At 68.2% G+C, this 111,469-nt stretch carries 116 protein-coding genes (2 of these 116 cut by a window edge); 38 read left to right on the top strand and 78 right to left on the bottom strand.

Translation table 11 applies throughout. The features are described 5' to 3' along the window. Window positions 1–1,785, top strand: partial view of an immune inhibitor A domain-containing protein gene (locus tag AB0E63_RS13980; RefSeq protein WP_360365241.1) — the 3' portion only. The gene continues 588 nt to the left of window position 1, outside the view; the window shows 1,785 of its 2,373 coding nt (coding positions 589–2,373); the start codon falls outside the window, past its left edge; it ends in the stop codon at window positions 1,783–1,785. A gap of 61 nt (window positions 1,786–1,846) precedes the next feature. Here AB0E63_RS13980 and AB0E63_RS13975 read toward each other — a convergent pair whose 3' ends face one another. From AB0E63_RS13975 to dapF, 5 genes are all read right to left on the bottom strand, one after another. Then, on the bottom strand, window positions 1,847–2,146 hold the full coding sequence (locus AB0E63_RS13975) for a hypothetical protein (protein ID WP_360365239.1): 300 nt from the start codon (window positions 2,144–2,146) through the stop codon (window positions 1,847–1,849). A 25-nt stretch (window positions 2,147–2,171) separates the two neighbouring features. Beyond that, entirely contained in the window at window positions 2,172–2,891 is a 720-nt protein-coding gene (locus AB0E63_RS13970) for a hypothetical protein (RefSeq protein ID WP_360365237.1), read from the bottom strand. A 1-nt stretch (window position 2,892) separates the two neighbouring features. Further along, the gene (locus tag AB0E63_RS13965) at window positions 2,893–3,585 is read right to left on the bottom strand and encodes a DUF6345 domain-containing protein (protein ID WP_360365235.1); all 693 of its coding nucleotides are present in this window, start codon (window positions 3,583–3,585) and stop codon (window positions 2,893–2,895) included. A gap of 78 nt (window positions 3,586–3,663) precedes the next feature. Next, window positions 3,664–5,151, bottom strand: coding sequence for a GTPase HflX (gene hflX / locus AB0E63_RS13960; protein ID WP_360365233.1), 1,488 nt, complete (start codon window positions 5,149–5,151; stop codon window positions 3,664–3,666). 83 nt (window positions 5,152–5,234) lie between these two features. Further along, entirely contained in the window at window positions 5,235–6,077 is an 843-nt protein-coding gene (gene dapF, locus AB0E63_RS13955; RefSeq protein ID WP_360365231.1) for a diaminopimelate epimerase, read from the bottom strand. Between the two features lie 24 nt (window positions 6,078–6,101). On the opposite strand from dapF, the gene AB0E63_RS13950 reads away from it, so the two are divergent. Beyond that, window positions 6,102–6,362, top strand: a complete 261-nt coding sequence (locus tag AB0E63_RS13950; RefSeq protein WP_360365229.1) for a hypothetical protein — start codon at window positions 6,102–6,104, stop codon at window positions 6,360–6,362. Here the strand turns inward: AB0E63_RS13950 and AB0E63_RS13945 are convergent. From AB0E63_RS13945 to AB0E63_RS13930, 4 genes are read right to left on the bottom strand one after another with little or no spacing between them, the layout of a single operon-like run. Then, on the bottom strand, window positions 6,349–7,899 hold the full coding sequence (locus tag AB0E63_RS13945) for a D-aminoacylase (protein WP_360365227.1): 1,551 nt from the start codon (window positions 7,897–7,899) through the stop codon (window positions 6,349–6,351). The two genes, AB0E63_RS13950 and AB0E63_RS13945, sit on opposite strands and share 14 nt — an antisense overlap. 19 nt (window positions 7,900–7,918) lie before the next feature. After that, a complete protein-coding gene (gene menC, locus AB0E63_RS13940) occupies window positions 7,919–9,034 on the bottom strand; it encodes an o-succinylbenzoate synthase (protein WP_360365225.1) in 1,116 nt (371 codons plus the stop codon). Next, on the bottom strand, window positions 9,024–9,668 hold the full coding sequence (locus tag AB0E63_RS13935; RefSeq protein ID WP_360365223.1) for an SIS domain-containing protein: 645 nt from the start codon (window positions 9,666–9,668) through the stop codon (window positions 9,024–9,026). The genes menC and AB0E63_RS13935 overlap by 11 nt, the downstream gene beginning before the upstream one ends. Further along, a complete protein-coding gene (locus AB0E63_RS13930) occupies window positions 9,661–10,329 on the bottom strand; it encodes a hypothetical protein (RefSeq protein ID WP_360365221.1) in 669 nt (222 codons plus the stop codon). The genes AB0E63_RS13935 and AB0E63_RS13930 overlap by 8 nt, the downstream gene beginning before the upstream one ends. A gap of 68 nt (window positions 10,330–10,397) precedes the next feature. Here AB0E63_RS13930 and AB0E63_RS13925 point away from each other — a divergent pair, with 68 nt between their 5' ends. After that, complete coding sequence (locus AB0E63_RS13925; protein WP_360365219.1) at window positions 10,398–11,492, top strand: M20/M25/M40 family metallo-hydrolase; 1,095 nt, start codon at window positions 10,398–10,400, stop codon at window positions 11,490–11,492. Here AB0E63_RS13925 and ggt read toward each other — a convergent pair whose 3' ends face one another. From ggt to miaA, 4 genes are all read right to left on the bottom strand, one after another. Then, the gene (gene ggt, locus AB0E63_RS13920) at window positions 11,493–13,316 is read right to left on the bottom strand and encodes a gamma-glutamyltransferase (RefSeq protein WP_360365218.1); all 1,824 of its coding nucleotides are present in this window, start codon (window positions 13,314–13,316) and stop codon (window positions 11,493–11,495) included. 91 nt (window positions 13,317–13,407) lie between these two features. Further along, on the bottom strand, window positions 13,408–14,097 hold the full coding sequence (locus AB0E63_RS13915; protein WP_360365216.1) for a hypothetical protein: 690 nt from the start codon (window positions 14,095–14,097) through the stop codon (window positions 13,408–13,410). A 39-nt stretch (window positions 14,098–14,136) separates the two neighbouring features. Next, window positions 14,137–14,652: a SigE family RNA polymerase sigma factor gene (locus tag AB0E63_RS13910; protein WP_360365214.1), complete on the bottom strand. Its 516-nt coding sequence runs from the start codon at window positions 14,650–14,652 to the stop codon at window positions 14,137–14,139. Next, window positions 14,639–15,616 carry a tRNA (adenosine(37)-N6)-dimethylallyltransferase MiaA gene (gene miaA, locus AB0E63_RS13905; protein ID WP_360365212.1) on the bottom strand — a complete coding sequence of 326 codons (978 nt, stop codon included), beginning with the start codon at window positions 15,614–15,616 and terminating at the stop codon, window positions 14,639–14,641. The genes AB0E63_RS13910 and miaA overlap by 14 nt, the downstream gene beginning before the upstream one ends. 121 nt (window positions 15,617–15,737) lie before the next feature. On the opposite strand from miaA, the gene AB0E63_RS13900 reads away from it, so the two are divergent. Both AB0E63_RS13900 and AB0E63_RS13895 read left to right on the top strand, forming a co-directional pair. Beyond that, window positions 15,738–16,100, top strand: a complete 363-nt coding sequence (locus AB0E63_RS13900) for a hypothetical protein (protein ID WP_360365210.1) — start codon at window positions 15,738–15,740, stop codon at window positions 16,098–16,100. A gap of 121 nt (window positions 16,101–16,221) precedes the next feature. Then, a complete protein-coding gene (locus AB0E63_RS13895; protein ID WP_360365208.1) occupies window positions 16,222–16,467 on the top strand; it encodes an antitoxin in 246 nt (81 codons plus the stop codon). Window positions 16,468–16,640: 173 nt separating this feature from the next. On the opposite strand, the gene AB0E63_RS13890 is transcribed toward AB0E63_RS13895, so the two are convergent. Continuing rightward, window positions 16,641–17,375 (bottom strand): Type 1 glutamine amidotransferase-like domain-containing protein, encoded by a 735-nt coding sequence (locus tag AB0E63_RS13890; RefSeq protein ID WP_360365206.1) that lies wholly within the window; start codon window positions 17,373–17,375, stop codon window positions 16,641–16,643. 625 nt (window positions 17,376–18,000) lie between these two features. Here AB0E63_RS13890 and AB0E63_RS13885 point away from each other — a divergent pair. Together AB0E63_RS13885 and AB0E63_RS13880 are read left to right on the top strand one after the other, a co-directional pair. Next, window positions 18,001–18,330, top strand: a complete 330-nt coding sequence (locus AB0E63_RS13885) for a hypothetical protein (protein ID WP_360365204.1) — start codon at window positions 18,001–18,003, stop codon at window positions 18,328–18,330. Continuing rightward, window positions 18,320–18,901: a hypothetical protein gene (locus AB0E63_RS13880; protein ID WP_360365202.1), complete on the top strand. Its 582-nt coding sequence runs from the start codon at window positions 18,320–18,322 to the stop codon at window positions 18,899–18,901. The genes AB0E63_RS13885 and AB0E63_RS13880 overlap by 11 nt, the downstream gene beginning before the upstream one ends. A gap of 40 nt (window positions 18,902–18,941) precedes the next feature. On the opposite strand, the gene AB0E63_RS13875 is transcribed toward AB0E63_RS13880, so the two are convergent. Then, window positions 18,942–19,619: a uridine kinase gene (locus AB0E63_RS13875; RefSeq protein WP_360365200.1), complete on the bottom strand. Its 678-nt coding sequence runs from the start codon at window positions 19,617–19,619 to the stop codon at window positions 18,942–18,944. A 525-nt stretch (window positions 19,620–20,144) separates the two neighbouring features. Here AB0E63_RS13875 and AB0E63_RS13870 point away from each other — a divergent pair. Both AB0E63_RS13870 and AB0E63_RS13865 read left to right on the top strand, forming a co-directional pair. After that, the gene (locus AB0E63_RS13870; RefSeq protein ID WP_360365198.1) at window positions 20,145–20,594 is read left to right on the top strand and encodes an NUDIX domain-containing protein; all 450 of its coding nucleotides are present in this window, start codon (window positions 20,145–20,147) and stop codon (window positions 20,592–20,594) included. Between the two features lie 92 nt (window positions 20,595–20,686). Continuing rightward, complete coding sequence (locus AB0E63_RS13865) at window positions 20,687–22,549, top strand: LamG-like jellyroll fold domain-containing protein (protein WP_360365196.1); 1,863 nt, start codon at window positions 20,687–20,689, stop codon at window positions 22,547–22,549. A 156-nt stretch (window positions 22,550–22,705) separates the two neighbouring features. Here the strand turns inward: AB0E63_RS13865 and AB0E63_RS13860 are convergent, their stop codons facing one another. Together AB0E63_RS13860 and miaB are read right to left on the bottom strand one after the other, a co-directional pair. Further along, on the bottom strand, window positions 22,706–23,443 hold the full coding sequence (locus tag AB0E63_RS13860) for a phosphotransferase (protein WP_360365194.1): 738 nt from the start codon (window positions 23,441–23,443) through the stop codon (window positions 22,706–22,708). Then, window positions 23,440–24,912 carry a tRNA (N6-isopentenyl adenosine(37)-C2)-methylthiotransferase MiaB gene (miaB, locus tag AB0E63_RS13855; RefSeq protein WP_360365192.1) on the bottom strand — a complete coding sequence of 491 codons (1,473 nt, stop codon included), beginning with the start codon at window positions 24,910–24,912 and terminating at the stop codon, window positions 23,440–23,442. The genes AB0E63_RS13860 and miaB overlap by 4 nt, the downstream gene beginning before the upstream one ends. Window positions 24,913–25,013: 101 nt before the next feature. Between miaB and AB0E63_RS13850 the strand changes: the two genes are divergently transcribed. Beyond that, entirely contained in the window at window positions 25,014–26,558 is a 1,545-nt protein-coding gene (locus tag AB0E63_RS13850; protein ID WP_360365190.1) for an amidohydrolase family protein, read from the top strand. A gap of 52 nt (window positions 26,559–26,610) precedes the next feature. On the opposite strand, the gene AB0E63_RS13845 is transcribed toward AB0E63_RS13850, so the two are convergent. The 10 genes from AB0E63_RS13845 to AB0E63_RS13800 form a co-directional block, all read right to left on the bottom strand. Further along, window positions 26,611–26,994: a metalloregulator ArsR/SmtB family transcription factor gene (locus tag AB0E63_RS13845; protein WP_360365188.1), complete on the bottom strand. Its 384-nt coding sequence runs from the start codon at window positions 26,992–26,994 to the stop codon at window positions 26,611–26,613. Continuing rightward, complete coding sequence (locus tag AB0E63_RS13840) at window positions 26,991–27,194, bottom strand: iron dependent repressor, metal binding and dimerization domain protein (protein WP_360365186.1); 204 nt, start codon at window positions 27,192–27,194, stop codon at window positions 26,991–26,993. Before AB0E63_RS13840 ends, AB0E63_RS13845 begins: the two co-directional genes overlap by 4 nt. A gap of 13 nt (window positions 27,195–27,207) precedes the next feature. Next, entirely contained in the window at window positions 27,208–28,857 is a 1,650-nt protein-coding gene (gene groL / locus AB0E63_RS13835; RefSeq protein WP_360365184.1) for a chaperonin GroEL, read from the bottom strand. 19 nt (window positions 28,858–28,876) lie between these two features. Beyond that, on the bottom strand, window positions 28,877–29,902 hold the full coding sequence (locus AB0E63_RS13830) for an NAD(P)-dependent alcohol dehydrogenase (RefSeq protein WP_360365182.1): 1,026 nt from the start codon (window positions 29,900–29,902) through the stop codon (window positions 28,877–28,879). Further along, entirely contained in the window at window positions 29,899–30,651 is a 753-nt protein-coding gene (locus AB0E63_RS13825; protein WP_360365180.1) for an iron-sulfur cluster assembly protein, read from the bottom strand. The genes AB0E63_RS13830 and AB0E63_RS13825 overlap by 4 nt, the downstream gene beginning before the upstream one ends. Next, window positions 30,648–31,667, bottom strand: a complete 1,020-nt coding sequence (locus AB0E63_RS13820; protein ID WP_360365178.1) for an amidohydrolase family protein — start codon at window positions 31,665–31,667, stop codon at window positions 30,648–30,650. Before AB0E63_RS13820 ends, AB0E63_RS13825 begins: the two co-directional genes overlap by 4 nt. A 6-nt stretch (window positions 31,668–31,673) precedes the next feature. Next, on the bottom strand, window positions 31,674–32,009 hold the full coding sequence (mimD, locus tag AB0E63_RS13815) for a propane 2-monooxygenase effector subunit MimD (RefSeq protein ID WP_360365176.1): 336 nt from the start codon (window positions 32,007–32,009) through the stop codon (window positions 31,674–31,676). A 2-nt stretch (window positions 32,010–32,011) separates the two neighbouring features. Next, window positions 32,012–33,118 (bottom strand): aromatic/alkene monooxygenase hydroxylase subunit beta, encoded by a 1,107-nt coding sequence (locus AB0E63_RS13810; RefSeq protein ID WP_360365174.1) that lies wholly within the window; start codon window positions 33,116–33,118, stop codon window positions 32,012–32,014. Between the two features lies 1 nt (window position 33,119). Beyond that, window positions 33,120–34,160, bottom strand: coding sequence for an FAD-binding oxidoreductase (locus AB0E63_RS13805; protein WP_360365172.1), 1,041 nt, complete (start codon window positions 34,158–34,160; stop codon window positions 33,120–33,122). A gap of 78 nt (window positions 34,161–34,238) precedes the next feature. After that, window positions 34,239–35,873, bottom strand: a complete 1,635-nt coding sequence (locus AB0E63_RS13800) for a hypothetical protein (protein ID WP_360365170.1) — start codon at window positions 35,871–35,873, stop codon at window positions 34,239–34,241. A 182-nt stretch (window positions 35,874–36,055) separates the two neighbouring features. Between AB0E63_RS13800 and AB0E63_RS13795 the strand changes: the two genes are divergently transcribed. The 5 genes from AB0E63_RS13795 to AB0E63_RS13775 all read left to right on the top strand — a co-directional run bounded on the left by AB0E63_RS13795 (window position 36,056) and on the right by AB0E63_RS13775 (window position 41,202). Next, window positions 36,056–37,741 carry a helix-turn-helix domain-containing protein gene (locus tag AB0E63_RS13795; RefSeq protein WP_360365168.1) on the top strand — a complete coding sequence of 562 codons (1,686 nt, stop codon included), beginning with the start codon at window positions 36,056–36,058 and terminating at the stop codon, window positions 37,739–37,741. A 141-nt stretch (window positions 37,742–37,882) separates the two neighbouring features. Beyond that, window positions 37,883–38,644 carry an amino acid ABC transporter ATP-binding protein gene (locus tag AB0E63_RS13790; protein ID WP_360365166.1) on the top strand — a complete coding sequence of 254 codons (762 nt, stop codon included), beginning with the start codon at window positions 37,883–37,885 and terminating at the stop codon, window positions 38,642–38,644. 49 nt (window positions 38,645–38,693) lie between these two features. Next, window positions 38,694–39,536 (top strand): glutamate ABC transporter substrate-binding protein, encoded by an 843-nt coding sequence (locus tag AB0E63_RS13785; protein ID WP_360365164.1) that lies wholly within the window; start codon window positions 38,694–38,696, stop codon window positions 39,534–39,536. A gap of 80 nt (window positions 39,537–39,616) precedes the next feature. After that, window positions 39,617–40,306 carry an amino acid ABC transporter permease gene (locus AB0E63_RS13780; protein ID WP_360365162.1) on the top strand — a complete coding sequence of 230 codons (690 nt, stop codon included), beginning with the start codon at window positions 39,617–39,619 and terminating at the stop codon, window positions 40,304–40,306. After that, entirely contained in the window at window positions 40,303–41,202 is a 900-nt protein-coding gene (locus tag AB0E63_RS13775) for an amino acid ABC transporter permease (protein WP_360365160.1), read from the top strand. The genes AB0E63_RS13780 and AB0E63_RS13775 overlap by 4 nt, the downstream gene beginning before the upstream one ends. A gap of 41 nt (window positions 41,203–41,243) precedes the next feature. Here the strand turns inward: AB0E63_RS13775 and AB0E63_RS13770 are convergent, their stop codons facing one another. Then, window positions 41,244–42,533 (bottom strand): aspartate aminotransferase family protein, encoded by a 1,290-nt coding sequence (locus tag AB0E63_RS13770; RefSeq protein ID WP_360365158.1) that lies wholly within the window; start codon window positions 42,531–42,533, stop codon window positions 41,244–41,246. 183 nt (window positions 42,534–42,716) lie between these two features. Here AB0E63_RS13770 and AB0E63_RS13765 point away from each other — a divergent pair, with 183 nt between their 5' ends. Both AB0E63_RS13765 and AB0E63_RS13760 read left to right on the top strand, forming a co-directional pair. Then, window positions 42,717–43,730, top strand: coding sequence for an LOG family protein (locus AB0E63_RS13765; protein ID WP_360365253.1), 1,014 nt, complete (start codon window positions 42,717–42,719; stop codon window positions 43,728–43,730). A gap of 32 nt (window positions 43,731–43,762) precedes the next feature. Then, the gene (locus tag AB0E63_RS13760; protein WP_360365156.1) at window positions 43,763–44,458 is read left to right on the top strand and encodes an alpha/beta hydrolase; all 696 of its coding nucleotides are present in this window, start codon (window positions 43,763–43,765) and stop codon (window positions 44,456–44,458) included. A 70-nt stretch (window positions 44,459–44,528) separates the two neighbouring features. Here the strand turns inward: AB0E63_RS13760 and rlmN are convergent, their stop codons facing one another. The 4 genes from rlmN to AB0E63_RS13740 form a co-directional block, all read right to left on the bottom strand. Further along, complete coding sequence (rlmN, locus tag AB0E63_RS13755; protein ID WP_360365154.1) at window positions 44,529–45,647, bottom strand: 23S rRNA (adenine(2503)-C(2))-methyltransferase RlmN; 1,119 nt, start codon at window positions 45,645–45,647, stop codon at window positions 44,529–44,531. A 65-nt stretch (window positions 45,648–45,712) separates the two neighbouring features. Further along, window positions 45,713–46,015 (bottom strand): SelT/SelW/SelH family protein, encoded by a 303-nt coding sequence (locus tag AB0E63_RS13750; protein WP_360365251.1) that lies wholly within the window; start codon window positions 46,013–46,015, stop codon window positions 45,713–45,715. Window positions 46,016–46,067: 52 nt separating this feature from the next. After that, window positions 46,068–46,403 carry a C39 family peptidase gene (locus AB0E63_RS13745; protein ID WP_360365152.1) on the bottom strand — a complete coding sequence of 112 codons (336 nt, stop codon included), beginning with the start codon at window positions 46,401–46,403 and terminating at the stop codon, window positions 46,068–46,070. A gap of 129 nt (window positions 46,404–46,532) precedes the next feature. Continuing rightward, window positions 46,533–47,441: an LLM class flavin-dependent oxidoreductase gene (locus AB0E63_RS13740; RefSeq protein WP_360365150.1), complete on the bottom strand. Its 909-nt coding sequence runs from the start codon at window positions 47,439–47,441 to the stop codon at window positions 46,533–46,535. 62 nt (window positions 47,442–47,503) lie between these two features. On the opposite strand from AB0E63_RS13740, the gene AB0E63_RS13735 reads away from it, so the two are divergent. Further along, window positions 47,504–47,908, top strand: coding sequence for a MarR family winged helix-turn-helix transcriptional regulator (locus tag AB0E63_RS13735; protein WP_360365148.1), 405 nt, complete (start codon window positions 47,504–47,506; stop codon window positions 47,906–47,908). Window positions 47,909–47,939: 31 nt separating this feature from the next. Continuing rightward, window positions 47,940–48,938 carry an LLM class flavin-dependent oxidoreductase gene (locus tag AB0E63_RS13730; RefSeq protein WP_360365146.1) on the top strand — a complete coding sequence of 333 codons (999 nt, stop codon included), beginning with the start codon at window positions 47,940–47,942 and terminating at the stop codon, window positions 48,936–48,938. Here the strand turns inward: AB0E63_RS13730 and AB0E63_RS13725 are convergent. The 6 genes from AB0E63_RS13725 to rpsB all read right to left on the bottom strand — a co-directional run bounded on the left by AB0E63_RS13725 (window position 48,915) and on the right by rpsB (window position 53,827). After that, complete coding sequence (locus tag AB0E63_RS13725; RefSeq protein ID WP_360365144.1) at window positions 48,915–49,505, bottom strand: GNAT family protein; 591 nt, start codon at window positions 49,503–49,505, stop codon at window positions 48,915–48,917. The genes AB0E63_RS13730 and AB0E63_RS13725 overlap by 24 nt on opposite strands. Further along, complete coding sequence (locus AB0E63_RS13720) at window positions 49,502–50,344, bottom strand: phosphatidate cytidylyltransferase (RefSeq protein WP_360365142.1); 843 nt, start codon at window positions 50,342–50,344, stop codon at window positions 49,502–49,504. Before AB0E63_RS13720 ends, AB0E63_RS13725 begins: the two co-directional genes overlap by 4 nt. Further along, window positions 50,344–50,898: a ribosome recycling factor gene (gene frr, locus AB0E63_RS13715; RefSeq protein ID WP_360365249.1), complete on the bottom strand. Its 555-nt coding sequence runs from the start codon at window positions 50,896–50,898 to the stop codon at window positions 50,344–50,346. The genes AB0E63_RS13720 and frr overlap by 1 nt, the downstream gene beginning before the upstream one ends. Window positions 50,899–51,074: 176 nt before the next feature. Beyond that, entirely contained in the window at window positions 51,075–51,836 is a 762-nt protein-coding gene (gene pyrH / locus AB0E63_RS13710; protein ID WP_360365140.1) for a UMP kinase, read from the bottom strand. A gap of 44 nt (window positions 51,837–51,880) precedes the next feature. Beyond that, window positions 51,881–52,699 carry a translation elongation factor Ts gene (gene tsf / locus AB0E63_RS13705; RefSeq protein ID WP_360365138.1) on the bottom strand — a complete coding sequence of 273 codons (819 nt, stop codon included), beginning with the start codon at window positions 52,697–52,699 and terminating at the stop codon, window positions 51,881–51,883. Between the two features lie 84 nt (window positions 52,700–52,783). After that, a complete protein-coding gene (rpsB, locus tag AB0E63_RS13700; protein WP_360365136.1) occupies window positions 52,784–53,827 on the bottom strand; it encodes a 30S ribosomal protein S2 in 1,044 nt (347 codons plus the stop codon). A gap of 371 nt (window positions 53,828–54,198) precedes the next feature. Here rpsB and AB0E63_RS13695 point away from each other — a divergent pair, with 371 nt between their 5' ends. After that, the gene (locus tag AB0E63_RS13695) at window positions 54,199–54,795 is read left to right on the top strand and encodes a M23 family metallopeptidase (protein WP_360365134.1); all 597 of its coding nucleotides are present in this window, start codon (window positions 54,199–54,201) and stop codon (window positions 54,793–54,795) included. On the opposite strand, the gene AB0E63_RS13690 is transcribed toward AB0E63_RS13695, so the two are convergent. The 3 genes from AB0E63_RS13690 to AB0E63_RS13680 form a co-directional block, all read right to left on the bottom strand. Next, entirely contained in the window at window positions 54,792–55,193 is a 402-nt protein-coding gene (locus tag AB0E63_RS13690; RefSeq protein ID WP_360365132.1) for a VOC family protein, read from the bottom strand. The two genes, AB0E63_RS13695 and AB0E63_RS13690, sit on opposite strands and share 4 nt — an antisense overlap. A 69-nt stretch (window positions 55,194–55,262) precedes the next feature. Continuing rightward, window positions 55,263–55,742 carry an Rrf2 family transcriptional regulator gene (locus AB0E63_RS13685; RefSeq protein ID WP_360365130.1) on the bottom strand — a complete coding sequence of 160 codons (480 nt, stop codon included), beginning with the start codon at window positions 55,740–55,742 and terminating at the stop codon, window positions 55,263–55,265. 62 nt (window positions 55,743–55,804) lie between these two features. Next, the gene (locus AB0E63_RS13680) at window positions 55,805–56,746 is read right to left on the bottom strand and encodes a tyrosine recombinase XerC (protein WP_360365128.1); all 942 of its coding nucleotides are present in this window, start codon (window positions 56,744–56,746) and stop codon (window positions 55,805–55,807) included. Between the two features lie 135 nt (window positions 56,747–56,881). On the opposite strand from AB0E63_RS13680, the gene AB0E63_RS13675 reads away from it, so the two are divergent. The 4 genes from AB0E63_RS13675 (at window position 56,882) to dprA (ending at window position 62,154) form a co-directional block, all read left to right on the top strand. Then, complete coding sequence (locus tag AB0E63_RS13675; RefSeq protein ID WP_360365126.1) at window positions 56,882–58,516, top strand: amino acid permease; 1,635 nt, start codon at window positions 56,882–56,884, stop codon at window positions 58,514–58,516. 115 nt (window positions 58,517–58,631) lie between these two features. After that, on the top strand, window positions 58,632–58,988 hold the full coding sequence (locus tag AB0E63_RS13670; RefSeq protein ID WP_360365124.1) for a YraN family protein: 357 nt from the start codon (window positions 58,632–58,634) through the stop codon (window positions 58,986–58,988). Next, on the top strand, window positions 58,988–60,565 hold the full coding sequence (locus AB0E63_RS13665; RefSeq protein ID WP_360365122.1) for a YifB family Mg chelatase-like AAA ATPase: 1,578 nt from the start codon (window positions 58,988–58,990) through the stop codon (window positions 60,563–60,565). The genes AB0E63_RS13670 and AB0E63_RS13665 overlap by 1 nt, the downstream gene beginning before the upstream one ends. A gap of 470 nt (window positions 60,566–61,035) precedes the next feature. Continuing rightward, on the top strand, window positions 61,036–62,154 hold the full coding sequence (gene dprA, locus AB0E63_RS13660) for a DNA-processing protein DprA (RefSeq protein WP_360365120.1): 1,119 nt from the start codon (window positions 61,036–61,038) through the stop codon (window positions 62,152–62,154). A gap of 52 nt (window positions 62,155–62,206) precedes the next feature. Here dprA and AB0E63_RS13655 read toward each other — a convergent pair whose 3' ends face one another. From AB0E63_RS13655 to AB0E63_RS13605, 11 genes are all read right to left on the bottom strand, one after another. Next, complete coding sequence (locus AB0E63_RS13655; RefSeq protein WP_012922325.1) at window positions 62,207–62,530, bottom strand: DUF2469 domain-containing protein; 324 nt, start codon at window positions 62,528–62,530, stop codon at window positions 62,207–62,209. 76 nt (window positions 62,531–62,606) lie between these two features. Then, on the bottom strand, window positions 62,607–63,305 hold the full coding sequence (locus AB0E63_RS13650; protein WP_360365118.1) for a ribonuclease HII: 699 nt from the start codon (window positions 63,303–63,305) through the stop codon (window positions 62,607–62,609). 163 nt (window positions 63,306–63,468) lie between these two features. Continuing rightward, on the bottom strand, window positions 63,469–64,233 hold the full coding sequence (lepB, locus tag AB0E63_RS13645) for a signal peptidase I (protein WP_360365116.1): 765 nt from the start codon (window positions 64,231–64,233) through the stop codon (window positions 63,469–63,471). Beyond that, a complete protein-coding gene (lepB, locus tag AB0E63_RS13640; protein ID WP_360365114.1) occupies window positions 64,230–64,859 on the bottom strand; it encodes a signal peptidase I in 630 nt (209 codons plus the stop codon). The genes lepB (AB0E63_RS13645) and lepB (AB0E63_RS13640) overlap by 4 nt, the downstream gene beginning before the upstream one ends. A 142-nt stretch (window positions 64,860–65,001) precedes the next feature. Beyond that, entirely contained in the window at window positions 65,002–65,361 is a 360-nt protein-coding gene (rplS, locus tag AB0E63_RS13635) for a 50S ribosomal protein L19 (RefSeq protein ID WP_360365112.1), read from the bottom strand. A 156-nt stretch (window positions 65,362–65,517) separates the two neighbouring features. Then, entirely contained in the window at window positions 65,518–66,717 is a 1,200-nt protein-coding gene (gene trmD, locus AB0E63_RS13630) for a tRNA (guanosine(37)-N1)-methyltransferase TrmD (RefSeq protein ID WP_360365110.1), read from the bottom strand. Continuing rightward, complete coding sequence (gene rimM / locus AB0E63_RS13625; protein WP_360365108.1) at window positions 66,707–67,249, bottom strand: ribosome maturation factor RimM; 543 nt, start codon at window positions 67,247–67,249, stop codon at window positions 66,707–66,709. The genes trmD and rimM overlap by 11 nt, the downstream gene beginning before the upstream one ends. A gap of 91 nt (window positions 67,250–67,340) precedes the next feature. Continuing rightward, window positions 67,341–67,592, bottom strand: a complete 252-nt coding sequence (locus AB0E63_RS13620) for an RNA-binding protein (protein ID WP_360365247.1) — start codon at window positions 67,590–67,592, stop codon at window positions 67,341–67,343. Window positions 67,593–67,597: 5 nt separating this feature from the next. Beyond that, entirely contained in the window at window positions 67,598–68,176 is a 579-nt protein-coding gene (gene rpsP / locus AB0E63_RS13615) for a 30S ribosomal protein S16 (RefSeq protein WP_360365106.1), read from the bottom strand. Between the two features lie 184 nt (window positions 68,177–68,360). Continuing rightward, window positions 68,361–69,704, bottom strand: coding sequence for a 6-phospho-beta-glucosidase (locus AB0E63_RS13610; protein WP_360365104.1), 1,344 nt, complete (start codon window positions 69,702–69,704; stop codon window positions 68,361–68,363). Further along, window positions 69,701–70,453: a DeoR/GlpR family DNA-binding transcription regulator gene (locus AB0E63_RS13605; protein ID WP_360365102.1), complete on the bottom strand. Its 753-nt coding sequence runs from the start codon at window positions 70,451–70,453 to the stop codon at window positions 69,701–69,703. The genes AB0E63_RS13610 and AB0E63_RS13605 overlap by 4 nt, the downstream gene beginning before the upstream one ends. Window positions 70,454–70,580: 127 nt before the next feature. On the opposite strand from AB0E63_RS13605, the gene AB0E63_RS13600 reads away from it, so the two are divergent. From AB0E63_RS13600 to AB0E63_RS13585, 4 genes are read left to right on the top strand one after another with little or no spacing between them, the layout of a single operon-like run. Continuing rightward, window positions 70,581–71,528, top strand: coding sequence for a PfkB family carbohydrate kinase (locus AB0E63_RS13600; protein WP_360365100.1), 948 nt, complete (start codon window positions 70,581–70,583; stop codon window positions 71,526–71,528). A 5-nt stretch (window positions 71,529–71,533) separates the two neighbouring features. After that, window positions 71,534–72,820: an extracellular solute-binding protein gene (locus AB0E63_RS13595; RefSeq protein ID WP_360365098.1), complete on the top strand. Its 1,287-nt coding sequence runs from the start codon at window positions 71,534–71,536 to the stop codon at window positions 72,818–72,820. Then, the gene (locus AB0E63_RS13590) at window positions 72,817–73,764 is read left to right on the top strand and encodes a sugar ABC transporter permease (RefSeq protein ID WP_360365096.1); all 948 of its coding nucleotides are present in this window, start codon (window positions 72,817–72,819) and stop codon (window positions 73,762–73,764) included. Before AB0E63_RS13595 ends, AB0E63_RS13590 begins: the two co-directional genes overlap by 4 nt. Beyond that, a complete protein-coding gene (locus AB0E63_RS13585) occupies window positions 73,761–74,588 on the top strand; it encodes a carbohydrate ABC transporter permease (RefSeq protein WP_360365094.1) in 828 nt (275 codons plus the stop codon). The genes AB0E63_RS13590 and AB0E63_RS13585 overlap by 4 nt, the downstream gene beginning before the upstream one ends. On the opposite strand, the gene AB0E63_RS13580 is transcribed toward AB0E63_RS13585, so the two are convergent. Together AB0E63_RS13580 and AB0E63_RS13575 are read right to left on the bottom strand one after the other, a co-directional pair. Next, the gene (locus AB0E63_RS13580; RefSeq protein ID WP_360365092.1) at window positions 74,554–76,770 is read right to left on the bottom strand and encodes a caspase family protein; all 2,217 of its coding nucleotides are present in this window, start codon (window positions 76,768–76,770) and stop codon (window positions 74,554–74,556) included. The genes AB0E63_RS13585 and AB0E63_RS13580 overlap by 35 nt on opposite strands. Window position 76,771: 1 nt before the next feature. Beyond that, window positions 76,772–77,155, bottom strand: a complete 384-nt coding sequence (locus tag AB0E63_RS13575; protein WP_360365090.1) for a hypothetical protein — start codon at window positions 77,153–77,155, stop codon at window positions 76,772–76,774. Window positions 77,156–77,274: 119 nt separating this feature from the next. Between AB0E63_RS13575 and AB0E63_RS13570 the strand changes: the two genes are divergently transcribed. Both AB0E63_RS13570 and AB0E63_RS13565 read left to right on the top strand, forming a co-directional pair. Then, entirely contained in the window at window positions 77,275–77,469 is a 195-nt protein-coding gene (locus AB0E63_RS13570; RefSeq protein WP_184830799.1) for a hypothetical protein, read from the top strand. Window positions 77,470–77,490: 21 nt separating this feature from the next. After that, window positions 77,491–78,840: an SPFH domain-containing protein gene (locus AB0E63_RS13565; RefSeq protein WP_360365088.1), complete on the top strand. Its 1,350-nt coding sequence runs from the start codon at window positions 77,491–77,493 to the stop codon at window positions 78,838–78,840. 52 nt (window positions 78,841–78,892) lie between these two features. Here the strand turns inward: AB0E63_RS13565 and AB0E63_RS13560 are convergent, their stop codons facing one another. The 8 genes from AB0E63_RS13560 to ffh form a co-directional block, all read right to left on the bottom strand. Continuing rightward, window positions 78,893–80,011, bottom strand: coding sequence for a S1 family peptidase (locus AB0E63_RS13560; RefSeq protein ID WP_360365086.1), 1,119 nt, complete (start codon window positions 80,009–80,011; stop codon window positions 78,893–78,895). Between the two features lie 88 nt (window positions 80,012–80,099). After that, window positions 80,100–80,738 carry a response regulator transcription factor gene (locus AB0E63_RS13555; protein ID WP_360365084.1) on the bottom strand — a complete coding sequence of 213 codons (639 nt, stop codon included), beginning with the start codon at window positions 80,736–80,738 and terminating at the stop codon, window positions 80,100–80,102. After that, window positions 80,729–81,961, bottom strand: coding sequence for a histidine kinase (locus AB0E63_RS13550; RefSeq protein ID WP_360365082.1), 1,233 nt, complete (start codon window positions 81,959–81,961; stop codon window positions 80,729–80,731). The genes AB0E63_RS13555 and AB0E63_RS13550 overlap by 10 nt, the downstream gene beginning before the upstream one ends. A gap of 120 nt (window positions 81,962–82,081) precedes the next feature. Continuing rightward, window positions 82,082–82,222 (bottom strand): hypothetical protein, encoded by a 141-nt coding sequence (locus AB0E63_RS13545; protein ID WP_360365080.1) that lies wholly within the window; start codon window positions 82,220–82,222, stop codon window positions 82,082–82,084. Continuing rightward, window positions 82,219–83,313, bottom strand: coding sequence for an amidohydrolase family protein (locus AB0E63_RS13540; RefSeq protein WP_360365078.1), 1,095 nt, complete (start codon window positions 83,311–83,313; stop codon window positions 82,219–82,221). The genes AB0E63_RS13545 and AB0E63_RS13540 overlap by 4 nt, the downstream gene beginning before the upstream one ends. An 81-nt stretch (window positions 83,314–83,394) precedes the next feature. Further along, on the bottom strand, window positions 83,395–84,555 hold the full coding sequence (locus AB0E63_RS13535) for a lytic transglycosylase domain-containing protein (RefSeq protein ID WP_360365076.1): 1,161 nt from the start codon (window positions 84,553–84,555) through the stop codon (window positions 83,395–83,397). A gap of 310 nt (window positions 84,556–84,865) precedes the next feature. Then, the gene (locus AB0E63_RS13530) at window positions 84,866–86,197 is read right to left on the bottom strand and encodes a lytic transglycosylase domain-containing protein (protein WP_360365074.1); all 1,332 of its coding nucleotides are present in this window, start codon (window positions 86,195–86,197) and stop codon (window positions 84,866–84,868) included. Between the two features lie 295 nt (window positions 86,198–86,492). Beyond that, window positions 86,493–88,058, bottom strand: coding sequence for a signal recognition particle protein (gene ffh / locus AB0E63_RS13525; protein WP_360365072.1), 1,566 nt, complete (start codon window positions 88,056–88,058; stop codon window positions 86,493–86,495). Window positions 88,059–88,197: 139 nt separating this feature from the next. Here ffh and AB0E63_RS13520 point away from each other — a divergent pair, with 139 nt between their 5' ends. Next, complete coding sequence (locus AB0E63_RS13520; protein ID WP_360365070.1) at window positions 88,198–88,632, top strand: hypothetical protein; 435 nt, start codon at window positions 88,198–88,200, stop codon at window positions 88,630–88,632. Between the two features lie 222 nt (window positions 88,633–88,854). On the opposite strand, the gene AB0E63_RS13515 is transcribed toward AB0E63_RS13520, so the two are convergent. Further along, entirely contained in the window at window positions 88,855–89,541 is a 687-nt protein-coding gene (locus AB0E63_RS13515) for a hypothetical protein (protein ID WP_360365068.1), read from the bottom strand. Window positions 89,542–89,656: 115 nt separating this feature from the next. Between AB0E63_RS13515 and AB0E63_RS13510 the strand changes: the two genes are divergently transcribed. Together AB0E63_RS13510 and AB0E63_RS13505 are read left to right on the top strand one after the other, a co-directional pair. Then, the gene (locus AB0E63_RS13510) at window positions 89,657–89,839 is read left to right on the top strand and encodes a hypothetical protein (RefSeq protein WP_360365066.1); all 183 of its coding nucleotides are present in this window, start codon (window positions 89,657–89,659) and stop codon (window positions 89,837–89,839) included. Window positions 89,840–90,285: 446 nt separating this feature from the next. After that, a complete protein-coding gene (locus AB0E63_RS13505) occupies window positions 90,286–90,978 on the top strand; it encodes an arginase family protein (protein WP_360365064.1) in 693 nt (230 codons plus the stop codon). Here AB0E63_RS13505 and AB0E63_RS13500 read toward each other — a convergent pair. Genes AB0E63_RS13500 through AB0E63_RS13485 form a run of 4 tightly spaced genes read right to left on the bottom strand, consistent with a single transcriptional unit; the run spans window position 90,971 to window position 95,986 of the window. Continuing rightward, a complete protein-coding gene (locus AB0E63_RS13500) occupies window positions 90,971–92,029 on the bottom strand; it encodes a DUF2332 domain-containing protein (protein ID WP_360365062.1) in 1,059 nt (352 codons plus the stop codon). The two genes, AB0E63_RS13505 and AB0E63_RS13500, sit on opposite strands and share 8 nt — an antisense overlap. Before the next feature lie 10 nt (window positions 92,030–92,039). Continuing rightward, window positions 92,040–94,307: a [protein-PII] uridylyltransferase gene (locus AB0E63_RS13495; protein WP_360365060.1), complete on the bottom strand. Its 2,268-nt coding sequence runs from the start codon at window positions 94,305–94,307 to the stop codon at window positions 92,040–92,042. Then, window positions 94,308–94,646, bottom strand: coding sequence for a P-II family nitrogen regulator (locus tag AB0E63_RS13490; RefSeq protein ID WP_360365058.1), 339 nt, complete (start codon window positions 94,644–94,646; stop codon window positions 94,308–94,310). Continuing rightward, window positions 94,643–95,986 carry an ammonium transporter gene (locus AB0E63_RS13485; protein ID WP_360365056.1) on the bottom strand — a complete coding sequence of 448 codons (1,344 nt, stop codon included), beginning with the start codon at window positions 95,984–95,986 and terminating at the stop codon, window positions 94,643–94,645. The genes AB0E63_RS13490 and AB0E63_RS13485 overlap by 4 nt, the downstream gene beginning before the upstream one ends. A 281-nt stretch (window positions 95,987–96,267) precedes the next feature. Between AB0E63_RS13485 and AB0E63_RS13480 the strand changes: the two genes are divergently transcribed. Next, a complete protein-coding gene (locus tag AB0E63_RS13480; RefSeq protein WP_360365054.1) occupies window positions 96,268–96,939 on the top strand; it encodes a TetR/AcrR family transcriptional regulator in 672 nt (223 codons plus the stop codon). Here AB0E63_RS13480 and AB0E63_RS13475 read toward each other — a convergent pair. Genes AB0E63_RS13475 through AB0E63_RS13465 form a run of 3 tightly spaced genes read right to left on the bottom strand, consistent with a single transcriptional unit; the run spans window position 96,868 to window position 99,544 of the window. After that, window positions 96,868–98,115 (bottom strand): hypothetical protein, encoded by a 1,248-nt coding sequence (locus AB0E63_RS13475; protein WP_360365052.1) that lies wholly within the window; start codon window positions 98,113–98,115, stop codon window positions 96,868–96,870. The genes AB0E63_RS13480 and AB0E63_RS13475 overlap by 72 nt on opposite strands. Further along, entirely contained in the window at window positions 98,112–98,570 is a 459-nt protein-coding gene (locus tag AB0E63_RS13470; RefSeq protein WP_360365050.1) for a sigma factor-like helix-turn-helix DNA-binding protein, read from the bottom strand. The genes AB0E63_RS13475 and AB0E63_RS13470 overlap by 4 nt, the downstream gene beginning before the upstream one ends. A 26-nt stretch (window positions 98,571–98,596) precedes the next feature. Continuing rightward, window positions 98,597–99,544 (bottom strand): NAD(P)/FAD-dependent oxidoreductase, encoded by a 948-nt coding sequence (locus AB0E63_RS13465; protein ID WP_360365048.1) that lies wholly within the window; start codon window positions 99,542–99,544, stop codon window positions 98,597–98,599. A gap of 76 nt (window positions 99,545–99,620) precedes the next feature. Between AB0E63_RS13465 and AB0E63_RS13460 the strand changes: the two genes are divergently transcribed. Then, window positions 99,621–100,196, top strand: coding sequence for a helix-turn-helix transcriptional regulator (locus AB0E63_RS13460; RefSeq protein ID WP_360365046.1), 576 nt, complete (start codon window positions 99,621–99,623; stop codon window positions 100,194–100,196). 43 nt (window positions 100,197–100,239) lie between these two features. Continuing rightward, on the top strand, window positions 100,240–101,199 hold the full coding sequence (locus AB0E63_RS13455; RefSeq protein ID WP_360365044.1) for an asparaginase: 960 nt from the start codon (window positions 100,240–100,242) through the stop codon (window positions 101,197–101,199). 45 nt (window positions 101,200–101,244) lie between these two features. On the opposite strand, the gene AB0E63_RS13450 is transcribed toward AB0E63_RS13455, so the two are convergent. The 7 genes from AB0E63_RS13450 to AB0E63_RS13420 are packed head-to-tail and all read right to left on the bottom strand — an operon-like array spanning window position 101,245 to window position 109,813. Then, window positions 101,245–102,471 carry a sigma-70 family RNA polymerase sigma factor gene (locus tag AB0E63_RS13450; protein ID WP_360365042.1) on the bottom strand — a complete coding sequence of 409 codons (1,227 nt, stop codon included), beginning with the start codon at window positions 102,469–102,471 and terminating at the stop codon, window positions 101,245–101,247. Continuing rightward, complete coding sequence (locus AB0E63_RS13445) at window positions 102,449–102,856, bottom strand: YciI family protein (protein WP_360365040.1); 408 nt, start codon at window positions 102,854–102,856, stop codon at window positions 102,449–102,451. The genes AB0E63_RS13450 and AB0E63_RS13445 overlap by 23 nt, the downstream gene beginning before the upstream one ends. A 60-nt stretch (window positions 102,857–102,916) precedes the next feature. Beyond that, window positions 102,917–104,104 (bottom strand): signal recognition particle-docking protein FtsY, encoded by a 1,188-nt coding sequence (ftsY, locus tag AB0E63_RS13440; protein WP_360365038.1) that lies wholly within the window; start codon window positions 104,102–104,104, stop codon window positions 102,917–102,919. A 43-nt stretch (window positions 104,105–104,147) separates the two neighbouring features. Continuing rightward, window positions 104,148–105,767 (bottom strand): thiol reductant ABC exporter subunit CydC, encoded by a 1,620-nt coding sequence (gene cydC, locus AB0E63_RS13435; protein WP_360365036.1) that lies wholly within the window; start codon window positions 105,765–105,767, stop codon window positions 104,148–104,150. Then, a complete protein-coding gene (cydD, locus tag AB0E63_RS13430; RefSeq protein ID WP_360365034.1) occupies window positions 105,764–107,389 on the bottom strand; it encodes a thiol reductant ABC exporter subunit CydD in 1,626 nt (541 codons plus the stop codon). Before cydD ends, cydC begins: the two co-directional genes overlap by 4 nt. Then, window positions 107,386–108,384, bottom strand: a complete 999-nt coding sequence (gene cydB, locus AB0E63_RS13425; protein WP_360365032.1) for a cytochrome d ubiquinol oxidase subunit II — start codon at window positions 108,382–108,384, stop codon at window positions 107,386–107,388. Before cydB ends, cydD begins: the two co-directional genes overlap by 4 nt. 10 nt (window positions 108,385–108,394) lie before the next feature. Beyond that, window positions 108,395–109,813 carry a cytochrome ubiquinol oxidase subunit I gene (locus AB0E63_RS13420; protein WP_360365030.1) on the bottom strand — a complete coding sequence of 473 codons (1,419 nt, stop codon included), beginning with the start codon at window positions 109,811–109,813 and terminating at the stop codon, window positions 108,395–108,397. An 83-nt stretch (window positions 109,814–109,896) separates the two neighbouring features. Here AB0E63_RS13420 and AB0E63_RS13415 point away from each other — a divergent pair, with 83 nt between their 5' ends. Next, the gene (locus tag AB0E63_RS13415) at window positions 109,897–110,283 is read left to right on the top strand and encodes a BlaI/MecI/CopY family transcriptional regulator (protein ID WP_360365028.1); all 387 of its coding nucleotides are present in this window, start codon (window positions 109,897–109,899) and stop codon (window positions 110,281–110,283) included. Continuing rightward, the gene (locus AB0E63_RS13410; protein WP_360365026.1) at window positions 110,280–111,185 is read left to right on the top strand and encodes a M56 family metallopeptidase; all 906 of its coding nucleotides are present in this window, start codon (window positions 110,280–110,282) and stop codon (window positions 111,183–111,185) included. The genes AB0E63_RS13415 and AB0E63_RS13410 overlap by 4 nt, the downstream gene beginning before the upstream one ends. Here the strand turns inward: AB0E63_RS13410 and AB0E63_RS13405 are convergent. Next, window positions 111,178–111,469 carry the 3' portion of a dihydrofolate reductase family protein gene (locus AB0E63_RS13405; protein ID WP_360365024.1) on the bottom strand. Its footprint extends 269 nt past the window's final position, so only the last 292 of its 561 coding nucleotides appear in the window; its start codon lies beyond the right edge, outside the window; its stop codon occupies window positions 111,178–111,180. The two genes, AB0E63_RS13410 and AB0E63_RS13405, sit on opposite strands and share 8 nt — an antisense overlap.

Genomic DNA, 111,469 nt, shown 5'->3' with positions numbered 1-111,469 from the left:
TCCGGCCGGTACAGCGTCGACGGCGAGGTCACCGACTGGGTCAAGGTCAAGTACAACGAGGCCCGCTACGGCCGGTCGAACGGGTTCCCGTGCGCCGGCAACGTCTGCAACAACACCTGGTTCCTGATCCAGGACGCGGTGAACCAGTGGGTCGCCGACCAGAAGACGGCCGGCCGGACCACCGCGCAGATCACCGCGGACCTGAAGACGTTCGACCAGTGGGACCGCTACGACTACGACGGTGACGGCAACTTCAACGAGCCGGACGGCTACATCGACCACTTCCAGATCGTGCACGCCGGCGGCGACCAGGCCGACGGCGACCCGCAGCAGGGTGAGGACGCGATCTGGTCGCACCGTTGGTACGCCAACTTCCCCGGCGGTCCGGTGAACCAGCCGAACCGCGGTGGCGCCCAGATCGGCGACACCGGCCTGTACGTCGGCGACTACACGATCCAGCCCGAGAACGGCGGCATCAGTGTCTTCGCGCACGAGTACGGCCACGACCTCGGTCTGCCGGACCATTACGACACCTCCGGCGCACCGGTCGAGAACGGCGTCAACTGGTGGACGATCATGGCGCAGAGCCGGGTCAGCAAGGCCACCGACGGCGGCCTCGGCGAGCAGGCGGCCGACTTCGGCATCTGGGACAAGCTGCAGCTCGGCTGGCTGGACTACGACATCGTGGCGGCCGGGCAGAACCGGACCGTCGAGCTCGGCCCGCACGAGTACAACTCGAAGAAGGCCCAGGGCCTGGTGGTGACACTGCCGAAGAAGCCGCTGGTGCACGACCTGGTGCCACCGGCGGCCGGAACCAAGTCCTGGTGGAGCGGTGAGGGCAACAACTTCACCCACACGATGAACCGTCAGGTCACGCTGCCGGCCGGCCAGGCCGCGAGCCTCACCTTCCAGGCCAACTGGGACATCGAGGACTGTGGCCCGGAGGCCTGTGACTACGCCTACGTGGAGGTGAACGACGGCACCGGCTACAAGCCGATCGCCGGCACCATCACCAACGCCGCCGAGGGCAACGGCATCGACGGCACCAGCAACGGCTGGCAGCCGGCCACCTTCGACCTGTCGGCGTACGTCGGCAAGACGATCGGCCTGCAGTTCCGCTACACCACCGACCCCGCGGCCGGCGGCAAGGGCTTCTTCGCCGACGAGATCACGGTGACCTCGGGTACCACCACGGTGGTCACGTCCGGTGCCGAGACCTCGCCCGACGGCTGGACGCTGAACGGCTTCAGCGCGGCCGGCGCCAGCTTCACCACCCTGCACGACAACTACTACCTGGCGTCGAACATCAACTACGTCGACCACGACCAGTACCTGCAGACCGGCCCGTACAACTTCGGCTGGGCGAGCACGCTGCCGGACAAGGTCGAGCACTTCCCGTACCAGGACGGCCTGCTGATCTGGTACTGGGACACCTCGCAGGAAGACAACAACACCAACGAGCACCCCGGTCAGGGTCTGGTGCTGCCGATCGACAGCCACCCGGTCCCGATCAACCGCCTCGACGGTCAGATCTGGCGGCCGCGGGTCGGCGGGTACGACGCTCCGTTCGGTGCGGACAAGGCTGACTCGTTCACGCTGCACATCAACGGTCAGGCCAGCTACGTCCGTGGCCAGAACGGCGTGACCACCTTCAACGACAGCAAGCAGTACTGGTACCCGGAGCAGCCCCAGGCCGGCGTCAAGGTCCCGAACAACGGAGTGAACATCAAGGTTCTCTCCAAGAACGGCACCTCGGTCACGGTCCAGGTCTCCAAGCGCAACTGATGCCTTGAGCAACAAGTAGGACCGATGGCCCGGGAGTTCGACTCCCGGGCCATCGGTGCGTCTAGGCGGTCAACGGTTTGGCGAAGACCTTCTCCACGATGGACTCGTAGCCGAAACCCATCACCAAGGCGACCCAGAAACTGATCTCGGCGTCGGGCTTCGCCGCTTTGAAGACGGCGAGCACGATCAGTGCGCTCACCAGGCAGAACGCGAACAAACCGGCGTACTTCTTCGCCCAGGGCGGCAGGCCCGGTGCGGCGATCGCGCCGAACTGCCCCTGGACGAACCCCTTCAGCACCGGAAAGACCACCGCGATCAGCACGCCCAGGGCAATCCCGAGGAACGCGCCCACATCGCCCATCTCAACCAACTCCCCCCCACTCGAGTCACACGCACCAATCCGAGTCCTGCCCACGTCCGGCGGCCCCACCGTCGCCGTCGTCGTCCCGGGATGCCGGTACGGCGATGCTGACGCGCCAATGCGGAGCCCCTTCCATCGGCGGACCGTCCAGGACGAAGACGAACGACGGCCGGCACAGGCCGGCGACCTCGTAGCCGGACGGCTCGCTGTAGCCGAAGGCCGCACGCAACCGGAAGCCGCGGGCGTCCCCGACCATGGCGGCGACGGCCGCCTCGACCTCCCGCGGACTGCGCCACCCCACCGCGCGGACGCGCTCGGCCCGCTGCCGGAGGCTGATGTCGACGAAGTCCCCGGATGGCAGGTCGAACCAGGTCATCCGGCCGCCTGGTCCCAGGGACGCAGTGCCTTCGATTCTCGTCAGCACCTGCCGGCGAACGAACTTCGGTGGCTGCTCGTCGGTCCTCAGCTCGACCTCGTGGTCGAGGTCTCGATGGAAACTCGCGGTGTTGACGAAGAAGTCCAGAATCTCGTCCAGAGGAAGGCCGTCGACGGGTCCGGCGATGCGGACGGTGCCGGTGCGCGGCGAGATCTCGACGTGCCGGTCGAAGGCAAACCTGATGCGCTCGGCCGCCTCCGCCTGCTCCGGTGGTGGAGCGAACACGAGGTTCGGCGGCGGTTGCGGACTGCGCATCTGAGCGGCAGCCCAGTCGGCCGTCTCGGTCGGCATCAAGTCGTCCCAGAACATCTCACACCCTCCACGCCATGCCAGGGACCTGGCTGGTCCGCGGTCCCGGAAGTGAGCCCGCCGACGTGAAGTCGAGGATCTGCTGGGCGGCCACGTCGTCGTCACCGAAGGCGATCGCGATCGGCTTGTCGGTACCGACGTAGCTGCCGGCCTGGATCGACGTGAACCAGGCATCGGTCACCGGCTTGGTGTCCAGCTCCTGCGCGAACGCCGTACCGCGGATCGACGCCTGCCGGGAGACCGAGGCGGGCGAGGCGAAGCCGAGGACGAGCCGGAGTTGCGGGCCGATCTTGTCGGTCCGCCACGCCTGATCCCAACCGGTGACGGTCGGGTCGGCCAGGTCACAGCAGTCGAAGATCACGATCGCCGGGCCCTGGTCGCCGAACCCGCCCGACAGCACCGGCCAGTCGGCCGCGTGCAGAGCGAGCTCGTAACCGGACGCGCCGCTCATCCCGTGCGTGGCGACGTACAGGATGTCGACCTGCTGCGCGTCACCGCCTTGGTCGAGATCCTGGTCGACCAGGTTCTCGTCGAAGGTGACGAACTTGACGTTCGCCCCGGCCCCGAGCATGCCCTCGAGAAAGAGCGACGGCGCCCGATAGGCGTAGCGCAGCCGCCGGTACCACAGCTTGTTGAGACCTTGCCGCTGGAAATGCGTCGACCAGGCGACACCGATGTTGATGTTGATTGTCATCCCCCCACCCCTGAGCGGAGGATGACACAGCGTGAGCGCGCCGCCAAGAGGCTGGGGGCGCGCTCACGCTCTGTGTTATTAAGCCGTTGCGACCTGGTACGGCGTGAGGTCGCCGGCCAGGGCCGGGTGGACTCGCGCGGTGAGGCGGGTGCCGTCGGCGGTGTGTTCGAGTTGGTCTACGGCCCCTTCGGAGTGGATCCGGGAGACCAGGTCGCCGCGTTCGTACGGGAGCAGCAGGTCGACCGCGATGTCCGGCTGCGGCAAGGACGCCTCGACCAGCGAGCGCAGTTTGTCGATGCCCTCACCGGTGTGGGCCGAGACCACCAACGCCCGCGGCTCGCGGTGCAGGATCGGGGCCAGCGCCATCGGGTCGGCGATGTCGCCCTTGTTGATGACGATGATCTCCTGGACGTCCGAGGCACCGATCTCGCCGAGCACCTCACGAACTGCCTGGATCTGGGCCAGCGGGTCGGGGTGCGAACCGTCGACCACGTGCAGCAGCAGATCCGCGTCCGCGACCTCTTCCAGCGTCGAGCGGAACGCCTCGACGATGTCGTGCGGCAGGTGCCGGACGAACCCGACCGTGTCGGTGAACGTGTACACGCGCCCGTCGGAGGTCGTCGTCCGCCGGGTGGTCGGGTCCAGGGTCGCGAACAGCGCGTTCTCGACCAGGACACCGGCTCCGGTGATCTTGTTCAGCAGCGAGGACTTGCCCGCGTTCGTGTAGCCCGCGATCGCGACCGAGGGGATCGAGTGCCGGCGGCGCTCCTGGCGCATCGTCGACCGCGTGCCTTTCATGTCCTTCAGCTCACGCCGCAGCTTCGAGATCTTGGTGTTGATCCGGCGCCGGTCGGTCTCGATCTTGGTTTCACCGGGACCACGGCCACCGATACCGCCACCGGCCGCACCGACGCGTCCACCGGCCTGGCGGGACAGGTTGCCACCCCAACCACGCAGGCGCTGCTTCATGTACTGCAGCTGGGCCAGCTCGACCTGGGCCTTGCCTTCCTTGCTCTTCGCATGCTGCGCGAAGATGTCGAGGATCAGCGCGGTCCGGTCGACCACCTTGACCTTGAGCTTGTCCTCCAGGTTGCGCAGCTGCGCGGGGGCCAGCTCGCCGTCGGCGATCACCGTGTCGGCGCCGAGCGACGCGACCAGGTTGCGCAGGTCGGCCACCTTGCCGGAACCGATGAAGGTCGCCGGGTCCGGCTTCTTCCGCCGCTGGATCACGCCGTCCAGAACCTCGGAACCGGCGGTCTCGGCGAGCAGCTTCAGCTCGGCCAGCGAGTTCTCCGCGTCCTCGGCGCTGCCCTCGGTCCAGACGCCGACCAGCAGCACCCGCTCGAGCAGCAGCTTGCGGTACTCGACCTCGCTGATGTCGGTCAGCTCGGTCGACATACCCACGACGCGGCGCAGTGCCTGGCGTTCCTCGAGCTCGAGGCCCTCGGTCCCGAGCTCGGAGTCGTACGAGTCGTGACCCGTCAACGAATCGCCGGAGTCATCGCCCTCGATGAGGTCAAGTTCGACGTCGGTGGTCTCGTCGTAAAAGTTCGAATGGGTCGTCATATACCTTCCATCGTGGCACGGGCCACCAGTACAAGCGACCCGATTAACTCCGTCAACGCCCCACGCGTTACCTGAATTCCCGTTCAGGCAGGTAGCCAGGCCCGGTCGAACTCGCCGCGAGCGTGAATGACGGCCGGTCCGGTCAGCTCCAGATGGTTGTCCGCACGCCACGTCACGCTGACCTGACCACCCGGTACGCCGACGTGGTACGTGACCGGAAGCTCGTCCCGGGCCGCCCGAGCAGCCGCCACGGTGACGGCACATGTCCCGGTCCCGCAGGACCGCGTCTCCCCCGCGCCGCGCTCGTGCACCCGCATCTCGACCTCGTGCGGACCCCGCCGTACGACGAACTCGAGGTTCACGCCCTCGGGAAACGCTTCCTGGGGCGACCAGGTGGGCTGGTCACACAGGTCTCCGGGCTCCCGCAGGTCGTCGACGAAAGCCACCGCGTGCGGGTTGCCCATGTCCACGTGCACGGCCGGCCACTGGTGCCCGTTCGCCTCGACCACGATGCCGGCCGCCGCGGGGAGCACGGGCTCACCCAGGTCCGCGGTCAGCGTGCCGTCGTCGTTCAGTACGACGTCCTTGACCCCCGCGCGGGTGCCGATCCGGACCGGCTTGTCCCCGGTCAGCCCGGCCTCGGCCAGGTACCGGACGAACACCCGGATGCCGTTCCCGCACATCTCCGCGATCGAGCCGTCCGCATTGCGGTAGTCCATGAACCAGTCGCCACCGTCGTCGACGTACGACTGCTGGTCGCCCTGGATCACCCGGAGGACGCCGTCCGCCCCGAGGCCGGCGTGCCGGTCGCAGAGGAACCGCACCAGGCCGGCGTCCAGGTCCCCGTGGATCGTTCCATCGGGGTCGGGCAGGATCACGAAGTCGTTCTCCGTGCCATGCCCCTTCAACCAGGGAAAGGTGCTCATATCGGAGATCGTACGGTGTTCCCCATGGAGCTCATCGCCTACTTCTGGGAGCAGGACGACGCCGAGGCAGTCGCCGCCCGGTTCGACGGTGACGTACGGCGCGGGCGGTTCCACGGCGAGGACGACGACGAGGACCACCCGTGGGTCGTCGTCCTGCGCGATGTGGACCCGGCCGCCGCGGACGAGCTGGTGCATGAGCACGACGGGTGGCTCGAGACGACCGAGGACACTGCCGCCGCTCCTCCCCCGTTGCCGAGTGAGCCCAAGCGCTTCAAGAAGGCGTGAGAACGCGTCCGGGTCTGCGACCCGTCGGCTTTCCGTCAGTCAGGACCGGCACACCGGCGACCAGGACATGGTTGATGCCGACGGACAGCTGCCACGGCTCGTCGTACGTCGACCTGTCGGCGACCTGGGACGGGTCCAGGACGACGAGGTCCGCGACGGCACCGGGTTCGATCACGCCGCGGTCGGTGAAGCCCAGCCGGGACGCGGGCAGCGAGGTCATCCGGCGGATCGCCTCGGGGAGGGTGAGCACGCCGAGGTCACGCACGTACCGGCCGAGGACTCGGGGGAAGGTGCCGAAGTTGCGCGGATGCGGGTGGCCGGGGCCGGTGGCGTCCATGATCCAGCCGTCGCTCGCGACGCTCGTCCACGGGTGCTCCAGGACGGTGACAACGTCGTCCTCGCTCATCGCGTGGTTGACCACGCTGACCGCGGCCCGGTGTTGCTCGAGCACCCGGAGAACGGCTTCGGCAGTGTCCACATCGTCGCGGCGGGCGATGTCCGCGAGGCTTCGGCCGCGACAGTCTTCATAGGGTCCGGGCGGCAAGGACGCGATCACCACAGCATGGGGATCGAGCAGTTGATCGGAGCGGAGGGCCTCGGCGATCCGTCTCCGTTCGGCCGGGTCCGCGAGGCGATCCAGCAAGACGCCGCCGGCCAGCGCCCACATCGGCAGCCTGGCGGTGAGCGTCGTACTGGATGCCGTGTAGGGATAGGCGTCCCACGCGACATCGAGACCGTCCGCGCGGGCTTGGTCGAGGCGTTCGAGGGCAGCGGTGACGAGGCCATGGTTCGGCTTGCCGACTGCCTTCAGATGGGAGACCTCGAGTCGCGCCCCGCCGGCCCGGGCCGCGGCCATCGCCTCGTCCAACGCCGCGAGCAGGCCGGCGCCTTCGTTGCGGATGTGTGTGGAGTAGAGCAGACCGCACTCGGCTGCCGTCGCCACCAGCGCGGCGACCTCGGCGGACTCGGCATAGGCGCCCGGCGCGTAGATCAATCCGGTGGAGAAACCGACAGCCCCTTGGTCGGCGGCGATCCCCAGCAGCTCTTGCATCTGCCGGAGCTCGTCCGGTGACGGCGCCCGCTCGGCATTGCCCAGCACTGCGAGCCTCAGAGCCGAGTGCCCGACCTGCAGGGCGAGGTTCACGGCGGGCTCCAACGGTGCGGCGAAGCCGCCGAGATCCCGCCACGACCAGTCGTGCCGCGGGTCCAGGAACGCCGTACCCGCTCGCATCGAGTCCAGGTCGGTGATCGGAAACGGCGACCAGCCACAGTTCCCGGCGACCAGCGTGGTGAGGCCCTGAGAGAGCTGGGTCGGCGCGTCCGGAGTCGATCGAAGACTGAAATCCGCAGGGGAATGCAAGTCGATGAACCCGGGTGCCACAATGTTGCCCGTGGCATCGATTACCTCGGCACCGGAGGGCACCTCGCCGGGTGGCAGCACACCGATGATCCGCCCGCTGTCCACCAGCACGGTCGCGGCCACCGACTCCGCACCGGTCCCGTCCACGACGAGACCACCGGTCAGCGCGATGGTCATGGACCCGCTCCTGTTCTGGTCAGAGGCTGAACGTGGCGATGGTGTTCGCCGCAATCAGCTCGGTGTCGACCGTATGCCCCAAGCCAGTTGCCTTGGGCACCTGGACGACGCCCTGGACGGCGACGACGGCGGGTTCGACGATGTCCCGGGCGTAGTACTTCTCCGAGGCGGACACATCCGATGGGAGGGTGAACCCGGGGAGGCTGGAGACGGCGACGTTGGCGAGCCGGCCGATGCCGAACTCGTGCATGCCGCCACACCAGACAGCGATCCCGGCGTGCTGCGCCCGATCGTGCGCGGCGCGGGCGGCGGTCAGGCCACCCATCCGCGACACCTTGATATTCAGTACCTGTAGCGCTCCGACGGACAGCGCGGTCTCCAGGTCGTCCAGCGTCTCGATGCTCTCGTCCAGACAGATCGGGGTCGAGATCGTCCGCTGCAGCCGTCCGTGCGCGAGCAGGTCCCGCGGTGCGAACGGCTGCTCGATCATCGTCAGCCCGAACTTGTCCAGCGCCCGCAACTGCGGCAGGTGGTCCTCGGTGTAGATGCCGTTGGCATCGACATGCAGATCGAGCTCCGGGTACGCCGCCCGCACCGCGCGGACCGGTTCGACGTCCCAGCCCGGCGCGATCTTCAGCTTCACCCGCGGATAGCCCGCCACCGTCTGCCGCTCGACCTCGGCGAGCAGGTCGTCGATCGTCGGCTCGATCCCCAGCGACACACCAGCGACAACCTCGGTCCTGGTCCCGCCGAGCGCCTCGGCCAGCGGAACACCATGCGCTGAAGACCACAGCACCCAGGCGGCAACATCCACACCGGCCTTGGCGAACTGATTCCCCCGGACCTTGGCCCACAACTGTGGCACCTGCTCGGGCCGTTCCCACGTCTGACCGATCACCGCCGGAAGCAGGTAGTGCGAGGCGATGTGCCAGCAGGTGTCGACCGTTTCCGGTGCGTAGTACGGATCCGACGGCGACGCGATCTCGCCCCAGCCGACGGCACCAGAGGCGTCTTCAAGCTCGACCAGGATGTGTTCGAGGTACGTCTTGCGGTGCGAGCTGGTCTGGAACTCGTGCACCAGCGGCATTCGGACCCGATGCAGCCGTGCCGCGGCGATCTTCAGCTCAGTTGACATACAACCCCAGCTCCGTGTTCAGCCGGTCCCGTTCGACGAGTCGTCGGCGGGCTCCCTTGGCGCTGGCGGTGGTCACAGTCGCGAGCACGTGCAACACAGACGCAACGACTGTCGGAGAGTCGACGTACGACGCGCTGCCGGTGGCGACGTAGATGCACTGGTCCGCGAGCTTGGCCAGCGGCGCGTCCTCGAAGTCCGTCACGGCCACCAGTTCGCCGCCGGCCTCGGTGAAGCGGCGCGCGATCTCGACGGTGTCGCGGCGATAGCGACGGAACGAGAACGCGACCATCAGGTCACTCGACCGGACATCCGACAGTACGTCGACCCCGCGTACGACCGTGCCGTCGATCAGCGTGACCTGGGACAGGCCGACACCGAGGTCGAAGGCCAGCAGGGAGGCGTAGGAGTACGACTTCGCCGAGCCGATGATGAAGCGCCGGCGGGCGGCCACGATCCGGGCCGCCGCCTGGGCGATCGCGTCGTCGGCGAGGATCTGGTCGAGGGCCTCCTCGATCGAGGCGCGCTCCTGCTCGACCACGCGGCGCTGCAACTGCGCGGACGATCGCCTTTGCAGGCGGGCGTCGTACCGCTCGTGGGGACTGGAGAGCTCACGGTTGCGCGGGTCGTCAGGCATCGTCCACCGACCCGAAGTAGTAGGCGGCCGTGCCGTCGGGCAGCCGACGGCAGGACACGGCGACAAGGCCCTTGCCGAGCAGTTCCTCGAACGACCTGCGGAGCTCGGTCTTCTCAGCCGGCACCACCAGCCGGGTCAGCGCGGCGTCATCCAGGTCGACGGGGTGCTCCCTCGTCAGGTCCCATTCGACGATCACCCGGTCGGTGCCGGGACCGTACATGTCGGGAGCGAACCACCGGCCGCGGGCACCGAGCACGTCGAGGTTGAAGTGCGCATTGCGGATCTGGGCCGGGTCGTAGGTCCACCGCATCCTCGAAAGACCGTGGCTCAGGGCAACTTCTCGCTGGGCGTGCTTGAGCATCCGGCCGAGTCCGTGGCCCTGCTGCTCGGTCGCGACCACGGCCGACTGCGAGTAGTGGTAGAAGCCACGCCGGTCGGTGCCGCAGAACCCGTACGCGAAGGCGACCAGCCGGTCGCTCGGGTCGAGAATGCCGACCACCGCCCCGCCGTTGCTCGCCAGCGCGCCGAGCAGCCGCGGGTTCAGCCCGTACTCCGGGTCCTGGTAGCCGAAGACCGCGCGATACAGCGCCGAGGCCTCGGCGAACCGCGCCGCCGTGGTGAGCGAGACGGGCCGATAGCTGCCCTCAGGCATACGATTCATATCCTGAGTAGATCCCGCCTTTGTACAGCTAGTCAATCGCCGCTCGCATCGTGATACGTTTCCTATCCATGATGACTGATCGCCTCCGCGAGTACGTCGGGCACGAGACGCCGACCGGTGACACCCAGGCGCTGAACGCCTTCGCCGACCGGCTCCTCGCGAGGTACGGCGAGCTCGGCGGCACCGCCCGCCGGGTGCCGATGCCGACCGGCGATCACGTGGTCGCGGACTTCGCCGGACGGGGTGCACGGGCCGGCGAGGCACCGCTGCTCTTCCTTGCTCACCACGACACGGTCTGGCCGCTCGGGCAACTGCAGGACGCGATGCCATGGCGTGAGCAGGACGGCATCATCCACGGGCCTGGCGTCTTCGACATGAAGGGCGGACTCGTCGTTCTGGAGACCGCGCTCGAGCAGGTCGCGGACGCCGATCACCGTCCGGTGCGGATTGTCGTGGTGGCGGACGAGGAGATCGGGTCGCCTTCGGCTCGCGATCTCGTCACCGCGGAATCGGCCGGGGTGTTCGCCGCGTTCGGCCTCGAGCCACCGCACCCGAACGGCGACCTCAAGACGTCCCGCTGGGGAAGCACCCGGGTCCGGATCGAGGTCACCGGCCGCGAGGCGCACGCCGCTCTCGACCCTGGCAGTGGTGTCTCCGCGATCGACGAGCTTGTTGACCAGCTGACCCTCGTCCGCGCGGTCGTCAGCAGGTACGACGACGTGTTGTGCAACGTCGGCACGATCACGGGCGGCGGGCGGACGAACGTCGTACCGGGAGCTGCCGCGGCCGATATCGGGTTCAGGTTCGTCGATCCGCAGACCGAGAAGGCAGTCCTCGACGCGGTGACCGGGTTCGAACCGGTACGGGCGAACGCCGAGCTGCAGGTGCGGGTGATGTCGAGCCGTCCGGCCTGGGAGCCGTCGCCGGCGACCGAGCACCTGTTGGACCAGGTCGTCGCGGCTGGGCGGTCCGTCGGTCAGGAGGTCGGTGGCGCGGCGGCGTCAGGTGCCGCCGACACCAACCTGACCGGCTGGCTGGGCGTCCCGACCCTGGACGGCCTCGGGCCGGTGGGTCAGGGCGCTCACGCCGTGCACGAGCAGGTGATCGCGGCGAGCCTGGCCGAGCGAGCCGACCTGGTCGCCGCGATCATTACCTCACTCTGATCAGGGCCAGACCTGTTTGACCGTTCCGGCCGCTCCGCCGCCACGTCGGACCGGCTCCGCGGCCGCCAGGATCGCACCGCTCGGCAGGAACTCCAGCGCCTCGAGCGCCCCGATCTCGGCCGCCGCCGTTCCAGGTGCACCTGGAACGGCGAAGGTGTGGCCGTAGGGCGTGAGCGCCGGACCGTAGGCGTCGATGAAGGACTGTTCGGCGGTGACCGCCGCGGTGTTGCGCTGCGCTGCGCGCGGTGCCGCGATCGCCTCGGGCAAGGTCATGCCGCGGTCGAGCCGGTTCGTCAGCGTCTGCAGGACCGTGGTGATGATGGTCGAACCGCCCGGCGAACCGAGCGCGATGAACGGCTTGCCGCTGCGCAGCACGATCGTCGGCGACATCGAGGACCGCGGCCGCTTGCCGGCCGCCACGATGTTCGGGTCCTTGGGGTCAGGGATCGCGGAGAAGTCGGTCAGCTCGTTGTTCAGCAGGAACCCGCGTCCGGGGACCGTGATGCCACTGCCACCGGTCTGCTCGATCGTCAGCGTGTAGGAGACGACGTTGCCCCACTTGTCCGCGGCGACCAGGTGTGTGGTCGAACGGCCTTCGGTGTCCGGCCGCTGCTCGACGGCCGTACCCTTCGCGCACGGCGAGTACTTGCCATCCGGCGAGCCCGCCGGCACCGGCTTGGTCGCGGCCTTGTCCGGGTCGATCAGGCAGGACCGCTCGGCGCCGAAGCCCCGCGACAACAGTTCCTTCTGCGGTACGTCGACGTACGCCGGATCACCGACGTACGCACCGCGGTCCGCGAAGGCCAGCGCGGAGGCCTCGAGGTAGGTGTGCAGCGCCTGCGTGGTGCTCTGCTGCGCCAGGTGCTGCGGTTGCAGGATGTTGAGCGCCTCGCCGACGGTGGTGCCACCGGATGACGACGGCGGCATGCCGTACACGTCGAGGCCGTCGTACCGGACCTTGGTCGGTTGGCGGTCGATCGCCTGGTACTTCGCCAGGTCGCCCGTGGCCAGATACCCGGAGAAGAACGGCAGCGTGGCGTCGGCGGTCTTCGGCGGGTTCTGGGCCACGGCCGCCATCTCGCCGGCCAGCGGACCGCGGTAGAACACCGACGGGCCCTGCTTGGCGATCAGGCGGTAGGTGTCGGCGAGCTCCGGGTTCTTGAACACCGATCCGACCTGCGGCGCGTCGCCGTTCGGCAGGAACAGCTTCGCCGTCGGCACGACCTGCGCGAACCGGACCTTGTTCTCGAGCGTCTGCAGGCGGAACGTCGAGTCGACCACGAAGCCGCGATCGGCCAGGTCGGCGGCCGGCGTCAGCGCCTTGCCGAGCGACAGCGAACCCCACTGCTTCAGCGCGCTGTCCCAGGTCGCCAGCGTTCCTGGTACGCCGATCGACACACCGGAGGTCACCAGCTGCGCGAAGGGGTACGGCTGGCCGGTCGCCTTGTTCATGAATGCGTCGGACGGCATGGTCGCGGGGGCGGTCTCGCGGCCGTCGAGCGTGAAGACCTTGTGTTTCTTGGCGTTGTAGTAGACGAAGTACCCGCCACCGCCGACACCTGCGGAGTACGGCTCGGTGACGCCGAGGGCCGCGGCTGTGGCGACCGCGGCGTCGACCGCGTTACCGCCGCGCCGAAGCACGCCGAGCCCGACGTTCGTCGCGTCGGCGTCGACCGAGGACACCGCGCCACCGAATCCGATCGCGGTCGGCTGCTTGACGGGAGTCTGGGTCGCCGGCGTCGGCGGACTGGCCGCGGCTCCGCTCGTACTCAGACCAGTCAGAACAAGGGCACCTGCAGACAGGGCTGCGACGAGCTTCTTCACCGATTCTCCCGCGGGGCTCGGCGGACAGGGACATGCCCTTGCCTATCCCACGGTGACGTTGAGCGCCAGTCGTGGCGCGCCTGGTTACGACCTATTTGACGGTGCAGGAGTCCATGAAGCGGCGGATGACGTCGTCGGTCCAGTCCGCCGTGCCGGTCGGGAGCTCGACCAGGAGCCACTGGTCGGCGAGCTTCACCTGGCCGGTGAGGCGACCATCCAGGGTGCCGATATGGAAGGTCTTGCCGGCGCCTTCGGTGACCCGGACCGACATCAGGCTCTTCGCCTCCGGAGCCGCCTGCAGCACCACCTTGGCGGCGGCGTCCGCGGTCCGCATTTCCGGCTGCGAGAGTACGACGCGATTGGCGGCGATCGGCGTCTCCGCGCTCCAGCCCTTCGGCGCGAGTGAACAGTCGATCGTGCGCCAGGCCTGCTTGTTCGCGACCAGCTCCACAACCTGCGCGCCGAACATCGACATCGTCTCGCCATCGGCCGGGGCGGGCGAGGACGACGCGGGTGCGCCGGTGGTTGCGGCGGTCTCGGTATCCCCCGCGCTGCCGGCGACCTCGGAGTTGCCCGTCCCCCACCACTTCACCTGGTTGCCGATCGCGAGGACGGCGGCCGACACGGCGGCCACGCACAGCACACCGGTGACCCGGCGCCGGCGCTTGATCCGGCGCAACGCCCGTCGCCCACGGGCGACGTCCGCCTCGATATCCGCGTCCGGCAGCCCATCGACCGCATTGTCCGCGAATCCCTGTAGCAGCTTCTTGACCTCGTCCACTACTTCAGTGCCTCCCCGTCCCGCTGCCCCGTTGGTTCATCAACCGCTCCCCGTCGTCCGATCCGATTCCTCGCTCAGCAGTTCCCTCAGACGCTTCAGCGCCTTCGCCGTCTGGCTTTTCACCGTGCCCTCGGTGCACTCCAGGATCCGAGCGCAGCTGGCCACATCGAGATCCTGGAAGTACCGCAGCACCAGCACGGCCCGCTGCCGCGGCGCGAGATCCAGCAACGCGCCACGGACGGCCAGCGTGTCCGCCGGGTCCGCCTCGTCGGTCAGCCGCGGTTCCAGCGTCTCCGCCGTCACCACCTCGGGGTGGCGACCGGCGCGGCGGCGCTCGTCCAGGAACGCGTTGACCAGGATGCGGTGCGCATACGGGCCGGCGCCTTCGTGCTTGATCCGGTGCCAGTGCACGTAGACGCGCGTACAGGCGGTCTGGACCAGATCTTCGGCGGTGTGCACATCTCCCGCGGTGAGCAGCAACGCCGTCCGCATCAGTCGGGTGCGGTCCGCGAGCAGGTACTCGCGGAACTCGGCCTCACGGTCACCCCCTCGCATCGACGATCCCCAGGCCCTCTTCCACCCCGACTACGCCGCTGCTCGCCTTCCGGTTGCCTTCGGCTATCACTTCTAGAGCCTTCTCCAGCAGATCGGGGTCGTCGTACGGCAGCCAACTGATCCGTCGGTCCTTACGGAACCACGAGTCCTGCCGGCGCGCGAGCCGGCGCGTGGCCTGCGCGGTCCGCTCCCGCGCCTCCACCTCGTCGATCTCACCGTTCAGCAACGCGATCACCTGCGAGTATCCGAGCGCCCGGTTGGCGGTCTTCCCCTCAATCAAACCCTTGTTCAGCAGACCTCGCACCTCGTCGACGAATCCGGCGTCGAACATCCGGTCCACCCGCCGCCCGATCCGCTCGTCCAGCTCCGGGCGCGGTACGTCGAGACCGAGCTGGACCGCACCCGGATAGACGTAGCGGTGCTCGGGCAGCGTTGCGACGTACGGACCGCCGGTGATCTCGATGACCTCGAGCGCCCGGACGATCCGCCGGCCGTTGCTCGGCAGGATCTGCTCGGCGGCCTTCGGGTCGATCTGTTTGAGCCTTTCGTGCAGTGCCCCCGAGCCTTCGGATTCCAGCTCGTCTTCCAGCCTGGCCCGGACGGCGGCATCAGTGCCGGGGAAGACGAAATCGTCGAGGATCGCACGGATGTAGAGCGCGGAACCGCCGGCGAGCACCGGAACCTTCCCGCGCTCGACACAGTCGTCGATGGCGACCCGAGCGAGTTGCTGGAACTCGGCCACGGTCGCGGTCTCGGTGACGTCGAGGATGTCGAGCAGGTGATGCGGTACGCCGTCGCGTTCCGCCGTACTGATCTTCGCCGTACCGATGTCCATGCCGCGGTACACCTGCATGGCGTCCGCGTTCACCACCTCGCCACCCAGGCGTTTGCACAAGGCAACGGACAGGTCGGACTTGCCGGCCGCGGTGGGACCGACGACCGCGACGACGAGAGGTTCGGCCATCGCTCCAGTCTGTCAGGGTCCTGATGAAGACTCGGCCAAGAGGGTCGTACCGGCCTTGTGGATGACCCGGAAAGTTCGGTAGACACACAGCAGTTCGCAACATAACTACGGGAGGAAACCAGTGACGAATCCGTTCGACGAAGAATCCGACGCAGCCAAGGACGCCGCGGACCTCGGGGGCGAGGAGCTCGAGGCCAAGAGCGGCGGTGACGTCGAGTTCAAGCGCAGCGGTGGCGACGTCGAGTCGCGCAGCGGCGGCGATGTCGAGTCCCGGAGCGGTGGGGATGTCGAGTCGCGCAGTGGTGGGGACGTCGAGTCCCTCAGTGGTGGGGATGTCGAGTTCAAGCGCAGTGGTGGCGACGTCGAGTCGCGCAGCGGTGGCGATGTGGAGTCGCGCAGCGGCGGTGACGTCGAGTCCGCCGGCGACGGGAGTCAGGACAGCGGTGGCGACGTAGAGTCGGAACCGTCGGGCGACGGAGTCTGAACCTGGGTCCGGGCCCGTCCGCATGGCACTCGCGGAGATCCCACAGTTCCGGCGTTGTAGGTGCGAAGATCGCCGCTAGCTGTCTGTAAGCATTCAACTACGCAGGAATGGGAGCCCCGGGATGGGCATCTTCGACAAGTTCAAGGGCAAGGCCGAGGACCTGAAGGAAAAGGCCGGCGACCTGGTCGACCAGCACGGCGACAAGGTTGGGGAAGGCCTGGACAAGGCCGGAGACTTCGTCGACGAGAAGACGGGCGGCAAGTACGGGGACAAGATCGACCAGGGTGTCGAGAAGGCCAAGGAGGGCCTGGACGGCCTCGACGGCCAGCGCGACGACATCCCCGACACCCGGAACAACCCCGCCTGAGCACCATCGAAGGGCCGCGAGAACCCACTTCTCGCGGCCCTTCGCCATGCCTGGATGAGCTAGCCGAAAAGAACACGCCTCCGGCGCGGCCGTCGAGAGGGTACGCGGGACTGCCCATGGCACGATGGCGGGCACCATGGGCCGCGCCGGGCTTCAGGACGTGCGCGGTCAAGTCAAGGCTGGAAGAGTTTCCACTGGCCTTCTGAGACGACGTCGACGGTGCCGTCGACGACTTTGATAGCGGTGTCGTCGTCGATCGCGTACGTCGGTGCGGAGATCCGCGCCGCCCACCGCTCGGCATTGGCCAAGGACGCATCCGGGTGGTACTCGTGCTCCAGGTGTGGGATCACGGCGAAGTCGACGAGTCCCGCTCCCTGGGCCGTGACCAGGATTCTGTCGATGTCGCCCTGGGGCGTGGCGAAGACGATGTCCTCCGACTTCAGCGGTCCGTCGTTCCCGCGGGGCGGTTCGGTGTAGGTCTCGACGAAGGTGGAGGTAGCAGCCATGCTCCCCGCGCTCACCCCCACGTAGACCGCCTCGGAGCGCAGCGTCGGCAGTAGATCGGTCAAACCGGAGCGCCGCATCCAGTTGGCGAGAAAGACGGGGTCCCCGCCCCATGCCAGCAGTGCGTCGGCGTCCCGGACCGCTGGCACCCAAGCAGCCTCTTCGATGCTGGGCAGCACCGACAGCTCCAGGATCCCCAACGATTTCCAACCCAGTTCGGCCAACCGCGACGGACTCTTGCCGCTGATCGCCCGCCACGCCGCGGCGGACCCGCCGGGGAAGGGGTAGAGGGCGGTGGGGATGAACAGGGCATTGGACTCGGCGATCGGTTTGCCGAGCAGATCGACCAGCGCATCTTCGATGCTGCTGTTCTTGATCCCGCCCGACGTGAGCAGAGCTCTCATGTTCCTACCTTCCCTACTGCGAGGCACGCGCCCCGAAACCTGCTCCGACGCGACCCTACTGCGGATGCGGTCCGGCGGTTTCGGTCTCCGTTGGCGAAGAAGGGAGTTTTCCGGACGGAGATCGTCCGGATGTCGTTCTACGCTCAGCTCATGGCCAAGATCAGTGCGACCGTCAGCGAGCTTGTGGTTCGGCCGCTCACGCCTGAGACCTGGGACGCGTTCGCGGATCTCGCGGAGCGGCACAACGGGTGTGGGGCGGCTGTTGGTGCACGTTCTTCCACACGCTTCATGGGGACAAGACCTTCGACGCGGTCGACAACCGAACCCTCAAACAACGGCTGATCGCGGAGGGCCGAGCCTCATCGCCCAATCAGGCGGCGGAACTGTCGAGGCCTACCCCCAGGACACCGGCGGCCAGAAGATCACCGCCTCCTTCCTCTGCAACGGCACCCGCTCCCTCTTCGAGCAAGCCGGCTTCACCTACCTCCGCCCCAAAGGCAAGAACCACTGCGTCATGGCTACCACCATCTCGCCAGCCGGCTAACTCCTTGTCGCATTCGGCGCGCGCCAATCGTCATACAGGTGAGGGCGGTCAGCCCAGACTGCCAAGGAGGCGGAAGAGGCCGTGTCGGACGAGAAGCAAGCAGCGCACCAAGCCGTGGTGGATCGCGTCCTGAACGGAGAGGGCCGGGCATCTGCGGAACAACGAGCGCATGCTTTCAGCAACGACGGCCTTTCCCCGCCGTTGGACGCGCTGATCGCCAAGGTCGTCGACAGGCCAACGCAAGTCACTGACGAGGACCTGACTGGGGCCCTGGCCTCGGGATGCACCGAGGACCAACTCTTCGAGCTGGTGATCTGCGCCGCGGTCGGCCAGTCCTCCCGGCTGTACGACGCCGGCCTGGCGGCCCTAGCCGAGGCAACCGCCGACGGAAGGCCGGACCATGCGTCTTGACATCCTGAACCACGGGTACGGCGCCGGCACCAAGCTGCTCTTCGCACTCATCCGGCTGTTCTCCCGGCACCCCGTACCGGACGCCGCCAAGCTCGTCTTCTACCGCCCCGACTTCTACGGCGCCCAGGCCAAGCAGTTCACCCACGAAGCGATGCGCGGCCCCTCCGCCTGGTCCATCGGCGACCGCGAACTGATGGCGGCGTACGTCTCGAAGGTGAACGAGTCCGCATTCTGCATCAGCGCCCACACCGCAACCGCCAGCCAGGCGTACGACGACAGCCCACGCGTCGCCGCGGTCCTGACCGACCTGGAATCAGCACCGATCGAGGAACCACTCCGGGCAACCCTCCGAATGCTCGGCAAACTAACCCGAGACGGCAAGCTCGCCACCAACGACATGCGCGACCTACTGGCCGCCGGAGCCTCATCCCAGCAAATCAAGGACGCACTGGCAGTCTGCGCCGCCTTCAACACCACCAACCGCCTGGCCGACACCTTCGGCTTCGCCCTACTCAGTCCCGACGACTTCAACGCAGGAGCCAACTACCTCCTCAAACGCGGCTACCACTGACCCACCCAGCGCCGAGCACTTGCAGATACCGGCTGTTTGATCAGCGTGGTCGGGCTTGCCAGGCTGGTTGGTGAGGGTCGTCGTTGTGCACGATGATGTCGGCGTGGTCCGTCGGGCGGACCGTGTCGAAGTAGAACTGCTGGGAGGGCATGTAGCGGCTGCGGTAGCGTCGCTCGACCTCGGTGGCGGATCTGGACGGAGACTGGTCTCGGGTACGGGCGCGATCCAGCGTCTTCTCGAACGCGGCTGACACGAAGATGCGCAGGTCCCACCGGTCGATCAGCTCCGGGCGCATGAGGAACACGCCGTCGAAGAGCAGTACGGCGTCGGCAGGTGCCATCAGGACCGGCTCGGACAGTGCGGTGTCCGTAACTTTGTCGTACACCGCCTGCCGGTACCTTCGGTCTCCGTCCGGGCCCAGCGGATCGAGCAGTACCCGATGGAGCGCGTCGAAATCGAAGCTGTCGTGATAGCAGCCTTCGGCGGAGTCCTCGCCGCGCCGATAGCGTTGCGACCGGGGCGTCAGGAAGTCTTCGATCGTCACGCGGATGACTTCGCGTCCCCGCGCGCGCAGTACGACGGCGAGCTCATCGGCCAGCGTGGTCTTCCCCACGGCCGGCACTCCGTCGACACCGACCCGCGTCGGGTGCCCGTTCGCGACAGCGCCGACCGCCTCCGCCAGGCTTCCGAGGAGATCGCCGCGGGTGCCATGGTCCATCTCTGCCGCCGATCCTCCGTCGTGAACGTCACCGTGCGCCCACCCTAGGGCCGCCGCGGGTCCGTCCTACCGCGTGCGCACAGTTGCCCTGACACAGACGCTGCACCCGTGCCGCCGGTGTGTGCGCGGTCGGAGGTGGCTGACAGAACCGCCGCCGGCGAACCGGCGTCCTCTCCGCGTGCCAGGTTTCCTCCGCCGAGGACGTCGACTTGTGACCACCGTGCGCGCACCGCCGGACAGCTAGACGAGCCGCCGCGAAGCCGTGACCTCTCTCGTCATCCCGGTCGTCGGCTGGGTGCGTGGAGCCGTGACGCGGTCCGCGCGCCGCGGTACGCGGCCAACAAAGCAGCCGCGCCGAAGGCGTGTCCTTTCCCGTATCACGGGCTGTTCGCACGGTGCGTGAAGCCGGGACGGCACTCCGCGCGCCGCCGGAGGCGGCCAACAGGACAGCCGCCGCGAAGCGGTGTCCTTTGGGCCGTGGGCGTTGTGTGCTGGCTGTCGGTGGGGGTGATTAGGGTGCTGGGTATGGATCGGTTTCGGGTGGTTCCGGCGGCGTACGTCGTACTTCGGCGGGGGGATGAGGTGTTGATGTTGCTGCGGGCCAACACCGGATACATGGATGGGTATTGGGCGGTGCCGGCTGGCCATGTGGAGAAGGGTGAGTCGGTGATCGAGGCCGCGGTGCGGGAAGTGCGGGAGGAGGTTGGGGTGGAGATCGATCCCGCCGATCTGGTGCCGGTGACCGCGATGCATCGGACCGGGGGGAACGGGGATCCGATTGATGAGCGGGTGGACTTCTTCTTCACGACGACTCGGTGGTCGGGTGAGCCGCGGTTGATGGAGGCGGAGAAGGCTGCCGGGTTGGATTGGTTCTCGCTCGACAAGTTGCCGGATCCGGTGGTGCCGCATGAGGCGCGGGTACTGGCGGGGATCGCCGGCGACGGTCTGCCGGCCGTGATCGCTCAGGGCTTCTGACATCTGCTTCCAGGGTTCGCCTCGTGTTCACCGATCGCTGGGCTGAACCGCTTTAGAGTTCGCTGCGGTGTCAGCGAGCTTCGGAGGCGGCGATGGGTGAGCGGTACGACGGGACGAGTCGGCGGCGTCTGCTGCAGGCGGGGGCACTTGGTGCGGGAGCGGTCATCGCACCTGGGGTGCTGGGCGCCGGGAGCGCCGCAGCGTCCGGGACCGACGCGGCGGGGGCAAGTCAGGCCAGGGAGAGCCAGGCTGGGAAGCACGTGGCAAGTGGACGGATCGACACTGAGCACCCGCGGTTCACGGTGGCGGTTGTACCGGATACGCAGTATCAGTTCGATCAGGATCGGGGGGACTCGGCGCCGCTGACGGCGAGCTTCGAGTGGCTGATCGAGCAGCGAGCGGCGGAGAACATCGTGTTCGTCGCGCATCTTGGTGATGTGGTGGAGAACGCTTTGGCGATGGAGTTCGCCCAGGCTGACCCTGTCTTCAAGATCCTCGACCGAGCCCGGTACCCGTACAGCGTGCTGGCCGGGAACCACGACATCGACGCGTCGAAGGATGACACTCGCGGGGCGTCGGCGTACCTGAACACGTTCGGGCCGCAGCGGTTCCGGCGGATGGCGACGTACGGCGGGTCGACGGCGAACGGGTACAACTCCTACCACGTGTTCCGGGCGGCCGGGCGGCAGTGGTTGCTGCTGGCAATGGACTGGCGGCCGTCGGATGCGAGCTTCGCGTGGGCACGCGAGGTCATCGCCAAACACCCGCGGCTGCCGGTCATCCTCACCACGCACGAGCTGGTGAACGCCGACCACGGCAACCCGGTGGCGTACTTCACCGATCACGGCAACCGGGTCTGGGATCAGCTGGTGAAGGACAACGACCAGATCTTCCTCACGCTCAACGGGCACTTCTGGCCGCCCGGCCGGGTGGTCCGCCAGAACGCCGCCGGCCACGACGTACACCTGCACCTGACCAACTACCAGGACCGGTACTACGGCGGCTCCGGCATGATCCGGCTCTACCACTTCGAGCTGGCCCGGAACACGATCGACGTCGAGACGATCGCGCCGTGGATCATGGACCAGGACCCGGCCCGGCGCAGTGAGTTGGCCGAGGGTGAGCTCGAGTTGACCGACGACACCAACCGGTTCAGCATTCCGATCGACTTCGCTGAGCGGTTCGCCGGGTTCGCGCCGGTCGCGGTTCGCGCGGCTCGGCCTGCTGCTCAACTCGTGATCCCTGGCACAGCGGCGTACTGGCGCTTTGACGGGCCGGTCGCCGACCAGGTGGTCGATCACTCGGGCAAGGGCAACCATCTGACCCGCGTGCAGCTCGGCGGGGATGCACCGGTCGCGAGTGCCGAGTTCCACGCCGACCAGCCTGGGCATGCCAGCTGGTTGTTTGCTGGTGGCAAGAATCCGGCCCGCGGTGGTTATCTCCGTACGGCGGACAACGCGCCGCTCAACGCTCTCACGTTCGCCAACGGCTACACGATCGAGGCGTTCGTGAAACTCGCCGACGACAACGCGGATCACTCGTGGGAGGGGCTGCTCAGCCGGATGGGTACGGGCGCCGACGCCGGCAAGACCGGGAGCGACCCGTCCGAGCCGGTCGTCAACCTCGCCTTCTCCGGCGGGCGGCAGCTGCAGTGGGCGGTGTACCCGCTGGACCGCAACGACACGTTCACGAACTGGGGTCACGAGCAGGTCGCCGGGAAGTGGTTCCACCTCGCCGTGGTCAACGACGGACGGCACAGCACGCTGTACGTCGACTCGTCGCCGCTCCTGCGCAATCCGGCGACTCCGTCGAACGGGCTCGCGACCGCCGGCAAGCCGTGGTTGCTGGCCGCCAACCACTACGACAACGTGATCGAGCAGGCCTTCGCGGGTCACATCGGCGAGCTCCGCATCGTCACCCGAGCCCTGAAGCCGTCACAATTCCTCAACGCCTGACCCCGCCACCGCCAGTCGACGCGCGAACCGCAACAGGAACTCGGGACCGGGCACAGGAACTGAGGGCCGGGCACAGGTTATAACCTGTTCAAGGCCCCCAGTTGGTGGCCACGGCCCCCAGTTGGTGTTCAAGGTCCCGGTCCGGGCGGTGGGCGGTTAGAGGTAGGAGCGGATTAGGGCTTCCTGGGCGGGGAGGAGGGCCAACTCCTCGGGGGTGAGGGTGACGTTGCGGCCTCGGACCGCCAGGGCGTCGGCCAGGCCGGGGGTGGGGTCGATGGAGTTGGCGAGGTAGGTGGCGAGGGCCTCGCGTATCAGTGGGGTGAGCTCTTCGAAGGACGGGTCCAGCGCGACCTGGGCGCAGATGATCGCGGTCATCGCGATGTCGAAGGCGGCTGTACCTTCCTCGGCGTTGCGCCAGTCGATGACGACCGGACCGTCGTCGGTGGCGATCACGTTGAGCGGGTGCAGGTCGCCGTGGACGACGACGCGACCTGGGGTGCCGCTGGGGGCGGGGATCGCGTGCAGCCGGCGGTGCAGGTCGGCGTGGATCTCGCCGAGTTCGGTCCCGCTGAGGTCACCGGCGATGGCCGCGTCGGCGAGCGTCGGACCGTTCAGTCGCTGGATCACCATGTCCGGGCCGACGATCTCACGCACCGCCGGGACCGGGTAGTCGTACTTCGCGACGTGCCGCATGAAGTCGGCTTCGTCGCGGACCGGATATCCGTCGCGGTACCGCCGCAGCACCCAGTGGTCGTCAATGGAGTAGATGTCCGCGTCCCGCCCAGCAGCAAACGGCTCGGCGCCCGGCGGCAGGAGGGCGGAAGAGCCCGCCGTCCCGGCATCCGAGCGGCTGGCCGCGGACTGCTCCGGCCCGTCGGCCGGGTCGGCCGTCACCCGACCTGGCAGCCGCCGGCTGCCGGTTCCATGGGCTTGGCACCGATTGTTGGCATACCCAACATCACTCCAGGTGTCGCCACCGGGGCGTCCTGCGCGCGTTCCCAGGCGTCGCCGGCGCGCGTACGGCGTACTGCGCCGAAGACGTCCGCGACCAAGTGGTGGGGTGCGGCGTACGTGACCTCGACGGTGGCCAGGTCACCGGGTCGCGGCTTCGAGACATCGGAAGGGAGCGCGAAGTGGACGAGGCGGTTGTCGCGGGCACGGCCGCTGAGTCGATGGGTGGCGGCGTCCTTGCGGCCCTCCCCTTCGGCGACGAGCACCTCGAGCGAACGCCCGACCATCGACTTGTTCTCGTCCCAAGCCATGTCGTCCTGCAACGCGACGAGTCGCTCGTACCGGTCCTGGACGACGTCGCGCGGGACCTGGTCCTCCATCGACTCCGCCGGCGTCCCCGGGCGCTTGGAGTACTGGAAGGTGAACGCCCCCGCGAACCGTGCCTGCCGGACCACGTCGAGCGTGCCCTGGAAGTCCTCCTCGGTCTCCCCCGGGAAACCGACGATGATGTCGGTCGTGATCGCCGCATCTGGCATCGCCGCGCGAACGTCCTCGATGATCTTCAAATACCGATCACGCCGGTACGAGCGCCGCATCGCCTTCAGAACCCGGTCCGACCCGGACTGCAGCGGCATGTGCAGCGAGGGCATCACGTTCGGCGTCTCGGCCATCGCCTCGATCACGTCCGCGGTGAAGTCCCGCGGGTGCGGCGAGGTGAACCGGACCCGCTCCAGACCGTCGATCCCGCCGCACGCCCGGAGCAGCTTCGAGAACGCGTACCGGTCGCCGAACTCGACGCCGTACGAGTTCACGTTCTGGCCGAGCAGGGTCACCTCGAGGACACCCTCGCCGACCAGCGCCTCGACCTCGGCCAGGATCTCGCCCGGCCGGCGGTCCTTCTCGCGGCCGCGCAGCGCCGGCACGATGCAGAACGTGCAGGTGTTGTTGCAGCCAACGCTCACCGAAACCCAGGCCGAGTACGGCGATTCGCGGCGGGTCGGCAGGGTCGACGGGAACACCTCGAGCGACTCGAGGATCTCGACCTGCGACTCCTGCTCGACCCGGGCGCGCTCCAGCAGCACCGGCAGCGAGCCGATGTTGTGGGTGCCGAACACGACGTCCACCCATGGTGCCTTCGCCGTGATCGACGCCTTGTCCTTCTGCGCCAGACAACCACCGACGGCGATCTGCATGTCCGGCCTGAGAGCCTTCACCGGCGCCAGATGGCCGAGGTTGCCGTACAGCTTGTTGTCGGCGTTCTCCCGGACCGCGCAGGTGTTGAAGACGACCACATCGGCCTGGTCACCCTCGGGCGCGCGGACATAACCAGCGTCCTCCAGCAGCCCGCGCAGGCGCTCGGAGTCGTGGACGTTCATCTGGCACCCGTAGGTGCGGACCTCATAAGTACGCATGACAGCCACCAAGAGTACGTGCCCCGGTAGACAAATCCCTACCTGGGACCGGGTGCCTGTAACCCCTGACCGGCAGGCTCCCGCCGAGAATAGTGAGGGGCATGAACAGTTCTCGCCGTCAGTTCCTCGCCCGCACCGCCGCCGGAGCCGCCGTGATCGCCGGCGGTTCCTTCCCCACTGTCTCCGCCGCGGCCCTCGCCAAGCCAATGCCGACCGCCCTCACCCGGCCGACCCTGACCGCCCTCACCAACGCCACCGTGATCGACGTCGTCACCGGTCATCGCAACCGCCACCAAACCATCCTGATCAGCGGCGACCGGATCGTCGGCGTCGGCCGACTGCCGGTACCGCGCGGCGCCACCGTGATCGACGCGACCGGCAAGTTCGTCATCCCGGGCCTCGCCGACATGCACGTCCACAGCCTCGGCGACGAGCGTGTCTCGCCGCCGCTCTACCTGGCCAACGGACTGACCACGGTCCGCGAGATGGCCGCCAGCAACCCCATGCTCTACGACTGGCGGGACCGGATCGACGCCGGCACCCTGCTCGGCCCGCGGATGATCGTCGCCAGCCAGATCATCGACGGCGACCCGACCCTGTGGGATCCGAACCTCCTGCACGTCATGGTCGTCTCCGACGCCGCCGAGGCCCGGGCCGCCGTACGCCAGGTCAAGGAAGAGGGCGCCGACTTCATCAAGGTGTACTCGCGCCTGAACAAGGAGTCGTACGCCGCCATCATCGACGAGGCCCGCAAGACCGGCCTCACGGTCCACGGCCACGGCCCGGACGAACTCACCTCCAAGGAGATCAGCAACGCGGGCCAGCGCAGCATCGAGCACATCCACTCCCTCGGCCTGTCCGTGTCCACCCGGGAGGCCGACGTACGCCGGATGGTCCGCGCGATCAAGGTGAACACCGGGGACTACAACGCGTGGTTCCGGCAACTGCACCCGATCGAGTGGATCGCCGCGAACACGTACAGCCCGGCCCGGGCCGCCGACGTGTTCGGCACTCTCCGTCGCAACAACACCCGGATCACGCCGACGCTGACCATGCACAACGTGCTCGACCAGATCGACTACACCCGCCTCGACCCGGCCCTGGCGAAGTACCTGAGCGCGGACTCCATCGGCACCTATGACTACGTGATCGAGAACCTGTACGGCGCCAACCGGACCGCCGAGGAGATCGCGCACCAGCGGCAGATGTGGGCGTGGCGGAAGCGCTTCGTCCGCGAGTTGATCGCCCACGACGTACCGATCATGGCCGGCACCGACACGGGTACGCCGTACAGCGTGCCCGGCTTCGCACTACATGACGAGCTCGAGCACCTGGTCGAAGCCGGCGCCACCCCACGCCAGGCCCTGTACGCCGCCACCGCCGAGCCGGCCGCCTTCCTCGGGCTCAACCGAGACCTTGGCACGGTGGAGGCGGGCAAGATCGCTGACCTCGTCGTGCTGGACGCGGACCCGCTGACCGACATCCGCAACAGCCGGCGGATCAACACCGTCGTCACCCGCGGCCGCGTCATCTCACCGGCGCAGCGCCGGCGGATGCTCGCCGACGTGGAGGCCGCAGTGCAGCAGCCCGCGACTGCCGCCACCATCGCCACCGGTGGCTGCTGCGGCGGCGGTCGGCCCCGCTGACAAACCTGACTCCCGGGCCGGAGGCCCGCCCGCACCGACCCGGGAGCCGCACCTAACCGAGCCGCGCCAGGTCCCGCGTCCGCTCGGACCGGGACCGCTCGGACGGTGTCCGCTCGGGCCGGGGAGGATCCGGCGCGAGCGAGCCGTCGGGAGCCACATGGGCGAAGATCTGCTCGACCAGGGCGATCACATGAGGGTCGTCGACGGTGTAGAACAGTCGGCGCCCCTCTCGCCGAGCGTGAACCAGTCCCGCCAGCCGGAGCTTGGCAAGGTGCTGACTCGCCGTCTGCACGCTGACGCCGGTCAAGGCCGCCAGCGTGCCGACGTCGTACTCGGCGCAGCTCGCCAACGCCACCAGATGCAGCCGGACCGGAGCGAACAGCAGACCGAACGTCCGGGCGGCGGTGACGAGCTGAGGCGTGGTCGGCTCGATCATGCGTCGACGCGTGCCTTGGGCGGGATCGGCATCCCGTACGGATCTCGCGTCGGGAAGCCGAGCGCCGCGTCGATCAGGTCCTCGAGCCGCTCGCTCAGACCTTGCTCGAGTACGGCGGCCTCCACCGCCACCTCAGCCAGGTCGACACCGAGCACACGGTGCAGGAAGGTCTCCAGCAGCTGCTGGCGTCTGCCGTCCATGACAGCCCTCCACTCAGTAGATGTTGGACGGGCGGACCATGCCCTCGGCCAGATCGCCGAAGCCCGGCGCCATGATCGCGCCCGGGTTGCCGAGGATCTCTTCCACCACAGCGGTCTCGGTGGTGATCAGCAGCGCCGCGATCGAGGCCGCGCTCTCGAATGCCGCCCGGGTGACCTTCAGCGGGTCGATCACCGCCTCGTCGACCATGTCGGCGTACTGGCCGGTGAGCGCGTTGAAACCGTGGCCGAGTGGCAGTTCGGCGACCCGCGCCACCACCTCGTCGCCGTCGTACCCGGCGTTGATCGCGATCCACCGCAGCGGCTCCGGCAAGGCACGTCGTACGACGTCCCGCCCGATCGCCTCGTCGCCGCTCAGCTCCAGCTTCGACAGCTCAGCCTGCGTCTGGACCAGGGCGGTCCCACCACCGGCGACCACACCCTCCTCGAGCGCGGCCCGAGTCGCGGCCAGCGAGTCCTCGACCCGCAGCATCCGTTCCTTCAGCTCGACGCTGGTCGCGCCACCGACCCGGATCACCGCGACCTTGCCGGCCAGCCGCGCCATCCGCAGTTGCAGGCTGTCCTGGTCCGCGTCGATCTTGGCCCGCTCGAACTGCTTCTCCAGCTGGGCGATCCGCGCCTCCACCAGGGACGCGTCGCCGTGACCGCCGACGATCGTGGTGCTGTTCTCGGTGATCGTGATCCGGTCGCAGGAACCCAGGTGTTCCCGGGTGACCTCGTGCAGGTCGAGGCCGGTGTCCTTCGCGATCACCGTGCCGCCGAGGGCGGTAGCGAGATCCTCCAGCTCCGCGATCCGGCGGTGACCGAAGCCGGGGGCGTGCACGACGACGGACCGCATCGTGTTGTGCATGTTCCCGCCGACGAGCAGCTGCAACGCCGGTCCGTCGACGTCCTCCGCGAGTACGACGAGCGCACGATCCGCGCGCTTGGCCACCTCGATGGTCGGCATGATGTCCTGCACCTGGCTGATCTTCTTGTTCGTCAGCAGGATCACCGGGTTGTCGTAGACGGTCTCCATCCGCTCCCGGTCGGTGACCATGTACGCCGAGACGTACCCGTGGTCGAACTCGATGCCGTCGACAACCTCCACCGACATCCCCAGCGTGTCGGACTCCTCCGTGGTGACGACACCGTTGCGCCCGACCCAGTCGACCGCGTCCGCGATCACCGCGCCGATGGTCTCGTCGTCGCTGGCCGCCAGGGTCGCGATGTGCCGCAGCTCGTCCTGACCGCCGACGGAGACGGCCCGGCTCCGCAGGGTCTCGATGACCAGCGGCACGGTCTGCTCGATGCCACGCCGTACGCGCATCGGGTTCGCGCCGGCGTCGACCGCGCGCAGGCCCTCGCGAACCATCGCCTGGGCGAGCACCGTCGCGGTGGTGGTGCCGTCGCCGACCACGCCGTTGGTCTTCATCGCGACTTCCTTCACCAGCTGTGCGCCCATGTTGGCGAACGGCTCGCGCAGCTGGATCTCCCGCGCGATGGTGACTCCGTCGTTGGTGATGGTCGGTGGACCGGTCAGCTTCTCCAGGACCGCGTTGCGGCCCTTCGGCCCCAGCGTCACCTTGATCGCGTCCGCGAGCGCGTTCACCCCGGACTCGAGCAACCGCCGCGCATCCGTGTTGAACCGTACTTCTTTCGCCATGGTCAGACCGCCTTCGCTGTCACGGGATGAGGATCGCCCGGCCGCGGACCTTGCCGTGGTCGAGGTCGTCGAGGGCTTGCTGGAACTGCGCCAGCGGGTACTTCGTGGTGTGCAGTGCGACCTTCCCCTGGGCCGCGAGCTCCATCAGGTCCTGCAGGTCGTTGTAGGAGCCGACCAGGTTCCCGATGAAGTTGATCTCGGTCGAGATCAGGTCGATGGTCGGTACGTCGAGGTTCTCGCCGTACCCGACGACGTAGTAGTTGCCGGCCCGCCGCAGCATCGCCACCCCGTCGGCGGTCGCGCCGCCCTCACCGACGAAGTCGACGACGGCCTCGGCGCCGGCCCCGCCGGTCAGCTCCCGGACCTGCTCCACCTGGGTGCCATCGGCAACGATTCCGTGGTCGGCACCGATCTCGACGGCCAGGTCGACCGCGGCCTTGTTGCGGTCGACGACGACCACGGTGGCGGCCGAGATCGCCTTCATCACCTGGACCCCGATGTGCCCGAGGCCGCCGGCCCCGATCATCACGCACACCGCACCCGGCCGCAGCGCCCGGGCTGCCTTGACCACCGCGTGGTACGCCGTCAGCCCGGCGTCGGCCAGCGCCGCCACATCGGCCGGCTCCAGGCTGTCGTCGATCCGCACGACGCTGCGGGCGGTCGTGTGCAGGTACTCGGCGTACCCGCCGTCGGTGTCGATCCCCGGGAAACTGCTGGACTCGCAGTGCACGTCGTCGCCGGAGCGGCAGGCACGGCACAGACCGCAGGTGACCAGCGGGTGCAGGATCACCTTGTCGCCGACCGCGACATGCGTGACGGCGTCGCCGACGGCGTGCACCCAGCCCGCGTTCTCGTGGCCGATCGTGTACGGAAGCCGTACGCCGCTCTTCTCGGCCCACTGTCCTTCGAGAATGTGAAGGTCGGTCCGGCAGACGCCCGCGCCACCGATCCTGACGACGACGTCGAGCGGCCCGGTGATCTTCGGCTCGGGTACGTCGGTGAGCTGAAGCTTGCTGTGATAGCCGACGACCTGGACGGCTCTCATGTGGTCCTCCTCGTGTTGGTGATCCGGGTGGCCAGGCCGCCCGGCTCGTCGTCGTACCGGGTGGCCAGCAGGCCCCGGCAGAAGTGCGCGTTGCCCTCGACCGAGATCCGCACCGCCTTGGCGAACCGCAACCGCAGCGGCACTGCTTCGGGCGGCACCGGTACGCCGTCGTCGTCGACGAGCACCAGGTCGTCCGGCCGGATACCGAGCCCGATGCCGGTCCGGCGGCGTAGCAGCGCGTCCTTGTGCGGACCACCGGGAAGCTCGCCGAGGGTGAGCCGGTGCAGCTCGTCGACGGTCCGGCCCGTCGTCTTGAGCAGCGCCATCACGCACCGCTCCATCGCGGCCGTGTGTGCTTTGCGCTGGAAGATGCGGCGGAGCTCGTCCAGGTCCTGCTCGGCCTCGGACCCGAAGGTGCCGAGGTAGCCGGCGTCAGCGGCCAGGCCGGCGTTGATCTTGTCCGAGTCGTGGTGCTCGTCCAGCAGCACCTTCACCTTCCCTACTTGAGGCACCCGACGCAGGGCGTCGACCGCGTCGGATGCCATCAGGTAGGCGAAGTTGGGCGCGCAGAACGAGGTCGGCAGCCGGAGATGGACGGTCACGCCGGCGTCGTCGATCCGGATCGACCGCACGAAGCCGAGGTCGGTGATCGGCTGGTCCAGCTCGGGGTCGACGACGGTCGCCAGCGCCGCCACGACCTCCGTCTCCAGAGCTGGTCCGGCCTGTGTCGTCTGCGCGACCGCGGTCATGATGCCACGGCTTCTTCCTTCGAGCCGACGCCAGCGGGAAGCCTGAGCTCCTCGGGTACGTCGAGGCCGTACAGCGCCGCCGCGTTGAGTCCGAGGATCTTCTTCTTCTGCTCGACCGTGATCGGCGCGTACTCGGTCAACTCCGCGGGGATCTGGAAGTCGACGAACTTCTCCACCAGCCACTTCGGCGTCCAGAGCGCGTAGTCGCTGGAGAACAGGATCCGATCCTCGCCGATCCAGTAGAGCAGCTCACCGATGATCTGCGCGAAGTACCCGGGCCGGCTGTGGATGAACGGCATCGCCACCGCGAGACCGCCGTACACGTTGGGTTCCTGGGTCGCGATCCAGCAGAAGTCCTCGAGCCGCGGCAGGCCGACGTGCTCGACGATGAAGTTCAGCTCGGTGTAGTCGGTCGCCACCTTGTCGATGTCGGCGACGTCGAACGAGTCCCTATCCAGCGGCCGGATGGTGGGGCCCTTGTGGACATGGATGTTCTTGATCCCGAGCTTCAGGCATTCCTCGAGGTAACGGCGCGACCAGGGGTCGTCCAGCTTCCAGCCGCGCGAGTCGCCGCACCACTCGGCGGTGTAGAGCTTGACGCCCTGCAGGTTCATCCGGGCCGCGTCCTTGCGCAGTTGCTCGAGGCCCGCCTCCGCGTGCCTCGGGTCCCAGGCGTGGTTGTAGGTGAGCTTGCCCGGGTTCGCCTTCGTCAGCGCGAGCGCTTCCTCGGTCTGGCCGAATCCGTTGTGGTAGAAGTCGCTCAGGATGGCCGGCTGGAAGATCGCGTGGTCGACGTACCCGTCCTCGAAGAGGTCCTTCAGCAGCCGCTGGCCGCCGTAGTAGGTGTAGGTGTCGTAGTCCCAGACGACCTCTTCGGGGCTGAGGTTCTTGTGGTAGTCGTAGAAGCAGTCGATGAACTGCTTGCCGTGGATGTTCTTCTGGTTCGCCGCCCGCGCGTCCCACAGGGCGATGTGCGCGTCGACGACGAAGTACTTCTCACCGTTCTTCTCGTACATGCGCCCTCACTTCGCGGTGAGGTCGAAGCCGATGTACTCGGCGGCGTCCTCGGGGCTGGCGAACAGGATGGTCTTGTCGTCCAGGTGCACCATCCGGCCGTAGTGGGTGGAGCTGATCTCCTCGAACACCGAGCCGTCGAACTCCGACCCGAGCGCCTCGGACAGCTCGGCGTAGTCGAAGTCGAGCAGGCCGATTCCGTCCACCCGGATCATCGACGGGTACTCGGTCAGCTCGACCCCGTCCTTGGCGCCCATCACCTGGGCGACGACGCGGCCGATCGGGGTGTTCATCAGGGTCACACCGCACTTGTTGGAGAACTCGGTCTCAGATCCGAACTGCATGCTCACTGGTCCAGCTCCTTCGGAGTGTCGAGCCCGAGGTCCTCGAGCAGGGAACGGAACTTCTGCTTGGCCGCGTCCAGGCTCACCGCGAAGGTGACGGACTTCTCGGCCGGCTGCGACCAGATCGGCTGCAGCGCGTGCGCGGCGTCGAGGCAACGCGGCACCCACGTCGCCATCCACTCGCCGAACAGCGCCTTGTTGGTCTCGCCGAATTCGGCGTCCCGGGTCAGCAACCGGAACAGGTTGCGGGTGTAGCCGAGGTCGCGGTCGTAGTCATGCTCACCGGTGCCGACGATCGTCGGCGTGATGTAGTCGCCGTTGCGGGCCGCGATCTGCATCACCAGCTCGGTCCGGAACAGCGATCCGACCAGCTGCTCGAAGACGATGTTGGTGGCGAACAACAGCTCGCACCAGTCGCCCACGGCGGTCAGCCGCTCGACCACCTCACGCGTCGGCTGCCACTCCGGCGCGCTCTTCCAGACCTCCTTGTGGGCCGCGCCGTCGAACGGTACGTCGGCCTCGGACAGGTCCAGGTTGAACAGGGCGAGATCCTGGGCGAACCGCATCTTGTGGGCGGCGTTGACGGCGACCGCGGTGTTGATCATGTTCGTCGGACCGGACCGCTGGATGCTCGTGAACACGTGCAGGGCGAGACCGTTCTCGGCGTGCATCCAGGCGCCGAGATTGCGCTCGACGAACTTCAGCCAGGCCGGGTTCCAGGCGTCGTACGCCCGGGCCCGCTTGGCGTTCTGCAGGCCGAGGTCGACCTGCCGGACGACCGCGGAGTTGTTCCGGTAGATCGTCTGGTTCCACTCCTCGTTCGGGTCGAGGAACGCGTGCCAGTTCGAGGACTTCGCGGCGGTCCACTCCTTCGGGTAGCCGCCGGGACCGTCGCCGAAGCCGTAGATCCAGCCCTGGCTCAGGTGCCGCTCCGGGTCCGGCTGCACGTCGACGGTGACGTCCTCGTACATCGTCGCGCGCAGCTTGGCCGGCTTGTAGTAGTTGTAGGACCGGCTCGTCGAGCTCGGGAACTCCAGCGCGCCGGCCTCGGAGTCGGTGAACTCGATCGTCGGGAAACTGCGCTGCTTCGGTGCTATGGATTGCGCCATCTCAGACTCCATCGGTTGTCACGGGACTGGTGAACTTGTCGTAGAAGACCTGGTCCTTCGGCACGTTGCTTGCCTCCAGCAACGACAGTGCGGCGTCGACCATCGGCGGCGGGCCGCACAGGTAGATCTCGCTGCGGTGCAGCTCGGCCTCCCTCCGCTCGACGATGTCGGTGACGTTGCCGATCTCGGGCTCGAGGCCGTCCGCGCCGTCGGCCGACTCGGACAGGCAGGCGATGAACTCGAACCCGGTCAGGTCCGCACCGAGCTCGCGGATCGCGTCGAGGTAGAACAGGTCGCCGGCCGTCCGGGCGCCGTAGTAGAACCGGACCGGCCGGGTACTCCCGGTCTCCCGCAGGTGCCGCAGGATGGACAGGATGGGCGCCATCCCGGCCCCGCCGGCGACACAGACGACCGGGAGCACGTGGCCGTCCTTGAGGGTGGACGAGCCGTACGGCCCGGTCAGCGACAGCTCGTCGCCGACCTCGAGCTCGCCGTCCAGCAGCGCGGAAAACCGGCCGCCCGGGTACTTCTTGATCAGGAACTCGAGCTGGTCCGGGGTCGACTGCGTCGTCGCCATCGAGAACGACCGGTGGTCGTCGGTGCCGGGGATGGTGATGTCGACGTACTGGCCCGGCCTGAACTCGAACGGCACCGCGGTGGTGAGCCGCAACGAGACGATGTCGCGGGTGACCGGCTCGATCGCCGCGACCCGGGCGGTCACGGTCTGGATCGCGATGCCGCCGAGCAGCTCGTCCTCGTCGTAGTTGAGCAGCTCGATCGTGCAGTCGCTGAACGCGTGGGCCCGGCACAGCAGCACATAGCCCTCGGCGACCTCGGCGTCGTTGCAGGCGAAGGTGGAGTAGCGCTCCATCTGCAGGTCACCCTCGAGGATGTACGACTTGCAGGCGGAGCACTGCCCCTCCTTGCAGCCGTGCATCAGGTGGATGCCCTGGCGGAACGCCGCGTCGAGGATCTTGTCGTCCTCGGTGACGTCCATCTCGATGTCGACCGGTTCGAACCGGATCCGGTGGGTGTCGGCCACGTCGGGCCTCCTCAGGCTGGGGTGGAACGGCTGGTGGCGACGATGCGTCGGCGGCGCCACCAGCCGGCTCGGGGTGGGTCAGGCGGCGCGGGTGCCGTTGGCCTTGTACGCCGCCACGTGGGCCTCGCGCTCGGCGTCGGACATCTCGTTCAGCAGCACGTTGGGGCTCATGAACGTGTTGCCGCGAACGTCGTCGAGGGTCCACATCTTCTTCGGGTCGTCCAGGTCCAGATGTGGCTGCCCGATCAGCGTCTTGCCGTCGTCCCGCACGTACCCGAGGTCCTGGACGATGTCGGCCAGGTCCTTGTTGTGGTGCAGGGTCTCCCACTCACGGAAGCCGGTCAGGCGTCCCATGTTGGGGGTCGGCCGGCCGTCGTACTCACTGCGGAACGCGACCGCGTCGGTCCAGTAGCAGGTCTCCGAGCAGTACGTGCGCCACTGGTCGTCGACCTTCTCGACCACCATGTCCTCACGGATCAGCGCCGGCACCATGCAGGTCCAGCAGCGGTGCGGGTACTGGTACCCGACCTCCTCGAACGCGATCGGCTTGTTCCTGCCCGGGTAGGCGAGCCGGTTGTAGTTCTCCCACCACTTGCCGTACTTGGAGTACCAGCCCGGGTACTTCGACTCGAACCACTCGAAGTCCTTGTCGGTCATGGCGTCGATCCGCCAGTAGTTGACCGGCCATCCGGTGGCGAAGAACCGTGCCACCTCGTGCACGTAGCCCTTGTCCACGATCCGCTTCCAGGCCTCCTCGACCAGGTCGTGCGGGATGGTGAGGCCGTACTTCTCCAGCGGCAGCAGGTAGCTGCGGTAGTAGTCGTCGTAGATCCAGCGGCGCCACATCTCCGCATAGCTCTCCCGGTCCTTGCGGCGGTCCTTCGTGCCGTACTCGATGAAGGTGCCGATGGCCGCGTCCACGACACAGTGGTTGTTCCACCACGCGTAGCGCAGGTCGCGCTCGAGCAGCGGCCGGTTGCGTTCGTCGGCGAGTGCCATCAGCAGGATCGAGTAGCCGTTGCTGATGTGCCGCGACTCGTCGGACTGCACCGAGTGGAACACCGTCGGCAGCAGGTAGTCGCCGTTGGCCGCGGCCTCGTCCGGCATCGCCACGAACAGCGTGTTGGTAAAGGCGGTCTCGGCCACGACGGTCAGGTAGATGTTCGCGGCGGTGATCGCGTCACCGGTGATGAACCCCTCGCCGAACTGCCGGCCGATGGTGCCCGCGTAGTTGTTCGCGAACGCCTTCTCGGTCATGTCGAAACCGGCCGGGTCGATGTAGTTGTTCATGTACAGCCGCTTCAGGTTCATCTGGATCGTCGAGTGCCTGACCTCGTCGATCATCTGCACAGCGAGCCCGTTGTGGATCTCCGGGTTCGGGACGGCGTCGATCGCCATCGGCATCGCCCGGGCCGCCGAGATCTCCGGGAACGGGATGATGCTGAGGAACAGCTTCTGCCATTCCAGCCAGCGCTGCTGCACCTGGCGGAACATGTTGCCGCGGATCGCGCCGTCCATGGCGCCGTACACGCGGTTGTCCTTCTCCTCCTCCATCGGGAAGTAGGAGCGCATGATCTGCTTGAGGGGATCCTTCTTCGGCGCCCTCTCGAACGTGTAGTCGGTCCCGAACCGGGTGGCCGGCGTCGCGAAGGTCGGTTCCCACGACAGCTCGGTGATCTTGGCGTGCGCCTTGGTGAGACTCTGCCTGCTCAATGTGTGCCTCCATGATCGGGAGCCGGCGTTTCCGGCGGCTCCTGCGGTACGGCGGGCTGCGTTAAACAGGGATGAAAGCCGTCAGGCGGGCAGATTCGTGTCTCAATGTGAGATGGCGGTCACACCGGAGCCCGCTACCGTGGGAGCAGTTCCGCTGGTGACGGACGCGAAGGAGTCGGCCCATGGACGCTGCACTGCCGGTCCGGGACCCCATCCGGGTCTCATGGGAGCGTTCGCACGCTTCCCAGGTGGACATCGACCGCCCAGCGCCGACGTACTTCGACCGGATCGACCGCGAGACCACGCTGATGCGGGCAGCCCGGCCGGTGATCGACGCGCTGTCGTCGGAGCTCCACAACGAGCCGGTCTGCATCATCCTGACCGACGGGAAGGGTGTCGTCCTCGACCGCCGGGGCGGTGACCCCGCCCTGCTGCGGCGGCTGGATTCGGTCGACCTCGCGCCTGGATTCCAGTACGCCGAGTCCGAGGTCGGGACCAACGGGATCGGTACGGCGCTCGAGGTGGGCGGGCCGATCCTGGTCCACGGAGCTGAGCATTACAACGGGAAATTACGAATGTTCTCGTGTGCCGGGGCGACGATTACCCATCCGATCACCGGCGGGCTGCTCGGCGTACTGGACATCACCACCCAGGCCAGGAACTCGAACTCGATCCTGCTGTCGTTCGCGAAACTCGCGGCCCGGCGGATCCACGACCGAGTCGTCGAGGAGGCGAACGCACTCGACCACGCCTTGCTGAGCGACTACTACGCGGCCTGCCGGCACAGTGGCGGACCGGTGCTCGCGCTCGGCGACGAGGTGTTCATGATGAACGCCTACGCGCAGGCACGGTTCGACGCGATCGACCAGGCGGCGCTGATCGACCGCACTCGCGATGCGCGTGGCGGCACCAAGCCAGTGGTGTTCATGACCGACCTGCCCAGCGGGACGACCGCGCGGATGGCCTACCGGCCGACATTCGTCGGCGACACCCTGGCCGGTGGGGTCATCCAGATCAAGGAACAGCGGCCGCCGGCTCGCAGCGCGGCCCGGTTCCCGTTGGTTCCCGGGACGACCGGGACGAGTGCGGTCTGGCAACACGTCACCCAGGAGTTGCTGGATGCGTGCAGCCGGTCCGAATGGTTGATCGCCGACGGTGAACCGGGGGCAGGCAAGTTGTCCTTGCTGCGTGCGGTCCGCCGGCACGTCGCACCGAGTCGGCGGCTGGCCGTTCTCGATCCCGAGGTGACGGGCGACGACCTACTGGCCGAGGCACGCGCGGAGCTGGAGTCCGGGGCCGATCTGATCATCCGGCGAGCGCATCTGCTGACCGGCGAGGTTCTCGACGGTCTCACCGAGTTGCTGCAGAACGTCCGCGACGGCGCGATCGCCGGGGACGCCTGGGTCGCGCTGACCCGGCCCGCAGACCGGTCCGAGATCGCCGGCCGGCTGTTGGCCTTCTTCCCCCGGACCGTCGAGGTGCCGCCGCTACGGCATCACCTGGAAGACATTCCGGCCCTGGTCCGATCACTGCTGGCAAAGTCCGGCATCAGCGGCCTCACGTTCTCCACCACGACGATGAACCAGCTCATGCGACTGCCGTGGGCGGGCAACATCACCCACCTGCGCGCGGTACTCACGGCGGTCGCCCGGCGACGCCGGTCCGGCGTGGTCGAACTGGCCGACCTGCCACCCGAGTGCCGGGCCACGACCCGTCGCCAACTGACCCCGATCGAAGCCCTCGAACGGGATGCGATCGTCGACGCCCTGTCCATGTACGACGGCGAGAAACAAGCCGCGGCCGCAGCCCTCGGGATGTCCCGGGCAACCATCTACCGCAAGATCCGCGAGTACGGAATCGTCACCTGACGGGCCGTTCACATCAGGTAGTAATACAGATGAACGGCCTGTGAGGATTCGATCACAGACCGCGCCATATATTGCAGATCGTTACCACCGTGGAACCACTCAGCGCTGCGACCGAACCCTAGGCTCCGCTAGGTTCTGGCCATGAGCGATTCCGGTACCTTGACGAAAACCGGTCTGGTTGCGCTGACCGACGTCAACAAACATTTCGGCGAGTTGCACGTCCTGAAGGACATCAACCTGTCCATCGCCAAGGGCGAGGTCGTCGTGGTGATCGGTCCGTCCGGATCCGGCAAGTCGACGCTCTGCCGCGCGATCAACCGGCTGGAGCCGATCGACAACGGCACCATCACGCTCGACGGCCAGCCGCTGCCCAGTGAGGGCAAGGCACTGGCCAGACTGCGCGCCGACGTCGGCATGGTGTTCCAGTCCTTCAACCTGTTCGCGCACAAGACGATCCTGCAGAACGTCACCCTCGGCCCGATGAAGGTCCGTGGCCAGGGCAAGGCCGAGGCCGACGAGAACGCCCGGGCGCTGCTCGACCGGGTCGGCGTCGCCGCGCAGGCCCACAAGTACCCGGCACAACTGTCCGGTGGCCAGCAGCAGCGGGTGGCGATCGCCCGCGCACTGGCGATGGACCCGAAGGTGATGCTGTTCGACGAGCCGACCTCGGCTCTGGACCCGGAGATGATCAAAGAGGTCCTCGACGTGATGGTCGACCTGGCCGGTCAGAGCATGACCATGGTCGTGGTCACCCACGAGATGGGCTTCGCCCGCCGTGCGGCGAACCGGGTCGTCTTCATGGCCGACGGGCAGATCGTCGAGGAAGCCGAGCCGGAGAAGTTCTTCACCGATCCGCAGACCAAGCGGGCCCAGGACTTCCTGTCGAAGATCCTCACCCACTGACCGCTCTGGCCGTTCCCAGCGCAGTACCGAACCAACGGAGGAAATGACAATGCGACAGCGAATCATCGCTGCCCTCGGGATCGCGGGTCTGGCTGCGACCGGACTGGCGGCCTGCGGCGACGACTCGGGCTCCGACTCAGCCTCGGGCTCCAGCGGTGGCGAGAAGGTCACCATCGGCATCAAGTTCGACCAGCCCGGTATCGGCCTGAAGGAAGGCGCGAACTACACCGGGATGGACGTCGACGTCGCCAACTACGTCGCCAAGGAGCTCGGCTACGGTGACGTCACCTTCAAGGAATCGCCGTCGGCACAGCGCGAGACGCTGCTGCAGAACGGCCAGGTGAAGATGATCTTCGCGAGCTACTCGATCACCGACGCCCGCAAGGAGAAGGTCTCGTTCGCCGGCCCGTACCTGACCGCCGGCCAGGACCTGCTGGTCAAGGCCGACAACACCGACATCACTGGTCCGGAGACGCTGAACGGCAAGAAGCTGTGCTCGGTAACCGGCTCCACCTCGGCGCAGAAGGTCAAGGACAAGTTCGCCAAGACGGTGCAGCTGCAGGAGTACGACACCTACTCCAAGTGCGTGGAGGCGCTCGGCGCCGGCGCGATCGACGCGGTGACCACCGACAACACCATCCTGGCCGGCTACGCCTCGCAGGAGGCGAACAAGGGCAAGTTCAAGGTGGTCGGCAAGACGTTCTCGACCGAGCGGTACGGCGTCGGCCTGAAGAAGGGCGACACCGAGACCTGCACCAAGGTCAACGACGCGCTGAAGAAGATGGTCGACTCCGGCGAGTGGCAGAAGGCCTTCGACAAGAACCTCGGCTCGTCCGGGCTGAAGCTCGACCCGGCGACGAACCCGCCGAAGACCTTCGACGCCTGCGCCTGATCTGACATCGCCGGGGAGGGGCCGCGCACGCGGTCTCTCCCCGGCGTGCTGATCTCCACCTCGTTCCCAGCTGGAGAAACATGGACGTGATTTCGGAGTTCTTCGTCGAGTACGACGGCCTGCAAGCCTTCCGGACGACCATCTACCTCACGCTGCTGTCGGCGGTGTTCGCGCTGCTGATCGGCACCGGTGTGGCGGTGATGCGGGTCTCCCCGGTTCGGGTGCTGCAGGTGATCGGCACCGCCTACGTGAACATCGTCCGGAACACACCGCTGACCCTGGTCATCGTGTTCTGCAACCTCGGGCTGTTCCTGCAGCTCGGCGTCTCGCTGGCGAACAAGGGCTCGAACACCTTCATCACCGACAACAACTTCCGGCTCGCTGTCCTCGGCCTGTCGGTCTACCACGCGTCCTTCGTGGCCGAGGCGATCCGCAGTGGTGTCAACACGGTCCCGCTGGGCCAGGCCGAGGCGGCCCGGGCGATCGGCCTGCCGTTCCTGAAGACGCTGCGGTACGTCGTACTCCCGCAGGCGTTCCGCGGTGCGATCGCCCCACTGGGCAACGTGCTGATCGCCCTGACCAAGAACTCGACAGTCGCCTCTGTCATCGGCGTCACGGAGGCCTCCGCGGTGATGAAGGTGATGATGGAGAACCGGCCCGACGTGATCTTCGTGGTGTTCGGCATCTTCGCGATCGGCTTCGTCATCCTGACCCTTCCGGTCGGAATGCTGTTCACCTCGATGTCCAAGCGGCTGGCGGTGAAGCGATGAGCAACAGCAGCGTTCTGTTCGACGCGCCCGGCCCGCGCGCCAAGCGCCTGTACGCCGCCGTCGGCGTGGGCAGCGTCGTCGTCCTGCTCCTGGTGCTGTGGTTCGTCATCGACAAGTTCAACGAGAAGGGCCAGCTCACCGCGGCCAAGTGGAAGCCGTTCCTGACCGGCGAGATCTGGACCCAGTACCTGATCCCCGGCCTGATCGGCACGCTGACCGCCGCCGCCATCTCGGTCGTCCTGGCGTTGGTCATCGGGACGCTGCTGGGTGTCGGGCGGCTCTCTCTCGCGGCCTGGATCCGGTGGCCCTGCAACGTGATCGTCGAGTTCTTCCGCTCGGTGCCGGTGCTGCTGATGATGCTGTTCACCTACGCCCTGTACGCGCACTACGAGGTCGTCCCACCGGAGCGGCTGGCGCTGGCCGCCGTCGTCACCGGCCTGACGCTGTACAACGGCGCGGTGGTCGCCGAGCTGGTCCGCTCCGGCGTGTACTCGCTGCCGAAGGGACAGAGCGAGGCGGCGATGGCGATCGGCCTGACGCCCGCCAAGGCGATGCGGCTGGTTCTGTTGCCGCAGGCAATCACCGCGATGCTGCCGGCCATCGTCGGCCAGCTGGTGGTGATCCTGAAGGACACCGCACTCGGCTACATCATCACCTACGAGGAACTGCTCCGGAAGGCGGAGCAGATCGGCAACTACAAGTCGAACCTGCTCCCGGCCCTGATCGTCGTCGGCGCGATCTTCGTGATCGTGAACTACCTGCTCGGCGTCCTCGCCCAGCGGGTCGAAGCGCTGACGCGCCGCCGCGGCCGCTCGGCCGGCGGCCCCATCCCGCCCGACCAGATCGACCAGACCGCCGTCGCCACCGCAGCCGCCGGAGCCATCCCCCCGATCTGACACACGAAGAGCCCCTCCTTCCCGGAGGGGCTCTTCTCTGGTCAGCGCAGGGTGTTGAAGGAGTCTCGGATGATGTCGAGGGCTTCGGCGGTTTCTTCTTCGGTCAGGGTCATCGGCGGGGCCATCCGGAGGACGTTGCCGTAGAGGCCGCCCTTGCCGATCAGGAGGCCGCGGTTCTTGGTCTCCTGCTGAAGTTTGGCGGTGCTGGCCGCGTCCGGGCTCCGGTCGTCGGGCTTGACGATCTCGGCGGCCAGCATCAGGCCCTTGCCGCGGACGTCGCCGAGCTCGGGGAACTCCTCGGAGATCCCGCGCAGCCCGTCGGCCAACTGGGCGCCGCGCTTGGCCGCGTTCGCCTGCAGGTCGTGATCGAGCAGGTAGTCGATCGTCGCCTTCGCCGCGCTGGTCGAGATCGGGTTCCCGCCGAAGGTGGACAGCGAGTTCGCCTTGATGCTGTCCATCAGGTCGGCCCGCGCGACCACTCCGCCGATCGCGAACCCGTTGCCGAGTCCCTTCGCGAACGTCATCGCATCGGGTACGACGTCGTGCGCCTGGATCCCCCAGAAGTGCTCACCGGTCCGTCCCCACCCGGTCTGCACCTCGTCGGAGATGAGCAGGATCCCGTACTCGTCGAGCACCTCCTTGAAGGCGCCGTATAGGCCGTCGGGCGGTGACGAGAACCCGCCGACGCCCTGGATCGGCTCGGCGATCAGGCAGGCGACATCGCCGGCGGTGGTGGTCTCGATGACGTTGCGCAGGTCGTCGACGCAGGCGTTGACGTAGTCCGCGTCGGGCAGGTCGCGGAACGGGCTGCGGTACCGGTACGCGCCCTGCACGTACTGCACGTTCACCGGCGACAGACTGCTCGCGGACCAACCGCGGTTGCCGGTGATGGCGACCGTACCGAAAGCGCGGCCGTGGTAGGAGTTGCGCATCGCCAGCACCTGGTTGGAGCGGCGGTTCTGGGTGGCGAGCAGCAGCGCCGTCTCGTTCGCCTCGGTGCCGGAGTTGGCGAAGAACACCTTGGCGTTCGGGATGCCCGACAGCTCGGCGATCTGCTCGGCCAGCTCGATCTGCTTGCGGATCAGGTACACCGTCGAGGTGTGCGCGATCCCGGTCCCGAGCTGCTCGCGCACCGCCTCGGAGATCTCCGCGATGTCGTAGCCGATCGCGTTGGTCAGGATGCCGGCGAAGAAGTCGAGATAGGTGTTGCCCTCACCGTCGGTGACCCGGCGGCCGGACCCCTCCACGATCTCGATCGGCTCCTCGTAGTACAACGCGAGCCAGTCCGGCATGACGGCCTTGTGACGCTCCCAGAGCTCCGCATGTGTCATGTCTAAGCATTACCTCATCGCGCCGTTCGCTCATAGTGGGCATCTATCGCGGTAGTGTCCTGCGCCGAGGAGTGGCCGGCGCAGGACGCTAGGGTGCTCTGCGTGACATTGCCGAGCATTCCGCATGTGGACATCGAGTCCCTGGAGCACTTCGATCGGATCGTGGCCGCTGGGGCCACCTCGATGGCCGGATGGCGGGTGCAGTCGGTCGATCTGACCGGGCGGACGGCGGAACTGCTGCAGCTGAGCCCCATGGGCGGTCTGTTCCTCGGCTGCTCGCTGGAGGAGAAGGCCGAGACCTGGATCCGCGACGGCGGTGGACTGCTGTTCCCCGCGATCCCGTCCCTCCCCTTCGACTCCTACCGCGGCACGCTGTACGACGCGGAGGAGCTGTACGCCGGCCTCGAGCACGGGTACGACGCCACACCGGACGCCCGGATCTACGCGTGGTCCCGGCAGCACGACGAGAAGGGCGACACCAGCCGGACCCTCGCCGCAGCCCTCCACGACCACGCCATCGCCGATGCCCTCGACGAACTGCCCGGCGACAGGCCCTGGGTGGGTGTGATGGGCGGTCACGGCGTACTCCGGAGCGACGACAACTACCGAGCCGCGGTGCTCCTGGGTCGTACGCTCGCCCGCCGCAAGCGCATGGTGGTCACCGGCGGCGGCCCTGGTGCGATGGAGGCCGCCAACCTCGGTGCGTCACTCTCCGAGTACGACGACGCCGCCGTCGACCGTGCACTCACCGGACTGGCGCGCGTACCGTCGTTCCGACCCTCCGTGGCCGCATGGGCCGCTTCAGGGCTCGACGTACGGCGTGAGTTCCCCGGCGACGGCGGCGTGTCGATCCCAACCTGGTTCTACGGCCACGAGCCGCCGAACGTGTTCGCGTCGGCCATCGCCAAGTACTTCTCCAACGCGCAGCGCGAAGACGTCCTCCTCAGCCGCGCCCGTGGCGGAATCATCTACCTCCCAGGCGCCGCCGGCACAGTCCAAGAGGTCTTCCAAGCCGCAACCCCCAACTACTACGGCGACCCAGCCACCCAAATCCCCCTCATCCTCGTCGGCATCAACCACTGGACTGCGCACGTCCCCGTCTGGCCCCTCCTCCAGTCCTTGGCCTTGGGACGATCCCTGGCCCACTCCATCCATCTGGTCGACACGATCGACGAGGCGGCCGAACTCGTCAGCTGAGTTTGTCGGTGGGGTGGTTTACGGTGCGCGGCATGACGAATTTTGTGTTGGTGCCGGGGGCTTGGCTTGGTGGGTGGGCTTGGGATGAGGTGGCTGTGGTGCTTCGGGCCGAGGGGCACGAGGTGTATCCGGTGACGTTGAGCGGGCTTGCCGAGAGGCAGGGCGTGGACGCCGGCCAGCAGGAGCACGTCGACGACATCGTCGCGGTGATCGAGGACAACGATCTGCGGGACGTCGTACTCGCGGGGCACAGCTACTCCGGGATCCCCACCGGACAGGCAGCGGGGCGGATCGGCGACCGGCTGCGGCGGGTGGTGTACGTCGACTCCAACATCCCGCACGACGGGAAGTCCTTCATCGACGGCTGGTCCGAGGAAGGACGCGCCTGGGTCGAAGGCCAGATGGCCGAGTCAGGCGGCTACTGGCCGCCGCTCACCGCCGAGGACTACGTCGGCCAGGACCTCTCCGACGAGACCATCGCCGTGATCGTCTCCCGCAGTACGCCGCACCCCGGCCGCGCGATCTCCGAGCCGGCCGCAACCGCACACCCGATCACCGAGCTGCCGACGACGTACATCAAGTGCCTGATGGACGGCGCCACACCGTCATCCGATGTCGCCGAGCACCTCAAGTCACCATCCTGGGAGCTGGTCGAGCTCCCCACCGGCCACTGGCCGATGTTCTCGCAACCCGCGGCGCTGGCGAAGATTCTCGGCAATGCCGGGTGAGGACCGCAGTCAGCTCTTGGTGAGCCGGCCGACAGTCACGTAGCCCTCACGCCACCGGACGCGGGGCCGATCACTTGTTGGCGGCGGCCAGCTGGCCGCAGGCGCCGTCGATCTCCTGGCCTCGGGTGTCGCGGACGGTGGTAGGGATGCCGCCGGCCTCGAGACGGCGGACGAACTCGCGCTCGTCGGCCGGGTCGGAGGCGGTCCACTTCGAGCCGGGCGTCGGGTTCAGCGGGATCAGGTTGACGTGCACCCAGCCCCAGTCGCCGCGGGCCCTGAGCTTCTCCGCCAGCAGGTCGGCCCGCCAGGCGTGGTCGTTGATGTCGCGGATCATCGCGTACTCGATCGACACCCGGCGCTTGGTCTGCTGCGCGTATCCCCAGGCCGCGTCGAGCACCTCGTCGACCTTCCAGCGGTTGTTGATCGGCACGAGCTCGTCCCGCAGCTCGTCGTCCGGCGCGTGCAGCGACAGCGCGAGCGTGACGGGGATCCCCTCGGTCGCGAGCTGGTTGATCCGCGGCACCAGGCCGACGGTCGACACCGTCACGCCCCGCGCCGAGATCCCGAGACCCTCCGGCGACGGATCGGTGAACCGCCGGACCGCGCCGATCACGGCCTTGTAGTTGGCCATCGGCTCGCCCATGCCCATGAAGACGATGTTGTTGACCCGCCCGGGCCCGCCGGCGATCTCACCGCGCGCGAGCGCCCGCGCACCGTCGACGACCTGCTCGACAATCTCGGCCGTGGTCATGTTGCGGGTGAGCCCCGCCTGGCCGGTCGCACAGAACGGGCACGCCATCCCGCAGCCGGCCTGCGACGACACGCACATGGTGGCGCGGCCCGGATACCGCATCAGGACGGACTCGACCAGCGAACCGTCGAGCAGCTTCCACAGCGTCTTGCGGGTCTGCCCGTTGTCGCACTCCATGTCCCGGACCCGGGTCAGCAGCGGAGGCATCAGGTCGGCGACCAGCTTGTCGCGGGTCGCGGCCGGCAGATCGGTCATCTCGGCCGGGTCGGACACCAGCCGGGAGAAGTAGTGGTTCGACAGCTGCTTGGCCCGGAACGCGGGCTCCCCCAGCGCGGCGACCGCCGTACGCCGCTCCTCCCCGGTGAGGTCGGCTAGGTGCCGCGGCGGCTTCTTGGCACGGCGCGGCTCATCGAAGACAAGAGGAAGGGAGGTAGTCATAACGCAGTCGATTGTCCCTTGCCGCCCACCACATTCACAAATTCACATCCCCCACGTGCCCGGAATCACAAGTCGGCGCCGGGCGCCGGCTCCTTCCGGTCCGAGTGACCGAGCTTGCGGTCCGGAGCGATCCGATCCCGCACCAGCTGCTTCAGCGTCGGAATCTCGCCGAACCCACCCTCGGCCTTCCGCGACCACAACGTCTCCCCGTCCAGCCGCACTTCGAAGACCCCGCCGATGCCCGGAATCAACGCGACCTCCCCGAGCTCCTTCGGGAACGTGGTCAGCAACTCCTGCGCGGTCCAGGCCGCCCGCAACAACCAGCGACACTGCGTGCAGTACTCGATCTCCAGCCGCGGCTCTCTCATCACACCGGAAACCGTACTCACCGGGGGCGGCCGGTGAGTACGGCGTACCGCCTCAGGCCGAATAGCCCTTCGGTGGGATCAAGGTGGCGAGCTGGTTGAACGTGAGCCAGTACGTCGCTGTGGGGGCGAAGCCGGCCGGGTCGGCGATCAGGACGGTCATGTCGCTGGAGTCGTACCCGATCACGGTGAAGTAGTGGTAGATCGTGTAGTTCGGGTAGCCCGGCGGGTGGTTGCCGGCCGGGGCGACGATGTTGGCGACGATCGGGTAGTTGTTGTCGATATCGAGTACGACGTCCCGCCAGAGCAGATCGCGCTGCGCCTGGGTGGGCGGGTCGTTCGGCATCCCCTTGGTCTCGTACCAGCCGGTGCCGAGGTGGCTGTTGAGCACCCGGGTCACCTGCCCGACTTCGCGGCTGCCACCGCTTCGGCCGAGACGGTCGGGGCGGCGGGTGCGGCAGTCGCCGGAGTGGATTGCGGTGTAGAAAATTCACCAGCCCTTTCCATCCAGCTCGAAGGGTCAGGCGGCGGCCGCCTCCACCGGCTCGATGATCTCCCGGACCAGCCAGCGCACGGCCCGCTCCGGATACGGCCGGGGCAGCGACAGCACGATGTGATCGAACCCCAGCCGCACGGCCCGCTCGACGATCGCGCGCGTCGCGGCCGGATCGTCGTACGACACGATCTGCTGCAGCGACCGGCTGATCGCTCCCGGGTCGCGGCCGATCCGTGCGCACTCCGCGTCCAGCCGCCGTACGCGGTCTTCGAGAAAAGCGAAGTCGTTGTGTGGCGGCCCGCTGATGTTCCAGATGTCGGCGTGCTCCGCGATCAGCCGCATCATCCGGTGGCCCCAGCCGCCGATCAGCAGCGGCGGACCGGGGCGCTGGATCGGCTTCGGCGCGTTCCGGTTCTGCTCGAGCGTGTAGTACCGGCCGTGAAAGTCGAAGACGTCCTGCGTCCACATCCCGCGGAGAATCTCGATCGTCTCCCGCAGCCGATCCACGCCCTCCCCCGGCGGCACCAGCGTCAGCCCGTACGCCGCATACTCGGCGACTGCCGGGTTCGGTCCAGGAATGCCGCCCATGCCGGCCGGCTGATGCGTACCGCCCGCGCCCAGCCCCATGACGAGTCGGCCGCCAGAGATCACGTCCAGCGTGCTGGCGATCTTGCCGAGCACCGCCGGCGGCCGGATCCGGTTGCTGGTGACAAGCAAACCGAGGCGAAGCCGAGTCGTCTGAGCGGCGAGCGCCGACAGCAGCGTCCAACCCTCCAGGACGTCACCATCCTTGGGTCCGACGAGTGGCAGGAAGTGGTCCCACAGCCAGGCGTCGCGGATCTGCGGGACCTCGTCGGCCTCCCGCCAGACGCGCTGGATGTCGGCATACGGGACGTGCATCGGGGTGGTCTTCAGACCGAAGGTCAGTTCCATAATCGTCAGGGTAACTGATGATCAGCACTCCTGACGATCAGGTTGCCGGTAGATTTGCCCGTATGGCGTCGGACCGGCTCGGGTACCTGCTCAAACACGTCCTGGCGCGGCTGACCGAGGCGCAGACCAAGGCGCTCGCGCCGCACGGGCTGAACGGCCGCGATCTGGCCGTGCTGTCCGCGGTCGCATCCGGGGATCCGCTGTCGCAGCTCGAGGTGGCCGCCCGGCTCCGGGTCGACCGCACCTCGATCGGTGATCTGCTCGACGGCCTGGAAGAACGCGGCTTCGTCGAACGCCGACGCAGCCCGGAGGACCGTCGCCGCAACGTCGTGGTGCTGACCGCGCTGGGCGAGTCCACCTTCGAAACAGCCGAGCGGATCCGGCAGGAGATCGAGCGCGAGTTCCTTGCTCCCCTGCCCGACGGCGAGCGCTTCCGCGCCGATCTGCGGGAGCTGTTGGGGGAATGAGGGCTCTGTTTCGGCCGTTGGACTCTGCATCATGGCTGCTCTGTCCGGCGTTCCCCTGTCCATCCTGGACCGCTCGCGGACGCGAGTAGGTGAGACAGAAGCCGAGACACTGCGTGCGACCGTCGAGTTGGCACGGCAGGTCGAAGAGCTTGGCTACAAGCGTTTCTGGGTGTCCGAGCACCACAGCGTTCCCGGAGTGGTCGGCTCGGCTCCCACTGTGCTGGCGGCTGCGGTTGCTGCACGCACGCGGCGAATCCGTGTAGGCACAGGCGGCGTGATGCTGCCGAACCACCGGCCACTCGTGGTGGCCGAGCAGTTCGGGGTCCTGGAGTCGCTGTACCCGGGCCGGATCGACATGGGCCTCGGTCGATCAGTCGGCTTCACGAACGGTATCCGTCGCGCTCTGGGCGTCGAGAAGGATGCAGCTGAAGACTTCGCTGCACAGGTCCGCGAGCTCATCGGCTACCTAGCCGGCACGCAGCAGAACCAGGTTCACGCACGTCCTGGCGAAGGTCTGCACATCCCGCCATTCATCCTCGCGGTTGGCGAAGGCGCTGCGATCGCAGCATCTCTGGGCCTGCCGGTGGTCCTCGCCGCTCGCTCCGAATCTGAGGTGCTCGCGACCCTCGACCAGTACCGCACGACCTTCCAGCCATCGGCCTGGGCGCCGGAACCCTACGTCATCCTCGCCGTCACCGCCGCCGTCGCGGACACCACCGAAGCTGCCCGGCAGATCCTGTTGCCCGAGGCATGGGCCAGCGCGTACTCACGCACGCGCGGCGTGTTCCCGCCACTGCAACCGGACGTGCCAACTGACCTGACCGCTCGCGAGCAAGAGTTCTTCGAGAACGGTCTCCGAGGCCAGATCTACGGCACACCTGACGAGGTGGACACGGCACTCGGCGGTCTGGTGCGTCGTACCGGCGCTGACGAGGTGCTGATCACCACGAACACCTTCGACCGGGCCGACCTGCTGGCGTCGTACGCCGCTCTCGCGGAACTCGCGCTACCGGTTAATGCGCGCCTCTAGGCGCTTGCGGACATCGGGCCATTCGTCGGCCAGGATCGAGAACACCACGGTGTCGCGGAACGAGCCGTCCGCCAAACGCTTGTGCCGGCGCAGCACGCCCTCACGAGTCGCACCGAGCTTGGCGATGGCGGCCTGCGACCGGGTGTTCTTGGACCCGGTCTGGATCTTCACCCGGCCGAATTCGCAGTCCTCGAAGGCATGCTGGAGCAGCAGGAGCTTGGCCGCCGGATTGACCGCCGTACCCCAGACCGCCGGCGCGTAGCCGGTCCAGCCGAGGTGGATGCTCTCGTTGGGTACGTCGACATCGCCGAGACTCGACGTACCGACGACGGTGCCATCGGCAACCAACCGGACCACATAGGCGAATCGCTTCTCCGCGGCCGGGATCCACTCGGCCCGCATCGCCTCCGCGCTCCCCGGCATTCCCGCGATCCCTCCGCCGAATCCCCCGGCGTACACCTGCTCGTTGCCGATCGCGGCGTACAGCTCCTCGATGTCGCCGTCCCGCAGCCGGTCCAGCCGTACGACGCCGCCCACCAGGGACCGTCCGTCCGGCGCGACAGTCACGACTTCACCAACACGTGCAGCAGCAGCCAGACCGCAGGGGCCGTGGCCAGCAACGAGTCCAGACGATCCATCACACCGCCGTGTCCCGGCAGCAGGTTCGACATGTCCTTGATGCCGAGGTCGCGCTTGATCATCGACTCACCGAGGTCGCCCACCGTGGCGGTCAGTACGGCGACCGCACCGACGATCGCACCGGCCCACCAGTCGCCGTCGAGCAGCCAGACCACCGAGCCGATGCCGGCTCCGATACAGAAGAGAGCCGAGCCGGCGAAACCTTCCCAGGACTTCTTCGGGCTGATCGTCGGCGCCATCGGGTGCTTGCCGAACAGGACACCGGCCGCGTAACCGCCGACGTCACTGGCGACCACGACCAGGAAGAACGTGACCACCCGCTCGGGGCCGTCCGCCTCCGGCTGGACCAGCAGGATCGCGAACCCGGCCAGCAGCGGCACGTAGCCGATCAGGAACACGCCGGCGCTGGTGTCGCGGACGAAGCCCACCGATCCGCCCGGCATCCGCCAGAAGATCGTCGCCAGCACCGTGGCCGCCAGCGCGACCAGGAGCGCCATCGGCCCACCGAAGTAGGCCGCCACCAGCATCGCCGCCGTACCGGCGAACACCGGGATCCGCGGGATCACCGCGCCGCCGGTGCGCAGGGCCTTGATCATCTCGTCGACGGCGATCAGGACGACCGCCAGCACCAGGACGGTGAACAGGACCTTCTGCCAGAACAGGGATCCGAGGATCAGCGCGCCGAGACCGACACCCACCGCGATCGCCGCAGGCAGGTTCCGCCCGGCGCGGCTCGGGGTCGGCGCGGGCGTGCTCTCGACGCCCATCACACCTCGAGCAGTTCGGCTTCCTTGTGCTTGAGCAGCTCGTCGATGGAGTCGACGTACTTCTTCGTCAACCCGTCGAGCCGCTTCTCAGCACTCTTGCCTTCGTCCTCGCCCGCATCGCCGGCCTTGACCGTCTTGTGCACCTGGTCCATGGCGTGCCGGCGGATGTTGCGCACCGAGACCTTGGCTTCCTCGGCCTTGGTCTTGGCGACCTTGATGTACTCCTTGCGCCGCTCCTCGGTCAGCTGCGGCATCACCACGCGGATGACCGCGCCGTCGTTGCCCGGGTTCACGCCCAGGTCCGAGTCGCGGATCGCCTTCTCGATCGCCGTCATCGCACCCTTGTCGTACGGCGAGATCAGCACGGTGCGGGGCTCGGGCACCTGGAAACCGGCGAGCTGCTGCAGCGGCGTCGGGGTGCCGTAGTAGTCGGCCAGGATGCTCGCGAACATCTGCGGGTGCGCCCGGCCGGTGCGGATCGCGGCGAAGTCGTCCTTCGCGACCTCCACGGCCTTCGCCATCTTCTGCTCGGCTTCGCGGAGAGCTTCGTCGATCACGACATTCCTCGCTTCCTCAGGGCCGCTCGGCGCGGCCATACTCCAACCCTACGGACGCAGGTTTACCAGATAACGGACACAACCTGTGTCCAACGATCCTAGTGGTACACCGTGACCACTCCTACGACCGGGCCTGCGTCGTCCCGCGGCGTACTCGGAGGCCGTACCTGGGGCTACTGGCCCGGGGAGACGACCGTGCCGATCTTCTCGCCGTGGACGACCTTGGCGATGTTGCCCTCCTCGAGGCCGAAGATCACGATCGGCAGCGCGTTGTCGCGGGCCAGGCTGATCGCGGTCGCGTCGGCCACCCGCAGACCGCGGGCGAGGAAGTCGTCGTAGGACAGCTGGTCGAACTTGACCGCGTCCGGGTTCTTCTTCGGGTCGGAGTCGTAGACCCCGTCCACACCCTGCTTGCCCATCAGCAGCGCCTCGGCGCCGATCTCGAGCGCGCGCTGGGCGGCGACCGTGTCGGTGGAGAAGTACGGCATGCCGGAGCCGGCGCCGAAGATCACCACGCGGCCCTTCTCCAGGTGCCGCTCGGCCTTGCGCGGAATGTACGGCTCGGCGACCTGGCCCATCGTGATCGCGGTCTGCACCCGGGTCTCGATGCCGAGCTTCTCCAGGAAGTCCTGCAGCGCCAGGCAGTTCATCACCGTGCCGAGCATGCCCATGTAGTCGGCCCGGTTGCGCTCCATCCCGCGCTGCTGCAACTCGGCACCGCGGAAGAAGTTGCCGCCACCGACCACCACGGCGACCTGGACTCCGGCCCGGGCCACCTCGGCGATCTGCTTGGCGATCGAATTCACCACGTCGGGGTCGACGCCGAGCTTGCCGCCGCCGAACACCTCACCCGACAGCTTGAGCAGCACCCGGTGATAGGCCGGAGCGAACGGCGAAGAGGCCGGACTCGTCTCGGTACCCAGGGTTTCCGTCACGATTCCGGCCTCCTCGTCGATGAAGAACTGTGCTTTTCCTGCGATCAGGCGCCGACCTCGAAGCGGGCGAACCGCTTCACGGTCACGCCGGCCTCGTCGAGCACGGCCTTCACGGTCTTCTTGCTCTCCTGGACCGACGCCTGCTCGAGCAGCACGACGTCCTTGTAGAACCCGTTCACCCGGCCCTCGACGATCTTCGGCAGGGCGCCCTCGGGCTTGCCCTCCTCGCGGGCGGTCGCCTCGGCGATCCGCTTCTCGCTCTCGACCGTCTCGGCCGGGACCTCGTCGCGGGTGGTGTACAGCGGGCGCATCGCGGCGGCCTGCATGGCGGCACCACGGGCGGCCTCGACGTTGTCACCCTCGAACTCGACCAGTACGCCGACCTGGGCCGGCAGGTCCGCGGCACGCTTGTGCATGTACGCCGTCACCTGGCCGTCGAACACGGCGACCTTGGCCAGCTCGAGCTTCTCGCCGATGACCGCGGCCAGCGCCTCGATGTTCTCGGCAACGCTCTTGCCGTCGGACAGCTTCTCGCTCAGCAGGCCCTCGACGTCGCCGACCTTGCTGGCGGCGGCGTGCGCGACGATGTCGGCGGCGAGCTGCTGGAACTGCTCGTTCTTCGCGACGAAGTCGGTCTCGCAGTTCAGCTGGACCAGCGCGTTCTCCGCGGCGGCGACCAGGCCGTTGGTGGCGGACCGCTCAGCGCCACGCTTGGCAGCCTTGGCCGCGCCCTTGATGCGCAGCTCCTCGATCGCCTTCTCGAAGTCGCCGTCGGTCGCCTCGAGCGCCTTCTTCGCGTCCATCATGCCCGCGCCGGTGGCGTCGCGGAGCTTCTTCACGTCAGCGGCGGTGTAGTTCGCCATTCCTCGTTCTCTCGTCTTCTCGATGCGGCTGGGTAGGCGGGCTCGAGTGCCGCCCGGTGTGGACCGGGCGGCGACTCAGGGCTGTCAGGCCTCGTCGGCCTTCGGGGCCTCGGCGGCCGGGGTCTCCTCGGCCTTCGCCTCGGCAGGGGCCTCGGGCGCAGCCTCGGCGGCAGCCTCGGGCTTGGCCTCGGCGGCAGCCTCGGGCTTGGCCTCGGCGGCGGCCTCGGGCTTGGCCTCGGTCACCACGGCGTCGGTCGCGACCGGCTCCGTCAGCACGTCCGTGGCCGGCGCGGCCTCGGCCGCGGCCTCCGGCTTGGCCTCAGTGGCAGCGGCCTCCGGCTTGGTGGTGCCGTTCTGGCTCTCCAGCAGCTCCCGCTCCCAAGCAGCCAGCGGCTCCTCGGCACCCAGCTCCTCGCCGGCCGCGGCAGCGCCCTGGCCACCACGCGACATCAGACCGTCGGCGACGGCGTCGGCGACCACGCGGGTCAGCAGGCCGACCGAACGGATCGCGTCGTCGTTACCCGGGATCGGGAAGTCGACCTCGTCCGGGTCGCAGTTGGTGTCCAGGATGCCGATGATCGGCAGCTTCAGCTTGCGCGCCTCGTCGACGGCGAGGTGCTCCTTCTTGGTGTCCACGATCCACACGGCGGCCGGAACCCGGGCCATGTCGCGGATACCGCCAAGCGTCTTCAGCAGCTTGTCGTGCTCGCGGCGCTTCTGCAGCAGCTCCTTCTTCGTGACGCCGGAGGCGGCCACGTCGTCGAAGTCGATGAGCTCGAGCTCCTTGAGCCGCTGGAGCCGCTTGTTGACGGTCTGGAAGTTGGTGAGCATGCCGCCCAGCCAGCGCTGGTTCACGTACGGCATGCCGACCCGGGTCGCCTGCTCGGCGATCGCTTCCTGGGCCTGCTTCTTCGTACCGACGAACAGGATCGCCCCGCCCGAGGCGACCGTGCTGCGGACGAACTCGTAGGCGCGGTCGATGTACGACAGCGACTGCTGCAGGTCGATGATGTAGATGCCGTTGCGCTCGGTCAGGATGTAGCGCTTCATCTTCGGGTTCCAGCGCCGGGTCTGGTGCCCGAAGTGCACGCCGCTCTCGAGCAGCTGCTTCATGGTCACGACGGCCATGAGGTGTTCCTCCTACGGACCCGGTCAGCCGGGTCACTTCTCGGTTGTCTCGCCACGGACCGGGTGATCCGCCGCGCCTGATGCCCGTCGTGCGAAACCACCCGGGAGGTTCCGGGACCGATGGAGACGCGCTGTTGTGCGGGCATGCGTAGTCGTCCCACTTACAGGGGACGCCACCGGAAGTGTACGGGACCAGCCCCGCCGAATGCTAACCGGCCACCGGTTGTCCACAGCCTCAGAACTCACGCTCCGCAACCACCCGTCACCACGGCATCTTCCAGGGTATGAACCTCATCCTCCTCGCCTCCGCCGCGGCCGGCCTATCCCTGGCTCCCTCCCCTCCCGCCGCCCCACCAATCACACAGCCGCCGGTGGCGGTCTGGCCCCTCCAACCGCGACCGGAGGTCGTCCACGGCTTCGAGCTCCCCGCCAAACCCTGGCTCCCCGGCCACCGCGGCGTCGACCTGGCCGGCTCCCCCGGTCAACCCGTCCTCGCGGCCACCGCCGGCACGATCACGTACGCCGGTCCGCTCGCCGGACGCGGTGTGATCACGGTCGCGACCGGACCCCGCCGTACGACCTATGAGCCAGTCGTCCCGGCCGTCACTGTGGGCACCCCCGTGACAGCCGGATCCGTCATCGGCCACCTTTCCGCCGCCGGCTCTCACTGCAGCCCCGCGACGTGCCTTCACTGGGGTCTCGTCCAGGGCCGGCAGTACCTCAACCCGCTCACCCTGATCCCCAACCGCCCAGTCCGCCTGCTCCCACTCAGCACGCCCCGGACTGCAGCACCACCTCAGCCAAGCCCGCACGCCGTGCGCATCAGTGCACCCCAGGACTCCTCACGAGCCGGCCCATCAGCCAGCGCACAATCCAGCTCACCGGCCGGCAAGCGAACAGCCGCGGCCATCGTCGGCGCCACCGCAGCCCTGATGCTGGGTGCCGGACTCCTGATCAGACGCCACTAGGCAGCCAGATTGAGCTGCCACGACACCCCGTACCGGTCATTGACCCACCCAAACTTCCGGCTGAACCCGTACTCCCCGAGCGGCATCAGCACTGCGCCCTTCTCGGACAGCGCCGCGTACAGCCGCTCGAGCTCCGCCTCGTCCGCACAGTCCACGAACAGCGACACCGACGGCGTGAAGGAGAACTCATGGTGCACAAAGCTGTCACTGCACATGATCTGCTGCCCGGCCAGCGCGAAGGTCGCATGCATCACCGACCCCTCGGGCCCCGGCCCCTCCGCGCCGTAGCGAGTGATCGCGACAACCTCGGCGTCGTCGAAGAGCGACAGATAGAAGTTCATCGCCTCCTCGGCCCCGCCCTCGAACATCAGGAACGTGGTGATCTTCTGCCCAGTCATCGACATCCTCCTGCAGTCACGACTTATATAAGTCATCACTGTAGCAATGGGCGCACCCGAGCGCGAGACTCAGCTGCCGGGGACGCGCGCCTGCCAGGCGTCCTCGTCGCGGGAGCGGCGTTCGACGCCGGCCGGAAGCTTGTTCTTGGCGAGGTCGACAAGCGTGGTGTGCTCGAGGACGTCGCGCAGGCTGGCGCGGGCGGCGATCCAGACGCGCTGCAGGACCACGGCCCGCTCGTTGTACGCGACACTCTCGGGCCTGACGCCGGAGATGCTCACGATCGGTCCGTCCACGGCGCGCATCACGTCCGCGACCGAGATCTCGTTCGGGTCCACGGCCAGCCGCCAGCCACCGGACTGCCCGCGCTGACTCACCAGCACGCCGGCCCGCCGGAGGTCGGCGAGGATCCCCTGCAGGAAGCCGTGCGGAATGCCCTGTGCACGGCTGAGCTCCTCGGCCGACACCACCGACGGGTCGCTCGCCACCCATCGCTGAGTGATCTCGATCAGAGCTCGCAACGCATAGTCAGACTTCGCCGAAACCCGCATGTCCCGCAGTCTGCCCCATCGCCACGCCACCGTCCGCATCCACACTCGATCCCGGCCCGGGATCAGGCTCGTGGGTGCGCCTGTTCGTAGGCCTTGCGGAGCCGATCGGTCGAGATGTGGGTGTAGATCTGCGTCGTCGCCAACGATGCGTGGCCGAGCAATTCCTGGACGCTCCGGAGGTCGGCGCCACCTTCCAGCAGGTGGGTGGCGGCCGTGTGCCGGAGACCATGCGGCGACAAATCGGGCGCGTCGACGACGGCGATCCGCTCGTGGACAAGCCGTCGTACCGCTCGCTGATCGATCCGGCCGCCGCGGGCTCCGAGGAAGACCGCCGGACCGCTCCCCTGCCGGATCAACTGCGGGCGTGCCTCGGTCAGCCAACGACCGATGGCCTCGGCCGCCGGAACGCCGTACGGAACCGCGCGTTCCTTGCGCCCCTTCCCGAACACCCGGACCACGCGACGAGAGGTGTCGATGTCGTCGATGTCGAGGGCGCAGAGTTCGCCGACGCGGATACCGGTCGCGTACAGCAGTTCCATGATCGCGAGATCGCGCAGTCCGACCGGACTGCCGTCGTCCGCGGCCACGGCGGCCGCGTCCAGCACCGCTCGCGTGTCGGCCTGCCCCAGGACACCGGGCAGACTCTTGTGCGGTCGCGGACTCGCCAGCAGTGCGCCCGGATCCGTGCTGATCCGGCCGGTCCGATGCGCCCACGCGGTGAAGACACGCGCGGCCGTCGCCCGGCGCGACATCGTGCTCCGGGACTTCCCGAGACTCTGCTGCTTGGCCAGCCAGGACCGCAGACCGCGAATGTCGAGGCCTTCGAGATCATCGTGACCAAGCCGAATCAAATGTTCGAGTAAATCCGCGACATCTCCACGGTAGGCTCTCACCGAGTGAGTGCTGAGGTCTCTCTCCGCCGTCAGATGCCGTTCGTAGTCAGCCAGTAACACAGCGAAACTCTCCGGCCAGGAGCGGTTTCCACTGACATCGTCCGGCGCCATGCCTCGACGATGCGGTAGCCGGCCCGGCATCGCAAGCCACCGCGCGGGGTCGAGGAGAGGAGGTCTGGTCGATAGCCCGACGGTCGACTACTGTTCGGCCCGATTGCCCTAGTAGCAACGGAGGCACCCCTGACCATGGCCCCCTCAGCGAACGGACAGACCGTAGGCCGGCGCCTGCCGGTCGAGTCGGCGTTCACTCGAGTCGAGGACGCGCGGCACCGTCTGCCGCGCTTGTTCGGTCGTCGCGACCTGGTTGTACTCGGCCTGGGCGTGATGATCGGGTCCGGCATCTTCAGCATCAGCGGAGTCCAGGCGGCCAATGTCGCCGGACCAGCCGTGATCGTGTCGTTCGTGATCGCCGCGATCGTCTGTGTGCTGGCCGCGGCCTGTTACGCCGAGCTGTCGTCCACGATTCCGGTCTCCGGTAGCGCGTACACCTTCAGCTATGTGACTTTCGGCGAGATGTGGGCCTGGCTGGTCGGCTGGGCGCTCGTGCTCGAGCTCGTCACCGCGGCCGCCATCGTCGCCCGCGTCTGGTCGGCGTACTTCCTGGCCACCTTGGATGGATTCGGCGTGACGCTGCCCACCGGCGTGGCGAAGTACTTCGGCCCGCAAGCCGAGATCAATCTCGTTGCTCCGTTGCTGTTGCTGATCCTGACCGCGCTGATCGTGACCGGAACCAAGCTGTCGGCCAGGGTGCTGACGGTGGTGGTGATCGCGAAGGTCGCCGTGATCGTGCTGGTCGTGGTGGTCGGCGCCGCGCACATCAGCAAAGAGAACTACCACCCGTTCATCCCGATGGCCCGGGCCGCGCCCGCCACCGCCAGTCCGACCTTGCTCGGCTGGATCCTGGACTCGTCGTTCGGCTCGTTCGGCATGATGGGCATCTTCACCGCGGCCAGCTCGATCGTCTTCGCCTACATCGGCTTCGACCTGATCGCGACCGCGTCCGAGGACGCGCGCAGCCCGCGCAAGACGGTTCCGCAGGGCATGCTGCTCGGTGTCGGCGCGGTCACGATCCTCTACATCGCGATGGCGGTCGTTCTGGTCGGAATGCGCCCGTACGGCAAGCTGGGCGGCAGCGCACCAGTCTCCGAAGCATTGGCCGCGGTCGGCGTCGGCTGGGCCGCGAAAGTGGTCAACCTAGGCGCATTGCTGGCGTTGATGACCGTGATCATGGTGGTTCTCATCGCGCAGAGCCGCGTGCTGTTCAACATGGGTCGTGACGGCCTGCTGCCGAAGAGCCTCGGCCGAGTCAGCCGGGTGTACTCCTCCCCGGCCCGTGCGGCGGCCGCCGCCGGCTTCGCCGCTCTGCTGCTGACGCTCTACCCGAAGGTGCTCGAGCTCGAGGAGTTGCTGGTCATCGGCGCCTTGTTCTGCTTCGCGTTCTGTGCGGTCGGTGTGCTCACCCTGCGCCGCTCCGAGCCGAACCTCGAGCGCGGTTTCCGGGTGCCGATGGTGCCGCTGATCCCGCTGCTGTCGCTGGCCGCGACCGTGTGGCTGATGCTCAACCTGAAGACGAGCACCTGGACGAAGTTCGGCATCTGGATGGCGATCGGACTGGCGATCTACGGCCTGTACGGGCGTTGGCACAGCCGCCTGGCGAACGAGGACAGCTGGGACTTCGACATCGGCGACACGGACCCGGGGACCGGTGGCCTGCAGGCGATCCGGCACGAGTCGGACCCCCACGCGAACGAACTGCGCGCGGTGCGCACGCCACCACAGCAACAGCAGAAGCCGACGCGCGGCAAGCACATGCGGAACTGACACCCTCACCTCGGTTGCCCATGGCATCTATCCCCGGATAGTTGTCCACAGGCAAAAAGTGAGGTCCCAAATCGCGGCCTGATCCCGGCATGTTCTGTGTCGGAGGTGGTCATCGATGCGGACCAGCAACGTAGTCGGGCGGTACGGCGAAGATCTCGCCGCGAGGTATCTCACGACGCACGGTTTCGCCGTGCTCGAGCGCAACTGGCGCTGCGAGCTGGGCGAGATCGACATCGTCGCGCGGGAAGGCGACACGCTCGTCATCTGTGAGGTGAAGACGCGCCGCGGGCTGAACTACGGCAGTCCGCTGGAGTCGATCACCTACCGGAAGCTGACCACGCTCCGGAAGCTGGCAGGCCGTTGGCTGCAGGCCCACCAGCTCAGACCCGCGGCGATCCGGATCGACATCATCGCGGTCCTCTTCGACCAGAACACGCCGCCGAGCGTGGACCACGTGCGTGGTGCGGCCTGATGGCGCTCGCACAGACGTGGTCGGTTGCTCTGGTCGGCCTGGAAGGGCATCTGGTCGAGGTCGAAGCGGACATCGCGCAGGGCCTGCCGAAGACGACGCTGATCGGCCTGCCGGACGCATCGCTGTCCGAAGCCCGCGACCGCGTCCGGGCGGCGGTCGTGAACAGCGGCGAGCGATTCCCTGATCGCAAGGTCACCATCGGCCTCTCGCCGGCCACCCTGCCCAAGACCGGCTCTCACTACGATGTCGCGATCGCACTCGCCCTGCTCACGGCAGCTGGTGTGATCGAGCCTGGTGTGCTCCGGCAGACGGCGATCATCGGCGAGCTCGGACTCGACGGCCGGATCCGTGAGGTCCGTGGTGCCTTGGCGATGACGCTGGCCGCCGCCCGCGCGAGCTTCGAGCGCATCGTCGTCCCCGAGCTGAATTCGGGCGAAGCTCGCTTGGTCCCCGGCATCGAGGTGTACGGCGTGCGGTCGCTGCGGCAGGTGCTCGCGCTGTTGCGCGGGATCGAGATCCCGGACGAGGCACCGCCGCGCGCCGAGCCCCGGCTGCTGTCCGAGTCGCTGACCCGGGTTCCCGAGGTCGATCTCGACGATGTCATCGGCCAGCGCGAGGGACGGCGGGCGATCGAGGCCGCGGCGGCCGGTGGACATCATCTGCTCCTGCACGGGCCGCCGGGATCCGGCAAGACGATGCTGGCCGAGCGGCTCGCTGGATTGATGCCCGACCTCAGCACCGACGACTCGCTTGAGGTGTCGGCCGTGCATTCGCTGGCCGGGCTGCTGACCGGCGACGCCGAGCTCGTCGTCCGTCCACCCTTCATCGCGCCGCACCACACGGCCTCGCTGTCGAGCCTCGTCGGTGGCGGCTCAGGAATGCCGCGGCCGGGCGCCATCAGCTGCGCGCATCGCGGGATCCTCTTCATTGACGAGGCTCCCGAGATGCATCCGCTCACGCTCGACACACTGCGCCAGCCACTCGAGTCCGGGTACATCGAGGTGCATCGTTCGGCCGCGGTGGCCAAGTTCCCGGCCCGCTTCATGCTCGTCCTCGCGGCCAATCCCTGTCCCTGCGGGTTGTCCGGGACGAACCAGGGGATCTGCAACTGCACCCCTCAGGTGCTGGCGCGGTACCGGCAACGGATCAGTGGGCCGATCAAGGACCGGCTCGACATCCAGCGCCAGATCCTGCCCGCCGCCCGCGGCCTCCCCGATGACGAGAAGCCGGAGTCGACCGCACTCGTCGCCGCCCGGGTCGAATCGGCCCGAGATCGCCAGGCGCACCGCTACCGCGACACCGCCTGGATCCTCAACAGCGAAGTCCCCGGCCCGGTCCTGCGCCGCCACTATCCGCTCGATGCCACCAGCCACAAACTCCTCGAAGACCTCTACTCCGCCGGCCGCATCACCGCTCGCGGCTTCGACCGCGTAGTCCGCCTGGCCTGGACGCTGGCCGACCTGGGCGGCTTCGCCCAACCCACCGTCGACCTCACCCACCAAGCCTTCCAACTCCGCACCGGCGAACCCCTGACAGCCCTAGCCGACACCCGCCCCCTCAAAGGAACCCCAACATGACCTGCACCCACACCTCCGCCGCCCGCATGACTCCCCCACATCCCCATCCCATAACAACCCCAAGCCCCACCCCCACCACCCCTCCACCACCTGCCAAGGCCCTTGCCACCCCACGAGCCGTCGGAGACGGCCGAGGTGAGAACGCCGCCGCCGCTGGTGACGCGGCGGTGGAGCAGGGTGCCTCACCGTGCGGGGAAGGTGGGGAGCCCGCCGCCGTGGCTGGTGACGTGGCGGTGGAGCAGGTCGCCTCACCGTGCGGGGAAGGTGGGGAACGCGCCGTCGTGGCTGGTGACGTTGTGGTGGAGGAGGGCGTTTGGCTGGGCGGGCGAGGTGAAGGCGGCGCCGCTGGGGATGGGTGCGGCGTGGTGGAGGAGGTGGCTGGGGCGGGTGGGCGGGGTGGCGCGGGAGTCGGGGTGGTGGGTGAGGGTGGTGATGATCGGGAGAGGTTGGCTCGGGTTGGGCTGTCTCGGGTGGTCGAGCCTGGAGATCTGGCTGCGCTGAAGGCGTTCGATGGTTTGGGTGTGCTGGAGATCTGGGAACTGCTGCAGCAGAAGGCTCCTGGGGTGGAGCGGTGGTCTACGCGGCTCGCCGAGGCCGACCCGGAGCGGGACTTGGAGCGTGCGGCTGCGGCTGGAGCACGGTTCGTGATTCCTGGGGACGAGGAGTGGCCGGAGCAGGTGGAGATCCTCGCGGAGGCCGGCCAGCTGAGCCGCCGAGCAGGAGTGCCCTTCGGACTGTGGGTTCGGGGCCCGGCGCATCTCCGGCGGGTGCTAAGCCGGTCCGTCGCGTTGGTCGGTGCCCGTGCGTGTTCGTCGTACGGCGAGCATGTCGCGGCGGAGCTGTCCGCGGGGCTGACGGAGAACGGCGTCACCGTCGTGTCCGGCGGCGCGTACGGGATCGACGCGGCGGCCCACCGGGGCGCTCTCGCGGTCCCTGGGCCGACGGTTGCGGTGCTGGCCTGCGGGGTCGACGTCAGCTATCCGAAGCGCAACTCGGCGCTGTTCAGCCGGATCGTCGAAGACGGGCTCGTGGTGAGCGAGCTACCGCCGGGATGCTCGCCGACCAGGCTGCGGTTCCTCGCCCGCAACCGGCTGATCGCCGCCGGCACGCTCGGCACGGTCGTGATCGAAGCCGCCGTACGCAGCGGTGCCCTCAACAGCGCCGGTTGGGCCGAGCAGTGCGGTCGCGCGGTCCTCGCGGTGCCGGGTCCAGTCACCTCGCGGATGTCCGAAGGCAATCACCTGCTGGTCCGCGAACGAGACGCCACGCTGGTCACCAGCGTCGCCGAGATCATCGAGGCGATCTCCCCGCTGGGTACCCGCCTCACGTCGTACCCGCAAGCTCCCAAGACCATCACCGACGACCTGGACCACGACCTCCGCCGTACCCTCGACGCCGTCCCGCTCATCCATCCCGCCCCGGTCGCCCGGATCGCCACGACCGCAGGCCTGGACCTCTCCACCACCCAGACCTGCCTCGAAACCCTCGCAGACCTAGACCTCATACAACCCACCGACACCGGCTGGCGCCTCCCCCCAACCACCCCACCCCCTAACCCAAGCCCTCCGCCTCACGCAGGCACGCAGTAGCGGACGTACGCCCGCTTGGGTGTGCGCTGGGTGGGTCGGGTTGGGGCGGGGGTCAGCGGCCGAAGTCGGAGTCTTTGGGGACTTCTAGGTCGGACTTGGCGAGTTCTTCGATGTTGACGTCGCGGAAGGTGACGACCTTGGCGTTCTTGACGAAGCGGGCCGAACGGTAGACGTCCCAGACCCACGCGTCGGCCATCGTCACCTCGAAGTACACGTCGCCGCCCTCGGTGCGGACCTTCAGGTCGACCGCGTTGCACAGGTAGAAGCGCCGTTCGGTCTCCACGACGTACTTGAAGATCCCGACGACGTCCTTGTACTCCCGATAGAGCTGCAGCTCCATATCGGTCTCGTACTTCTCGAGGTCGTCAGCGCTCACGCCTGCACCTCGCTGGCGCTCGGCTCGGGCATGAGCGCTAAGGCGGCTCTGTGGTTTGTTCGCTCGCTGCGCTCGCTCATCGGCTCTCCACTCCGGTGGGACTGGTCACATTCTGTCCCATATCGGGTCGCAGACTGCGGCGGACATTCTCGAACCGCCGTCGATGTTGTGGGCACGGGCCGTATTCGTCCAGTGCCGCCTGGTGTTCAGGCGTGCAGTACCCCTTGTGGATCGCGAACCCGTACTGCGGGTACACCTTGTCCCAGTGCTCCATCACGCGATCCCGGGTCACTTTGGCGATCACAGATGCCGCCGCGATACAAGCCGCCACGCGGTCACCCTTCCAGATCGCCAGGCCCGGTACGTCGAGACCGTCGACACCGAACCCGTCCGTCAGCACGTACGACGGGCGTACGTCGAGGCGGAAAAGGGCTCGCCGGAGGGCTTCGACGTTGGCCACATGCATCCCCAGGCGGTCGCACTCGGTGGACTCGATGGAGACCACCGACCAGGCCAGGGCGCGTTTGCGGATCTCGTCGTAACAGCGGTCGCGGGCCTTGGCGGTGAGGAGCTTGGAGTCGGCGAGCTCGGGGATCTGGCCGCGCTTGCCTTCCGGCAGGATCACCGCGGCCGCGACCAGCGGGCCGGCGCAGGGTCCGCGCCCGGCCTCGTCCACGCCGGCGATCGGGTCCAGGCCGACGCGACGCAGGGCTCGCTCGTACCCGTAGAGCCCGGCATCCCGCCGTACTGTGCTCCCTCGCGGCAACTCGCTCATACAGCCCTCCGCATCACACATCCCACCCTAGGCAGCCCCGCCGACCAACTGCGCAGCAGGTCCGCGTCGAGGACGATGACAGGCTGGGGGTGGACTGAGGGGCTGGAGGGTGTTGCCGGGGCCGCCGGTGGGCGAGAGGTTGTGAGGGGCACCGGGAGTTCGCTCACTTGGGTGGTGGGGTGAGGGAGATCGAGGGTTTGTCCGGGGCCGGCCCAGGCGCCGGAACGGCTTTGAAAGTGTCGGGTACGCCGAGTTTGCCCCAGCGGCCGGCGGGCCAGACGATCATGATCGCGCGGCCGGTGATCTTGTCCATCGGGACGAACGCCGCGTCGCCTTGATTGCCGCCGTTGGGATCGGTGTCCTGCAGATGGACGCGGGAGTCCCCTGACGCCGAGCGATGATCACCCATCACGAACACGCGACCGGCCGGGACAGTCACCTGGAAGTCCATCTGCGAGGGCGCGTCACCCGGGTACAGATAGCTGGTCTCGTCGAGCGGCTGGCCGTTGACCAGCAGCCGGCCCTTGGAGTCGCAGCACGCGACCTTGTCGCCTGGCATGCCGATCAGGCGCTTGATCAGGTGACCGTGGCTGGAGTCCGGCAGCAGGCCGACCACCTCGAAGAACCGGCCGATCGAGCCACGCTTCTGACCGCTCTCCTCCGGGCCGAGCCAGCCGCCCGGATCCTCGAAGACGACCACGTCACCGCGCTTGACGTCGGTGAGCTTCTCGACCACGACCCGGTCGCCGACCAGCAGGGTGTTCTCCATCGACTCGCTCGGGATGATGAACATCTGCCCGACGAACGCCCTCAGGATCGACGAGACGATCAGCGCCCCGACCACGATCAGCACGAACTCGCGGGCGGCCGCCCCGAAGCCCGAACGGGGGGCGGGTTTGGAGTCCGTCTTGGTCGGTGTATCGGTCACTTCTTCAGCCCCGGCTTCTTGAAGGTTTCCGGAGGACGCAACATCGTCATCCGGTCAGACGGCCAGATTACGCAACAGGCCCGGCCAACCACGTTCTCGACCGGCACGAAGCCACCGCCGGGGCCGCCCATATGGGCGCGGGAGTCGGCGGATTCGGCGCGGTTGTCGCCCATCACCCACAGATGGCCGGGCGGCACCACGACGCTGAACGGCACCTCCGACGGCTTGGCGTCCTTCAGCAGGTACTCGCGCTCGTCCAGCGCGATCCCGTTCACGGTGATCTGTCCGGCCTTGTTGCAGCAGACCACCTTGTCACCGCCGATGCCGATGACCCGCTTGACCAGATGCCCCTCGCCGCTGCGCGGCAGGATGCCGACGAACTCACCGACCTTGCGGAACGGACCGGGCTCGGTCTGTTCCTCGTTCAGCCAGTTGTTGGGGTCCTTGAAGACGATGATGTCGCCGCGATCGACGTCGCGGTGCATGTAGCTGATCTTCTCGGCCAGGATCCGGTCGTCCTTGGTCAGGGTGTCGTACATCGACTCCGACGGGACGTAGAACGCTTCCGCGACGAACAGCCGCAGTACCACCGTGATGACGAGTGCGAGCACCGTCACGGTGGTCATCTCGACGAGCAGACTGAGCAGCGGATTCCGCTGCTTCAGCCTGCGGTGACGTCCTTTGCTGCGACGTGCCCTCTGTGCTGGGCGAGGGCGAGCGCGAGTCGCAGTGCTCGGCGCCATAGGTGACCGTCGTCGCTAGTGACGCTCAGGAGGCCGGGACGTCCCGCTTCTCCTTGATCTTGGCTGCCTTGCCGCGCAGTTCGCGCAGGTAGTAGAGCTTGGCCCGGCGCACGTCGCCGCGGGTCACGACCTCGACCTTGTCGACGATCGGGGTGTGGATCGGGAAGGTTCGCTCGACGCCGACGCCGAAGCTGACCTTGCGGACCGTGAAGGTCTCCTGCAGGCCACCACCCTGGCGCCGGATCACGACACCCTTGAACACCTGGACGCGGGACCGGTTGCCCTCGACGACCTTGACGTGCACGTTGACCGTGTCACCGGGACGGAAGGAGGGGATGTCGTCGCGCTTGCTCGCGTTGTCGAGCTCGTTCAGGATGTTGCTCATCAGGTGTCTCTTCCTCGCGCGTGCCACAGGTCACCCACGAATGTCGGTGGTGATGAAGTCATCAAAAGGCTGCCGCGTCGGTGGTCACCCCCTGTGGCAGGAGCACCGAAGGGCAGCAACCAGCAATCTTGCCACACCGCCCCAGCGGATCCGAAATCAGCGCCGCCTGCGACGCTTGGTGAGCAGCACCAGCTCGACTCTCGCCGTCTGTTGCTCCCGTCGTACCTCACGGTAACCGGCTTTGCGGTACAGCCCGAGGTTGCGCTCACTCTCCGCACCGGTGTTCAGCTCGTACGTCGTGACGTCGGCCGGCGCGAGTTTCTCGGCGACCTGGAGCAGCCGCGCACCCAGTCCGCGGCCCTGCCAGTCCGGAGCGACGACGAGCCGCTCGATGCGCCCCACGGAGCCGTCCACGGTCAGCTGGACCGAGCCGACGATCCTCGTACCCGCGACAGCCTTGAGTACGCCGCCTCGCCCGAGGCGCTCGACGCTCGCGGCCGGCTCCTCGGTCAGCGGCGGGATGCTCAGGTCGTCGTAGATCCGGCCCTCCGACAGGAACGACGCCAACTGAAGGGTGTGGATCTCCCCGGCATCAGCCTCCGTGGCGGGCAGTACGCGGACCTGTGACGCCGCATCCTCCTTCCCCGCGACCGCATCGCCCCACGCCGCGAGCAGATCAGGCCGGCGTTCCGCAGTACGGCGTACGGACTCGTCGTGGCGCCAGTCCGCGATCAGACCGTGGTTCCCGGAGAGCAGTACGTCGGGTACGTCGTACCCGCGCCAGCTCGGAGGCTTCGTGTACACCGGGTACTCGAGCAGACCGTCACCGGAGTGGGACTCCTCGGCCAGGGACTCCGGATTGCCGATCACACCAGGCAGGAGGCGAGCCACTGCCTCGACCATCACGAGTACGGCGACTTCCCCGCCGTTGAGCACGTAGTCGCCGATGGATACCTCGTCGACGCGCATCCGCTCACCGGCGTACGACGCAACCCGCGCATCGATGCCCTCGTACCGGCCGCACGCGAAAGCCAGCCATGGCTCGGCCGCGAGCTCATAGGCGAGCTCCTGCGTGAAAGGACGGCCAGCTGGCGTCGGGACGATCAGTCTGGGCTGCGTCGGGCCGTCAACCGGAGCGATGGCGTCGAAGGCCTCCCCCCAGGGCTCCGGCTTCATCACCATGCCCGCGCCACCGCCGTACGGGGTGTCGTCGGCGGTCCGGTGCCGGTCGTGGGTCCAGTCGCGCAGATCGTGCACGTGGATGTCCAGGAGACCGCTCTTGGCCGCTTTGCCGACCAGGGAGACGTCGAGCGCGGCCAGGTACTCCGGGAAGATCGTGACGACGTCAAGCCTCATCGGTCGGGACCACCTCGGCGCCCTCCGGGTCCAGCAGACCTGGCCGGTCGGCCACGACGACGTACCGCTTGTCCACGTTGATCTCCGGGACCAACTGCTCGACCATCGGCACGAGTACGACGTAGCCGGCCGGGCGACGGATCTCGAGGAGGTCCTGGGACGGGAGGTGCACGACGTCGACGACCTCGCCCGCCTCGACACCGTCGGAGGTCCGGACCGCGAGGCCGATCAGTTCGCGGTCGTAGTACTCCTCCGGGTCCTCGGGGCGCTCGTCCTCGTCCACCTCGGCCTGCAGGGCCAGGTTGCGCAGCTGCTCGGCCGCGGTCCGGTCCGGTACGCCGGCGAACTTCACCAGCAGCCGCCCGCTGTGCCACCGGCTCGCGTCCACGGTCAGGGTCCGCCGAACCTTCGAGTCCGTCACCAGGGTCGCACCATCCGCGAACCGGCGATCCGGCTCGTCCGTCCGGACCTCGACCCCGACCTCGCCCTTGATCCCGTGCGCCCGGCCGATCCGCCCGACTGTCACCAACACCCGCACAAGCCTTTCTGCTCTACCGATCCACTGAGGATATGACTGGAGGGCCGCACCCGAATGGATGCGGCCCTCCAGGAAGTGCTGCGAGTCAGCGGCGCGGGCGCCGGTTGAGCTCGTCGACGAAGTCGATGCGCAGGGAGGCCTCGGAGCTGAGGGCGCCGACGACGGTGCGGATGGCGGTGGCGGTCCGGCCGTTGCGGCCGATCACCTTGCCGATGTCGTCGGGGTGGACGTGCACCTCGAGGGTGCGGCCACGCCGCAGGTTCCGGGCCCGGACGCTGACGTCGTCGGGGTTGTCCACGATGCCTCGGACCAGGTGCTCGAGCGCCTCGGTCTCCATCATGGTCAGGCCTTGGCGTCGTCGGCCGGAGCGGCCTCGGCGGCAGCCTCGGCCGGGGCCTCAGCAGCCTCTGCCTTCGGCTCGTCGGCCTTGGGCTCCTCGGCCTTGGGCTCCTCGGCCTTGGGCTCCTCGGCCTTGGGCTCCTCGGCCTTCGGCGCGTCAGCCTTCGGCGCGTCGTCCTTCTTCTCGGCCGTCTTCTTGGCCGCGGTCTTCTTGGCGGTGACGGCCTCGGTCTTCAGCGTGCCGTGCGCCTCGGCGAGGGCCTCGTTGAAGATCTCCTGCTTGTCCCGCTTGGGCTCCTTGACCCGCAGCGGCGCCGGAGCCGGCTCGCCCTTGAACTTCTGCCAGTCACCGGAGGCCTTGAAGATGGCCTCGACGGCCTCGCTCGGCTGCGCGCCGACGCCCAGCCAGTACTGCGCCCGGTCCGACTCGACGTGGATGAACGACGGCTCGGTCTTCGGGTTGTACTTGCCGATCTCCTCGATGGCGCGGCCGTCACGCTTGGTGCGGGCGTCCATCACGACGATGCGGTAGTGCGGCGCACGCTTCTTGCCGATGCGCTTCAAACGGATCTTGACTGCCACGTTTGTGGGGTCTCCCTCGGATTACATGTCTGGGTGAGCAGCACAGCGTCGTGGGGACAACGGGTGACCGCTCGAATGGGCCGAACCAGGCAGTGGAGTTAGAGGGCTGCACGAACCTGGACGGACTCAGCCGACCATTCTGCCAGATGGTGGGGTACGCCGACCAATCCTGTGTCAAGCCGGGTCACGCGCGGAACCGGGCCAGCTCCGGCAGTTGATCGGCGTACGCGTCGAGCAGCTTCCCCGCGGCGGTCACCGAGTCGATCAAAGGATGCCAGGCGAAGGCTCGCAGCGCGGTGTCCCGGGAGCCCGAGGCCGCGGCCTCGATGGTGGATCGCTCGACGGCCTTCACAGAACAGACCAGACCGGCCTGGTGGTCGGTGAGCTGGGACACAGTGACGGGAAGCGCGCCGTTGGCGTCGACCGTGCAGGGGATCTCGATCACCGCATCGTTGTCGAGGTGGTGCAGCACGCCCCGGTTGCGCACGTTCAGGATCAGCGACGCCCGCTCGTTGTGGGCGATCGCCCGCATCAGTGACAGCGCGACCTGCTCATACCCTCCGGCGGCCATGTCCCGTTCGTCGCGCTCCCCCGCGTCGGCGACCTCGCGGCTCTCCACCATGTACGTCGACTCACGCTCGGCCCGCGTCTTCTGCCACAGCTCCAGCGCCTGGTCCGGATGCTCGGCCGTCTCGGCGTAGAACGCGGACTGCTGCGCCAGCAGGAACGTCCCCCGCGTCTGCCGCACACCCTGTACGGCGGCCAGCGTCTCGCGCGCGAAGTAGTAATAGTGCAGGTATTCGTTCGGGATGCATCCCAGCGACTTCAGCCAGCCGGATCCGAACAGCCGACCTTCCTCGAAGGAAGACAGCGCGTCGGAGGAGTCGAGGAGGGCGGGCAGCCGGTCGACTCCACCAGACCTCAGGCCGCGCAGCCAGCCGAGATGATTGAGGCCTGCGTAGTCGTAGAAGGCCGTCGACGGGTCCACGCCGAGCGCCAGCGCGGCACGGCGGCCGAGGCCCGAGGGTGAGTCGCAGATCCCGATCACCCGATCCCCCAGGTACGGGATCATCGCCTCGGTCACCATCCCGGCGGGGTTGGTGAAGTTGATGACCCAGGCTTCCGGGGCGACCGCGGCGATCCGCTGGGCGATCCGCGTCGCGACCGGCAGGGTCCGCAGTCCGTAGGCGATCCCGCCCGCCCCGACGGTCTCCTGTCCGAGGACGCCGAGGTCCAGCGCCACCCGTTCGTCGACCGTCCGGCCCTCGAGTCCGCCGACGCGGATCGCGGAGAAGACGAAGTCCGCACCGCGCAGCGCCTCGTCCAGATCCGTGGTCTCGGTGACGACCGGAGCGTCGGCAACCGATGCGGCCTGCTGCCGTAGCACCGCGGCGATCGACGCCAGCCGCGAGCGGTCCGTGTCGAACAGCACCACCGAGGTGATCCGGCCGGGTCCGCGATCACCCAGCAACGCCTGGTAGACGAGCGGCACCCGGAACCCGCCCCCGCCGAGGATGGTCAGTCTCACGCCAGCATCACCTGCACGCCTGCTTCCGTCAGTTGGGCCCGGGTCGCCTCGTCGGCGCCGGGCTCGGTCACCACCATGAACAGTTCGGCCGGCTCGCACACCCGCGCGACGCCGTGGCCGGGGAACTTCGTCCGGTCCGCGAGCAGCACCACCCGGTCGGCGGCCTGGATCATCGCGCGCTTCACCGGCACCTCGATCATCGTGCTGTCCATCACCCGCCCGTCCGGCCGAACGCCGCTGGTCCCCAGGAACAGCCAGTCGACATGGATCTGCCGCAGGCTCTCCTCGGTCAGATACCCCACCAGCGACCGGTAACTCCGCCGGACGAACCCGCCGAGCACGATCAGCTCGATCTGCTCGTCGTTCTCCAGCTCCTCCAGTACGGCGAGGTTGCTGGTGACCACCGTCAACGACCGGCCGTGCAGGTGCTGTGCGACCCGCAACGCGGTCGTGCCGATGTCGAGCAGCACCGACTCTCCGTCGTTCACCAGCTCGGCGGCCCGCCGCGCGATCCGGTCCTTCTCCTCGGCATGTACGGCGTTCACGTCGGCGAACGGCTCGTCACCGCCGTCGACCGCGAGCGCACCGCCGTACACCCGGGTGAGGCGGCCCTCGGCGTGCAGTTGCTCGAGGTCGCGGCGGATCGTCGCCTCGCTGACCCCCAGCTTGGACGCAAGCACTTTGACGCCCCCGGCCCCGTCGGCCCGGAGCGCGCGGACGATCTGATCCTGTCGCTGCTTCGGCAACACGGACAGACCGTATCACGCAAACTCTGTCACTTTCAGTCAAAGTCGTGAGCAGGTATTGCGGATCTTGCGTAGTAGATTCAAGATTCATGCACGAGTTTGATCGACCCTGCAGATCTGTGGAGTGTGTATGAGTGAGCTGGACGTCGTTGTGTCCGGCCTGGTCTTCCAGGACCTGGTGCTCAGCCTGCCCACTCCGCCGCGCCCAGGGACCGAGGTGTGGGCCACCGGCTCCCAGGAGAGTCCCGGTGGCATCGCGAACTTCGCCGTCGCTCTGGCCCGGCTCGGTCTGCGGACCGGCCTGGCCGCAGCCTTCGGCGCTGATCCCGAAGGCGACCGCGTCTGGGACAGCCTGACCGCGGAAGGCATCGATCTGACTCTCTCCCGCAAGCTCGCCGGCTGGCAGACCCCGTTGACCGTGGCTCTTGCCTACGCAGGAGACCGGGCACTGGTCACCCGGGGCACCCCTCCCCTGCTGTCAGCCGACGAGCTGATCACCGCACCGCCGGCCGCTCGAGCCGTTGCCGCCCACATCGGTCCCTGGCCGAACGAGTGGCTGGCGAAGGCGAAGGCGGCCGGCTGTGTGGTGTTTGCCGATGTCGGTTGGGACCCGTCGGAGCAGTGGGATCCTGCAGTGCTCGACCAACTCGAGCACTGCGATGTGTTCCTGCCGAACGCCGAAGAAGCCATGAGCTACACCCGGACGGACACTCCGGAACAGGCACTCCGCCGGTTGGCGGACCAGGTGCCGCTGGTGGTCGTGTCCGACGGTGCCGCAGGTGCCCTTGCTCTCGACGCTCGTACCGGCGAACAGGTCGCCGTACCCGCGTACCAGGTCCCGGCGGCGGACACCACCGGGGCGGGTGATGTGTTCGCCGCCGGCTTCATCGCCGCCACGCTGTGGGAGTTGCCGCTCAAGCAGCGGGTGCGGTTCGCCGCCCTCACCGCGGCCTTGTCGGTCACCCGGCTCGGCGGCGCCGACGCCGCGCCCCGCTGGTCGGACCTCGCGGCCTGGCAGGCCGCCCACCCCGAAGACCACCACCTCCACGCGCTGATCAGCGCTCACTCAGGAAGGTAGAACCAATGGAGCTCTCACGTCGGACACTGCTCGGGGGCTTCACGGCCGTGATCGGTGGTTCCCTCGTCGGCTGTTCGTCCGGGATGGACACCGGGACGACGGCGAAGAAGAACACCACCACCGAGCTGACGATGTGGTGCTGGCCGGGCGGCCTGGGCAAGTCGGTCATCGACGACACCATCGGCCACTTCCCCGACCCGAAGATCAAGTACTCCGAGATCGGCGGCGACTTCAAGCAGAAGCTGATCACCACGTTCAACGGCGGGACCGGGATCCCGGACATCACCGGCCTCAAGGGCGAGGACATCGCCTCGCTGCTGCCGCAGGCCGAGCGGTTCGTGGACCTGAAGACGGTCGGCGCGGACTCGATCCTCGGCGACTACCTGGACTGGAAGGTCGCGCAGGCGACGACCTTGGACGGCAAGGTGCTCGGCCTGCCGATCGACGTCGGCCCGACCGCCCTGTTCTACCGCGAGGACGTCTTCGCCGCCGGCGGACTGCCGAGCGACCCGGCCAAGGTGGCCGAGCAGCTGAAGACCTGGGACGACTTCTTCGCCGCCGGGGTCGAGCTGAAGGCGAAGAACCCGAAGGCGCCGCTGGTCTGGGACGCCACCGACCTGTACGACATGGTCGTCGGCCAGGGCACCGAGCGGTACATCTCCAAGGACAACAAGTTCATCGGCGACCAGGACCACATCCGCAAGGCCTGGGACACCTCCGTCAAGGCGATGACGCTGAAGATCGACGGCAAGACCCCGAGCGGCAGCCCGGACTGGAACGCCGGCCTCGACCAGGGCACGATCCCGGCGCACATCGGTGCCGCCTGGGTGGCGCTCGACATCAAGTCCGCGGTCAAGACCAGCGTCGGCAAGTGGCGGCTGGCCCCGACACCGAGCGGCCCGGCGAACTTCGGCGGCTCGTTCCTCGCGATCACCAAGAACGCGGCGGACCCGCAGAAGGCGTTCGAGGTGATCAAGTACATGCTCAGCGCGGACAACGAGGCCAAGGCCTTCGCCGACGCGCAGATCTTCCCCTCGGCTCCCGGTGCGTACGACAAGCCGCAACTGAAGGCGGCCGACCCGTTCTTCGGCGGGCAGGTGCCGATCGATACCTTCGGCCCGGCCGCCAAGGCCATCCCAGTGGCGTACCAGAGCCCGTTCGACGACGCCGTCGCCGCGCCGTTCCACGACGAGCTCAAGACGGTGCAGACCGCCTCCAAGACCTCCGACGCCGCGTGGGCCTCCGCGGTAGCCAAGGCGAAGGCCATCGCCAAGCGGCAGGGGGTGCAGTGACTGGTACGGCGACCGTGCCGCCCTCGACCGCGCCGCTGACCGGGGCCCCTCCCGGTCAGCGGCCCGGTCGGCGGGTCTGGTCGTACTGGCGGTTCTACCTGGCGCTGTCGCCGTTCTACCTGTTGTTCGCGGTCTTCGGGCTGTACCCGATGCTGTCGACGATCGTGCTGGCGTTCCAGCGCTGGGACGGCCTCAGCGCTCGCCGGTTCACCGGCCTGGACAACTTCCGGTTCCTGGTCCAGGATCCGACGTTCTGGCAGTCGCTGGAGAACACGGTCGTCCTGTTCCTGATGTCCACGATCCCGACGCTGGCGATCGCGCTCGTGCTCGCGGTGATGCTGCAGTCCGCCGTACGGTTCACCAACGTCTACCGGATCGCCTACTTCATCCCGAACGTCACCTCGCTCGTCGCGATGGCGATCTTCTTCAGCTCGGTGTTCAGCACGAACTTCGGCCTGGTCAACGCCGGCCTGCGTGCGCTCGGCATCCCGGAACAGGACTGGCTGGGCCAGCCCTGGGGGATCAAGATCGCGATCTCGACGATGATCGTGTGGCAGTGGGTCGGATACAACACGCTCATCTACCTGGCCGGCCTGCAGGCGATCCCGCGGGAGCAGTACGAAGCAGCCAAGGTCGACGGTGCCGGTGCGGTACGGACGTTCTTCTCGATCACGCTGCCGCAACTGCGACCGGTGGTGCTGTTCACGGTGGTCATCTCGACCATCGGCGGTCTGCAGACGTTCACCGAGCCGCAGGTGATGGTCGGTAACAGCGGCGGCACCGGCCAGAGCGGTATGACGGTGGTGCTGTTCTTCTACCGGGCCGCGTTCCTGGACAACGACTATGGGTACGCCGCCGCGATCGCACTGAGCATCTTCCTGCTCGTGCTGTTGTTCACCGCCATCAACTGGCGGATCTTCCGCGGGCGAGGAGACGACCGATGACGCGTTACCGGTTGCGCGGTATCGCGCTGCACGCCGCCCTCGTGGTGGCCCTGCTGGTGTTCATGTTCCCGTTCGCCTGGACCATCATCATGGCGTCGAACAGTACGGCGGACATCTACCGCTTCCCGCCGAAGTTCACCTTCGGCGGGCAGTTCGACGACAACGTCCGACATGTGCTGGCCAATGTGGCGTTCTTCCAGTCGATGGCGAACACCGCGGTCGTGGCGATCTCGACCACGCTGCTGGTGCTGTTCTTCGACTCGCTGGCCGCGTTCACGTTCGCCAAGTTCCGGTTCCCCGGGCGGCGGGTGCTGTTCGTCGTACTGCTGGCGACGATGCTGCTGCCGGCGCAACTGGCCGCCGTACCGCAGTTCCAGACAATGGCGCTGCTCGGCTGGGTCGGTTCACTCAAGGCGCTGATCATCCCCGGGGCGGCGAACGCCTTCGGCATCTTCTGGATGCGGCAGTACTTCCAGAACTCCATCCACGACGAACTGGTCGAGGCCGCGACGCTGGACGGCTGCGGCTTCCTGGGCACCTACTGGCATGTCGCGTTGCCGTCGGCCCGGCCGGCGCTGGCGTTCCTCGGCATCTTCACGTTCGTCGCGTCCTGGAACGACTACATGTGGCCGCTGATCGTGCTCACCAACCCCGACCACCTGACGTTGCAGGTGGCGCTGTCTACACTGAACCGGTCGCACGGTGTCGACTACAGCATGGTGATGACCGGCGCGCTGATGGCGATGGTGCCCCTGGTCATCGTCTTCGCAATCTTCGCCCGCCAGTTCATCAAGGGTGCGACTGAAGGCGCAGTACGCGGCTAAGAACACCGACGACGATCAGCGCGTTGCCCAGCAGCGCGAAGAGGAAGACGATCGGCGCGTCGCCCCCGGTCAGAGCAGGTACGGCGGCGATCGCGCTGATCACGGCGTACGTCGTCGCAGTGGCCGTCAGCCAGGTCAGGGCCCGTGGCTCGACCGCCGCCAGGGCGAGCCACGCCAGGGCAACGACGACAAGTGGCTCGAGCACTGCCAGCAACGTGACGTCGACGAAGGCAAAGCCGTCGGGATGGTTGACGAGCCCACTCAACAGCACCAGGATGCCGCCGACAACGACCAGGATCGCGCCCGGTACCGGCACCGGGCGGATGCGCCAGCGTTCGGGTCGCAACACGATCAGGAGTACGGCGGCCATGGCCACGCCGATCAGCATCACCGCGATCCAGGACCACGGCGTTTCGGTGTTGTTCTCCCAGATGCCGGCCCCCAGGATCAGCAGGCCGTCCTGCAGGACGGAAGCGACGGCGCCGGCGACGACACCGAGTACGACAGGTCCCGTCCATCGGGCGACCAGGCTCCCCACCAGTGCCGCGATCGACGACAGGAACACCGGATCGCTCCAGCTCCGGTACACATGCCACCCGGTGTGCTCCGGGTCGTACCAGAGATTGCTCGACTGGGCCTCACCCGGCCAGTTCAGGTAGATGAGGAGTCCCGAGCCGGCGACCAGTACGGCGATCAGCCACCACGGTGGCCTGGATGCGGGCGTTCCGGTGGCTGGGACCGGCGTCGGGGTGACCATCTGCGCGGCGATCGGCTTGGCTGCGGGCGGTTGCACGGGCCAGGCCGCGGGCTTGGCTGCGGGCGGTTCGGGCGTTGCGGCGGGTGGCTCGGCCTGGGTCTGTACGAGCGGTTCCTGGTGGGGAGGTTCCGGCTGTGGTGGTGGGGGTGGGGACGGTTCTGGTTCGGGGGGTGGTGGTGGGGGCTCGGACTCGGTGTCCGGCATGGTCAGGTGGACCGGGATCGTCTGCTCACCGGTCGGCCCGCTGATGATGACCGATGCCTCCTCATCGCCGGGGGCCTCGGTGCGGACCCGGACGGTCGCGCCATCCTGCTCCACCTTCAGCCAGGGGACGCTGGATGACGCCACTGCGGTCAGGGCGATCGGCGTACCCGCCAACCGGAGCTCACCCGAACCTGTCGAACCGAGGTCCAGCGTCGCAGGGGTCACCCGCGGCACACCATCCGTCAGAGCCTGCGCAGCGGCCTCCGCGACCCGGCGGCTGTCGTCGTTCACCATCGGCTGCAACGCCTGCCAGGCGGCGTAGGCCTGGCTGAGATCGGTCCCGCCCAACCGCTCTCGCAGGTAGTCGACCACGCCGAACCTTGCCGCCGGCAACGGGCTCTCCATTGCCTCGAGCAACTCAGGTGCCAGTGGGGCGGGCGTGATCCGGCGGACTCGGCTGCGGGCGATCAGGAGTTCGCCCTGGGAGCCGAAGGTCCACATCTGCGGGTTCTGGTTCGGCGTGACACGATGGACCCGATCCGTCACGTACCCGACCAGTTCGGTAAGACCGATCCACCCGTCGCCGTCCCGGTCAGCCTCGCCGGTCGTCAGCCCGTCCACGACCGCGCTGCTGAACACCGAAGGAGCCGGCGCCGCGCCGGTCGCCAACTGACCGCCCTCGAAGGCGTACTCCATCGCACTCGACGCGGTCACGATCACCCGGCCGCGCCCACCGCCGACCTCTTCCTGACCGGCGAAGGCGTCGCGGACCTGGGCCTCACCGGCCGCGCGGACGACCATGCCGCGCGGGAACGCGCCGCCGTAGCAACAATCCAGGAACAACGCGATCCGCTGCGCTCGGCTGTCCGCCATCTGCCGGTTGACGAAGTCCGCGGCGACAGCGGTCGACGCGAGCCTGGTCGGCTTCGTGTCCGCGACCGCGAGGAACAACTCACCGGCCGCGTTCTTCAAGCCATGGCAGGAGAAGTGCAGCAACAGCAGGTCCTCCGGCGCCCGGTCCGCGAAGAAGTCCTCGACCGCGAACCGGATCTCCTGCGCCGACTCGTTGTGCAGCACCTGCACCTCGAACCCGCCGACCGACGGGTCGGCCAGCACCTCGGCCAACGCGGCCGCGTCCTGCGCCGGTGCGACCAGGCGCCTCAGCCCGGGATCGTCGTACTGGTCGTTCGCCACGACGAGCGCGACGCGGGAACCGTCCATCTCACACGTCCGCTCCGGCATGGCGTCGTACGAACGCGTCGACCAACTGCTGCTGCACTTCGTCGCTGGCGCCGGACAGCTCGATGACGTCGCCCTCGATCGTGAGCTTCACCGTCCGCCCGGTGCCGGACCGGCGCAGCCAGTCGCGCACCACCGTCACGACCGAGCCGAGTACTTGCAGACCTGGCGCCAGCGACACGCTCAGCACCCCCGCGATGGCGGCCAGACCACCCCGCGAACCGTCCGGCGCCTCGCCTTCGCGATAAGGCTCTACCGACCGGACGTCGAGCATCAGCAACTCCTGCCGCAGCAGCAGCGCCAGTACCTCGAGCTGTTCGTCGTTTGCCCCGTCGTCGACGATCCCGACCCGGACGTCCTCGTCCATCGCCCCTCCCCATCCCCAGGCCGACGCTTCAACAATGCGCCCGTACCGCTCCGGCCACAAGCATGCGGACGGCTAGGCTTCGGGAACTGGAGCAGGCGGAGTTGCGTCGGAGGGTCGTCATGGTGGGCAAGCGGGGACGTGTGATCGGCCGGATCGCACCGGGGATCGTCGGCGAGGTGATGCTGCCGGTCCGGGGTGCCACCGAGGCCTTCTACGCTTACCCCGCGACCGACGAGGTGATCGAGGTGGGCACGCAGGTGGTGGTCGTCGACTTCGACCCGCCGCGCACCGTGTACGTCGCTCGCGCCATCTAACTTTGTTCCCTTGGAGGGGAAATGCTCTGGACGTACGTGATCATCGCTGCCGTGGCGGTGGTCGTCCTCTTGATCCTGTTCCGGACGGTCTGGCGGGTGGCGGAGCCGAACGAGGCACTGATCATCTCCGGCCTCGGCGCGCACTCGAGCACGGAGCAGGTGAACGAGACCCTCGGCTTCAAGATCGTCGTCGGCCGCGGCACCGCCGTCCTGCCGGGTTTCCAGACCGTGCGGCGGCTGCCGCTGGACATCCGCGCCACCCCGCTGACCGTCACCTGTGTGTCCAGCCAGGGCATCCCGCTGCACATCAAGGGCGTCACGGCGTACAAGGTCGGTGACGACTACGGCTCGATCGCGAACGCGGCCCGGCGGTTCCTGGAGCAGAGCGACGAGCAGGTGATGAGCACAATCCACGAGCTGTTCGCGGGTCACCTGCGGGCGATCGTCGGCTCGACCACGGTCGAGGAGATGCTGCACGACCGGGAGACGCTGACCACGAACATCCGCGGCTCGCTGGCCGGCGACATGGAGAAGCTCGGCCTGGTGGTCGACTCGCTGCAGATCCAGGAGATCGACGACGAGTCCGGCTACATCCGCAACCTCGGCCGTCCGCAGGCCGCCGCGGTCGAGGCCGCGGCCCGGATCGCGCAGGCCGAGCGGGACCGCGAGGCGACCGAACGCGAGCAGGTCGCCGCCGCGGCCAAGGCCGCCGCGGTCCGGCAGAGCTCGATCGCGCAGGCCGGCTACCAGGCCGAGGTCGATCAGGCGAACTCGAAGGCCTCCCAGTCCGGTCCGCTGGCCGAGGCGCTGGCCCGGCAGGAGGTCGTCGTCGCCGAGACGGAGACCGCGAAGCTGAACGCGTCGCTGGCCGAGAAGCAGCTCGAGTCGTCGGTGCTGAAGCCGGCCGACGCCGAGGCGTACAAGCAGCGCACGCTGGCCCAGGCCGCGCGTGACGCCCAGATCGCGGCCGCCGAGGCGAACGCCCGTGAGGTCCAGCTGCGTGGTGAGGCCGAGGCGAAGGCCACTGAGCTGACCGGTAAGGCCGAGGCCGCCGCCGTCCAGGCGAAGGCGATGGCCGAGGCGGCCGGTATCAAGGCCCGGGCCGAGGCACTGGCCACCAACACCGACGCGGTCGTCGCGCAGCAGCTGGCCGAGGCCTACCCGCAGATCGTCGCCGCGGCGGCGGGCTCGTTCGAGAAGGTCGGCAACATGGTCGTGCTGAACGGTGCCCAGGGCATCGAGGACACCCTGGTGAAGACCATCACGATGGGTGGCTCCGGCTTCGCGCTCGCCAAGCAGCTGATCGACTCACTCAGCACCACGAAGGGCAGCAAACCGGTCCTGGAGTCGGTGCCGGACGAGACGGCCTGACCAATCGAAGCCCGGATCCCCTGATGCGCCAGGGGATCCGGGCTTCGCCTGTTCAGGCGGTGTGCAGTGTGAGGTTGTAGGCCTGCAGGATTTCGTTGACGGGCTGGAACCACGTCTCACCGCCACTGCTGCAGTTGCCCCAGCCGCCGGACGTCACGCCCTGCGCCTGGTCGCCGGTGATGAACGAACCGCCCGAGTCCCCGCCCTCGGCGCAGACACTCGTCTTGGTCGCGCCATAGAACAGTTGGCCGTTGCCATAGTTCACAGTCTCGTTCTTGGCCAGGATCGTGCCGCAGTGCCAGTGCGTGGTCGAGCCACTGCGGCAGACCGACGAGCCGATCGGCGCCTCCCACGAGCCGCGGACCAGCTGGTCGCTCATCTGGCCCCAGCCGAGCACCACCGGCACGGTCCACCAGCCGTTGCCGACCGAGACCCACGCATAGTCGTTGCCGGGGAACGACCAGCCTTGGAACGCGCCCAGGTCCGAGCCGTCCCAGCCGCGGACCGTGCCGCTGCGACCACAGTGGCCGGCGGTGATGAAGCCGCCGTACACGGAGAAGCCGATCGAGCAGCGGATGTTGCTGACGTAGTACGGGTCGCCGCCGACAGTGCCGGCCGCGAACGTGGTCGGCGCCTGTGCAGCGACCTCGCGAACCGTGACCGCTCCGGCGCGCGCGACCTTGGCCACGAACGCGTCGACGGCCTGGGATCGCTTGCCTGCTTGGACGTTGATCACCACACTGCCCGTGCGCGGGTCGGCGGCCCAGCCACTGACCGCAGCCGGCACAGCCTTGCCGGCCAACTTGTCGACGGCAGCCTTCCGCTTGTCCAGCGCGGCAGCTGTCACCGGTACGGCGGTGACCGCGGCGCCCGTGGCACGTACGGCGGTCGCATGATCCGGCCGGGTCAGCCCGACCACCAGCTTCCGGATGGCGTCGTCGTACCAGGCACCACCGAAGTCGGCGCCGGCAGCTTTCTGGGCCGCGGGCAACAGCTTGGCGGCCGACGTCTCGGCCTCGAGGCGCTGTTGCACCTGCTGCTCGGTCAGTTCGAAGTCACGCTGCATTGCTGTCGCCTGCCCTCGCACTGCCAGAGGTTGCGGCGCCGCGATGGCCTGGCTGGGGACGGTCACCGCGGTCGCCGCGAGCACGGCGGCTAGTAGGACCTTCATCTGGAACTCTCCTCACCTAGGGGCGGTTCGGTGCATGAGAGCGCTCTCGGACCTGAGAGTGTCCTACTGAGTACGAACAGTCAAGAGTTCACAAACCCAGGTGCGCGAGGACGGCGAGAACCCGGCGGTGACCGGAGTCGGTCGGGGGCAGGTCGAGCTTGAGGAAGACGTTGCCGACGTGCTTGTGGACGGCACCTTCGGAGATCACCAGCTTCTCCGCGATCGCCGTGTTGCCGAGTCCCTCCGCCATCAGCGCGAGTACCTCGCGTTCGCGGGGCGTCAGCCGGTCCAGCGGGCTGCTCCGCTTGACCATCAACTGGCTGACCACCTCGGGGTCGAGCACAGTCCCTCCGGCAGCCACCCGGCGTACGGCCTCGAGGAACTCGTCGACCCGGGACACGCGGTCCTTCAACAGGTAACCGACGCCTTCGCTACCGGCGGCGAGGAGTTCGGCCGCGTAGATCTCCTCGACGTACTGCGAGAACACCAGCACCGGCAGCCCGGGCCGGACCCGGCGTGCCTCGATCGCGGCGCGGAGGCCCTCGTCGGTGAAGGTCGGCGGGAGGCGTACGTCGACGATCGCGATCTCGGGATCGTGCTCGCTCATGACCTTGGCGAACTCGTCGGCGTCGCCGGCCACCGCGACGACGTCGAAGCCGGAGTTGCCGAGCAGCAGACCGAGGCCCTCGGCCAGGATCGGGTTGTCCTCGAGGATCACTACCCGCACGGAAGGCTCACCTCGACGGTGGTCGGCCCGCCGATCGGGCTCTGCAGCTCCAAGTGACCGTCGATCGCCTGCACCCGGTGGAGCATGCCATGCAGCCCGCTCCCCCGGCCCAGCAGGTCGGACTGCTCGTTGATCCGCGCTCCGCCGATCCCGTCGTCGGTGATCGCGAGGTACAGCTCAGGACCGCGCCGCTCCATCCGTACGTCGACGTGCCCGGCCGCGGAGTGCTTGGTGATGTTGGTGAGCGACTCGGCGACGACGAAGTACGCGGCGGCCTCGACCGCGGCCGGGACGTCGCCGAGGTCGCCGAGCCGCAGGTCCACCGGCAGTGGGCAGCGAGCGCAGAGTGCGGAGACCGCGCCGGCCAGACCGCGGTCGGCGAGGATCGGTGGGTACATGGTCCGCAGTACGCCGCGTAGCTCGTTCATGGCCTGCTCTGCGCCGTCACGAGCGTCATCCAACAGCTTGGCGGCCTTCTCCGGGTCGTCTGCCATGGTCTGCTTGGCGATACCGATCCGCATGGCCAGTGACACCAGCTGTGCCTGAGTACCGTCGTGCAGGTCGCGCTCGATCCGGCGTAGCTCTGCACCATGCGAGTCCACCGCACCGGCACGGCTCTTGGTGAGCTCCTCGACCCGCTGCGCGAGCCTCGAGGTCTCCAGCTGCGATTCGGTCGGTGCAAGCAGGCTGAGCGCCGCCCTGGCGTGGCCGCGGGCCAGTGCGGGGCCGACCCGCCCCAGGAACCACAGACTCACCCCTACCTGCAGCGGACCGAGTGTCAGCGCCTCGAACCAGCTGTCGACGTCGAGGCCCATCAGGCTGAAGTTGCCCGGGGCGAGCCACCAGAGCAGCATGCTGAGAATCGCACTCGGCACACCGATCACGGAGATGACCGCGACCAGCAGCTCGGGGATCATCACCAGCGGCATCAGCAGGCACCGCAGACTGCGCCTGAACGACTTGTCCCGGAACAGTGTCGCGACGTCGCCGGGCGCGCGGGGCAATGCCGGCGGCAGCGGCGGCGCTTGTGGCACACCGAGGTACCTCGCGGCGCGGTACCGCTCGCTGTTGGCCAGTTTGACCAGACCGGCCGTGACGCCCGGGATGACCCAGCCGAGTAGCAGGCTGATCGGCAGTGCGGCCAGCAACACGACCGCCTTCAGGTACCGGATCACCAGATACCCAGCGGCTGGGCCACCCCGGGACAGAATCTTCGTCAGCATGCGTCCATCGTGCGGCATCGCGAGTGCCGCAGTCGGTACAGCAGGCTCTACCTTTCAGGCTCTAGCAGTCTGGTACACCTGGGAGCTTGGCGTTCGGGTCGTCGATGTAGATGTTGGTCATTAGCCGCCCTGGTCGCGGAGCTTGGACCACCAGTTGTTCGTGGTGCCTTCGGCGGTGACCGGGTCTCCCTGCACCTGACAGGTGACGAAGACCTGAGTCGGGCCGGGCAGCCAGTGTTTGAGTGAATGCTTTCCCGTCACCGTTTGAAGACAATGCTGCCACGCAGTGCAATCAGTCGCGGGTGCGTCAGTACGGCGGGATTGGCGCGCGGATCCTCGTCGTACGCGACCATGTCGGCGGGATCACCCGGCTGGAGGTTGCTCGGGGCACCGAGCCACTCGCGGGCACCCCACGAGCCCGCGCTCAGTGCCTCCTCCCCGGACATGCCGATCGTGGTCAGGGCCTGGATCTCCTGCGCCACCAGGCCGTGGCCGAGGACACCGCCGGCGTCGGTCCCGGCGTACACCGGTACGCCGGCCTCGTAGGCGTCCCGGAGCCGCTCGAGGCGGCGGTCGTACAGGTCGCGCATGTGGGCTGCGTAGACCGGGAACTTGGCGACGGCCTGGTCGGCGTACTGCGGGAAGTTCTCCAGCTGGATGAGCGTCGGGACCACCGCGACACCGTGCTCGGCCATCCGGTCGAGCATGTCCGGCAGCAGACCGGTGCCGTGCTCGATGCAGTCGATGCCGGCGGCAAGCAGATCCGGGAGGGCGTGCTCGCCGAAGACGTGGGCGGTGACGCGCGCGCCGAGCTCGTGGGCGCGGGCGATCGCCGCGTTCAGTGCCTCGGCCGGCCAGCAGGAGGTGAGGTCGCCGGCGTCCCGGTCGATCCAGTCGCCGACCAGCTTGACCCAGCCGTCACCACGGCGCGCCTCCTGTTCGACGTACGCGACCAGTTCGTCCGGCTCGATCTCCCAGCCGTAGTTGCGGATGTACCGCTTCGAGCGGGCGATGTGCCGGCCGGCCCGGATGATCTTCGGCAGGTCCGCACGGTCGTCGATCCAGCGGGTGTCCGACGCCACGCCCGCGTCCCGGACCAGCAGAGCACCGGCATCCCGGTCGGTGATCGCCTGCTGCTCTTGGGTCGCCTCGTCGACGGCGCCGTGCTGGTCGAGGCCGATGTGACAGTGCGCGTCGACCAGGCCGGGCAGGATCCAGCCGCCGGTGTGCACGGTGCTGACATCGGCAGCGGTGGGCCGGTCGACGACCAGCCCACCGCTGAGATGGATCTCCTGCTGCTCACCGGCCGGCAACACCGTGCCGACCAGCCTGAGTACGCCGGGTTCGGTCATACCGCCGACCGTATCCGGCTTCGGCCACGCAGGTCAGCCACTGCTGACGTGAGCCGTTCCTCACATCAGCCGCTGCTCGCGTCAGCCGTGTGAGCCGCCGCCCGGGGTGCAGGTCGGCGTCGTCGGGTCGTTGCCTCCGGCGCACGGCGTACCGGACGGGGTGTTCGACGGGGTGCCGGTCGGCGTGTCCGTCGGAGTCGGCGTGGGGGTCGGCGTCGGCGTGGGGGTCGGCGTCTTGGTGGGGGTCTTGGTCGGAGTCTTCGTCGGCGTCTGCGTCGGCCGGGTCGGCTTGTGCGTCGGGGTGTCGATCGGATCCGGCTGCGTCACCTCGCCGACCGGCGTCGACGGCTGCACCGTCGGTGTCGGCGTCGCCCCGGTCGTCGGCGTGGTCTCGTCCGGGATGTCCGGGACCTCGCGCGGGTCGACCTTCCGCTCGGCGTTGCCGGTCGACTTGGGCATCGACAGGCCGCCCTTCTCGTTCGGCACCAGCACCGCGTTCTTGCTGTAGACCCGCATCCACTTCAGCACGGTGGCGACGAAGTCCTTGGAGTGCTGGTACCGCAGCAGGGAGGCGACCAGGTCGCGCGGCTGCTTCAGGTCGTCGCCCTCGGAGCACAGCACCACGGCGACCGTGGTGACGGCGTCGTACACGTTGTTCGGGTTGCGGTAGCCGTCGCCGTTGCCGTCGGCCCCGAACTCGTCCCACACCTGCGGGATGATCTGCATCGGCCCGACCGCGCGGTCCCAGGTCAGGTCACCGTCGTACTTGCCCTTGTCGGAGTCGGTGATCCGGCCGTTGCCGCGGCGGCCGTTCAGCACCGGGCCGAGGATCTTGCCGCGGGTGGTGCCGGCCACGTCGACCCGGCCGCCGCTGGCGTGGTCGGACTCGACCTTGCCGATCCCGGCCAGCAACGGCCAGGTGAGCCCGCAGTTCGGCCGGACGACGGCGAGGTTCGCGGTGGCGCGGCGGTAGGCGGGGAACACCCCGCGGGGGATGCCGTTGATCGCATTCGGCCGACCGGGCCGGACGACGGAGCGTCCGTCGGTCGCTCCCTGCACGGGCACGTCGGCGCGGGCGGGCTTGTCGGATCCGAGCCGGCCGTCCACCCCGGGACGCTGCGGCACGATCATCGTCAGTTCGTCGAACTCACCGCTGTTCAGTCCGGCCCCAGGCGATGGGGCGACCGGGCTGTCCGCCGCGAGGTTGCCGGAGGCACCGGCTCCGCCCGAGGCGACTGTCACGATGGCCCCGACCAGGAGCGGGGCTGTGCACAGTGAAGCGATGATGATTTTGACCCGACGGTTACCACTACGGGTTAGGCGCATAGTCCCCTCAACGATCTATACGCCAGAAAGTTACATCAAGACGACGCAAAGTTACCTGACCCGCCAACACGCCTGCAAACCGGCACCGGACAGGCGTTCCGTGAGCGTGAACGGGCGCCGCGGAAGGGCGCGAACCGCCAGGTAATCTGCCCAGTTACCCGGGGCCGAAACCCAACTGACCCGGCTCGCTCACCGGCTCAGCCGGCGAGGGCGCAGCCTGCCCGGCTCAGCCGGCCGGTGTGGACGATGGGGACGGGTCCGAGCCCGGCGCCGGGGTGGCGCACGGATCCGGCGTCGGTGTGGCGGTCGGGGTCACGGTCGGCGTCGGAGTCGGGGTGCAGGTCGGGTCCGGTGTGGGAGTCGGAGTTTCCGTCGGCGTCGGAGTGGGCGTTTCCGTCGGCGTCGGGGTTGGCGTTTCCGTCGGCGTCGGAGTCGGCGTGCTGGTCGGCGGCGTGGACGGCGGGGTCGTCGGCGGTGTCGTTGGTGGCGTGGTCGGCGTCGTCGTCGGCGGCTTCGTCGTCGTGGTGGTCGTCGTCGGCGGGGTGGCCGGCCTGATGGTGGTCGTCCTGCTCGGCGGCGGGGTCGTCGTGTGCGCGGTGGTCGGCACGACTGTCGGCGTCGTGGTCGGCGTCGGCGTGGTCGTCGTACCGGTCCGGGTGGGGTCGTACGTCGTATCGACGTTTCCGTCGTCGGTCGGCGTGGTGATCTCGCCCTGGGTGTCCGGGATCGTCACCGTCTGCTTGCTGTACGACTGCATCCACCGCAGCACGGTCGACACATAGTCCATGGAGTGGTTGTAGCGCAGCACCGCCAGCACCAAGCCCTGCGGGTCGGCCAGGTTCGCGCCGCCGGCACAGAGGTAGTCACCGGCCGCCCGAGCCGCGTCGAACACGTTGTGCGGGTCCTTGACCCCGTCACCGTTGCCGTCCGCGCCGAACGTCTTCCACGTCCCCGGGATGAACTGCATCGGCCCGACCGCACGGTCCCAGCTGGTGTTGCCGTCGTACACACCCTGGTCGGTGTCCGCGATCGCGGCCATCCCCGGGCCGCCGTCCAGCACCGGACCGAGGATCTTGCCGCGGGTGGTCCCGTTCGGCTCGACCTTGCCGCCGCTGGCGTGCGCGGACTCGACCTTGCCGATGCCGGCCAGCAGCGGCCAGGTCAGGTGGCAGCCGGGCGTCGTCAGCGCGAGATCGTTCGCAGCCTTCTGGTACGCCGCCAGCACCGTGCCCGGGATGCCCGAGGTGTCGCCGGTGATGCCGGGAATCGGCTGCACCGTGCCATCCGTCGTACCCGTGACAGGTACCTGGATCGTCGACTTCTCCTGCGTCGGCAGGCTGCCGTCGGCACCCGGCTGCTTCGGGACGTTGTTGGCCAGGTCGTCGAAGACCGCGTCCTGGCGCGGTGCGGACAGCGCGTGCGCGTCGACGATGAACGTGTTCGAGGTGACGCCACCGACGACGAACACGGCGACCATCGCGGTAGGCGGAGCCAAGCACGCACACGTCGCGGACAACTTCCCCCGCCACGTGTCCAGGTTCTTGAACTGGTGCCTCATCGAACCGTCCTCGGCGCATTCCGCAGTGGTGTAACTCTCGGGCGTAGGCACGATCTTAGCCGTCACAGGGTCGTGGACAACCGGTAACGGTGCGCCACTTCATGCAGTAACCGGGTACCCGAGGGCAGTTCCGCCCGACGTCACCGAGAGTTCATCCCCCGGTTTTCACCGTACGCCGACGATGCCCGGACCGGACTAGCCAACCGGATGACAGTTCTGACATCCGGCCGCCGTACGCCGGTCCGATCGGTTCCCGTGGGAAGGTTCGCCCGATCGGGCACCGGCGTACCACTGGCTACTTGTCGCCGCCCAGCATCTTCTTCAGGTCGTCGGGCAGCTCGAAGTCCCCACCGTTCTGACCGCCGCCGAACGCGGCCGGCAGCTGACCTGGCTGCGGTACCTGCGGCTGGGGGCTGCCCTGGTTCGCCCGCTTGGCCGGGTTGCCCGAGCCGCGCTTCTTGCCCTTCTTCGCCTGCTGCTTCGCCTTCCGCGCGCCGCCCGCACCCGCACCGGGCATGCCAGGCATCCCGGGCATGCCAGGGATGCCCTTGCCGGAGGCCATCGCGGCCATCATCTTCCGCGCCTCGAAGAACCGCTCGACCAGACCGCTCACGGTCGCGACCTCGGTGCCGGAACCCTTCGCGATCCGGGCCCGGCGGGAGCCGTTGATGATGTTCGGATCGGTCCGCTCGGCCGGCGTCATCGAGTGGATGACCGCCTCGATCCGGTCGATCTCGCGCTCGTCGAAGTTCTCCAGCTGGTCCTTGAACTGGTTCGCGCCGGGCAGCATGCCAAAGATCTTGGTCAGCGGGCCCATCTTGCGCACCGACTGCATCTGGGCGAGGAAGTCGTCCAGGGTGAAGTCCTTGCCGCCCCGCTTCTGCAGCTTTGCCGCCGTCTTGGCGGCCTCCTCGGCGTCGAAGGTCTGCTCGGCCTTCTCGATCAGGCTCATCACGTCGCCCATGCCGAGGATGCGCGAAGCCATCCGGTCGGGGTGGAAGACGTCGAAGTCCTCGAGCTTCTCGCCGTTGCTGGCGAACATCACCTGGCGGCCGGTGACCTGTGCGATCGACAGCGCGGCACCACCACGGGCGTCACCGTCGAGCTTGGTCAGCACGACGCCGTCGAAACCGACACCGTCTTCGAAGGCCCGTGCCGTCGTCACCGCGTCCTGGCCGATCATCGCGTCGACGACGAACAGCACCTCGTCCGGCTGCACCGCGTCGCGGATGTCCGCGGCCTGCTTCATCATGTCCTCGTCGATGCCCAGCCGGCCGGCCGTGTCGACGATCACCACGCTGTGCTGCTTGTCGCGCGCCTCGTTCATCGCCTTGCGGGCGACCTCGACCGGGTCGCCGACGCCGTTGCCCGGCTCGGGCGCGAACACCGGTACGCCGGCCCGCTCGCCGACCACCTGGAGCTGCGTGACCGCGTTCGGCCGCTGGAGGTCGGCGGCGACCAGCATCGGCGTCTGATGCTGGGTCTCCTTCAGCCACTTGGCCAGCTTCCCGGCCAGGGTGGTCTTACCGGCACCCTGCAGACCGGCGAGCATGATCACCGTCGGAGGCCGCTTGGCCATTCGCAGCTCACGGGTCTCGCCGCCGAGGATGTTGACCAGTTCCTCGTTGACGATCTTGATGACCTGCTGCGCCGGGTTCAGCCCGCCGCGCACCTCGGCGCCACTGGCCCGCTCGCGGACCGCCGCGATGAACTCCCGCACCACCGGCAACGCGACATCCGCCTCCAGCAACGCGATCCGGATCTCCCGGGTGGTCGCATCGATGTCGGCATCAGTCAGCTTGCCCTTGCCCCGCAAATTCTTGAAGGCGGTCGAGAGCCGATCGGAAAGCGTGTCGAACACGAGAAACAGTCCGTTTCCTCGAAGCAATGAACCCCCCGAGTCTACCGGCCCCCCAACCTGTGGATAACTCCGGCGGCGCCGACCGTTTCCTCGCTAGCGTTGCGACCAGCAGACCCCAGCGAGGAACAGGCCCGATCTGATGGACATCGCAGAGTTCAACTCCGCCTTCGCCGACGCCAGACACCGGCAGCGCACCGAGTCCGACTTCGACGTCGCCGCAGCGCAGCACGAGCTGCGCACCCTCGTCTCCGACGAGCCGGACGGCGAGGACCGCGCCTGGGCGCTGCGCCTGATCGACAAACTCGCCGAGCCGCTTCCACCACCCCGGCAGTGGAGCGCCCTGTACCACGAGGCCGGCGCAATCCACGCCGGCACCTATCGCACCGGCGACTCCGTGGAGGAGCGCATCGCAGCGATCCAGGAGGCACGGCGACGGATCTGGGCGATCGCCGACCGCGCCCCCAGGGACGAAGCTCCACACATCAGAGCGATGACCCGAGTCCTGGACCACATCGAGGCAGAGCTGCGCGAGCCGTCGTTCACCCAGGACGACACCACCCGGCAAGGCGACTGATCCATGGACTCCGGTGACCAACTGGTCCCCCGGGAGTCCGCCGTCTACCGGGAGTTCGTTCGCCTCTACCGAGTCGCCCGGAGGATCCGGCCGACGAGTGTCGACCGGTGGAATGGTGCGCTCTACGCGACCTCCAGCGGCGTGTGGGGCAGCGCCAGCCCGACCACTGGAGCCATTCGCCTGTCAGCACAGCACGTCCTGCCTTACCTCACCGGCCGTACCTCACACACTCACCCGGGCGAACAGGCGGAGGCATTGGCGACAGTTCTGCACGAGGCCACCCACACTGGGATGAATCTGAAGGCGCAATCGGAACCGAACGCCGTCTACAGCGAACACTCCGCGGGTCTGACAGAGGGCGTTGCCGAATTGCGCGTTATGGCGGACTTCGATGCCTTCGCCGACTTGGCGGGCTACCAAGAACTCGTGCTGCCCAGGCCCCAGTACCCGGGAGCGCATGCGGCGTCCGACCGGCTGCTCGATCAAGCGGCTGGTCTGAACGTCAACCGGAAGGCGCTGCTGAACCGGCTGATCGCCGGCCCGGCCGTCATGCACTTCGATGCGCTGGCCGATGGCGTTGTCCGAAACCGCCTTTGGGACGTCGTTCCACACCACCCGACCCATCAGCACACCGTTCGGGCGGCTCTGATTCAGCCGATGATTCATCTGGCGTGGCCCAAGCTGCCGGATCATTCCGCGCCACTGGGTGCCCGCATCGCTGACGAGATCCGGTCCGACCTGAATGCGAAGGTCGACGAGATTCGGCGGCACTATCGGCTCGGTGGGGCGGGGCCGTTCGGCGATGATCTGCGGGTGCGTGGGATCGCTGAGGTCCGCGCAGAGCCTGCGCAGGTCGACACCTTGCGGTTCTTGTCTGCGCAGGCGCCGGCCACCGGTGCCGTCGCCCAACGACCACGGCTTGGGCAGGGTGCTCGTCGTACGGGTGCTGGGTCGGGACCCGTCGTACGGGCGCCTACAGCCAGCCGGCCTCCGAGCCTCGAGACCTGACCAGCAGAGGAGAACGATGGATCGTCAGAGCTTTGACGAACAGTTCAGGGCGCGGCAGTGGCTGCTCATCGATCAGGTGATGGATGCGGTCTTCGAGGCGCAGGAGGACGTGTTCGGGTTGATCTCCGAGCTGCCGGCCGAGGACGACCGGCGGGCGGCGATGGAGATGGTCGAGCAAGCGGATCTGGCAGCTCGCTAACGAGGCCGGTGACGAAGGGGAGCTCCATCCGAGGGATGAGCCGCGGCCTGGAGGCCACGGAGAGGGACCTGGAGTACGGCGGACTCCCCTGGAGTGACGACTTTGCCGACGACACCGACCGACAGTCCGGGAGCGGCTCGACCACAAGCTGTGGAGGACCACACGGACCAATGGCAGTGATTGACAGGCCGGGGATGTCCCGAAAGGATCTAACCGGTGAATGATCGGCTATCGGTTAGGAGAGGTTTGTGGGGAAGCGGCGGGTGGTGGTGGATGGGCCTTCTAACTTGGGGTTGCGGGCTCCGGTGGAGGGGGCTGTGCCGGGGTGTTACAAGTTGGCGGGGGCGGTCCGGGATCTGGGGTTTTTGGGGCGGATCGGGGCTGCGGATGCGGGGTGTGTGACGCCGCCTCGGTATGACCGGGCGGGGTGGAAGCCGGGGGATGGAGTGTTCAATGCGGTGGGGATGGCGTCGTACACGGTCAAGTTGGCGGATCGGGTGGGGCGGTTGCTCGACGAGGACAAGTTCGTGGTGTTGCTGGGTGGGGAGTGCAGCAACCTGCTCGGCCCGGCGTTGGCGTTGAAGCGGCGGGGGCGGTACGGCGTCGTCTATCTCGACGGCCACTCGGACTTCCGGACCGTCGACAACTCGCCGTACGTCGGGGCCGCGGGAGGCGAAGCGCTCGCACTGGTGACCGGGCGTGGGCAGGCGGATCTCACCGATCTCGAACAACTGCGCCCGTACGTCAAGGACACGGATGCCGCGCTGCTCGGGATCCGGGAGGACGACGAGTACGTCGGGGATGTCGAGAAGGCTGGGATTCCGGTGTGGCCGGCTCGTACCATCGCAGCGGATCCAGCACAGGCGGCGGCGCAGACACTCGAGCACCTGGAGCGGGATGAGCTCGACGGGTTCTGGGTGCATCTGGATGTGGACATTCTCGACGCCGAGGTGATGCCGGCGGTCGACAGTCCCGACCCCGGCGGCATCGACCACGCCCAACTTCGAGCACTGCTCCAGCCCTTGCTGGCGTCGGCGAAATGCGCCGGGATCGACATCGGCATCTTCGACCCCGATCTGGATCCCGACGGTGTTTACGCAGCCGAGCTCACCGACACGCTCGTCGCGTCGTTCAGCTGAACCGGGGATCCCAGACCAGGTCTTGCCCGTGGGGCGAGGCACTCCCGAGGACCCGGAGCTCGCCGCCGGGCCAGGTCTGGACGTCGACGCGGTACTCCCAGCCGTCCGTCCCGCGGCCGTGGGAGATCGTGTGGTGCGGCTCGAGGCGGAGATGGGCCAATGGGCTGGAGCCGGTCGCCTGCGCACCGAGCTCGTCCAGTCGGTCCTCCACTGCTGTCCGGTCGGTCCGGCGCAGGTACTGCCACATGATCGAGTGCCACACGACGGTGACGTGCCCCTCCGACAGCTCCAGGCCCTGCAGGAACGAGACGGCGTCCTCCCGCCGGATGTCAGCCGGCACCTGCCGAGCGATCGCCAGCGCACCACGCAACCGCTCCAGCCGCTCCGGCATGTCCGGCCAGACGTACGACGTCAACGTGAGCGCGCCGTCCGCCGACAGCGGGTTCACCGGCGCGATGTCGCATCCCACCCGCTCTGCGATCCGCAGCTCGACAGCCGGCACCGGCCCCGTCCACGCCGGATCGAACACCACCGGACTGTCCGTAGGTCCGTACGACGTCCCGTCGGCGACGTACCGGTAGTGATCGGCCCGCAGGTTCAACCCACCGCTCGCACCGATCTCGAACAGCCGCACCGGCAGCGGCAGCGCATCGACCAGGTGCAACAGGCCGCCGTACAGCGAGGCGGCCCGGCCTACCTCGTTCGTCTGCGGCGGCTGGGTCAGCAGCGATCGGATCTCGCCCGACCGCGACTGCAGCACCTGCTCGAACGCTTCCCACCCGAGCACGGGATCCCACGACCCGCCCATGCTCGGGTAGAACGCCGCGAGCTCGGGCGCCGAACCGGACAGCACCAGCCCGTGCACAGCAGCCAGCAGCCGCAGTCCGATCGCGTCACCGAACGAACGGTCCTCATAGCCGGCCAGGACCTCGACTGACGAGCCACCGAGCTCGTAGTCGTCCACGATCAGCCGAAGCAGTTCGGCGTACATCGGGGACCCTAGGTCCTCGCAGGCGATCGCTTGGCGCTGGAAGGCTGCTACGACATCCACGTAGCTGAGACTAGAAGGTCAGACGATCGAGGACCGACTTTGCCGTCGTGCGCGCGTCCTCCTCCTCGAGCGGCGAGCCATAGCGATCCGTGAGGTAGAAAACGTCTACACACTCGGCACCCAGCGTGCTGACGTGTGCAGAGCGGATGTCAGCACCCGTGGACGCTATAGCCGCCGTGACGTCGTAGAGCAGCCCCGGACGGTCGTGTGCGCGCACCTGCAGCACAGTGGCTGTCTCCGATGCTCCAGGCAACAGGTCCACCCGGCTGGCGACCCGCTGCTTGACGGCGGACGAGTCACGAGCGGCCAAGCGGCGTACGAGATCGGTGTCGTCCCGCAGTGCCACCGCGAGCCGGTCACGCAACCGCACCGGGTCAGGCGGCGATCCAGCGACCGTCCACTGCGAGATCCCGAGCCCTTCAACGGACGTGATGACGGCAGACCGCACTGCGAGCCGCTCGACCGCCAGTACGGCGGCAACAGTCGACAGCGTGCCCACTTGGTCGGGTACGGCGACGTTGACCCGGAGGTCACCGTGATGGTCGGTCACCGTCAGGCCCAGTCGCCCTACGCCGACCACCTGGTGCAACACGGGCACCGGAATAGGCGGAGCCTCCGTCCACATGCCCTCCCCTCCCCCGGACAGCTCACCGCGCACCCGCCGGCACAACTCACCGACCAGCCGGATCCGCCACGGCGACGACGCCGCAGGACCCGCGGCCCGGGCGTCGGCGTACGTGAGCGCCTCCAGAAGATCCAGCGTCTCCGTGTCGCGCACGATGCCCACGACGAGGTCGACAGTCATCGGGTCATCGAGATCCCGACGGGTGGCGACCTGGGCGAGCATCAGGTGCTGCCGAACCAGCAAGGCGATCGTGTCCCCGTCCGCCTCGGCGAAACCGAGGCGCTGAGCCACCTTCCGGGCGATGACCGCACCGGTGACACTGTGGTCGCCGTCGACAGCCTTGCCGAGGTCATGCAGCAGTGCGGCGACGAGCAGCAGGTCAGGCCGCCGTACGTCGCGCACCATCTTCGAAGCCTCGACACACGTCTCCAGCAGATGCCGGTCGACAGTGAAGCGGTGGACCGCCGACTGCGGCGGCCGGAACCGCACTGAGTCCCACTCCGGCAGAATCCGCGTGATGTAGCCGGCCTGGTCCAAGGCCTCCCACACTTCGAGCAGTCCGCTGCCAGCACCCAGCAGGGCGCACAGCAACCGCCGCGCCTCCCCCGGCCAGGGCTCGGGCAGGTCAGCAGCCGAAGAAGCCAACCGTGCACACACCGCAGGCGACAGGACGAGCTCGCGATCGGCGGCGACAGCAGCAGCCCGCACACCCAGTACGGCGTCCCGCTCCGGCCGCGCATCCGGCATCAACACGACTTCGCCCTCGTGCTGACCGACTCCGTCATCGAGTGCCAGCAGCAACGGCCCACCAGACCGCTGCCGGCGCCTGGCGGACCGTGGCGGCTTGGTCATCAGGCTCTCGACGCGCCGCCAGGACACATCGCACACGTGCGCCAGCGTCCGGCCGGTCGAGTACACGTGCCGCAGCAGTTCGTCCCGTCCGGACAGACCGAGCCCGGACGCGACCTCACCGGTCAGGTCGGCGACCAGTCTGTCGGTCGAGCGCCCCGCGACCGTGTGCAGCTCGTCCCGGATGTTCAGCAGGTCCAGTCGGGCCCGCTCCACCACCGGATGCGGTACGTCCACCAACCACGAGGCAACCAACGCCCGCAGTACGACGGCATCCCGCAGACCGCCGTACGCCTCCTTGAGGTCGGGCTCGGCGAGGTGCGCGAGCTCACCGACCGTCGAGGCGCGGTCCCGGCAGGCCTGAGCCAACCCAGGCAGGCGAGAGCGCGCCGTACGCCGCCAGTCCGCCATCAGCACGGACCGCAGCTGCAGCGTGAGATGTGAGTCCCCCGCGACGTGCCGTGCGTCCAGCAGACCGAGAGCGACCCGTACGTCGTCGGCGGCCGCCTGCCGGGCCTCCGCGATCGTCCGGACACTGTGGTCCAGCTTGGTCCGCGAGTCCCACAGCGGATACCAGATCTGTGCGGCCAGCTCGTCCACCCGTGGGTACCCCTCGACGTGCACGAGCATCACGTCGAGATCGCTGTACGGCGACAGCTCCTCCCGGCCATAGCCGCCAACTGCGACCAGCGCGACGCCCTCGGTAGGTACACCGAGGGCGTCGCAGGCCTTGGAGAGGAGCAGGTACAGCAGCGCGTCGGCCTCCTCGGCCCGGGCGCGCCGCTGTGCTGCCCGATCGATCATCTAGAGCGCGTCTCCGTCGAGCTCGCCGGTCCGCACCCGAACGATGGTCTCCACCGGCGTGACCCAGACCTTGCCGTCGCCGATCTTGCCGGTCTGCGCGGCCTTGACGATCACGTCCACCACGTCCGTGGAGTCACCGTCCTCGACGACCACCTCGAGCCGGACCTTCGGGACCAGGTCCACCTCGTACTCGGCGCCGCGGTAGACCTCGGTGTGGCCCTTCTGCCGGCCGTAGCCGCTCGCCTCGGTGACCGTCATCCCGGTGACGCCGAACGTCTCCAGGGCGGCCCGGACGTCCTCCAGCTTGTGCGGCTTGACCACCGCGGTGATCAGCTTCATGCGTTGGCACCTTCCTTCTCGGAAGTCTCGGTGGTCCCATTGTCCGTTCCGGCCGTGGCCGCCGCCGGGCGGGTCGACAGTCCGCCGCGCAGACCAGCCGCACTCAGGAAGTCGTACGCCGTCTCGGCGTGCTCGACCTGGTCGACACCGGTGACCTCGTCGTCCTCCGTGACCCGGAAGCCGATCGTCTTGTCGATGATCTTGCCGAGGATGAAGGCGACCGTGAACGAGTAGACACCGACCACCAGGTTGGCCAGCGCCTGCTTACCCAACTGGGAGGCGCCCCCTCCGTAGAACAGACCGTTCACGGCTGACGGGGCCGCCGCCGTACCGAGGAAGCCGATTGCCAGCGAACCGAACAGACCGCCGACCAGGTGCACGCCGACCACGTCGAGGGAGTCGTCGAAGCCGAACTTGTACTTCAGCGACACCGCGAAGGCGCAGACCGCACCGGCCAGCAGGCCGAGGATGATCGCACCGACCGGGGTGACCGCACCACAGGACGGGGTGATCGCGACCAGACCGGCGATCGCACCGGACGCCATACCGAGCGTGGTTGCCTTGCCATGCCGGATCCGCTCGATGATCAGCCAGCCGATCACCGCGGCAGCGGTGGCGGCCTGGGTGTTCACGAAGGTGACCGCGGCGGTGGTGCCGGCGCTGAGCGCGGAGCCGGCGTTGAAGCCGAACCAGCCGAACCACAGCAGACCGGCGCCGAGGATGACCAGCGGCAGGCTGTGCGGCCGCATCGGGTCCTTCTTCCAGCCGATCCGCTTGCCGAGCACGATGGCCAGCGCGAGCGCGGCGGCACCGGCGTTCACGTGCACCGCCGTACCACCGGCGAAGTCGACCGCCTTCAGCTTGTCGCCGATCCAGCCGCCGTCGCCGTCCTGCAGGAACCAGACCGAGTGTGCGACCGGGAAGTACACCAGCGTCGTCCAGCCCACCACGAACGCGATCCAGCCACGGAAGGTGGCGCGGTCGGCGATGGCACCCGAGATCAGTGCCGGTGTGATGATCGCGAACATCAGCTGGAACGCGACGAAGGCGAGCGTCGGAGTCGACCCGCTCACCGCGTCGGGCGACATCAGGCCCTTCAGCCCGACCTCGGAGAAGTCACCGACCACGTGCCCGGTGTCCCCGGCGAACGTCAGCGAGTAGCCGACGACCACCCACAAGATGGTGACGACGGCGATGGTGATGAAACTCATCATCATCATGTTCAGCACGCTCTTCATGCGCACCATGCCGCCGTAGAAGAAAGCCAGGCCCGGTGTCATCAGCATCACCAGGGCGGCACTGGCCAAGACCCAGGCGGTATCGCCGGCGTTGATCTCCATCAACGTCATCCCTTCCATCGATCCAGGGGGTGGCCGGCGTCCTCAATCGGGAGAACTCCACAACGCCGGGGAGCCCGCGCTCGGCCACACCGCAAACGGTGTCGGCGCGCCGTTTCAGCCGATCGGTCCGTTTGTTTCAGGCATGTGACAAAGCGGGCTCCCAGGTGACATCGAGGTGACGGCGCCGATATCAGGCGCGTAAGGGCAAGGTGTGGCACTCTGGCCTGGACCACACGGGACAGCAGCCGCGCCACTGCCCCCGTCCGAGCCTGGGGCGAGAGATGGAGACCAATCAAGAGGTGACGCCGCGTCGCGGCCGGCCGAGAGATCCGGACGCCGAGCCGAGGATCCGCCAGTTCGCCGTAGAACTGCTGCTGAAGCGGGGATTCGACGGGATGACCGTCGATGACGTCGCCGAAGCGGCAGGTGTCGGCAAGGCGACCATCTACCGGCGCTGGGCCAGCAAGGAACAACTCGCCAACGACGCGATGGCGGAACTGTTCGATCTGGAGATCCCGGACGCCGACACCGGCTCGCTGGCCGGTGATCTGCTCGAGGTCTACCGCTACGCGTTGTTGTTCGTGAACAGTGAAAGGGGGCTTGCACTGATCCGCCTCGCAGTATCGGAGGCGAACCGCGATGAGCGGTCCGCGACGATCTACCGCGATGTCCTGGAGCGCCGGATCGCGCTGACCAGGACCGCGCTGGAGCGCGCCCGGACCCGGGGTGAACCGGTCCGGACGTCCGCGGACCCGGTACTGATGGTCGAGTGGCTCGCCGGAGTGTTCATCATCCGCACCTTGACCGGACAGGCAATGCCGCTACCGGAGGAGGCGGACCGCCTGGTCGAGGTGACCATGCGGGCGATCATGAAGGACGGTTCAGGGTCGGACGCCTGGTCCGATCGCCAAACCGTCCACAGCGAGTTCGGTGACTCGCCGCACTCTGCCTGAGTACAGGTCCCAGGCCAAGACCCAGCCTTGGACCTCCAGCAGCGGAGTGTTGTCGTCGTACCAGCCCAGCACCGAGCAGCAGCCAGGCTCACGGACAGCCTGCCGGTCGGCCGGACCGATCCCTGTTGTCGGCGGTGCGGCGCCGGGCTCCCCCAGCACGAGCAGACGGCTGGGGAGCGTTCGCAGGGTGGAAATCGCCGCGACGACCTGAGGCTGAGAGACCCTCGTCGGCACTTGGGGAAGGTCGTCGGCGACGAAAAGCCGGGCAGCCGCGTTGTCCGACGAGAAAGTCTGACCCACCCACCGCCGGACCGGCAGCGCGAGTGCACTGTCCATCATCCACTGGCCGCTGACCAGATAGCGCATCACCGCCCCGGCATCCAGCCGGAAGGGCGCGGTGACGTCCTCCGGGTCGCTGGTCCCACTGATCTTCACCAGTGCTCCCTCGCCGAATCCGCCCTCGCCGACGAGCACGCGATAGGCCACACCGGGTCCACTGACGAGAACACGCTGGGCATCTCCCAGCCAGGACACACTCCGGAGGTCTTCGGTCGGTACGTCGTAGTGGGTGACCTCGGCCGTCGACGCGTCGACGGTGACCAACTCGCCCGGCTGCGGGAAGGCAGCCATGTGCCCGTCGGGAGACACGGTTCCAGGGCTCAACGGCGAGCCGTTGGCGATCGCAACCAACTGCACGTCTGCCAGTGACCACGAGGAATCCGAACCGAGCAGCAGCGGCTCGTAGCCACCACCGCGCTTCAGCAGCACCACAGCCGCGATCCGGTCGATCCGCTGGTCCGAGAGCGACCGCACCTTGTCCGGCAGTTGCAGGCGATCACCGAGCGGGGTCTCGAGCCGGTCGAGGAAACGCTCGCTGCCGGGCGGCGGGGCCATCCAGTAATCGATCCCGGCGATCTGTCCGGCCGGTGCGATGTCGTTGGGGTCGGTGGGCGGAGTGGTCGGCGGGACGAAGTCAGCCTTGTTGCCCGAGCTGGCTCCGACCCCGATCGCCGCGACGAGAGCGATGAGGACCACGACCACCAGTCCGACCAGGATGCTGCGGCGCCGCCGTCGCCGGGTGGCCACGCCCTCGGCCCAGGCCGCGTCGGCCAGGTCCGGCTCCGGCAGCCGATCCGCGGCCCGCTGGAGCAGCGGCCCAACGTCTTCCCGCCTCACCGCGACTCTCCCCTGCCGGCGTCCCGCCAGTCCCCCGCACCCATCGCCGTCCGGAACCGGCTGAAGGCCGTCATCCCGTGCCCGTGCACAGTCTGATGCGAGAGGCTCAGGAGGTCGGCCACCTCGTATTCGGTGAGCTCCTCGAGATGCAGCAGCACGAACACCGTGCGCTGGGCAGGGCTCAGCTCGCCCAGCGCGATCTTCACCGGGTCGTCTTCGTCCGGGAACGCCTTCGCCCGGTTCCACGGCTTCAGCACGGGCTGATAGAGCACCCGCTGGACGAAGGCGTCCGGATCGTCCACTTTCGTCCAGCGCAGCGACAGCCGGGTGAAGGCGCGCAGCAGCGCCTCCTCGGCTCGCTCCAGGTCGCCGTACACGAGGTACGCCGTACGGAGCCATCTGCCCTGCCGCGCATCGACATACGAGGCGAAGTCCGGGTCGACCGTGTCGCGCATCCACCCTCCCGCCTCTATTCAACCTCTCAACTACTGCGCGCTGCTACCGCCAATCGCGTCTCTTCGGTGATCAGGTCGAAGTTGATCCCGGCGCCCGTCATCAGGCCGGCGGCCGCGGACGACATCACCTGAGCCATCGGATCGGTCACGTTGCCGGCCGCGAAGACACCAGGCACGTCGGTCGCGCCCCGCGCGTCGACCGGTACGACAGTGCCGATCACGATGCCGTTGGTCTCCCGGACGACCGTCTCCAGACCCAGGTCGGCCAGGAAGTCCGCCCGTGCGCGCATGGTGGTCTGAATCGCCAGTGCCTGCCGCGGGATGACCTTGCCGCCTTCGAGCCGGACTCCGGTGAGCTTGCCGTTCTCCACCTCGACCTGCTCGACCTTTCCCTGGACTACGGAGATCCCGCGGGCCGCGAGCTCCTCCCACTGGTCGTCGGTCAACTCGGGAGCCGTGTGCAGGAACAGCGTGACGTCGTCACTCAGCTGCCGGAACAGCTGCACCTGATGCAGCGCCATCGCACTGGTCGCCAGTACGCCGATGGCCTGGTCTCGCACCTCCCAGCCGTGACAGTACGGGCAGTGCAGCACGTCCTTCCCCCACCGGTCGGCCAGCCCGGGTACGTCGGGCAGCACGTCTGCCAGTCCAGTCGTCACCAGCAATCGCCGGCCCTGGTACGCCGTACCGTCAGCGAGCTCGACCGTGAAACCACCGGAGTCCCGCAGGGCCGTGGTCACGGTGCCTTTGACGATCTCCCCGCCGTACCCGGCGACCTCCTGGCGACCGAGCGCGTACAGCTCACCCGGTGGCACACCATCGCGGGTCAGGAAGTTGTGGACGCCCTCCGCGGGCGCATTGCGCGGCGTACCGTCGTCCACCACCAGCACCGAGCGCCGCGACCGGGCCAGCGCCGTCGCTCCACTCAGCCCGGCGGCTCCCCCGCCAATCACGATCACGTCGTACTTCGTCATGTCCGGTTCCTCTCTGTTGCTCCGAGGATTCGTGATGATTCTCGTTTCTGACAACTTTGTTTGCCACAATGGCAACATGGAAACGTTCGACGAGGTTCTCGAAGGGGTCGGCCCACGCTTGCGCACACTGCGCATCGAGCGCGGGACGACGCTGGCCCAGCTGTCCGAGTCGACCGGGATCTCGGTGAGCACACTGTCGCGGCTGGAGTCAGGTCAGCGGCGGCCGACGCTCGAGTTGCTGCTGCCACTGGCCCGCGCCCATCAGGTGCAGCTGGACGAACTGGTGGACGCACCGCCGACCGGCGATCCGCGGATCTACGCCAAGCCGATCAAGCGCCACGGCACCGTGCACATCCCGCTGACCAGGCGGCCGGGTGGTCTGCAGGCGTTCAAGCAGATCCTCCCGGAGGGCTACCCCGGCAACGACGTAGCGCAGAAGACACACGAGGGGTACGACTGGATCTATGTGCTGTCCGGACAGGTCCGCCTCAGGCTCGGCGACCAGGATTTCATCCTGAAGGAAGGCGAGGTGGCAGAGTTCGACACACGGGTGCCGCACTGGTTCGGAAACCCCGGTCCGGGAGCAACCGAGGTGCTGTGCCTGTACGGGCCGCAGGGCGAACGGATGCACGTCCGGGCCCGCACCCGCTAGCAAGTAGGCTGCGCCCGTCCGTGTGACTGAGGAGGAGCAGGTAGTGAGCATCGCGTTGTTCACCTTGGGCGGCACCATCGCCATGGCCGGTGGACACCGGCTGACCGGCGAAGACCTCGCCGCCGCAGTGCCCGGGCTGTCCGAGCTCGGCCGGCCGGTCGAGATCCAGGACATCGAGGCAGTGCCGAGTTCCAACCTGACCGCCGCGAAGATGCTCGAGGTCGTCGACGCCGCTTCGAAGGCCGTGGCCGCCGGCGCTGTCGGTGTCGTGGTCACTCAAGGCACCGACACCCTTGAGGAGACCGCCTTCCTGGTGGATCAGGTCTGGCCGCACCCACAGCCGTTCGTGCTCACCGGTGCGATGCGCAACCCCACTCTGGCCGGCCCTGACGGTCCGGCGAACCTCCTGGCGGCTCTCCGCGTCGCCTGCTCCCCCGCGGCCCGCGACCTCGGCGCATTGGTCGTGTTCAAGGAGGAGATCCACGCGGCCCGGTGGGTGCGCAAGACGCACAGCACGAGTACGGCGACCTTCGTGTCACCCAACGCCGGTCCGATCGGTCATGTGGTGGAGGACCGGGTTCGCGTCCTCACGCGCCCGCTGCGTCTTGACGGCGTACAGGGAAGTGCTGAGCCGACAGAGCTCGATGCGACCCGGGTGGCGCTCTACACCGTCACCATGGACGACGACGGGCTGCTGTTGCAGGGATTGGCGGACACTCACCAGGGTCTGGTGGTGGCCGGCTTCGGCGTCGGGCATGTCCCGGCCGCACTCGCGCCCGTACTGGGAGAGCTCGCCGCGCGGATGCCGGTGGTCCTGACGTCGCGGACCGGCGCCGGCTCGATCGCGCGCAACACCTATCGGTCGGTCGGGTCGGAGTCGGATCTGCTGCAGCGCGGCCTGATCGACGGCGGGTTCCTCGATCCGTACAAGGCCCGAGTCCTACTTCGGTTGCTCTTGGCAACAGATGACGACATCGAGCCGGCGTTCGCGCAGTACGCCTGATACTTGGCACCGGACAGATCCCAGGGGTTTTGGAGACGGCCCGGCCTAGCTGATCCGCGGGAGCCCGGCTGCTTTCCTGGTGAGGTAGTCGCGCTCCGGCAGGCTCGTCGTCCGTCGGGCCGCTTCGCGGAAGTGATGTGCCGCGGTCTCGTTGTCGCCGCGCATCTCGTAGAGGTGCCCACGGGTGGCGTCCAGCCGGTAGTGGCCCGCCAGTTCGTCGTCGAGTGGTTCGAGGAGCTTGAGTCCGGCGTCCGGGCCGTCCACCATGGCGGCGGCGATGGCGCGGTTGAGCTTCACCATCGGGTTGCCGGACAGCTCCTCCAGCACTCCGTACAGCGCGAGGATCTCCGGCCAGTCGGTGTCCTCTGCGCGGTCCACCTCGTCATGCAGTGCGGCGATCGCGGCCTGGAGCTGGTACTCACCGATTGGCGGCGTACTGAACGCTTGGACCGCGAGCGCGACGCCTTCGGTGATGTAGTCCTTGTTCCACAGCGTGCGGTCCTGCTCTGCGAGCGGGATGAGCTCTCCGGCGCTGCCAGTGCGTGCGAGCCGGCGGGCGTCGTTGAGAAGCATCAGCGCGAGCAGACCGGTCACCTGGCCGTCGTCCGGCAGCAGTGCATGCACAGCGCGGGTCAGCCGGATCGCCTCGCCGGACAGGTCGCTGCGCTCCAGCTCCGGCCCGCTGGTGCTCATGTAGCCCTCGTTGAACATCAGATAGAGCACGTGCTGCACATTGCGCAGCCGTTCCTCGCTCGCGTCGAGCTCGAAGGACGCACCCTTGAGTTTCTGCTTGGCCCGGCTGATCCGCTGCGCCATCGTTGCCTCAGGCACCAGATACGCCGTGGCGATCTCGGCGGTGGTCAGTCCACCGACCGCACGCAGTGTCAGTGCGACTGCCGACGCCGGGGTGAGCGACGGGTGGCACGACAGGAACAGCAACTGGAGCGTGTCGTCGCGTTCCTCGACATCCTCCGGCGGCAGGTCCCGCAGTGCCGCGCGCTCCTCACGCCGCCGCCGGGCCTGTTCCTGCCGCACCTCGTCGATCACCCGACGGGACGCGGCCTGGATCAACCATGCCTTCGGGTGGTCCGGCGTACCGTTCTTCGGCCACGTCGTCGCCGCGGCCAGCAAAGCCTCCTGGACGGCGTCCTCCGCGGCTGCGAAGTCCCCGGACCACCGGACGACAGCACCGAGGACCTGCGGCGTCAGCTCACGCAGCAGGTCCTCGAGTGCTCGGTCGTGAGCACCGTCAGATGTCGTGGAGGTCGCCATCCGAATCCATGACCCGGCGGACCTCGATCGGCTGCTCGAGCGGGACACCACCGGGGCCGGGGGCGCAGGACTGCTCCGCCGCGATCTCCAGCGCCCGCTCCTCCGACTCGACGTCGACCATCGTGTAGCCGGCCAGGACCTCCTTGGACTCGGCGTACGGGCCGTCGGTCAGCACCGGCGCGCTCACACCGGTCGCGCGCACCACCTTGGCGTGCTTGGGCCAGGTCAGCGCGTTCACCTCGACCAGCTCGCCACTCTGCCGAAGCCGCTCGATGCTGTCCCCCAGGTGTTGCATGTGGGCCTTCATGTCGGCCTCGTCCCACTCCAGCATCGGAGTGTCGCAGTTCCCGCCGTCCATGGTCATCAGCAGCATGAACTTGGTCATCTCATGTCCTCCTCGTAGGGCCTGTACCCGGGAGACGGAGCCGCCACCGCGTTCTCGACATCAGTCCAGCAGAGCGTCGACGAACTGTTCCGGATCGAAGGGTGCCAGGTCGTCGGGTCCTTCACCGAGACCGACCAGCTTCACCGGCACGCCGAGCTCACGCTGCACGGCGATCACGATGCCGCCCTTCGCCGTACCGTCGAGCTTCGTCAGGACCAGACCGGTGACGTTGATGACCTCGGCGAACACGCGGGCCTGGGTGAGCCCGTTCTGACCGGTGGTGGCGTCGATGACGAGCAGCACCTCGTCCACCTCGGCGGACTTCTCGATCACCCGCTTCACCTTGCCGAGCTCATCCATCAGGCCGGTCTTCGTGTGCAGCCGGCCGGCGGTGTCGACCAGGACGACGTCCGCCTCCTCCTCGATGCCCTGCTTGACCGAGTCGAACGCGATGCTGGCCGGGTCGCCGCCCTCAGGGCCACGCACGGTCCGCACCCCGACCCGTTCGCCCCAGGTCTGCAGCTGGTCCGCGGCCGCGGCGCGGAACGTGTCCGCCGCGCCGAGTACGACGTGCTTGTCCTCGGCGACCAGTACGCGCGCCAGCTTCCCGACCGTGGTCGTCTTACCGGTGCCGTTGACGCCCACTACCAAGACGACGGCCGGCTGGGTCTCCTTGCGGCTCACCTTGAGCGTCCGGTCCAGCGAGGGGTTGACCAGCGCGATCAGCTCCTCGCGGAGGATCTCGCGGGCCTGGCCACCGTTCACACCCTCCACGCGCATCCGGGTCCGCAGCTTCTCGACCAGCTCCTGCGTCGGCGCCACACCGACGTCCGCGGTGATCAGCGTGGTCTCGATATCCTCCCACGCCTCTTCGTCCAGCTTGTCCCGCGACAGCAGTGCGAGCAGCCCCTTGCCGAGCGAGCCCTGCGACCGTGCCAGCCGCGCTCGCAGCCGGACCAGGCGGCCTTGCGCGGACTCCGGCTTCTCGATCGTCGCGACCGGGGCCTCCGGCAGCTCGGTGTCCTCGAGCGTCCGGGTCGGCGTGTCCCGCGGCTCCTCCGCGTCCTCGCCGACCGTCGGCTCGGCGGTGTCCAGCGAGGCGGGCTCAGCGGCCCGCGGGAGCTCGGACCTGCGCCGCCGGGTGACGACGAGTCCGGTCGTACCGGCGACCAGGACGACCGCGATCACCACGATGATGGCGATCAGGGCTTGGTCGGTGAGCAGCGTGACGAGCTGTGGAGTCAACACGGTTCCCCATCTTGACAGACGCCAGGCCCGCCACCCGCATTCGTCACGTCAGGCACACCAGCTGTCGCGGTACGTGATCCGGCACCAGCTCGGGCCGGTGGGTGAGAAGGACCACCGTACGGCGATCGGCCGCGGCGAACAGGTCCGCGAGCAGGGCCTGCCCGGTCTCCTCGTCCAGATGCTCGGTCGGCTCGTCCAGGACGAGTACGTCGCGATCGGCGAGCAGGAGCCGGGCAAATGCGAGTCGCTGCCGCTCACCACCGGACAGACGCGCGCCGTGCTCGCCGACCATGGTGTCCAGCCCGTCCGGCAGCTTCTCGACGAACACCCCGAGCCGCGCCCGGTAGAGCGCCCTCCAGAGTTGCAGGTCGCTCGCACCGGGCTCGGCGAGCAGCAGGTTCTCCCGGATGCTCGTGTCGAACACGTGGCTCTCCTGTGTCAGGAGGCCGACCACGGACCGGACCTGGTCGCCTTCGAGCCTGGACATGTCCACACCGTCCAGCAGCACCTCTCCGGCTCGCGGCTCGAGGAACCGCAGCAGGACCGCGGCCAGCGTGCTCTTCCCCGAACCACTCGGCCCAGTGACGACCACCCGGCTGCCGGCAGGCATGTCCACGCTCAGACCGTCCAGTACGTCGTGGTCGTCGTACCCGACGCGCAGAAGCTTCACCTGGAGGTCGCGGCCGGTGGGAAGCGGGAGCGGCTCGGTCGGCTCGGTGACGGGCTCCGGCGTGTCCAGCAGTTCCTGCACGCGGCCGAGCGAGGACCGGACCCGGATCGCCAGTTGGGCCGCCGCGGGGATGCCACCTAGGACATCCGCCAGCGCGAGCGGGGTGAGGACCAGTACCGCGAAGACCGCGCCGGTGATGTTCGCCGTACTGCCGAGCACCAGGGCTGCCACGCTCGCTCCGCCGACGCACAGGACGAGCAGTGCGCTGCCCAGTCCGGCGCTCCACGCGGACCGGCGCTCGGCGGCAGCGAGTCGGGCGTCGCGGCGGCTGAAGTCGTCGAGGACGGTGTCGATCGCGTTGAAGGCCACGATGTCGCCTGCGGTCAGGAGCGTCTCGGTGGTGGTTGCGGCGACGTCTCCTCGTGCGCCGGCGATCTTCTGCTCGGCGCGCTCGGCGGACTTGGCCGTCAGCCAGGGTACGAGCGTGCACGCGATCAGAACCGCCAGTGCGACGGCCGCCCCGGCCGTGGGCAGCAGGAGGGCAAGCAGACCGACAGTCGCGGCGGCTGTCACAGCGGCGACCGCTACCGGCAGCACTACCCGCAGCCAGAGGTCGAGCACCGCGTCAACATCCAGCACGAGCCGCGCCAGCAGATCGCCCTTGCGCTGCGAGGTCAACCCACCGGGCGCTAACCGTTCCAGCCGCCCGGTGATGCGAGCCCGCGTCTCCCCCAGCACCCGGTATGCCGCGTCGTGTCCCACCAACCGCTCGAGGTACCGGAACACGCCACGCCCGACGCCAAACGCGCGCACCGCCACGATCGGCACCATCAGCAAGAGCACCGGCGGCTGAGCGGAAGCAGCGGTGATCAACCAGGCAGAGGTAGCCAGCAAAGCCACCGCCGAACCCGCCGCCGCAACCCCGAGAAGCAGCGCCAGCAACAACCGCCACCGCATGCCCACCTGCGGCCGCGCGAGCCCCCATGTGGTCATGCGTTCACCAGCTCCCTAGCACCGATGGTCACGGTTCGGTCGGCGGCAGCGATCAGAGCCGGCCGGTGCGCCACCATCAGAACGGTCCGGCCGCCGGCCCGCAGTCCGTCGATCACCGCGGCCTCCGCATCCGCGTCCAGCCCGGCTGTCGGCTCATCCAGCAACAGCACCGGCGCGTCCGTGAGGAGTGCTCTGGCGAGAGCGACCCGACGCTGTTGCCCACCCGACAGCAGCTGCCCCTGCTCCCCCACGGCCTTGTCCAGCTCCAGCTCACCGGCACCTGCCCCGATCAGCGCCAACCGCACGTCATCGTCCGAGGCATCCGGCCGACCAAGCCGCACGTTGTCGGCGACAGTGCCCAGTCGAAGACCCGGCCGCTGCGGCACCCACGCGAACTGCCGCCTCCAAGTACCCGGCTCGAACTCGTCCACCGCACTGCCGCCGGCAACGACCACTCCGCGCTCCGGCTCGACGAACCCGAGCAGCACCGACAGCACTGTCGACTTCCCAGCACCACTCGGCCCAGTGAGCGCAACGACCTCACCCGGGCGGAGTTCGAGGTCGAAGCCGTCCAGCGCCGGCTCGTCCCGACCCGGGTAGCGCACGGTCACGTCGTACAGGTAGAGCGGGCTCAGCCGCAGATCGGGTACGTCGGTGCGGTCGCCGCGCTCCGGTAGCGGTGTCTCCAGCACGCGGAACACTTCTTCGCTCGCGGCCACCCCATCGGCGCTGGCATGAAACTGCAGACCGACCTGCCGGAGCGGAAGGTACGCCTCGGGCGCGAGGATCAACACCATCAACGCCGTCTCGAGTCCGAGCTTCCCGTCGACCAGCCGCAGACCCACACCGACGGCCACCAGCGCCACCGAGATGCTGGCCAGCAGTTCCAAGGCAAACGAGGACAGGAACGCCAGCCGCAGGCTGCTCATCGACGCAACCCGGTGCTTGTCAGTCACCCGTCGTACGGCGGACTCCTGAGCCTTCGCGCGGCCGAACAGTTTGAGCGTGAGCAGTCCGCCGACCACATCGGCGAAGTGGTGCGCCAGTACGGCCAGTGCGTGCTGGCGACGGCGGCTGTGGGCCTGCGTCGCCCAGCCGATCAACGCCATGAAGATCGGGATCAACGGCAATGTGATGACTACAGTCCCGGCAGCGATCAGGTCGCCGGTCGCCATCCACCCGACCACTCCGGCGGGTACGGTCGCCGCGAGGACGAGCTGTGGCAGATAGCGGGCGAAGTACGGGTCCAGGTCGTCGAGTCCCTTGGTGAGCAGGGTTGTCAGCGCGCTACTGCGCTCACCACTCAACCACACCGGGCCGAGCTTCAACGAGTGCTCCAGCACCTGCCGCCGCAGCGTCGACTTCACCGCGGCCGCAGCCCGCTGGGCCACCACCTCCTGCGCCCACACCAGCAAGGCTCGTCCCACGACGACCGCCACCAGCCCTGAGGCCACACCGGCGACCGCACTGCCGTGCAGCACCACTCCCGCGATGCCATGCGCCAGCAACACGGCCTGCACCACGATCAGCACCCCACTGGCGACACCGATCAGCACCGACGCGGCCAGGAAGACCCGGGCGCCCCGAGCCCTCCGCAGCAGCCGCGGATCGAGCGGCTTCACGAGACGACGACCGGTTCGACCGTGACGCGCTTGCGGAACACCCAGTACGTCCAGCCCTGATACAGCAGCACCAGCGGCATGAAGATCGCGGCGATGATCGTCATCGCCTTCAGCGTGTACGCCGACGACGCGGCCTCGACCGCGGTCAGCGTCGTCCCCGGCTCCAGCGTCGACGGCATCACATCCGGGAACAGAGCGGTGAACAACGACACCACGGCCAGTCCGATGGCGAGCGCCGTACCGGTGAAGGCCCAGCCTTCGCGACGGAACAGGTTGGCCACCAGGCCGCCGGCGAACGCGACCACCGCGGCGATCGTCAGAATGACAGACGCGGTGTCGCCACGCAGCGCCTGGGCCCAGGCGAGGAAGGCAATCGCCAGTACGGCGGCGACGGCACCCACTCGGGTAGCCAGCCGGTTGGCGCGGACCCGCAGGTCACCGGTGGTGCGCAGCGCGAGGAAGATCGCACCGTGCGTCGCGAAGACCGTGAGGAAGGTGGCGCCACCGAGCAGGGCGAAGGGGTTGAGCAGGCCGCCGAAGCTGCCGACGAACTCGTGGTCCGCGTCCAGCGGCACACCCCGCACGATGTTGCCGAAGGCAATGCCCCAGAGCACCGCCGGGAGCACCGAGCCGATGATGATCAGCAGGTCCATCCGGTCGCGCCACTCCGGCTCGCTCCGCTTGCCGCGGTACTCGAGCGCGACGCCGCGCACGATCAACCCGAGCAGGATCGCGAACAGCGGCAGGTAGAACCCGCTGAACAGCGTCGCGTACCACTCCGGGAAGGCCGCGAACGTCGCGGCGCCCGCCATGATCAGCCACACCTCGTTGCCGTCCCACACAGGCCCGATCGTGGTGATCGCGGCCCGCCGCTCGGGCTCGTCGCGGCCGAGCACCCGCAACAGCGTCCCGACCCCGAAGTCGAATCCCTCGAGCACGAAGTACCCGGTCCACAGCGCCGCGATCGCGACGAACCACACAGTCGTCAGTTCCATCTCGAGCCCCTCAGTAAGCGAACGACAGTGGTTTCTCGGTCTCGTCCGGCGAGCCGTCCGGCGGCCCCTCGGCGGCGGGCGCGTCGGTGCCCGCCAGTCCGCCCCGGATGGTCCGCAGCAGCAGCTTCACCTCGACCACCGCGAGTACGCCGTACAGCACGGTGAAGCCCACCAGCGACGTGATCACCTCCGCGCTGGTCGTCCCCGGTGATACACCCGATGCCGTCGGCAACAAACCGAACACCAGCCACGGCTGCCGCCCGGTCTCGGTGAAGACCCAGCCGAAGGTGTTCGCCAGCAGCGGCAGCAACGGCAGCGGCGCGGCCAGCCAGATCAGCCACCGGCCCGGCGCCCGCCCCCGGCGCGTCACCCACAACAACCACGCCGCGATCGCCGCGGACGCCATCCCGACCCCGATCATCAGCCGGAAGGTCCAGTAGGTCAGCGGGATGTTCGGCTTGTACGACCCCGGACCGTAGAGCTGCTCGTACGCGTCCTGCAGCGAGTTGATCCCCTTCACCTGGCCGTCGAAATGCCCGGTCGCCAGGAACGACAGCAGGTAAGGCAACTTGACCGAGAAGATCTCCTTCGACCCGTCCAGCGTGCCGACGGTGAAGACCGAGAACGACGCCGGCTTCTCGGTCTCGTACAACGCCTCGGCCGCGGCCATCTTCATCGGCTGCACCTCGGTCATCACCTTGCCCTGGAGGTCACCGCTGATCGCGACACCCACACTGGCCACGAGCACCACCGACGCGCCGATCTTCAGCGCCGAACGGAACACGTCCTTGTCCACGGAGGGACGCCGTACCAGATGCCAGAGCGCGACGCCGGCCACGAACGCGCCACCGACCATGAACGCGGCGAAGATCGTGTGCGGGAAGGTGACCAGGACGACCTTGTTCGTCAGCACCGCCCACAGATCGGTCATCTCGGCCCGGCCGCGGACGGCGTTGTACCGGAAGCCGACCGGGTTCTGCATCCAGGAGTTGGCCGCGAGGATGAAGTACGCCGACAGTTGCGTGCCGAGCACCACCATCCAGATGCAGCCCAGGTGGACCAGCTTCGGCAACCGCTCCCACCCGAAGATCCACAACCCGATGAACGTCGACTCCAGGAAGAACGCGAGCAGCCCCTCCAGCGCCAGCGGGGCACCGAACACGTCCCCGACGAAGCGCGAGTAGTCGCTCCAGTTCATCCCGAACTGGAACTCCTGCACCAGGCCGGTGACCACACCCATCGCGATGTTGATCAGGAACAGCTTCCCGTAGAACTTGGTCAGCCGGAGGTACTTCTCGTTGCCCGTGCGATACCACGCGGTCTGCAGACCGGCAGTGATCGCGACCAGCGAGATCGTCACCGGCACGAAGAAGAAGTGATACACGGTGGTGATCGCGAACTGCCAGCGGGCCAGATCCAGGGTGTCCACGGCAAGGCCTCCCGAGCCCATCTACGACGTGATGTAGTAGAGGCTAGCGCGGATCTACTACATTGTGTAGTTATACTGGTCGCGTGGCGAGTGAGGAGAAGGCCCCGCGTCCCCTGGGCGACCTCGAGCGGCTGGTGATGGAGCAGCTCTGGGCGACCTCGGCCGCGCTCACCGTGCGCGAGGTGCACGAGCAGTTGTCGCGTACCCGCGAGCTCGCCTACACCACCGTGATGACGGTGCTGGACCGGCTGGCGAAGAAGAAGCTGACCGAGCGGGAGCGCGACGGCAAGGCCTGGCGCTACCGGGCCGCGGCGCCGCGGGAGGAGCTCGCCGCCGACCTGATGCGCGATGCCCTCGAGCGTGCCGGCGACCGTCGCGAGGCCCTGGTCCGCTTCGTCGGAGGGGTGAGCGACGAGGAGGCCGCACTGCTGCGTGAGGCCCTGGCCCGGTTGGAGGAACAGGCGGGATGATCACGCCGGTCCTGCTGGCCGCACTCGCCCTGGTGCTGACCGGACCGGCACCGGCGCTGCTGGCTCGTTCCAGCTGGCCGTACCGGATCCCGCGTGCCGCCGTCGCACTCTGGCAAGCCATAGCCCTGGCTGCCGTCCTCGCAGCCGTTGGCGCGGGCATAGCGCTCTCCTACTCCACCGCGGGCGAGCCCGGCCAGCCTCGCTTCGACCCGTCGTCCCCCAGGGACCTGCTGGCGGCGTTGATCCTCGCCATGACCGCACTGGTCCTGGTGAAGCTGCTCTGGGCGACAGGACACGTGGCCGTCGGCACCAGAGCTCGCCGCAAACGTCACCGCGACCTGGTCGACATCCTGGCCACACCGGACGGTCTGATCCCCGGTCTGCGGGTGCTGGCCGAGGAGACGCCGCTCGCCTACTGCCTCCCGGCACTCCGCGGCGCGCGTGTCGTCGTCTCGGTCGGTGCGCTGGAACGACTCGATGAGAGTGAGCTCCACGCCGTACTCGCGCATGAGCAGGCGCATCTGCGCGCACGCCACGACCTGGTGCTGGAGGCGTTCACAGCACTGCACATGGCCTTCCCGCGCTGGGTCCGTAGCGATGTGGCACTGGAGCAGGCACGCACGCTCGTCGAGCTGCTGGCAGACGACGACGCCCGTCGCCGCAACGGACCGCGCCCGCTGGCCCGCGCTCTGGTCGCACTGGCTGGCGCACCTGCCCCTGAGACAGCCCTCGCCGCAGCCAAATCGGCGACAGTCCTCAGAGTGCAGCGCCTGGCCGACCCGGAGCCTCAGGAGCGCTGGCTCTCAGCCGTGACGTACGCCGGTGCGGCCGCACTGCTGATCCTTCCGACCGTCACCGTCGCCGCCCCGATCGTGACAGCGATCGTCAACGCGGTCAGCTAGCCGGCTGGTAGCGGACCAGGACGCCGCCCTTGGCCCACGGCCTGGCCTCGATCAGCTCGAGGGCGACCGGCGAGCCACCCTTCGGGAACGCGCTCTTCCCGTCCCCCAGCAGGATCGGGCAGATCCGCAGCTGCACCTCATCGACGAGTCCGGCCTGCAGCAGCGAGTGGAACAGCGAGATGCTGCCCCACAAGATGATGTCCTTGCCGTCCTGCTCGGCCTTGATCGCCCGCACCGCGTCGATGTCGCGGACCACCAGGCCCGGCTCGTACGGTCCCCACGGC

It is taken from the genome of Kribbella sp. NPDC026596 (genome assembly GCF_040638415.1).
Taxonomy (GTDB): Bacteria; Actinomycetota; Actinomycetes; order Propionibacteriales; family Kribbellaceae; genus Kribbella.
This window is presented reverse-complemented; position numbering and strand designations above follow the sequence as displayed.

Excerpts from the sequence above, each read along its gene's own strand:
- AB0E63_RS13490 (WP_360365058.1), bottom strand. The coding sequence starts at position 94,646 with ATGAAGCTGATCACCGCGGTGGTCAAGCCGCACAAGCTGGAGGACGTC.
- AB0E63_RS13520 (WP_360365070.1), top strand. The coding sequence starts at position 88,198 with ATGGACATCGCAGAGTTCAACTCCGCCTTCGCCGACGCCAGACACCGG.
- AB0E63_RS13680 (WP_360365128.1), bottom strand. The coding sequence starts at position 56,746 with ATGGCGCCGGACGATGTCAGTGGAAACCGCTCCTGGCCGGAGAGTTTC.
- AB0E63_RS13685 (WP_360365130.1), bottom strand. The coding sequence starts at position 55,742 with ATGCGGGTTTCGGCGAAGTCTGACTATGCGTTGCGAGCTCTGATCGAG.
- cydC (WP_360365036.1), bottom strand. The coding sequence starts at position 105,767 with ATGACCACATGGGGGCTCGCGCGGCCGCAGGTGGGCATGCGGTGGCGG.
- AB0E63_RS13410 (WP_360365026.1), top strand. The coding sequence starts at position 110,280 with ATGATCACGCCGGTCCTGCTGGCCGCACTCGCCCTGGTGCTGACCGGA.
- AB0E63_RS13780 (WP_360365162.1), top strand. The coding sequence starts at position 39,617 with ATGGACGTGATTTCGGAGTTCTTCGTCGAGTACGACGGCCTGCAAGCC.
- mimD (WP_360365176.1), bottom strand. The coding sequence starts at position 32,009 with ATGCAGTTCGGATCTGAGACCGAGTTCTCCAACAAGTGCGGTGTGACC.
- AB0E63_RS13890 (WP_360365206.1), bottom strand. The coding sequence starts at position 17,375 with ATGAGAGCTCTGCTCACGTCGGGCGGGATCAAGAACAGCAGCATCGAA.
- miaA (WP_360365212.1), bottom strand. The coding sequence starts at position 15,616 with ATGGCCGAACCTCTCGTCGTCGCGGTCGTCGGTCCCACCGCGGCCGGC.
- AB0E63_RS13970 (WP_360365237.1), bottom strand. The coding sequence starts at position 2,891 with ATGTTCTGGGACGACTTGATGCCGACCGAGACGGCCGACTGGGCTGCC.
- AB0E63_RS13830 (WP_360365182.1), bottom strand. The coding sequence starts at position 29,902 with ATGAGAGCCGTCCAGGTCGTCGGCTATCACAGCAAGCTTCAGCTCACC.
- hflX (WP_360365233.1), bottom strand. The coding sequence starts at position 5,151 with ATGACGACCCATTCGAACTTTTACGACGAGACCACCGACGTCGAACTT.
- AB0E63_RS13480 (WP_360365054.1), top strand. The coding sequence starts at position 96,268 with ATGGAGACCAATCAAGAGGTGACGCCGCGTCGCGGCCGGCCGAGAGAT.
- AB0E63_RS13470 (WP_360365050.1), bottom strand. The coding sequence starts at position 98,570 with ATGCGCGACACGGTCGACCCGGACTTCGCCTCGTATGTCGATGCGCGG.
- AB0E63_RS13740 (WP_360365150.1), bottom strand. The coding sequence starts at position 47,441 with ATGGAACTGACCTTCGGTCTGAAGACCACCCCGATGCACGTCCCGTAT.
- AB0E63_RS13595 (WP_360365098.1), top strand. The coding sequence starts at position 71,534 with ATGGAGCTCTCACGTCGGACACTGCTCGGGGGCTTCACGGCCGTGATC.
- AB0E63_RS13775 (WP_360365160.1), top strand. The coding sequence starts at position 40,303 with ATGAGCAACAGCAGCGTTCTGTTCGACGCGCCCGGCCCGCGCGCCAAG.
- AB0E63_RS13720 (WP_360365142.1), bottom strand. The coding sequence starts at position 50,344 with ATGGGCGTCGAGAGCACGCCCGCGCCGACCCCGAGCCGCGCCGGGCGG.
- AB0E63_RS13445 (WP_360365040.1), bottom strand. The coding sequence starts at position 102,856 with ATGACCAAGTTCATGCTGCTGATGACCATGGACGGCGGGAACTGCGAC.
- AB0E63_RS13650 (WP_360365118.1), bottom strand. The coding sequence starts at position 63,305 with ATGAGCGAGTTGCCGCGAGGGAGCACAGTACGGCGGGATGCCGGGCTC.
- AB0E63_RS13760 (WP_360365156.1), top strand. The coding sequence starts at position 43,763 with ATGACGAATTTTGTGTTGGTGCCGGGGGCTTGGCTTGGTGGGTGGGCT.
- menC (WP_360365225.1), bottom strand. The coding sequence starts at position 9,034 with ATGTCAACTGAGCTGAAGATCGCCGCGGCACGGCTGCATCGGGTCCGA.
- AB0E63_RS13765 (WP_360365253.1), top strand. The coding sequence starts at position 42,717 with ATGGCCGGATGGCGGGTGCAGTCGGTCGATCTGACCGGGCGGACGGCG.
- AB0E63_RS13935 (WP_360365223.1), bottom strand. The coding sequence starts at position 9,668 with ATGCCTGACGACCCGCGCAACCGTGAGCTCTCCAGTCCCCACGAGCGG.
- AB0E63_RS13600 (WP_360365100.1), top strand. The coding sequence starts at position 70,581 with ATGAGTGAGCTGGACGTCGTTGTGTCCGGCCTGGTCTTCCAGGACCTG.
- AB0E63_RS13460 (WP_360365046.1), top strand. The coding sequence starts at position 99,621 with ATGGAAACGTTCGACGAGGTTCTCGAAGGGGTCGGCCCACGCTTGCGC.
- rplS (WP_360365112.1), bottom strand. The coding sequence starts at position 65,361 with ATGAGCAACATCCTGAACGAGCTCGACAACGCGAGCAAGCGCGACGAC.
- rlmN (WP_360365154.1), bottom strand. The coding sequence starts at position 45,647 with ATGACTACCTCCCTTCCTCTTGTCTTCGATGAGCCGCGCCGTGCCAAG.
- miaB (WP_360365192.1), bottom strand. The coding sequence starts at position 24,912 with ATGCGTACTTATGAGGTCCGCACCTACGGGTGCCAGATGAACGTCCAC.
- AB0E63_RS13735 (WP_360365148.1), top strand. The coding sequence starts at position 47,504 with ATGGCGTCGGACCGGCTCGGGTACCTGCTCAAACACGTCCTGGCGCGG.
- AB0E63_RS13770 (WP_360365158.1), bottom strand. The coding sequence starts at position 42,533 with ATGACACATGCGGAGCTCTGGGAGCGTCACAAGGCCGTCATGCCGGAC.
- AB0E63_RS13585 (WP_360365094.1), top strand. The coding sequence starts at position 73,761 with ATGACGCGTTACCGGTTGCGCGGTATCGCGCTGCACGCCGCCCTCGTG.
- AB0E63_RS13845 (WP_360365188.1), bottom strand. The coding sequence starts at position 26,994 with ATGATCGAGCCGACCACGCCTCAGCTCGTCACCGCCGCCCGGACGTTC.
- AB0E63_RS13675 (WP_360365126.1), top strand. The coding sequence starts at position 56,882 with ATGGCCCCCTCAGCGAACGGACAGACCGTAGGCCGGCGCCTGCCGGTC.
- AB0E63_RS13950 (WP_360365229.1), top strand. The coding sequence starts at position 6,102 with ATGGAGCTCATCGCCTACTTCTGGGAGCAGGACGACGCCGAGGCAGTC.
- AB0E63_RS13870 (WP_360365198.1), top strand. The coding sequence starts at position 20,145 with ATGGATCGGTTTCGGGTGGTTCCGGCGGCGTACGTCGTACTTCGGCGG.
- AB0E63_RS13575 (WP_360365090.1), bottom strand. The coding sequence starts at position 77,155 with ATGGACGAGGACGTCCGGGTCGGGATCGTCGACGACGGGGCAAACGAC.
- AB0E63_RS13930 (WP_360365221.1), bottom strand. The coding sequence starts at position 10,329 with ATGAATCGTATGCCTGAGGGCAGCTATCGGCCCGTCTCGCTCACCACG.
- AB0E63_RS13450 (WP_360365042.1), bottom strand. The coding sequence starts at position 102,471 with ATGGCGACCTCCACGACATCTGACGGTGCTCACGACCGAGCACTCGAG.
- AB0E63_RS13785 (WP_360365164.1), top strand. The coding sequence starts at position 38,694 with ATGCGACAGCGAATCATCGCTGCCCTCGGGATCGCGGGTCTGGCTGCG.
- AB0E63_RS13540 (WP_360365078.1), bottom strand. The coding sequence starts at position 83,313 with ATGACCGAACCCGGCGTACTCAGGCTGGTCGGCACGGTGTTGCCGGCC.
- AB0E63_RS13560 (WP_360365086.1), bottom strand. The coding sequence starts at position 80,011 with ATGAAGGTCCTACTAGCCGCCGTGCTCGCGGCGACCGCGGTGACCGTC.
- AB0E63_RS13670 (WP_360365124.1), top strand. The coding sequence starts at position 58,632 with ATGCGGACCAGCAACGTAGTCGGGCGGTACGGCGAAGATCTCGCCGCG.
- AB0E63_RS13485 (WP_360365056.1), bottom strand. The coding sequence starts at position 95,986 with ATGGAGATCAACGCCGGCGATACCGCCTGGGTCTTGGCCAGTGCCGCC.
- trmD (WP_360365110.1), bottom strand. The coding sequence starts at position 66,717 with ATGAGGCTTGACGTCGTCACGATCTTCCCGGAGTACCTGGCCGCGCTC.
- AB0E63_RS13565 (WP_360365088.1), top strand. The coding sequence starts at position 77,491 with ATGCTCTGGACGTACGTGATCATCGCTGCCGTGGCGGTGGTCGTCCTC.
- AB0E63_RS13865 (WP_360365196.1), top strand. The coding sequence starts at position 20,687 with ATGGGTGAGCGGTACGACGGGACGAGTCGGCGGCGTCTGCTGCAGGCG.
- AB0E63_RS13580 (WP_360365092.1), bottom strand. The coding sequence starts at position 76,770 with ATGGACGGTTCCCGCGTCGCGCTCGTCGTGGCGAACGACCAGTACGAC.
- AB0E63_RS13750 (WP_360365251.1), bottom strand. The coding sequence starts at position 46,015 with ATGAGAGAGCCGCGGCTGGAGATCGAGTACTGCACGCAGTGTCGCTGG.
- rpsB (WP_360365136.1), bottom strand. The coding sequence starts at position 53,827 with ATGGCCGTCGTGACCATGAAGCAGCTGCTCGAGAGCGGCGTGCACTTC.
- AB0E63_RS13570 (WP_184830799.1), top strand. The coding sequence starts at position 77,275 with ATGGTGGGCAAGCGGGGACGTGTGATCGGCCGGATCGCACCGGGGATC.
- AB0E63_RS13810 (WP_360365174.1), bottom strand. The coding sequence starts at position 33,118 with ATGGCGCAATCCATAGCACCGAAGCAGCGCAGTTTCCCGACGATCGAG.
- AB0E63_RS13965 (WP_360365235.1), bottom strand. The coding sequence starts at position 3,585 with ATGACAATCAACATCAACATCGGTGTCGCCTGGTCGACGCATTTCCAG.
- AB0E63_RS13495 (WP_360365060.1), bottom strand. The coding sequence starts at position 94,307 with ATGATCGATCGGGCAGCACAGCGGCGCGCCCGGGCCGAGGAGGCCGAC.
- groL (WP_360365184.1), bottom strand. The coding sequence starts at position 28,857 with ATGGCGAAAGAAGTACGGTTCAACACGGATGCGCGGCGGTTGCTCGAG.
- AB0E63_RS13620 (WP_360365247.1), bottom strand. The coding sequence starts at position 67,592 with ATGGAGACCGAGGCGCTCGAGCACCTGGTCCGAGGCATCGTGGACAAC.
- AB0E63_RS13665 (WP_360365122.1), top strand. The coding sequence starts at position 58,988 with ATGGCGCTCGCACAGACGTGGTCGGTTGCTCTGGTCGGCCTGGAAGGG.
- AB0E63_RS13825 (WP_360365180.1), bottom strand. The coding sequence starts at position 30,651 with ATGACCGCGGTCGCGCAGACGACACAGGCCGGACCAGCTCTGGAGACG.
- AB0E63_RS13790 (WP_360365166.1), top strand. The coding sequence starts at position 37,883 with ATGAGCGATTCCGGTACCTTGACGAAAACCGGTCTGGTTGCGCTGACC.
- AB0E63_RS13820 (WP_360365178.1), bottom strand. The coding sequence starts at position 31,667 with ATGTACGAGAAGAACGGTGAGAAGTACTTCGTCGTCGACGCGCACATC.
- AB0E63_RS13875 (WP_360365200.1), bottom strand. The coding sequence starts at position 19,619 with ATGGACCATGGCACCCGCGGCGATCTCCTCGGAAGCCTGGCGGAGGCG.
- AB0E63_RS13690 (WP_360365132.1), bottom strand. The coding sequence starts at position 55,193 with ATGACTGGGCAGAAGATCACCACGTTCCTGATGTTCGAGGGCGGGGCC.
- AB0E63_RS13550 (WP_360365082.1), bottom strand. The coding sequence starts at position 81,961 with ATGCTGACGAAGATTCTGTCCCGGGGTGGCCCAGCCGCTGGGTATCTG.
- AB0E63_RS13895 (WP_360365208.1), top strand. The coding sequence starts at position 16,222 with ATGGGCATCTTCGACAAGTTCAAGGGCAAGGCCGAGGACCTGAAGGAA.
- tsf (WP_360365138.1), bottom strand. The coding sequence starts at position 52,699 with ATGGCGAACTACACCGCCGCTGACGTGAAGAAGCTCCGCGACGCCACC.
- AB0E63_RS13510 (WP_360365066.1), top strand. The coding sequence starts at position 89,657 with ATGGATCGTCAGAGCTTTGACGAACAGTTCAGGGCGCGGCAGTGGCTG.
- dapF (WP_360365231.1), bottom strand. The coding sequence starts at position 6,077 with ATGAGCACCTTTCCCTGGTTGAAGGGGCATGGCACGGAGAACGACTTC.
- lepB (WP_360365114.1), bottom strand. The coding sequence starts at position 64,859 with ATGACCACCGTGACGGTGCTCGCACTCGTCATCACGGTGGTACTGCGG.
- cydB (WP_360365032.1), bottom strand. The coding sequence starts at position 108,384 with ATGGAACTGACGACTGTGTGGTTCGTCGCGATCGCGGCGCTGTGGACC.
- AB0E63_RS13530 (WP_360365074.1), bottom strand. The coding sequence starts at position 86,197 with ATGAGGCACCAGTTCAAGAACCTGGACACGTGGCGGGGGAAGTTGTCC.
- AB0E63_RS13840 (WP_360365186.1), bottom strand. The coding sequence starts at position 27,194 with ATGGACGGCAGACGCCAGCAGCTGCTGGAGACCTTCCTGCACCGTGTG.
- AB0E63_RS13925 (WP_360365219.1), top strand. The coding sequence starts at position 10,398 with ATGATGACTGATCGCCTCCGCGAGTACGTCGGGCACGAGACGCCGACC.
- AB0E63_RS13465 (WP_360365048.1), bottom strand. The coding sequence starts at position 99,544 with ATGACGAAGTACGACGTGATCGTGATTGGCGGGGGAGCCGCCGGGCTG.
- AB0E63_RS13945 (WP_360365227.1), bottom strand. The coding sequence starts at position 7,899 with ATGACCATCGCGCTGACCGGTGGTCTCGTCGTGGACGGGACCGGTGCG.
- AB0E63_RS13795 (WP_360365168.1), top strand. The coding sequence starts at position 36,056 with ATGGACGCTGCACTGCCGGTCCGGGACCCCATCCGGGTCTCATGGGAG.
- AB0E63_RS13975 (WP_360365239.1), bottom strand. The coding sequence starts at position 2,146 with ATGGGCGATGTGGGCGCGTTCCTCGGGATTGCCCTGGGCGTGCTGATC.
- AB0E63_RS13730 (WP_360365146.1), top strand. The coding sequence starts at position 47,940 with ATGGCTGCTCTGTCCGGCGTTCCCCTGTCCATCCTGGACCGCTCGCGG.
- AB0E63_RS13850 (WP_360365190.1), top strand. The coding sequence starts at position 25,014 with ATGAACAGTTCTCGCCGTCAGTTCCTCGCCCGCACCGCCGCCGGAGCC.
- AB0E63_RS13880 (WP_360365202.1), top strand. The coding sequence starts at position 18,320 with ATGCGTCTTGACATCCTGAACCACGGGTACGGCGCCGGCACCAAGCTG.
- AB0E63_RS13910 (WP_360365214.1), bottom strand. The coding sequence starts at position 14,652 with ATGCGAGGGGGTGACCGTGAGGCCGAGTTCCGCGAGTACCTGCTCGCG.